99 protein-coding genes (1 of these 99 running past the window's edge) are annotated in these 115,343 nt (G+C 39.0%); 57 read left to right on the plus strand and 42 right to left on the minus strand.

All coding sequences use genetic code 11. The annotated features are described in order from the left end of the window. From K2X50_08550 to K2X50_08560, 3 genes are all read right to left on the minus strand, one after another. A partial coding sequence (locus K2X50_08550; GenBank protein ID MBX9587292.1) for a hypothetical protein occupies positions 1-479 on the minus strand: 479 nt, incomplete at its 3' end. Further along, positions 476-1,540 carry a pentapeptide repeat-containing protein gene (locus tag K2X50_08555; GenBank protein MBX9587293.1) on the minus strand — a complete coding sequence of 355 codons (1,065 nt, stop codon included), beginning with the start codon at positions 1,538-1,540 and terminating at the stop codon, positions 476-478. The genes K2X50_08555 and K2X50_08550, both read right to left, overlap by 4 nt. Positions 1,541-1,646: 106 nt before the next feature. Continuing rightward, entirely contained in the window at positions 1,647-2,486 is an 840-nt protein-coding gene (locus K2X50_08560; protein MBX9587294.1) for a hypothetical protein, read from the minus strand. A gap of 274 nt (positions 2,487-2,760) precedes the next feature. Here K2X50_08560 and K2X50_08565 point away from each other — a divergent pair, with 274 nt between their 5' ends. Continuing rightward, positions 2,761-5,940 (plus strand): tetratricopeptide repeat protein, encoded by a 3,180-nt coding sequence (locus K2X50_08565; protein MBX9587295.1) that lies wholly within the window; start codon positions 2,761-2,763, stop codon positions 5,938-5,940. A gap of 15 nt (positions 5,941-5,955) precedes the next feature. Here K2X50_08565 and K2X50_08570 read toward each other — a convergent pair whose 3' ends face one another. The 7 genes from K2X50_08570 to K2X50_08600 form a co-directional block, all read right to left on the minus strand. Further along, positions 5,956-6,102, minus strand: coding sequence for a LuxR C-terminal-related transcriptional regulator (locus tag K2X50_08570; protein ID MBX9587296.1), 147 nt, complete (start codon positions 6,100-6,102; stop codon positions 5,956-5,958). A gap of 294 nt (positions 6,103-6,396) precedes the next feature. Further along, positions 6,397-7,164: a TylF/MycF family methyltransferase gene (locus K2X50_08575; GenBank protein ID MBX9587297.1), complete on the minus strand. Its 768-nt coding sequence runs from the start codon at positions 7,162-7,164 to the stop codon at positions 6,397-6,399. 42 nt (positions 7,165-7,206) lie between these two features. After that, a complete protein-coding gene (locus K2X50_08580; GenBank protein ID MBX9587298.1) occupies positions 7,207-7,884 on the minus strand; it encodes an HAD family hydrolase in 678 nt (225 codons plus the stop codon). Between the two features lie 12 nt (positions 7,885-7,896). Continuing rightward, on the minus strand, positions 7,897-8,709 hold the full coding sequence (locus tag K2X50_08585; protein MBX9587299.1) for a TauD/TfdA family dioxygenase: 813 nt from the start codon (positions 8,707-8,709) through the stop codon (positions 7,897-7,899). 34 nt (positions 8,710-8,743) lie between these two features. Continuing rightward, positions 8,744-9,373 (minus strand): uridine kinase, encoded by a 630-nt coding sequence (gene udk, locus K2X50_08590; protein MBX9587300.1) that lies wholly within the window; start codon positions 9,371-9,373, stop codon positions 8,744-8,746. A gap of 22 nt (positions 9,374-9,395) precedes the next feature. Further along, complete coding sequence (locus K2X50_08595; protein MBX9587301.1) at positions 9,396-10,145, minus strand: hypothetical protein; 750 nt, start codon at positions 10,143-10,145, stop codon at positions 9,396-9,398. Between the two features lie 76 nt (positions 10,146-10,221). Next, entirely contained in the window at positions 10,222-10,890 is a 669-nt protein-coding gene (locus tag K2X50_08600; GenBank protein MBX9587302.1) for a YqcI/YcgG family protein, read from the minus strand. Positions 10,891-11,199: 309 nt separating this feature from the next. Between K2X50_08600 and K2X50_08605 the strand changes: the two genes are divergently transcribed. The 5 genes from K2X50_08605 to K2X50_08625 all read left to right on the plus strand — a co-directional run bounded on the left by K2X50_08605 (position 11,200) and on the right by K2X50_08625 (position 17,525). Next, on the plus strand, positions 11,200-12,024 hold the full coding sequence (locus tag K2X50_08605; protein ID MBX9587303.1) for a helix-turn-helix domain-containing protein: 825 nt from the start codon (positions 11,200-11,202) through the stop codon (positions 12,022-12,024). 24 nt (positions 12,025-12,048) lie between these two features. Then, positions 12,049-15,120, plus strand: coding sequence for an AMP-binding protein (locus K2X50_08610; GenBank protein ID MBX9587304.1), 3,072 nt, complete (start codon positions 12,049-12,051; stop codon positions 15,118-15,120). Further along, positions 15,117-15,854 (plus strand): helix-turn-helix transcriptional regulator, encoded by a 738-nt coding sequence (locus K2X50_08615; protein ID MBX9587305.1) that lies wholly within the window; start codon positions 15,117-15,119, stop codon positions 15,852-15,854. Before K2X50_08610 ends, K2X50_08615 begins: the two co-directional genes overlap by 4 nt. Positions 15,855-15,931: 77 nt before the next feature. Next, positions 15,932-16,774: a DUF692 domain-containing protein gene (locus K2X50_08620; GenBank protein MBX9587306.1), complete on the plus strand. Its 843-nt coding sequence runs from the start codon at positions 15,932-15,934 to the stop codon at positions 16,772-16,774. After that, positions 16,761-17,525, plus strand: coding sequence for a DNA-binding domain-containing protein (locus tag K2X50_08625; GenBank protein MBX9587307.1), 765 nt, complete (start codon positions 16,761-16,763; stop codon positions 17,523-17,525). The genes K2X50_08620 and K2X50_08625 overlap by 14 nt, the downstream gene beginning before the upstream one ends. Here the strand turns inward: K2X50_08625 and K2X50_08630 are convergent. From K2X50_08630 to K2X50_08660, 7 genes are all read right to left on the minus strand, one after another. After that, positions 17,502-18,008, minus strand: coding sequence for a DUF192 domain-containing protein (locus K2X50_08630; GenBank protein MBX9587308.1), 507 nt, complete (start codon positions 18,006-18,008; stop codon positions 17,502-17,504). The two genes, K2X50_08625 and K2X50_08630, sit on opposite strands and share 24 nt — an antisense overlap. A gap of 33 nt (positions 18,009-18,041) precedes the next feature. Continuing rightward, complete coding sequence (locus K2X50_08635; protein ID MBX9587309.1) at positions 18,042-19,388, minus strand: hypothetical protein; 1,347 nt, start codon at positions 19,386-19,388, stop codon at positions 18,042-18,044. Positions 19,389-19,401: 13 nt separating this feature from the next. Beyond that, complete coding sequence (locus K2X50_08640; protein ID MBX9587310.1) at positions 19,402-20,601, minus strand: cytochrome P450; 1,200 nt, start codon at positions 20,599-20,601, stop codon at positions 19,402-19,404. After that, positions 20,602-21,267: a hypothetical protein gene (locus K2X50_08645; protein ID MBX9587311.1), complete on the minus strand. Its 666-nt coding sequence runs from the start codon at positions 21,265-21,267 to the stop codon at positions 20,602-20,604. Between the two features lie 63 nt (positions 21,268-21,330). Beyond that, complete coding sequence (locus K2X50_08650) at positions 21,331-22,107, minus strand: outer membrane beta-barrel protein (protein MBX9587312.1); 777 nt, start codon at positions 22,105-22,107, stop codon at positions 21,331-21,333. Positions 22,108-22,215: 108 nt separating this feature from the next. After that, positions 22,216-22,650 (minus strand): Holliday junction resolvase RuvX, encoded by a 435-nt coding sequence (gene ruvX / locus K2X50_08655; protein ID MBX9587313.1) that lies wholly within the window; start codon positions 22,648-22,650, stop codon positions 22,216-22,218. Positions 22,651-22,675: 25 nt separating this feature from the next. Then, on the minus strand, positions 22,676-23,245 hold the full coding sequence (locus tag K2X50_08660) for a YqgE/AlgH family protein (protein MBX9587314.1): 570 nt from the start codon (positions 23,243-23,245) through the stop codon (positions 22,676-22,678). Between the two features lie 159 nt (positions 23,246-23,404). Here K2X50_08660 and K2X50_08665 point away from each other — a divergent pair, with 159 nt between their 5' ends. The 6 genes from K2X50_08665 to rho all read left to right on the plus strand — a co-directional run bounded on the left by K2X50_08665 (position 23,405) and on the right by rho (position 30,003). Further along, entirely contained in the window at positions 23,405-24,958 is a 1,554-nt protein-coding gene (locus K2X50_08665; GenBank protein ID MBX9587315.1) for a phosphoenolpyruvate carboxykinase, read from the plus strand. Positions 24,959-25,022: 64 nt separating this feature from the next. Then, the gene (gene proC, locus K2X50_08670) at positions 25,023-25,844 is read left to right on the plus strand and encodes a pyrroline-5-carboxylate reductase (protein MBX9587316.1); all 822 of its coding nucleotides are present in this window, start codon (positions 25,023-25,025) and stop codon (positions 25,842-25,844) included. 22 nt (positions 25,845-25,866) lie between these two features. Next, positions 25,867-26,469, plus strand: a complete 603-nt coding sequence (locus tag K2X50_08675) for a YggT family protein (GenBank protein MBX9587317.1) — start codon at positions 25,867-25,869, stop codon at positions 26,467-26,469. 264 nt (positions 26,470-26,733) lie between these two features. Further along, a complete protein-coding gene (locus tag K2X50_08680) occupies positions 26,734-28,149 on the plus strand; it encodes a hypothetical protein (protein MBX9587318.1) in 1,416 nt (471 codons plus the stop codon). 172 nt (positions 28,150-28,321) lie between these two features. Then, positions 28,322-28,648: a thioredoxin TrxA gene (trxA, locus tag K2X50_08685; GenBank protein MBX9587319.1), complete on the plus strand. Its 327-nt coding sequence runs from the start codon at positions 28,322-28,324 to the stop codon at positions 28,646-28,648. Between the two features lie 86 nt (positions 28,649-28,734). Then, complete coding sequence (gene rho / locus K2X50_08690) at positions 28,735-30,003, plus strand: transcription termination factor Rho (GenBank protein ID MBX9587320.1); 1,269 nt, start codon at positions 28,735-28,737, stop codon at positions 30,001-30,003. Here the strand turns inward: rho and K2X50_08695 are convergent. The 3 genes from K2X50_08695 to K2X50_08705 all read right to left on the minus strand — a co-directional run bounded on the left by K2X50_08695 (position 30,000) and on the right by K2X50_08705 (position 33,418). Continuing rightward, positions 30,000-30,761 carry an MBL fold metallo-hydrolase gene (locus tag K2X50_08695; protein MBX9587321.1) on the minus strand — a complete coding sequence of 254 codons (762 nt, stop codon included), beginning with the start codon at positions 30,759-30,761 and terminating at the stop codon, positions 30,000-30,002. The genes rho and K2X50_08695 overlap by 4 nt on opposite strands. A gap of 1 nt (position 30,762) precedes the next feature. Continuing rightward, complete coding sequence (locus K2X50_08700) at positions 30,763-31,236, minus strand: cyclic nucleotide-binding domain-containing protein (protein ID MBX9587322.1); 474 nt, start codon at positions 31,234-31,236, stop codon at positions 30,763-30,765. A gap of 100 nt (positions 31,237-31,336) precedes the next feature. Then, complete coding sequence (locus K2X50_08705) at positions 31,337-33,418, minus strand: Cache 3/Cache 2 fusion domain-containing protein (protein ID MBX9587323.1); 2,082 nt, start codon at positions 33,416-33,418, stop codon at positions 31,337-31,339. Between the two features lie 193 nt (positions 33,419-33,611). Here K2X50_08705 and K2X50_08710 point away from each other — a divergent pair, with 193 nt between their 5' ends. The 5 genes from K2X50_08710 (at position 33,612) to K2X50_08730 (ending at position 40,774) form a co-directional block, all read left to right on the plus strand. Further along, positions 33,612-34,910 (plus strand): TolC family outer membrane protein, encoded by a 1,299-nt coding sequence (locus tag K2X50_08710; GenBank protein MBX9587324.1) that lies wholly within the window; start codon positions 33,612-33,614, stop codon positions 34,908-34,910. Positions 34,911-35,096: 186 nt separating this feature from the next. After that, positions 35,097-37,223: a type I secretion system permease/ATPase gene (locus K2X50_08715; protein MBX9587325.1), complete on the plus strand. Its 2,127-nt coding sequence runs from the start codon at positions 35,097-35,099 to the stop codon at positions 37,221-37,223. 12 nt (positions 37,224-37,235) lie between these two features. Then, positions 37,236-38,480 (plus strand): HlyD family type I secretion periplasmic adaptor subunit, encoded by a 1,245-nt coding sequence (locus tag K2X50_08720; GenBank protein MBX9587326.1) that lies wholly within the window; start codon positions 37,236-37,238, stop codon positions 38,478-38,480. A gap of 199 nt (positions 38,481-38,679) precedes the next feature. After that, entirely contained in the window at positions 38,680-39,600 is a 921-nt protein-coding gene (locus K2X50_08725; GenBank protein ID MBX9587327.1) for a recombination-associated protein RdgC, read from the plus strand. Positions 39,601-39,844: 244 nt separating this feature from the next. Then, positions 39,845-40,774, plus strand: a complete 930-nt coding sequence (locus tag K2X50_08730) for a pyridoxal-phosphate dependent enzyme (protein ID MBX9587328.1) — start codon at positions 39,845-39,847, stop codon at positions 40,772-40,774. A 63-nt stretch (positions 40,775-40,837) separates the two neighbouring features. Here the strand turns inward: K2X50_08730 and K2X50_08735 are convergent, their stop codons facing one another. Beyond that, entirely contained in the window at positions 40,838-41,455 is a 618-nt protein-coding gene (locus tag K2X50_08735; GenBank protein ID MBX9587329.1) for a hypothetical protein, read from the minus strand. 10 nt (positions 41,456-41,465) lie between these two features. Further along, a complete protein-coding gene (locus K2X50_08740) occupies positions 41,466-43,574 on the minus strand; it encodes a hypothetical protein (protein ID MBX9587330.1) in 2,109 nt (702 codons plus the stop codon). A gap of 185 nt (positions 43,575-43,759) precedes the next feature. On the opposite strand from K2X50_08740, the gene K2X50_08745 reads away from it, so the two are divergent. Both K2X50_08745 and K2X50_08750 read left to right on the plus strand, forming a co-directional pair. Beyond that, positions 43,760-44,488, plus strand: a complete 729-nt coding sequence (locus K2X50_08745) for a class I SAM-dependent methyltransferase (GenBank protein ID MBX9587331.1) — start codon at positions 43,760-43,762, stop codon at positions 44,486-44,488. A 102-nt stretch (positions 44,489-44,590) separates the two neighbouring features. Further along, the gene (locus K2X50_08750; protein MBX9587332.1) at positions 44,591-45,199 is read left to right on the plus strand and encodes an outer membrane beta-barrel protein; all 609 of its coding nucleotides are present in this window, start codon (positions 44,591-44,593) and stop codon (positions 45,197-45,199) included. A 4-nt stretch (positions 45,200-45,203) separates the two neighbouring features. On the opposite strand, the gene K2X50_08755 is transcribed toward K2X50_08750, so the two are convergent. Next, positions 45,204-45,566: a hypothetical protein gene (locus tag K2X50_08755; GenBank protein MBX9587333.1), complete on the minus strand. Its 363-nt coding sequence runs from the start codon at positions 45,564-45,566 to the stop codon at positions 45,204-45,206. Between the two features lie 179 nt (positions 45,567-45,745). Here K2X50_08755 and ubiD point away from each other — a divergent pair, with 179 nt between their 5' ends. From ubiD to K2X50_08775, 4 genes are all read left to right on the plus strand, one after another. After that, positions 45,746-47,209 carry a 4-hydroxy-3-polyprenylbenzoate decarboxylase gene (ubiD, locus tag K2X50_08760; protein ID MBX9587334.1) on the plus strand — a complete coding sequence of 488 codons (1,464 nt, stop codon included), beginning with the start codon at positions 45,746-45,748 and terminating at the stop codon, positions 47,207-47,209. 23 nt (positions 47,210-47,232) lie between these two features. Next, positions 47,233-47,991, plus strand: coding sequence for a uroporphyrinogen-III synthase (locus tag K2X50_08765; GenBank protein ID MBX9587335.1), 759 nt, complete (start codon positions 47,233-47,235; stop codon positions 47,989-47,991). A 102-nt stretch (positions 47,992-48,093) separates the two neighbouring features. Further along, positions 48,094-49,248 carry a uroporphyrinogen-III C-methyltransferase gene (locus K2X50_08770; GenBank protein MBX9587336.1) on the plus strand — a complete coding sequence of 385 codons (1,155 nt, stop codon included), beginning with the start codon at positions 48,094-48,096 and terminating at the stop codon, positions 49,246-49,248. Further along, entirely contained in the window at positions 49,245-50,426 is a 1,182-nt protein-coding gene (locus K2X50_08775) for a heme biosynthesis protein HemY (GenBank protein ID MBX9587337.1), read from the plus strand. The genes K2X50_08770 and K2X50_08775 overlap by 4 nt, the downstream gene beginning before the upstream one ends. Here the strand turns inward: K2X50_08775 and K2X50_08780 are convergent. Together K2X50_08780 and eirA are read right to left on the minus strand one after the other, a co-directional pair. Beyond that, complete coding sequence (locus K2X50_08780) at positions 50,423-51,322, minus strand: acyltransferase (GenBank protein ID MBX9587338.1); 900 nt, start codon at positions 51,320-51,322, stop codon at positions 50,423-50,425. The two genes, K2X50_08775 and K2X50_08780, sit on opposite strands and share 4 nt — an antisense overlap. A 102-nt stretch (positions 51,323-51,424) precedes the next feature. After that, positions 51,425-52,048, minus strand: coding sequence for a T4SS-associated protein EirA (gene eirA / locus K2X50_08785; GenBank protein MBX9587339.1), 624 nt, complete (start codon positions 52,046-52,048; stop codon positions 51,425-51,427). A 261-nt stretch (positions 52,049-52,309) separates the two neighbouring features. Between eirA and pdxY the strand changes: the two genes are divergently transcribed. Beyond that, the gene (gene pdxY / locus K2X50_08790; protein ID MBX9587340.1) at positions 52,310-53,158 is read left to right on the plus strand and encodes a pyridoxal kinase; all 849 of its coding nucleotides are present in this window, start codon (positions 52,310-52,312) and stop codon (positions 53,156-53,158) included. Between the two features lie 55 nt (positions 53,159-53,213). Beyond that, a complete protein-coding gene (locus tag K2X50_08795) occupies positions 53,214-54,695 on the plus strand; it encodes a hypothetical protein (GenBank protein MBX9587341.1) in 1,482 nt (493 codons plus the stop codon). Between the two features lie 65 nt (positions 54,696-54,760). Here K2X50_08795 and K2X50_08800 read toward each other — a convergent pair whose 3' ends face one another. Both K2X50_08800 and K2X50_08805 read right to left on the minus strand, forming a co-directional pair. After that, a complete protein-coding gene (locus K2X50_08800; protein MBX9587342.1) occupies positions 54,761-55,462 on the minus strand; it encodes a hypothetical protein in 702 nt (233 codons plus the stop codon). 31 nt (positions 55,463-55,493) lie between these two features. Next, positions 55,494-56,435 carry a hypothetical protein gene (locus K2X50_08805; GenBank protein ID MBX9587343.1) on the minus strand — a complete coding sequence of 314 codons (942 nt, stop codon included), beginning with the start codon at positions 56,433-56,435 and terminating at the stop codon, positions 55,494-55,496. Between the two features lie 353 nt (positions 56,436-56,788). On the opposite strand from K2X50_08805, the gene K2X50_08810 reads away from it, so the two are divergent. From K2X50_08810 to K2X50_08830, 5 genes are all read left to right on the plus strand, one after another. Then, positions 56,789-57,427, plus strand: coding sequence for a thymidine kinase (locus tag K2X50_08810; GenBank protein ID MBX9587344.1), 639 nt, complete (start codon positions 56,789-56,791; stop codon positions 57,425-57,427). 232 nt (positions 57,428-57,659) lie between these two features. Continuing rightward, positions 57,660-58,982 (plus strand): MFS transporter, encoded by a 1,323-nt coding sequence (locus K2X50_08815; protein ID MBX9587345.1) that lies wholly within the window; start codon positions 57,660-57,662, stop codon positions 58,980-58,982. 53 nt (positions 58,983-59,035) lie between these two features. Beyond that, positions 59,036-60,310, plus strand: a complete 1,275-nt coding sequence (locus K2X50_08820; protein ID MBX9587346.1) for an MFS transporter — start codon at positions 59,036-59,038, stop codon at positions 60,308-60,310. Positions 60,311-60,325: 15 nt separating this feature from the next. Continuing rightward, positions 60,326-61,546 (plus strand): phosphopentomutase, encoded by a 1,221-nt coding sequence (locus K2X50_08825; protein ID MBX9587347.1) that lies wholly within the window; start codon positions 60,326-60,328, stop codon positions 61,544-61,546. 53 nt (positions 61,547-61,599) lie between these two features. Beyond that, positions 61,600-62,094 carry a disulfide bond formation protein B gene (locus K2X50_08830; protein MBX9587348.1) on the plus strand — a complete coding sequence of 165 codons (495 nt, stop codon included), beginning with the start codon at positions 61,600-61,602 and terminating at the stop codon, positions 62,092-62,094. Between the two features lie 81 nt (positions 62,095-62,175). Here the strand turns inward: K2X50_08830 and K2X50_08835 are convergent, their stop codons facing one another. Both K2X50_08835 and uvrD read right to left on the minus strand, forming a co-directional pair. Next, positions 62,176-64,140, minus strand: coding sequence for an ABC transporter ATP-binding protein/permease (locus K2X50_08835; GenBank protein ID MBX9587349.1), 1,965 nt, complete (start codon positions 64,138-64,140; stop codon positions 62,176-62,178). Positions 64,141-64,555: 415 nt separating this feature from the next. Further along, positions 64,556-66,745: a DNA helicase II gene (gene uvrD, locus K2X50_08840; GenBank protein ID MBX9587350.1), complete on the minus strand. Its 2,190-nt coding sequence runs from the start codon at positions 66,743-66,745 to the stop codon at positions 64,556-64,558. A gap of 191 nt (positions 66,746-66,936) precedes the next feature. On the opposite strand from uvrD, the gene pyrE reads away from it, so the two are divergent. Both pyrE and K2X50_08850 read left to right on the plus strand, forming a co-directional pair. Further along, positions 66,937-67,593 (plus strand): orotate phosphoribosyltransferase, encoded by a 657-nt coding sequence (gene pyrE, locus K2X50_08845; GenBank protein ID MBX9587351.1) that lies wholly within the window; start codon positions 66,937-66,939, stop codon positions 67,591-67,593. Between the two features lie 89 nt (positions 67,594-67,682). After that, a complete protein-coding gene (locus K2X50_08850) occupies positions 67,683-71,828 on the plus strand; it encodes a DUF3883 domain-containing protein (GenBank protein MBX9587352.1) in 4,146 nt (1,381 codons plus the stop codon). A gap of 6 nt (positions 71,829-71,834) precedes the next feature. On the opposite strand, the gene K2X50_08855 is transcribed toward K2X50_08850, so the two are convergent. Further along, complete coding sequence (locus K2X50_08855; GenBank protein ID MBX9587353.1) at positions 71,835-73,511, minus strand: glutamine--tRNA ligase/YqeY domain fusion protein; 1,677 nt, start codon at positions 73,509-73,511, stop codon at positions 71,835-71,837. A gap of 154 nt (positions 73,512-73,665) precedes the next feature. Between K2X50_08855 and K2X50_08860 the strand changes: the two genes are divergently transcribed. Continuing rightward, on the plus strand, positions 73,666-74,214 hold the full coding sequence (locus K2X50_08860) for a hypothetical protein (protein ID MBX9587354.1): 549 nt from the start codon (positions 73,666-73,668) through the stop codon (positions 74,212-74,214). A gap of 44 nt (positions 74,215-74,258) precedes the next feature. Here K2X50_08860 and K2X50_08865 read toward each other — a convergent pair whose 3' ends face one another. After that, a complete protein-coding gene (locus K2X50_08865) occupies positions 74,259-75,572 on the minus strand; it encodes an ATP-binding protein (protein ID MBX9587355.1) in 1,314 nt (437 codons plus the stop codon). Between the two features lie 1,110 nt (positions 75,573-76,682). Here K2X50_08865 and K2X50_08870 point away from each other — a divergent pair. Next, positions 76,683-77,531 (plus strand): hypothetical protein, encoded by an 849-nt coding sequence (locus tag K2X50_08870; protein ID MBX9587356.1) that lies wholly within the window; start codon positions 76,683-76,685, stop codon positions 77,529-77,531. 168 nt (positions 77,532-77,699) lie between these two features. Here K2X50_08870 and K2X50_08875 read toward each other — a convergent pair whose 3' ends face one another. Both K2X50_08875 and pyrF read right to left on the minus strand, forming a co-directional pair. Next, complete coding sequence (locus K2X50_08875) at positions 77,700-79,001, minus strand: peptide MFS transporter (GenBank protein MBX9587357.1); 1,302 nt, start codon at positions 78,999-79,001, stop codon at positions 77,700-77,702. A 20-nt stretch (positions 79,002-79,021) separates the two neighbouring features. Further along, complete coding sequence (gene pyrF / locus K2X50_08880) at positions 79,022-79,795, minus strand: orotidine-5'-phosphate decarboxylase (GenBank protein ID MBX9587358.1); 774 nt, start codon at positions 79,793-79,795, stop codon at positions 79,022-79,024. A 132-nt stretch (positions 79,796-79,927) separates the two neighbouring features. Between pyrF and pgi the strand changes: the two genes are divergently transcribed. Next, positions 79,928-81,574 carry a glucose-6-phosphate isomerase gene (gene pgi / locus K2X50_08885; protein MBX9587359.1) on the plus strand — a complete coding sequence of 549 codons (1,647 nt, stop codon included), beginning with the start codon at positions 79,928-79,930 and terminating at the stop codon, positions 81,572-81,574. Between the two features lie 24 nt (positions 81,575-81,598). Then, positions 81,599-82,210 carry a TIGR02444 family protein gene (locus K2X50_08890; protein ID MBX9587360.1) on the plus strand — a complete coding sequence of 204 codons (612 nt, stop codon included), beginning with the start codon at positions 81,599-81,601 and terminating at the stop codon, positions 82,208-82,210. Between the two features lie 86 nt (positions 82,211-82,296). On the opposite strand, the gene K2X50_08895 is transcribed toward K2X50_08890, so the two are convergent. Continuing rightward, positions 82,297-83,358, minus strand: a complete 1,062-nt coding sequence (locus K2X50_08895; GenBank protein MBX9587361.1) for a trypsin-like peptidase domain-containing protein — start codon at positions 83,356-83,358, stop codon at positions 82,297-82,299. A 212-nt stretch (positions 83,359-83,570) separates the two neighbouring features. On the opposite strand from K2X50_08895, the gene K2X50_08900 reads away from it, so the two are divergent. Both K2X50_08900 and K2X50_08905 read left to right on the plus strand, forming a co-directional pair. Next, the gene (locus tag K2X50_08900) at positions 83,571-84,827 is read left to right on the plus strand and encodes an MFS transporter (GenBank protein MBX9587362.1); all 1,257 of its coding nucleotides are present in this window, start codon (positions 83,571-83,573) and stop codon (positions 84,825-84,827) included. Between the two features lie 18 nt (positions 84,828-84,845). Further along, complete coding sequence (locus K2X50_08905) at positions 84,846-85,697, plus strand: Hsp33 family molecular chaperone HslO (GenBank protein MBX9587363.1); 852 nt, start codon at positions 84,846-84,848, stop codon at positions 85,695-85,697. On the opposite strand, the gene ung is transcribed toward K2X50_08905, so the two are convergent. Further along, positions 85,694-86,380: a uracil-DNA glycosylase gene (gene ung / locus K2X50_08910; GenBank protein MBX9587364.1), complete on the minus strand. Its 687-nt coding sequence runs from the start codon at positions 86,378-86,380 to the stop codon at positions 85,694-85,696. The genes K2X50_08905 and ung overlap by 4 nt on opposite strands. Before the next feature lie 124 nt (positions 86,381-86,504). Here ung and K2X50_08915 point away from each other — a divergent pair, with 124 nt between their 5' ends. Continuing rightward, on the plus strand, positions 86,505-87,041 hold the full coding sequence (locus tag K2X50_08915; GenBank protein ID MBX9587365.1) for an OmpA family protein: 537 nt from the start codon (positions 86,505-86,507) through the stop codon (positions 87,039-87,041). A 97-nt stretch (positions 87,042-87,138) separates the two neighbouring features. Here the strand turns inward: K2X50_08915 and K2X50_08920 are convergent, their stop codons facing one another. Beyond that, entirely contained in the window at positions 87,139-88,212 is a 1,074-nt protein-coding gene (locus K2X50_08920) for a hypothetical protein (protein ID MBX9587366.1), read from the minus strand. Between the two features lie 199 nt (positions 88,213-88,411). Further along, on the minus strand, positions 88,412-91,321 hold the full coding sequence (locus K2X50_08925) for a M4 family metallopeptidase (protein MBX9587367.1): 2,910 nt from the start codon (positions 91,319-91,321) through the stop codon (positions 88,412-88,414). Positions 91,322-91,470: 149 nt separating this feature from the next. On the opposite strand from K2X50_08925, the gene ubiE reads away from it, so the two are divergent. The 5 genes from ubiE to K2X50_08950 are packed head-to-tail and all read left to right on the plus strand — an operon-like array spanning position 91,471 to position 96,231. Then, positions 91,471-92,232: a bifunctional demethylmenaquinone methyltransferase/2-methoxy-6-polyprenyl-1,4-benzoquinol methylase UbiE gene (ubiE, locus tag K2X50_08930; GenBank protein ID MBX9587368.1), complete on the plus strand. Its 762-nt coding sequence runs from the start codon at positions 91,471-91,473 to the stop codon at positions 92,230-92,232. Next, the gene (locus K2X50_08935) at positions 92,229-92,810 is read left to right on the plus strand and encodes an SCP2 sterol-binding domain-containing protein (protein ID MBX9587369.1); all 582 of its coding nucleotides are present in this window, start codon (positions 92,229-92,231) and stop codon (positions 92,808-92,810) included. Before ubiE ends, K2X50_08935 begins: the two co-directional genes overlap by 4 nt. A 1-nt stretch (position 92,811) precedes the next feature. Beyond that, positions 92,812-94,473, plus strand: a complete 1,662-nt coding sequence (gene ubiB, locus K2X50_08940; GenBank protein MBX9587370.1) for a ubiquinone biosynthesis regulatory protein kinase UbiB — start codon at positions 92,812-92,814, stop codon at positions 94,471-94,473. Positions 94,474-94,486: 13 nt separating this feature from the next. Beyond that, the gene (locus tag K2X50_08945) at positions 94,487-94,825 is read left to right on the plus strand and encodes a hypothetical protein (GenBank protein MBX9587371.1); all 339 of its coding nucleotides are present in this window, start codon (positions 94,487-94,489) and stop codon (positions 94,823-94,825) included. A 5-nt stretch (positions 94,826-94,830) separates the two neighbouring features. Continuing rightward, positions 94,831-96,231: an ankyrin repeat domain-containing protein gene (locus tag K2X50_08950; protein MBX9587372.1), complete on the plus strand. Its 1,401-nt coding sequence runs from the start codon at positions 94,831-94,833 to the stop codon at positions 96,229-96,231. On the opposite strand, the gene htpX is transcribed toward K2X50_08950, so the two are convergent. Together htpX and K2X50_08960 are read right to left on the minus strand one after the other, a co-directional pair. Next, positions 96,228-97,274, minus strand: coding sequence for a zinc metalloprotease HtpX (htpX, locus tag K2X50_08955; protein MBX9587373.1), 1,047 nt, complete (start codon positions 97,272-97,274; stop codon positions 96,228-96,230). The two genes, K2X50_08950 and htpX, sit on opposite strands and share 4 nt — an antisense overlap. A gap of 76 nt (positions 97,275-97,350) precedes the next feature. Next, positions 97,351-97,929 (minus strand): LemA family protein, encoded by a 579-nt coding sequence (locus K2X50_08960; protein ID MBX9587374.1) that lies wholly within the window; start codon positions 97,927-97,929, stop codon positions 97,351-97,353. A 262-nt stretch (positions 97,930-98,191) separates the two neighbouring features. Between K2X50_08960 and K2X50_08965 the strand changes: the two genes are divergently transcribed. The 10 genes from K2X50_08965 to K2X50_09010 all read left to right on the plus strand — a co-directional run bounded on the left by K2X50_08965 (position 98,192) and on the right by K2X50_09010 (position 109,781). Continuing rightward, positions 98,192-99,592, plus strand: coding sequence for a hypothetical protein (locus tag K2X50_08965; protein ID MBX9587375.1), 1,401 nt, complete (start codon positions 98,192-98,194; stop codon positions 99,590-99,592). Between the two features lie 527 nt (positions 99,593-100,119). Further along, the gene (locus K2X50_08970) at positions 100,120-101,151 is read left to right on the plus strand and encodes a rhodanese-related sulfurtransferase (GenBank protein ID MBX9587376.1); all 1,032 of its coding nucleotides are present in this window, start codon (positions 100,120-100,122) and stop codon (positions 101,149-101,151) included. A gap of 117 nt (positions 101,152-101,268) precedes the next feature. Then, positions 101,269-101,511 (plus strand): GFA family protein, encoded by a 243-nt coding sequence (locus tag K2X50_08975; GenBank protein MBX9587377.1) that lies wholly within the window; start codon positions 101,269-101,271, stop codon positions 101,509-101,511. 60 nt (positions 101,512-101,571) lie between these two features. Further along, positions 101,572-101,979 carry a hypothetical protein gene (locus K2X50_08980; protein MBX9587378.1) on the plus strand — a complete coding sequence of 136 codons (408 nt, stop codon included), beginning with the start codon at positions 101,572-101,574 and terminating at the stop codon, positions 101,977-101,979. 234 nt (positions 101,980-102,213) lie between these two features. Beyond that, entirely contained in the window at positions 102,214-102,474 is a 261-nt protein-coding gene (locus tag K2X50_08985; protein MBX9587379.1) for an accessory factor UbiK family protein, read from the plus strand. A gap of 4 nt (positions 102,475-102,478) precedes the next feature. Next, the gene (locus K2X50_08990; GenBank protein ID MBX9587380.1) at positions 102,479-103,984 is read left to right on the plus strand and encodes a YifB family Mg chelatase-like AAA ATPase; all 1,506 of its coding nucleotides are present in this window, start codon (positions 102,479-102,481) and stop codon (positions 103,982-103,984) included. A 24-nt stretch (positions 103,985-104,008) separates the two neighbouring features. Beyond that, positions 104,009-104,389 (plus strand): hypothetical protein, encoded by a 381-nt coding sequence (locus K2X50_08995; GenBank protein ID MBX9587381.1) that lies wholly within the window; start codon positions 104,009-104,011, stop codon positions 104,387-104,389. A 165-nt stretch (positions 104,390-104,554) separates the two neighbouring features. Beyond that, positions 104,555-105,694: a methionine adenosyltransferase gene (gene metK / locus K2X50_09000; GenBank protein ID MBX9587382.1), complete on the plus strand. Its 1,140-nt coding sequence runs from the start codon at positions 104,555-104,557 to the stop codon at positions 105,692-105,694. 96 nt (positions 105,695-105,790) lie between these two features. Further along, on the plus strand, positions 105,791-107,080 hold the full coding sequence (gene ahcY, locus K2X50_09005; protein MBX9587383.1) for an adenosylhomocysteinase: 1,290 nt from the start codon (positions 105,791-105,793) through the stop codon (positions 107,078-107,080). Positions 107,081-107,156: 76 nt separating this feature from the next. Beyond that, a complete protein-coding gene (locus K2X50_09010) occupies positions 107,157-109,781 on the plus strand; it encodes a hypothetical protein (GenBank protein MBX9587384.1) in 2,625 nt (874 codons plus the stop codon). Here the strand turns inward: K2X50_09010 and K2X50_09015 are convergent, their stop codons facing one another. From K2X50_09015 to K2X50_09025, 3 genes are all read right to left on the minus strand, one after another. Next, positions 109,782-111,056: an ATP-binding protein gene (locus K2X50_09015; protein ID MBX9587385.1), complete on the minus strand. Its 1,275-nt coding sequence runs from the start codon at positions 111,054-111,056 to the stop codon at positions 109,782-109,784. It lies immediately after the preceding gene. Positions 111,057-111,303: 247 nt separating this feature from the next. Beyond that, positions 111,304-111,573, minus strand: coding sequence for a hypothetical protein (locus K2X50_09020; protein MBX9587386.1), 270 nt, complete (start codon positions 111,571-111,573; stop codon positions 111,304-111,306). A gap of 28 nt (positions 111,574-111,601) precedes the next feature. Further along, a complete protein-coding gene (locus K2X50_09025) occupies positions 111,602-111,958 on the minus strand; it encodes a hypothetical protein (protein MBX9587387.1) in 357 nt (118 codons plus the stop codon). A 404-nt stretch (positions 111,959-112,362) separates the two neighbouring features. Here K2X50_09025 and K2X50_09030 point away from each other — a divergent pair, with 404 nt between their 5' ends. The 3 genes from K2X50_09030 to coxB all read left to right on the plus strand — a co-directional run. Further along, a complete protein-coding gene (locus K2X50_09030) occupies positions 112,363-113,475 on the plus strand; it encodes a hypothetical protein (protein ID MBX9587388.1) in 1,113 nt (370 codons plus the stop codon). A gap of 112 nt (positions 113,476-113,587) precedes the next feature. After that, on the plus strand, positions 113,588-115,093 hold the full coding sequence (locus tag K2X50_09035) for a c-type cytochrome (GenBank protein MBX9587389.1): 1,506 nt from the start codon (positions 113,588-113,590) through the stop codon (positions 115,091-115,093). Between the two features lie 53 nt (positions 115,094-115,146). Continuing rightward, positions 115,147-115,343 carry the start of a cytochrome c oxidase subunit II gene (coxB, locus tag K2X50_09040; GenBank protein ID MBX9587390.1) on the plus strand. The gene runs 934 nt beyond the window's last position, so the window shows 197 of its 1,131 coding nt (coding positions 1-197); its start codon is at positions 115,147-115,149; its stop codon lies beyond the right edge, outside the window.

Consider the following 115,343-nt stretch of genomic DNA (forward strand, 5'->3'; position numbering starts at 1 on the left):
GGTTGCTCAATGATGATTTCAAGAGGAGGCTCTTTTACTGTTAATGTTCGTCCGGAGTTATGAAGCTGAGCATTTGAGTAAGATAAGTGTACAATGCTAGAAGATTCATTTATTTCGGAAGCAACACCAACCACATTACCCGTAATCGTGTTAGAGGGTACATAAGCACTCACTGTTTCTAAAATTTTCTCTAAGTGGGGCAGTAAATTAACTACGATTGTATCGTTATAATTTTTGATGCTGATCGTTCTGAGCTCTGAAAATAGAGCTAATTCTCGTCCTGAAGAGGTGTCGTATAAGTCTTTAAGGCTCAAAAATTCTTCGTAATCTACCGCTGAAAGATCAATTTGTTGAGAGAGTATATCACTATGCTCATATTTTTTTTTTAACGAACTCAATAACGCTCTCTCATTTTCATCAAGTGATGAAGAAGAAGACCCTTCTTCATCAAAAATTTCATTAGAAGGCTGTTTCTTCACAATTTGATATCCTTTTTGTTAATGCAACATGTTTCGTCATGAAAACTGAGCTCACTTTGCAAAGATATGGCCTTCCTTAAGGTGCTTAAATATTTAAAAAACCTGTCGAATTTTTTATTTGATAATAGCGCTGCGAACTGCTCACGTGCGTTAGGATCGTCATCCAATTTTTTATATAATGACTGGTACTCAAAGAACATGCATTTTAAAAAAAGTGTTTTTTCTTGTTTTTTCTTTACCTTGGGGTGTGTTGTAGGGGTTAAAAATTTAAACCGCGCAGTTGCTAGCTGTTTGGGTTTTAAAAATAAACTATCTAAGACCCTTGTTCCTTCTAGGTTAGCGCCATATATAATAGAATCTCTGAAATTAGTACGTTGTAAATCACGATTAGAAAAGTCAGTAAAAGAGAAATCAAGCCCTTCAAACTGAGCGCCACTCAAATCATAATCCACATTGAGGTGTATACCTGTTTCTCTAATGTACATATTGAATGATTTGTATGGTCTACTTGGATCTTGACGATAATTATTGATTGTATCTTTTCCGAATTCTTTTGTATTGCAATTAGAGGAGTGAGGTACGAATTTTCCTGTCGGTGATTTTAGAGATGATCTCGATTGAAAATCGGAGTTTAGGGGTTGCTTATTCACTAGCATTGTCTGAACATTCTCAGAACATCCCGTCATCCCAAAAAAATTCTGTTGAGTTCCGATGTGCACTACCTGCTGCTGGATATATTGTGTTGGCTGCTGATTTACTTGCTGATTAATCGTACTAATTTGCAGGCCGACTCGCTGAGATCGTGAGAGCACAATGTCGATGGCCGTCACTTTCTCTTCTACTTCTCTGGGGCCAAGCGATAAAACCTCATCTACCAACTGGCTCTCGGGCAAATCCGTTTGCATTAATTTTACCATGTTCATAAAAAACGCGATTTGATCCTGCGACAACTCGGATAATTGAGAAGCATCATTCACATTGATCGTTAACCACGATTGGTTGAGCAGAAATTTATCGATCAGCTTAGTGAACCATTCTGGTAATACTGGATTCTTTTGCATCAATTTCTCCCCTTAATTGCAGTGATAATGTGCGCGTTGAACACTGCGTTAATTAATTCTTTATAGTCGTTCAAAAATGCTCGCTATCAATGTATTCTAACCGGTATTAGCTTGCGATTTCACTTTTCAATAAGTCGAAGCCGTCTTGTATTAGAATCCGTACGATGTCTTCTTTGCGATCGCATCCCAATTTGTTTTTAATGCTTTGAAAATTAGCTTCAACCGTCCTTTTTGAGATGTTCATTTTTAATCCTGTTTCTTCTGCAGTATATCGATTAACATAATTTATAACACAGACAACCTCTTGTCTTGATAATTTTGTCCCATAATATCCTTCAGACTTCAGTCTATATTTTCTGATGGGCATTTCCTTAATCAATCTCAATCGATTATTATCGTCATAGTAAGAGTTGAGTTCATTTTGTTTTTCAATCACAATTTTTTTTTGGGGTAACTTCACTTTTTCCTCTTCAGCCTTTTTAATCAACGACTCAGCTCTGTCCTCAAAATAAGTAATAAAGTGTTCAAGAATGTCACCGTGATTGAGATAAAAATTAATGATAGTAGGATTTTCTTGAATAGTAGAAAAAAAGTAATAGTCAGTGTAATCTTTTCGTGTTTTGATATATGTCACACCATGATCGCTATTATAGCGTTCTTTAGCTAAATCAAATACAAGCAAATTTCTGTCTTTTGGCCAAATTACACTACACGACTTATAATCATTCGGAGGGTTTGTAATGAACTGTCGATATAATTCATTGCCGTAATAATCTTCAACCCACCCCTCAATATTAGATAAGTAGATCTGATATCCGTTAACATAATTTCGCATAAAAGTGAGATAATTTATCCCAACCCTTTTCAAGGGAGACATGATTGAATCCATATCTGCAGCAGAACGCAAAAAAATATGGCTTTTTGGAAGCAATATACTTTCAGACATTGTTAACCTATTAATGTTTACGAAGTAAATTTGCTAATACATTGTAAATATCATTGTGACCTAGTAGATTTCGTCAATAAACAATGAATTCCTTTGTAGTTTAGTATCGGCGTCAAGAATAAAAGATTGTTTACTGAAGATCAATATGTATGTTTCAATTAATTGTAGTGATTGGTTGACATCTTAAGTTTATTTATTTTAACAGGCTATTAAGGTTTTATACTTTTTTACGAAAAAATTCCCGCGTTAACTTAGTAATCAACAGGAGCGATTGATGCAAAAGAATCCAGTATTACCAGAATGGTTCACTAAGCTGATCGATAAATTTCACCTCAATCAATCGTGGTTAACGATTAATGTTAGTGATGTTTCTCAATTATCGGAATTATCGAAGGATCAAATCGCATTTTTCATGAGCATGGTAAAATTAATGCGCTCTGATTTACCTGAGAGTCAGCTAGCGGATGAGATATTGTCGCTTGGTCCACGAGAAGTGGAAGAGAAAGTGACTGCGATCGATGTTGTGATATCACGCCCTCAGCAAGTGGGTCTTCAAGTTAGTACTATTAATCAGCAAGTGAATCTGAATTCGACTGAGCAAGTTCAAACAAAGATAGTACATGTCGGTGTACAGAATAATTTTTTTAGTGCCACCCAATTTTCTAACATGTCTTCAACAACTCTCAAATCGGACGGACCGTTCCGTGGTTGTTTCGGATTACCTCGAGAATTTGAGAATTTTACGGGACGATCGGAAGATTTATTATCGCTTTCTGAGCATTCAAAAAATATTGTGACTGGTACAGGAGGTGTCGGGAAGACGCAGCTTGTTTTGTATTATGCACACCATAAACTGAAGGAGTATCGAGAAAGCCAGGGTAAAACTGGATTCCGCTCGATCATTTGGTTGATAGCAGGTACTGATGAGGGGGTTGATAATTCAGGGTTTATGTCTGAACAATTTTGTCGTCTTGGCGAGCAGTTAGGGTTTAATGCCAAACAATTAAATACAGATGAATTAGTGCCTCTCGTATATCAACGGTTGGAAAAAGAACAGGGTCCTTATTTAGTTGTGTTTGATAATGCTCATAATTTGCTCAGTATTGATACTTATTTGCCTCCGTCCTCAGTGCCAGCTATCATTACGACGCGTAATAGTCATCTAGGGGATTGGGATCCGACGATATTTAATTTAATTTCATTGGGGGTTTTTAGTGAATCTGATTCTCTGAAGTATATTGTAAGAATTTTAGGCGCTAATTATGCGTTTTTATATGTTGAAGAACAGGCTAAATCACTTGCGAAAGCACTAGGTAATTTTCCCCTGGCATTAACACAAGCATTAGCGTTCATTATAAGCCAGCGTATGGCTATAAAAAATTATTTGGAAGAATTTGAACAAGAAAAAAAACTGTATTTAAGTGAGCCACCCTGGCAAGGCGATCCGTACCAAAAAGAAAAGAATTCTTCTAATGACAGATATCGAGCAGTTGCTGGGCAGGAACATAATGCGCAAAAAGCAACTGTGTGGACTGTGATACAATTATCACTACGAGAAATAACTGATTTAAACGCAATTCAGATTCTTAAGGTTTGCGCATTCATGGCTCCTGAAGCCCCTATCGATATTCAGTTATTAGCAAATTGGACAGTAAGTACCATAGAGTGTAGATCAGCTCTGACTGCTCTGCATCGTTATAGCTTGATAGAAACCATGGAATTATCTGATATAAATTTTGTGGATAAAACTCCCATAAGAAATGTTCTAAGTTCTGGAAGTGCTCGTATTCATCAGCTTGTTCAAGAAATCGTGAGGTTGTCGGATGATAGTGCTACGCAAAAACTGATTTTAGAAAAATTAGTTGCATGTATTTGCAGATATTATGAAATTGATACGTACCCTAGAGAGAATGAGCTGCGACATGAAATACTCTACCCTCATATTTTAGAAGTAATTAAAAATCTTGAAGTATTAAATGGGTCCCAATATTTCCGTAAACAAATTGCAATGCTTAATTTTTATCTTGGAAATATATATCTTTTTTTGGGGAATCATGAGTTGGCATTGAGAGTATACTTATCTGCTGAAGAAAGCTTTAAGTTCCTTGGTGACAAAAAATTGATCGCGGAAGTTCTTACTCAATTAGGCGCTGCATATATAAGACTCGATAAATATAAGGATGCGGTATTAAAATTAGAAGAGGCTCGGAGAATAAAAGAAGAAATATATGAGCCAAATCACTTGGAATTAGCCGGCACACTCTGTCGACTCGGAGTTGTAGCTAGGTATTTAGGTGATGCGACGGAATCAATTAAAATTTTACAACATGCATTAGCAATTCGTTTAAAACATCTATCGTCTGATCACGTAGAAGTAGCAGCAACCAAGATGAGTCTAGGTAACGCATACATGATACTGAATGAGTTTGAGTGCGCCGTAGAGTATTTGACTCAGGCCTTATCAATTGAAGAACAAGCTTACGGGGGGGAACACCCTGCAGTCGCTGGGACGCTCGCAAATCTTGGTGTCGCGTATTTACATCTCAAAAGATACGATGAATCTAGGCAGATATTGGAAAGAGCTCTGAAAATAGAAGAGCGTGCATACGGCTATGAGCATGGAAACACTGCGAAGACTCGTGCTCATAGGGCTACAGTTTTAGGGATAATGGACCATATAGAAGAAGCCTGTGCAGAATACAAAATATCAATACGAGTTCTTAAACAAAAATTTGGCCTTAATAATGATTTTGCTTTCAATACTATCGGTTTTTGGATGCGATTAGAAACAAAATTAATAGTAGAAGGTGATAAAATACCCACTGCCATTGATTGGCTAGAGTTGGCTGATAATTGCTTTTATGTGGGCCTTATTTCAATTTCTCTACAGCTTGCTGATCAGGCTTTGGATTGTGAATTTTCAATAGAAGCTCTTTTATTAAGAGTTAAATGTCAATCGTGTCTATGTGATTTTCAAAATGCATCCGATACAGTTTCGTTGATTCAGAAATTAGGAGATAGAAGAGATGCCAGAATTGCAGTATCGTTGGCTGAGATAAAAAAATTCCAACTTGATGCGGCTCTAAGGCAGGCAGAAATCATTGCCTTTCAGTCACAACATGAGCTGAATGATAAAGATACAATTAAAATGGCATTAAACCTGCGGCTACTTCATCAATATGAAAAGGCGCTATCTGTGTTGGATAGAGTAATGATGAATTGTGATGATGTTGATTTATTGGCCCCTGCTAAATTCATTCAAGCGGAGTGTTATTATTACATGCAACGCTATGGTGATGCTCAAGAAAGCGCGGAGACGAGTAATCAATTAAAAGAACATGATAAAGTAAAGGAATTGCTCCGAAAAATTAAAGTAGCAGTATTTGTTCACTCAAATCTAGATGCATTATTTGCACACTTAGCCAATAGTCCACCTAGAACAATGATTTTTTAAGTTAAACATAAAAAATTAACCTTCAATTCTATAGCAAGATAAAAATATACTCAGCAATTCAATATTGCTATTGATGTCAAATTTTTCTTTGATTTTCATAATGTGATATTCAACGCTACGATTTGAAAAGTTTAAAACCCTCGCGATTTCTTTCGCTGACATAATTAACTTCTAATGTTATTTGGGTAATCTCCTAGGTTACAGTTTATTTGTAATATATTGCTTTCCTAAAATCAGCATAAGCTGAATTATGAATGAAGTGGTACGAGTCTTAAACAGAGTATATTAGGTTCAAAAAACCACCGTATAAAATACGCAAACGACGAACATAATTCACATGATTAAATTAACATATTTATTATAATTATATATTTCATGCTGAGGATAAAGCCATGCGAGATAGCAAAACAATAGGTGAGATTCTTGGGGCGATAACATCAAGTTTGAACGAATAAGTTAGTCAATCTCGTTTTCTTTAATCCAATATGAGCTTTGCCAATCTATATGGACTATCTTTTCTTTTATATTATGTATTTTACGATAATAATCTGTGGCCTTTTTTTCATCACAAATGTCTAATCTATAATCATCTAAAACCACATAACCACCTATAGACAATTTAGGATATAATTGTTCCAAAGTCGTAAGTGTTGACTCATAAAAATCGCAATCTATTCTCAATATAGATAATGATTTTATTTTATCTGTTGGTAGAGTATCTTTAAACCACCCTTTCAAGAAAATAACGTTATCAAACAGCAAATTGTATCGCGTGAAATTATCTCTAACGGTCTCTTCTGATATAAAAAGCCTATTCACATCCTCAACATTAGAATTATAATACATTTCTTTATCTAACTCTGTGTCAGGTATTGGTAATCCACAATAAGAATCTGCTAAAAACAATTTTTTATCTAATCTTCCTAATATGTATAGTATAGCCTGCATATATATGGCACATCCACCTCTCCATACGCCACATTCAATTATATCACCATCGACCTTATTGTTTATGGTATTGAAAATAAACTGAAACATACTATCAAGGCGAGTAATGGTACACATTGAAAGCGCCCTGCCATGCCAGACATGTTGAAACACACGATCTGAAAAAGCGTCTTCCTTATTTTGCGTATCAACAACACCCTTGTCACAGCGTGTATTGAGTAAATCTAATACGCTGTTCTTGATGAGTTCCAGATAATCTAACTGAAATTGATTCACTATAATGTATCCATTTTTTATAAGCGTACAAAAAAGATTCGATTAGCAAGGTTTCTCCAGCAGATCTATATAATCTAATACTTGAATAATATCATATAAAGCTTCGTAATAACCTAGATCATTAAAAGCGTTAAGGGTTGTATTCCCCGTCAGAATAGGCAGAAAGTCGACCTTAGAGTATGTTGCTACTTTAGCATCAACAATGTTATCGCCCACATATAATATATTCTCTGCAGGTACATTCATATGCTGTATAATCTTGTTCATACCTTCGGTGTTTGGCTTATGCTTTAACACATCTTCTCCCCCTATAATACAATCGACAAAATGTAAGAGATCATTATCTTCTAAAACTTGACTAATTGTTTCTCTGAGCTTGGTTGATAAAATAGCCACTTTGATTTGGCTATTCTTTAATGATGAAAACAATACCCCAACATTGTTATAGACTACCGTACTTTTCCGCATTACTCTACTTGACATAGTTAAAAAATGTTTGACAAATTCAGGTATTTTATCATCTGTTTCACTACTATGTAACGTATTAAATGTACTAGCAAGATCAAGCCCTATAGTGTTTATAATATCTTCTTTGGGCGGAATCTTTAAGTTTAAAAATCTTGAAGCATATTGAATAGACTTAACTATCCCCTTAGAGGAATCAGCTAAGGTAAAATCAAAGTCAAAAATTACTAACTCTTTGGTCATCTTACTAAGCATGCCATATAACCCTTAGTATGTAACGTCACCGATGATACTAGTTCTATAGAGCAGCCTTTGAAGCTCGATAGGCGTATGAGTACCTCGATGTATAAGTGATGCATTATCCCATATTAGTAAATCTCCTTCTAGCCACTTATGAGTATATATGAATTTCTCCTGCACTGAGTGGTCATTCAGTTGAGTTAATAAACTACGGTTTTCGTGTATATCATCCCCAATTATCTCCTTTATCGTCAGTTGGTTTAGGTAAAGGCTCTTCTTATTATTATGCGGATGTATTCTCACAATGGGGTGAACAACCTCTGGAAAAAATTCATCTAGATTGTCCTCGTATTTATTATTCCTTAATTCTTTAAATTGATGGCCGAAAGAGTGTATTGCTTTCAAACCAGCGATTTTATTCTTAACACTATCTGATAAACTGTTATAGGCAGCTCTCATATCTGAAAACATTGTGTCTCCCCCAATAGCGGGTCTTATTTTAGAATGGAGTATCGTATATTTTGATGGTCGACTTAAGAATGAATTGTCAGTATGCCAAATTTGGGCTGAACTTTTATAATCATAATTTTTTAATCCAATATTTGAAATCATATGCACATGCTCATTTTCTTGGCTGCGATCCTTCTTATCCCAAGTTATTTCCAGGTCACCAAACATTGAAGATACTTTTATCAAATCGGATTGAGATAAACACTGATTTCGAAATACTAAAATGTGATAATCATCCAGCAATTTTGTAAACATGCTTGCAAATCGTTCAGCTTCACTATTTAATAAATTACATCCTTTAATCTCTATGCAGTACCCAGATCCTAACATACTGCTTCTATATGGAAGCTTCGGTTTTGTACATTTAACATCCATAGATCAAATTCGTGTGAATAGCGACTACCTTGCTTTTAAGCTGAGTTACATTATCGTGAAAATGAGAATCCGATACTACAAAGTCTGCAATGTCTTTATAAGGCGACACATAATTCTCAAACATAGGCTTAATTTTGGACTCGTATCGACTTAACCCATATTCGACTACGTCAATTCCTCTGCATTTTAAATCTCGATTTAACCTGCGGGATAAGCATATATCTAACGGGGTATCAATATATACTTTAATTGTAAACATCTTCGCCAACAAGGAATTCGTCATCAGTAACAAACCATCAACAAGTATGATTGGATTCGGCATAATTTTTTCAGCTTCTTCCACTCTCAACAATGTTGAAAAATCAAACTTTGGGCTTAAGATTGGAGTTTTTTCACAATACAGTTGTTTTAATTGCGTTATAAGTAATGTATGGTCTAGAGAGCTTGGGTGATCATAATCAATGTTTCTTCTTTCCTCATATGAAAGCTGATTAGAATTATGATAATAATTATCTTCTTTCAAACATGAACACCCAACTTCATTTAATTGTGTTGCCAGAAGGTCCAGGAAAGTTGATTTTCCTGAACCACTGGCGCCGTAAATGGCTACCATAACCATACTAATAGCTCACAATTTACATCTAATTATTCAGTCCAAAACCTGATTGATGATCATGTTGATGCTGATCCTGAGGAGTTTTGCTGCTATGACTAGAAGCAAGTATTGGAGAATCATGACGTATGGAAGCTGTTGAAGTACTGCTTTGTGCAAGTGATCTAATCATCTTAACCTTTTCAATTAATCGCGGATCAGAATTAACCAATAACTGCATAGGTTCATCACGTTCAAACTGTGTAGTTAAGTACCGAATCATACCAGGAAAGACAAAATCAGTTGCAGCTATTGGTAAAGGTGCCTTGATTTCCATCGATGTTATTTTCTCTACCGCTTCTTTCAAATCTTCGACAACCACAACACTAGGATTTTTAACAAATGGATGAGTCCACCCCACAAGATCTTGCCCCAAACATTCTACCTTCTTTGGTTTATAATGAGTTCCAGTAGGAGTCCAGCTTACAACTGGAACAGCTTTAAAGTTTGCGAAAGCCATTTCGTATCCAACACCTATCCCTCTTCTTTCCCTGCAGTCCGCTAATACGCAATCACTCAGATAAACTTGCAGCATATCACGACCAAACAAAGATAACTCATCTGATAAATCATCTGTTCGATGTGCGGGATTTAGAAAGCCTACTGTAACATCTTTTTCAGCCATCAGAGTCCTTAGTTGTTCTAAATGAAAATCGGTCCAATAAGAATTCTCTTCAGCAGAATTGCTTTTTTTAATACTACCTGACATATACAGAAATATCGATCTAGCTTTTTTCATATATTACTCCTTTCAAAATAAATAATAATATGCTCGATTATATTCATAATCGGGCTTGCCAAAAACAATTAAACTATCAATCTACCCACCAATCAACCACAGGATCTTGTAGCTTTGCTGGTGTGATATACCGAGGCGCCTCATTAGGAGATTCAAAGATGTCTTCTCTAAAGTAAGTTCGCCCCGTCTCATTAAAGTGCTCTCTAATACTGTTACGAAGCTCAGGATTACTACCACGAGAAATACCATGTTTGGCAAATGAAAACTCGGGTTGAAACAATATATATACTTTATTCGAGTCTGAAGCATTTCTTGAGTGATTTTCATCATAACAAGGAGCAAATGCTTTCACGAATAACCGCATATTTAAAAACGTGAATTGCCACTTCTTATCATTTACCTTTTTAGCGAGTGAATTGCCTTTTGAAGGGTCATTTTGGGATAATATAGATAATGCTTCCTTTGTGGTCTCAGCTAAGCTTTCTACTGAAGTACCGTATTCTGGTGGCATTGCGATGATGTATCCATCTAAATCTTTCTGATCCGCACTCTGAATAAACATTTCTAATGAAGGAATAATACTTAAGAGATTTTCCGTCAAACTTAAATGATTATTCCATTCAGGGCTGCCCCAGATTTTAGCTTTGGGAGCAAATGGACATCCTTGCATTTGAACTTTCTTAAATTCCTCCAAACAACCCGCATCCCCCGGGTCAAAACTAGCCTTATCACAAACAGCGTTCATAGAAACCTCCTTGGTTAGAAACTTGTATTTTACACAAAAATGCTTTTTCGTCAACTCGACTTTAATTTCGACATTGACACAAAGGGTACGTACACGAAATTAAAGCGCGATCTCGTTTTGTTCTCGCATGATAACTTGTGAATTCCAATCTGTAGATCTACTCATTGAATTAATATTGAAAATATAACTCTGTTTCTATGTTAATTTTTTTTCTTTACAGATCTTCAAGCATATGTTATTAATCAAAATACTAATTTACTCATTATTTTTCACAATAGTTAGAAATTTGATTGTGAGAGGAGAGTTAAGATGAGCAAAAGTTCAGGGGTGAATTTAAGCAAGAATATAGCTATAAATCACAGCAGTATTGTTTCTGAAATATGTGAATCATTAAGTAAAGATTTACAATTAACCTATTTCAATTATGTAAAACTCTATCCTGATGGTAAAAGAGCTCTTTTAACCAATCGACCCGAATGGCTGGAAGTGTTTTATGCGAATGAGTTGTACAAACTTCCAGAAGTAAAAACAATAGAAAATCATCAGATTGGAGACTATCAACTTTGGGCAACTTATAGTGATCAATCTTCATTCGAAATTGCTAGTCAAGAACATAATATAGCAAACGGGATAACAATATCGATATCATTGCCTAATAATATCACTGAGCTATATTACTTTGGAACAACTCGTAATAATTACCATATGCAAAATGTGTATCTTAACAACATTGATTCACTAGAGAGCTTTATTCGATATTTTAAAAACACAGGTGAAAAAATCATTGCACTCGCTGAATCTAATCTAATTGTTACTGAGCCAGAACCAAAGATCGAATTATTAGATATGGCATATATCAATGAAAAAATTGAAGAATTCATGAGCGAGTGCAAGGTGTCAAGTTATACTATTAATGCTAATGGTGTGAAGACGAAAATTACAAAAAATGAAGCGCAGTTCATTCGAGAGCTCGCCACAAACTTGTCTATCAGTGAAATTGCGCTACGGCTAAACAAATCAAAAAGAACAGCTGATGACTACGTGGAAAGGATAAAAGATAAATTTATGAGTGATAATATATCTCAACTAAGAAAAATAATCGCTCAAAATAAACTTGGAGATAAGTTGTATTAAATTATACAGCTAATGAGTGATAAAATGCGACTAGCTGATTTAAAATTAGGATGCAATAATAATTTGCTTAATCATATATTAAAGTACTCAAAAATTTCACCTGACAAGACTGCGTTAACTTTCATTGATGACAACAACGAAATTTCTTATACATATGATGAACTATATAAAAATATATGTGAACTCTCAGATAAATTGAAATTATATGGTCTTAGTGATTCTACGGCTATTCTTGCATTTAAACCATCAATTGAGTTTGTCATAGCCTATCTAGCATGTATCAAAGAAAAAATATTGGTTGGAGTTTGCCCAGCAATATCTACAAATAATATGATAAACGTAAACAAATATATTGATTTTTTAACTCAGGAGCTAAAGACAAGCATCATTATCGTTAATAATGATTCAAAAGACTACATCAACTTGTCGAATGTTAATTTGATAATTTTAAATGATCTTATCTCAAATTACAATCGGAAAACTCTCGGCGCTGTAGATATAAATGTGACGGAAGACCAGAATATTCATATATTATACACGTCTGGATCAACCTCAAAACCAAAAGGTGTTATAGCTACAGAAAGCCAATTGCTATACAACATTAATTACACATCAAAGGTTTGGGGTTTCGATGAGTTAAGTACCAGCCTAACTATCGGTAATCATTATCATGCTGCAACTATTGTAGCAGGTATTTTGTTACCATTAGTAAAAGGTGGGAGATGCATTATAATGCCAACTCAGTCCGTTTTAGATGACTCATCACAATGGTTGCGGGTAATTTCTAAATACGGAGTAACACATGCTGGCGGCCCCCCTTATTTATATAAACTGTGCATCGATAATATAAAGCTTTTATCAACGGATTCAACTCTGAAAAAATGGAAGGTTGCGTTTATCGGTAGTGAGGTTGTTTCTTACTCATTAATAAAGAAATTTTCAACTTTATACAGTAAATATGGTTTTGATTACAATAATTTCTGTGTTAGTTATGGGATGACAGAAAGTAATGGATTAATATGTAGCACACCTCGCGACACACCACCTACTACGCAAAAAATTCGTATAAATAGAGGGTTAAAGACATTCATGGGTTGCGGAAAAGCATCCCATGGAACACACGTATTAATAGTGAATAATTCAAAGGTGCTTAAGGATAAACAGATTGGAAAGATATATGTCAATAGCAGTTCGATATTAACTGACTACCACAATAGGTCTGATTCACAATTTTTGTATTATCAATCAAAGCGTTATTTCGACACACAAGATTTGGGTTTTAAGAAGAATGGTGTGTTATATGTTATAGGTAGATCTGACAGGACTATAATAGTTAGCGGTCAAAATTATAATTTAGATGTCCTAGAGCAGGACATGCAATCAAATATTTGTCAAAAATACCATGTTATTAGCACTATTGCGAATTACAATGATTCTAAATTAGTTTTGATTTTAGTTTTCGATAAAGACAATGATATTGATATGATAGAATTATTTAATCAAGTCAGGATGTATTTGTTTACGTTTTATAGTGGTATAATAATCTCCGATATATACGTTATCCTCCATGATGATTTACCCTACTCACAAAATAGAAAACTTCCAAAATTGAAAATTCTTTATATGATTAATGAGAAACATATTATTCCACTAAGACACTTCAGTATATCCACTCCAAGCTGTATAATTGAAAAAATCCTATTATTGTCAAATAAGGTAAGAAAAAATGAAACGCTCTCAGATAGCGAAGTTTTGTCTCTAAAAGAATTATTAACATTGGACTCTATTCATTACGCCAATCTTATATATCAGTTAGAAAACATTTTTAATTTACGGTTAAAACTTACAGATATACTGAGTGCCAAAACCATTGGTGACTTAATAATAAGTTTGGGTTTTGTTCCCTCAAAAAAACAAAGTGTTACTCTTCAAGCAAAGCCTTGTATAGTTAAGCCGCAATCGAATTATGATACTAAAATGCCAAGATTAGATGAGAAAGGATCAACGTGTAACATACTATTAACTGGTGCTTTAGGTTTTATTGGTTCCCACCTGCTAAAGTTTTTGAGTCAGAACAAAGATAATAATATTTACTGCTTAATTAGAGAAAATAAAAGAACCACGTTTTTTTGCTATTTTTGTAATTCCACTAAAATATGTAATTGCAAAAATGAGCTAGAAAAAAACAATGTTACATTAATTGCCGGGGATACTGAACTAAAGAATTTTGGAATGAGTATTAAAAAATGGAGAAATCTATGTAATAAAATTGATGTTATATTTCATATGTCAGAATATGTTAATCACTTTGAAAAATTTGACTCTCTGTGGGCTATATATTCAGCGTCGTTAGATAATGTGCTGCAATTTGCTTTTGCTTATAAACCTAAGAAATTAAACTACTTGTCCAGCTTGCCTGTTAATAATATATTAGAGCAAGTCACCACCTTTAATGAATTATTTGAAAGCCAACAGCTTAGGTGTAATTATTCAGGATACCTGCTTTGCAAGGCTGCTACAGAGTTAATTTTAAGAGACATATCTTCTAAGCACATTGCAATATCAATATTCCGTTTAGGCCAAGTTACATCTACTCTAGAAAAATTTGTGATTAATCAAAAAGATATATTCCATCAGTTGCTGCGATTGATTGCGATGACTGAAAATTTGCCATTATCTAGAGCATTATATGTCAACGCTATTCCAATTGATGTATTAGTGGAGAGTATAATTCTACAGAACTTACAACCTATTTATCACAATGAAAATTATTTTATATATAATATTTTCAACCCAGTAGAAAAAAATCTCAATCAATTATTCGATATAAATAATAACCCTACTAAAAAAGAAATTTCTTTTTTACAATGGATTTCTGAAGCGCAGAAACATTTAAAGCACTTTAATGAGCCTATACGTAGAGTTATTTCTGAGCTATTATCAAATGATAGTAACTCACCGATAAATTTTACAAAATATTTCATGACATATGCTGAATACCAAAATTCGTTATCGGTTATTGCGATGGGTGATGAGAAAGATGCTCTTAACATTTATGATATGTTGCTAACTAACATTAAGGATTATTTGCTATGAACACACTGAAGGAAAAGTGCAAAATACTAAAAGATAAGTTCGATATAGATTATTTTTGCTTAACAATGATAGATGATGATAATAGATCAATCATATCAAATATAGACGAGTTTGATGAGGTATATATTAGCGAAAAAATATTCAATTATGCTCCAGTATTTCAGCTGGAAAATTCACAGGATGATATCTATTACATTTGGGACCTAAAATTTGATTATGAGGCTTTTAACATTCTTTCTAAGATTTATGGTGTGAAATGTGGAATAGGAATACATTCCAAAATTTTGAGCTCTAATCATGTGTATTACTTTTTCTCAAATAGCGATGTACCCATTAAGTATTTATATTTATTACATATGAATGGTGTATTTTATAGATTTGTCAATTATATTTTAGAAGAAATTGATGATAATAACCTTCGATTTGGCAAGCTAAAAATATCGCCCGATCATAATATAGAGGATGGTGTTTCGATAGCCGTTGATAGCAGCGCACTAAATAACGGTCTTGGCGAAAAGTTTTCTTTTCAAACATCTACTGGGAGCATCATATTAACTCAAAGCGAGCTTGATATATTACGTCAGTATATTAAGGGATTATCAGCAAAGGAGATTTCAAGAGTTGTAAATAAATCTTATAGAACTGTTGAGGGCTATATTTCTCGATCTATGAGAAAATTGATGTGTGATTCAAAAAATCAGTTAATAATTAACTATTCAAGATATTTACTATGATGGTTATCGGTTCATGGAAAAAATATATCTAAGGTTGAATTGTATCATTTCTAAATTTTCGAAAAAGGCAAGTTTTTATGTGTCAGCTGATTGGAATTGGATTGAGGCACCCACATATCCGGCAAGTGCTGGAGGAATTACCGTCTGTGGGATGGTGGGAAATTCACAGTGAGAATTTTTTCCAGGCAGGCGGCCCTTCTTTAGAAAATTTACTTTCCATTCGAGAGCATTACCGATTAAGTCTACATGGGGTAGGGCTTTCATTAGGTTCGTCATCTGGGATTGATGAGCAGCATTTGAGTCGATTGAAAAATCTCATTCAGCAGTTAAACCCATTTCTTGTTTCAGAACATCTTTCGTGGAGTAGAGTAGGAAATCTTTTTTTACCTGATTTGCTTCCGATTCCTTATACAAAAGAGAGCTTGGAAGTTATTGCTCGTAATATAGATCAAGTTCAAAGTTATTTGGGTCGAGAAATATTAATAGAGAATCCGTCTTCATATCTTGAATTTGCATCATCAGAAATGGAGGAGGAGAGTTTTTTGATCACGTTGTGCCAGAAAACGGGTGCAAAAATTTTGTTGGATGTGAATAATATTTTTGTCTCTTGCTCAAATCATGGATGGGATATGAATAAGTATATCGATTCCGTGCCCCCTGATTTAGTGAGAGAAGTTCATTTGGCGGGCCATTCTATTAAATCCATAACACCAGATCAGAAGATACATATAGACACTCACGATACAACAGTTGATGGAGCAGTTTGGGCGCTATATGGTTATGCAATATCAAAATTTGGCGCTAAGCCAACATTATTAGAGTGGGATGCACAGATTCCATCGCTTGACACATTAATAAAAGAATCGAGGAAAGCATTGGATTATCTGCCACAGGAGGTAATGGCAATTGAAAACACTTGAGCAGATACAAAAAGATTTTTGCGATGCGATTCTGCACCAGAAATCCAGTGATTATCATTTTATTTCTTCATCGAATCCTATGGATCGTGTATCTATTTATAAAAACACGATTTTTGATGCTCTTCGAAAAGCGCTGGCGGTAACCTTCCCAGGTGTTTGGATCTTATTAGGAGAAGAATGCGCCGATAATCTTGCAAGAGCATTTTGCAGTATCGATGCTAATTTGCCTTTTTCAGGTTGTTTAGATGATTGGGGTGCTCAATTTCCTGATTTTATCTATCAACAAGAATCGCTTAAAAATTTATCGTATCTAAAAGACTTTGCAGAATATGAATGGCTTAAACATTTATCATACAGCGCAGCATCTGTTATGATGCTCGAGTCAGATGCATTAGTTAGTATTGCGGAAGAAAATGTTGAAGCACTTGCATTCACTTTGCACCCATCTGTTTTTACAATGATGAGCCCATTTGCTCTCGATGAAATAGTCGACATAATAGAAAATCCTGACAACGCCACTGTCAATTCTATTTCTAAGAAAACATACGCCCTAGTCGCCCGCCCGTATAATACCGTATTGACGTTTTGGGAGGGTGCTGATTTGTGGTTATTTATTGATACTCTATTGAAAGGAAAAAGTTTGGGAGAATCCTTTCAAGCAGTAAAAAATGAGTTCCAGGATTTTGACTTAACTAATGCCGTACATTTTTTGCTGCAGCAGAAACTTTTAATCTCTATTGAATATAATTAATTTATTTTTTGCATCAAGTTCTATTCTATCTCCAACTTTAATGTGTTGTTTGTTAAACCATCCAACATTAACTTCCAAAGCGTAAGGATATTCGCCCTTAGAGGCAGTGCTATGTTCGCGGAAAAAAGTTTTTTCAGGGCCCCAGTGCCAGTATTTGTCGATGTCAGAAAGCTTTTTCACGGGACGGTTGGGGTCCATTTTTTCAGGATAGGCCTTCATGTCGTAGATTTCTCTAATAGTAAAATTACTGTCGATGTAGGCTAAAGATAAGTCGATGAAAGTATTGAACATCCAAAAATTTAATTTTTGAGCAGGATGGTAAATAAATAGCATTCCACTATTTTCAGGCAGAGAAGTTCTTCCCATTAATCCCCATTCTCTTTCCGCAGAAGTTGCCGCCAATTCCACAGATAGGACTATTTTTTCCTCAGCGTAAGTAGCTATTGAGAGAAAAAAGAAAATCGTAAATAAAATTCGAGACACTGATTTCACCCTCTTATAAAATCTCCATAAATATTATATTGAATTTAGTTTTGAGTCAAATGGTGTTAAGGATACAAATTCTTCGAATTTTCCGTTGGGTTGTCGAGGGATGTCGCTGTGAAATGTGAGTTCGATATCGAAAGGATAACCGAGATTTTTTTTGATTAGCTTTGAGTAACGATTTTTTTGGTCTGGTGTTAATGGGTTGTCCACAACAAGTTTGCATTCTATTTTTTTCAGATCATGCTGAATCATTTGGAATTTCTTTACAGCTTTGGTGATATGACGATATTCTTCTCTTTCGCCAAGGTATGGAAATCGACTTTCGCCGTTAGGAAAAATAATGCGATTGCGTTTACGACCGCATATTTTTTTTATTGTAGGTAGAGCATCACGTCCACAAGGACAGGCGGTGTCCAGTTGGGCGTAGTCTCCAATGTCGTAACGAAGCAATGGTGTGGCGAAATTATGCAAACTAGTTAATATTATGCGACCTTCTTCGCCTAATGCACTTGGTTTATCGTCATCATTTAAAATTTCTATGATGACATTTTCTGATTGTACATGATAATTATGGTATTCTGGACATTGAATTGCAATTATTCCAAATTCTTCAGAACTGTAAATATCCGTGAATTTAACAGGGTAGTTTTTTGACATTGAGATAAGTTCTGGATCTACGGTTTCTCCTAAACTTCGAATTTCTAGAAGATTTTGCAGTAGAATTTTTTGATCGATAATTTCTTGCAATACAATTTTAAGTTGCGATGGATAACTTAAAAGATAATGAGGATTGATCATTTGAAGCCATTTGAGCTGGCTTTGTGTAGATGAAGCAATATTGAGAAAAAAGCCGGCACCAGTATTGATGATCCCTTCTGTTACACTTCCCCAGTGTTTGTTGGTTTCGCCCAGTGGTGGTAGCGCTTCATTGCGTTTTGCCCAACGAATGGCGGCCAAAGTTTTGCTAAAGTCGCGTTGATGCCACAAATGTTCTCGCATGGAGAGAGCTTGCCAGTAACAGGTGGTGTCAAAAGTCCCAATTAATCGTACAGCAACGCCCGTTGAACCCGATGTTACGATCGGATAAGTGAAATCGTCAGCTTGCAGGGCAGTACTTTTTAAGGTGGTGTCTTGACCCGATTGCAGTTGTTGACGTGATAAAATCGGGAGCGACGACAAAAATTCTTGAGTGAGTGGTTGTGAAGGTTGGTAATTAGAATGTTCAAGATATTCTCGGTAAAAAGGCACAGTATTAAATGTGTGGGTAATAATTTGTTCTAGTCGAGTGAGCTGCCGAGTCCGCATGTAATCTGGTGAATACCACTGTGATTTCTCGAGAGATTCGATAATGTTTTTTACAACAGTTGTTTTATCCATAGGTTAATTTATCTTACTGTGAATTTTGTATCATTAATCGAGTGATATATCTCAAGCTTGTAATGTTCCCCCATGCAGTTTGATTTGGAACTAATTTTGCTTCAGGTAAAATTTTAATAAATTGCTGTAGGGCAATCTCAGTTTCAAGTCTTCCAAGTACAGAGCCTAAACAAGTGTGTATCCCTTTTCCAAAGGCTAAATTTAATTGTTCTCTTTTTATATTGAGGCGATGAGGATCGTCAAAAATTTCAGGGTCTCGATTGGCAGCATTTAAAAGAGGCACAACGAGGGTATTTTCAGGTATTTCAGTTTCATTAATGGTCACTGGGGCTGTGGTCCAACGAGATAACTTATTGAAAGGGGTTTCATAGCGTAAACATTCTTCTACAGCTTGAGTTATGAGGTTGGGGTGATTTTTTAATAATTCGATTTGATCAGGATGACGTAAAAGACTATAGATTGATAAACTGATAGCCAGTCGGGTGGTTTCATGTGCCGAAAATACTATAAAGGTTGTTGCGTCTGCTATTTGAGTATCATTTAGAGGCTCTTCCATTAAAGCATTATTTTCTATCACGTAGGATAAAAAGTTACTTTGAGGATTATTTTTATAATCCGCTAGATAGTCGTGAAAAAATTGTCTTAAAGTAGGAAGTAATGTTTGTATGCTATAAACCTTATCAGATGAGCCGGTATCCAGATTTTGAGTAATGGTATCAGAATATAATTTAATAAATTGATTTTCGTGTGGCGGTAATCCACTAAGATCGCATACTACAGCCAAGCTGAGAGGCCCAGCGAATTCAGATACAATATCAAATTGATCACGTTTTTTTAGTGACTGTAGTAAATGTTCAGATAAGGCTGAAATTGTATCAGCACGGGCACGAATAAATTTAGGATTGATGGCTTTAGCGAAAAATTGGCGCATTTGGGTGTGTTTTGGCGGGTCTTGAAATATTAGCCAGTTCATCAAAAAGGCATCCATATCATTCTCACGTAATTGCTCTTGAGTGAGTGTCTTGAAATGATGCGGTGGTCTTCGTGAGGTGTTTTTATTCGTTAATAAAGCAACCACGTCTTGGTATTTGGTTAGATAAATAACACCGCTGTCATCTTGGTAAACAGGTTCTTTTTCTTGAATAAGTTGATAAGTGGGGTAAGGGTCGGCGATAAAATCAGGGTCATAAAAATCAAGTTTAATTTTTTGCATTTATTTTTTTCCTGGTGCGTCATTGGTGATATCATGAACGACGATAGCGGAATAGCTTAGGCTGTCTGAGTGCTCATAATAATTTTCAATGATGTGACGTTGATCAGGAACATGAAAATGAATGCGACGATATTTTTCTAGTAGGGGATCTATGAGGCGTTTGCCAATGCGTATTTGAGCATAGTCTTGTGCAGATATAGCGCCGTTTTGTTTAATGTAGTTAGCGTAACCAGGTAAAATTGCACCCGCAATAATATAGTTAAGTTTTAATTTTTGTGCCAGCGCTAATAAATGAGGATATGGAGCTCCAAACAAATTATGTTGTTGGAAGGACTGTTCCACTACACCTGAAACAATATAGAGCGCGTTAGCATTTTGTGGTGGTTCCTGGTCGGCAAGAAAACCATTGTTGGTGATGTGATCCCAGCTACTGAAATTACTGAGGTTTTCGGAATTATAATGAACACAACATGTGCTGATAATATACGCCAATTGATTGTCAACGTAAGTTAAAAAAAATCCCTGCTCAAACTTTTCTATGCGTGATCGCATTTTTTCGATAGAGGCATGATGTTTGGGGTCTAGTGAAAAACTTTTTTCTACTTGCATGATTTCATTGAGATCTTCGAGTTTTGCCGTTCTTGTGTAAATATTATTTTTTGACATTGAATTACTCAATTATTTATTTTAGAGGGGGCATATAAAATATGCCCCTCGATAGGCGATTTATTAAAATGTGTAGACTAAACCAATTTTGAATACGTTGGTATCGACTCGAAGTTTGCGATGCTTAATGAAGTTTTGGAAATTATCGTTTCCATTTGATGGGTTTCCTTCGACGCCGTCAGATAAATGTTTGCTGCCGTAATAAGTATATTGGTAAGAAGTGAATAACCCAAAGTGATTACACAGTTGTTTATGCGCCCCAGCACCTAACACAAACCCGTATACATCTTTGCTATCATTAAATGTCAATGGACTCGATCCAGCTAATGCAGGAACAAGATTTTTAAGTTTGGTTTTTAATTTCGCTGTCGAAACGCCAAGAATTCCGTACAGTTCAGCTGAGTCGGAGATCAGTACACCTGGTTTAAATGTGAGATCAACTGTATATCTTATCTTCCAACTTTCTTGGAAATTAATAAGATCAGGTAACCCAGCATCTGGTGTGAAATTCCAGAAGGTTTGATTAGCAGTATTTGAGAATGCATTACCGCTCAATTCTATTCCGTATACATATTCACGATCAGCATAGAAATTCCAGCCTAGTGATATTCCACCATTGTAACCTCGGGCGCTGTCTTCATCGCGATACCGAGTGGTTGAACTCACTGGATTTATAAAATTCACTCCCGTGATTAATTCGCTATTTGTTTGTCCTGTAACGAATGAAGCGCCAGAATTGAGGCCAATGTAGAAACCTTTGTGGAAATCTTGAGCTAAAGCGGTACCGGATGATAATGCAAAAAGAACAGATGTGGCTATCTTAGCCTGATTCATGGACATATTAACTCCTTTTAACATGAATAGTGAACAATGTTGGGCTAAAATATTCAATGTCGTGAACATTGTCAAGGGTATTATTAAATTATAATATCAAATTTGCAAAACCTCTCACAACTCAAGACGCGACGCCTGAGATTGTAACCAGCTTTCTAGGATGAGTTTGGCAGAATAGCTGTCGATAGCGGTTTTGTCGAGGGCCTTATAGCCTGATAAGTCAAATAATTGTTGTTTGGCTTCAACTGTGGTGAGGCGTTCGTCAACGCGATGCACGGGTAATTTGAATTGGGCCTCTAGTCGATTGCCGAATTTTTTTGCTGCGGCTGTGATGGGCTGTTCAGTGCCATCCATATTGAGTGGAATTCCGATGACCAGTGCTCGAGCGTTCCAGGTGGTGATAATTTTTGCAATTTCATCCCATTTGGGGATGCCATTTATGGCTTTTAGGCTAGTAAGAGGATTTGCAGTGCGTGTGATTGTTTGCCCTACCGCTACACCAATGTGTTTCATGCCAAAATCAAAACCAAGCACTGTAATATTGGACAAAATGAGATCCTATGTCGCTTGGAATTTATGCATGACCGGCTTCAGAAACAAAACGGCTGAATTCTAATCCAATTGAGGCTGCTGCTGCGTTCCAGCGATCTTCATAGGGGACTTCAAACAAAATTTTGATATCTAAAGGTGCAACAAGCCAAGAGTTTTCTTTGATTTCGTCCCATAATTGCCCTTTGCTCCAGCCTGCATAGCCTAAAGTGATGAGCATGTTGCTGAAAGACGCTTGAGGAAAAGTAATGAGATCTTGTTTTGAAGCAGAAATGATGAGGTTGTTAGCTGGGTCTGTGAGAAGTCCTTGTCCCAGAATTTTTTCTCGGTGAATAATGAAACCATGTTCGGGTGCTACAGGGCCACCACGAAGAACGGGATAATTGTTGAAGTCAGGATTATCAGCGGGAATTTCGAGATGCTCCAGAATACTGGCCAAGGTAATTTCCATTGGTTTATTGATCACAATCCCCATGGATCCATTGTCGTTGTCTTCAAAGATATAAGCGACTGATTTTGAAAATATCGAATCGTCCAAATCTGGCGTTTTTATGAGAAGTTTGTTTTTAAGCGATTCTGCTGGTTTCTTACTCATGGCAGGACTCTCTGAGGGTGAATTTGGATCGATTATACACGTGTTTGCCCAGAATCTCAAAATGTTTAAATTGCCTGTATTGCTCTACGAGATTGAGATATCGGGGTAGTTCTGAGATAATCATTGTTTTATCAAAAGTGACCGCCAGAGGAGAGTAAAATGAGAGAATTATCAGCACCCACTGTATACAAAGATTTATCGGTGGCGGAATTGGGTGAATTGGCGTTAAAACTGGGTGAAGTATCGCCTTGTCTTAATGGGGCGTACGTCGCAACAACGGGCAGCCGTACGGGACGTTCGCCAAAAGACCGCTATTTGGTCAAGGATTCCCTGACGGAAAACACAGTAGATTGGGGTGAAATCAATCAACCCATTGACCCTGCCCTTTTTGCAAAATTATGGTCGCGCGTGACGGAATATCTTGAAGATAAAGATACGTTTGAATCGAATTTGTCAGTGGGGTCAGATCATCGTTATTCATTACCTATTAAAGTGATTACCGAATATGCATGGCATGCAATATTTGCTCAACATATGTTCATTCGAGCTCAAGAAAGAGAAAGCATTGAACATCCACAATGGACAATTCTCAGTGCGCCTGGATTTAGTACAGATCCAGCGCGTGATGGTGTGAGAAGTGAAGCTTCTTTAATTATTAATTTTACTGAGCGGAAAGTTTTGTTAGCAGGTCTTCGTTATGCCGGTGAAATGAAAAAAGCCATGTTTTCTGTGATGAATTTTTTGTTGCCACCTAAAGGTGTTCTTCCTATGCACTGTGCTGCGAATGTTGGCCAAGACGGTGATGTGGCGTTGTTTTTTGGATTATCTGGAACGGGGAAAACGACGTTATCTGCTGACCCAGATCGTTTTTTAATTGGTGACGACGAGCACGGCTGGAGTGAAAATGGAGTATTCAATTTCGAAGGTGGTTGCTACGCCAAGTGTATTAATTTGTCACAAGAGAGAGAGCCGTTAATTTGGGATGCTATTCGTGATGGCGCCATCATGGAAAATGTCGTATTAAAAGATGATGGTCAACCTGATTATGCAGATGATCGATATACTCAAAATAGTCGGGCAGCTTATCCACTTGAGCATATTGAAAAACGTGTGATTGCAAATCAAGCGGGTGAGCCAACGGCAGTGATTTTTTTAACGTGCGATCTTTACGGCGTGTTGCCTCCCATTTCGCTCTTGAGTAAAGAGCAAGCCGCTTATCACTTTTTGAGTGGGTACACCGCATTGGTTGGAAGTACTGAAGTGGGCAGCACAGCAGCAATTAAAGAAACGTTCAGTCGATGTTTTGGGGCGCCTTTCTTTCCGCGACCAGCTAGCGTTTACGCTGAATTGTTGATGCATCGCCTTGATCAGAGCGGTGCTCAGGTATATTTAATTAATACCGGCTGGTCTCGCGGTGGTTATGGAAAAGGTGGAGAGCGTTTTTCAATTCCAACAACTCGTGCCGTTGTGAGTGCAGCAGTGAGTGGTGAATTAAAGATAGAAGACACGGTTTTGTTGCCGGGTTTTAATTTGCGAATTCCTACATCGGTGAAGGGAGTGGATCCAGATTTGTTGAATCCTTCATTAAATTGGAAAGATCAAAATGAATATCAGCAAAATTTGCAAGAGTTGATTAATCGGTTTGTGGGGAATTTCAAAAAGTTCACCGTTTCTGAAGCGATTTTAAAAGCGGGGCCAGTTATTTCAGAATAATGTGTGTGGCAAAGAAGCTGGTTTTTTGTTGGTAGATTTAAAGATTTTTTATAGAGGATAAGTTATGGACGGACGAAAAATTGCGTTTATTGGTGCAGGAAATATGGGGGCCAATTTAATTGCTGGACTCATAAATGATGGATATGATCCTCAGAAAATTTATGCTTCTTCGCCTGATGTTGCTGGTTTGCAAAAGCTCTCAGAACATCTCAATATTCATATTTCAACTGATAATAAATCAATTGCAGCAGTGACTGATGTGATTGTTTTGTGTGTGAAACCGCAAATAATTTCTGTTGTTATTGAAGAGCTTGCTCAGACAATTCAGGAACGCCAGTTGTTGGTGATTTCAATTGCTGCTGGTGTCAGAGCGGAGCTTATTCAAAAAAAACTCGGATTCAATTGTGCAATTGTTCGATGCATGCCTAATATCGCTGCGTTGGTTCGTAGTGCTGCCACTGGCTTATTCGCGAATGAGAATACGTCTGAAATACAAAGAGAGATAGCAGAAACATTATTGCGATCGGTTGGTGTCACCGTTTGGGTTGATGATGAATCTAAATTAGATGCAGTGACAGCGTTGTCGGGTAGTGGTCCCGCTTATTTCTTTTTGTTAATTGAAGCGATGCAAGAAGCCGCTACTAAATTAGGACTTTCGGAAGGTGAGGCGAGTTTGCTCAGTTTACAAACGGCGCTAGGCGCAGCAAGATTAGCCTTGGAAAGTTCTGATTCTGTGATAATGTTACGTGAACAAGTGACTTCACCAGGAGGCACTACAGAGCAAGCTATCAAGACTCTGGAATCAGGAAGTTTGCGAAAATTGGTTTATGATGCAATGACGGCTGCGGCTGTTCGTGCACGAGAATTATCTGAAGGTTTAAAGTAGCCCATTTATAGAAGGATTAGCGATGTCGACAATTATTGCCTCTTTATGGTCTTTATTAGACACCGTTTTTTCGTTTTACATCATGTTACTTTTGTTGCGATTATTGCTGCAAAAATTGCACGCAAATTATTATAATCCTCTTTGTCAGTTTGTAATTCGTATTACGACACCTGCAGTTAAAGCGTTGCAGCACTGGTTGCCTACTTGGCGAGGAATCGATTTTGCAGTGCTCGTTGTTATTGTGACTTTAACAGTAATGAAATTTATTTTTATGGGATGGATGCTATTTTCCAGCTCGCCTCGTTTATCAGGGATTATCGTGTGGTGTCTTGGCGATTTACTACAAAATGTATTCCACTTATTTATTTATCTAATCATTGGTCGAGTGATTTTATCCTGGATTCAAAATGCGCAACTAGCTCCCGTTTTGGAAGCGATTTATAAACTAACGGAACCTAGTTTAAGGCCTGTGAGACGATTAATCCCGCCCATAGGAGGTCATGATTTATCTCCCTTGTTTTTAATTCTCGCTTTACAGCTGCTGGTTATTTTGATTGCATCACCTTTGGAGGGCTATGGGCAGCTGCTCGCTTTCCAGATTAGGCCGCCAGCATCTCTCGGTTAAGGATTTTGGGTATTTTAGTCGCTCAATGCCCTGTATTGATGAGTGTTGATTTTAAAACCGAGAGATGCTTCCTTTAATATATTTAGGGGAGAGAATCACGATTCTCTCCCCTAAAACCCCTCATCGCAAAAGGAATCTCTTCTATCACCTTGAATGCAAATGATTTCTATTAGCCGGGGACTGCTGTTGTAATCCCAGTTAAGTTGTTTTTTTGGCAATAAAAGAGTAAAATGTGCCCTTTATGGGTTTGTATGAGAGATAATAATGCGAGCATTAGAAGAAGATAGTATAGAGAATGGTGGTGGTAGCAACGAAACGGGCTTGCAGTTGGCTGTCGTTGAACGTGATGACGATGAAATTTTAGAAATTCCACGCTGGCCAGAGAATGAATTTTTTCCACCTACACAACCCGCCCCATTAAATTTAGTTAGTTTTACAACCTCAGCAATTTTCATCGGTTTTGTTTTTCGTGCATTAGTCACTTACGCAAATTCTTTCGAAGAAGTTCTAAGTATTTTTGACCTTATATTATTATTAGGTTATCCGCTTATTGGTGACAACCGCATTCTTGCGATGTTTTTCACGTTATGGTTTTGTGGTACGGCTTATGTAACGTGGCGATTTTGGACACCTGCAATCCAAGAATATACTGCCCATGGTGTAGATTGGTTGGCGAATAGATTTAGAACGCCTATTGCAATATTTGTTCCCCCGTCAAATGCTTTTGTGTCTTTTATCAATAGACGATATCTTTCCCCTGTTTTTGAAACAAGAGCTTGGTTAGGTTATGTTTCTGTCGCATCATGTGTCGCTCTCGCAGGATTAGTCGCTAACGAAAATGAAGAAGGCACTCGAGAATTTTGGAATATTTCAAGTCGATCCTTTTTAACGATTGGGTTTAGTTTATTATTGGCGGGTTTCGCGGTGCTATTTTCCATTTGCTCTGATTTGCGCATGATTTGGCGAGATCGATATGCGGCGGAAGGAAGACCTTTTCCCCCGCAAAGACCGGGTACCGGAACCTATATTATCGTTACATTAGGTATGCTGGAGCTCGTTTATCGTACGTATATAGTAATCTATAATACAGCATTTGAGTTCACAGGAAGTCGAGGGTGGGCGAATGCTAACGCGTTCATTTTTACATTTTTTGGTACGATTCAAAATTTTTGTTTTCAGGCTATTTATGCCCTGGAAGGTTCGCCCGTAATTGGAATAATTAATCGCATGATTTTGAGAATGCCGGTACCCGTTAAGATTGTATTTTTAGGGTTAAATGGTGTCACGATTGTGGTCATTAATATGGCTTTGTCAACGTATAATATCCAAACACTGTTAGTGTCAAATTTTGGAACACCTTTTCTGGTCGCAATTATAGTTGGTGGGTCGCATAGTATTTTTATTGCATCCGGCGATTTTATTACGAGCTATTTAGATGGCGTTGTGAGAATTACAATGGGATGGGATTTATCCCCTGAGATGCGTTTTATTCAAGGTGATAGAAGTCCTGCGGCTTTAGATAATTTGGTAAGGGCGGGACGATTTAGAGTGGCCTATGCGGGTGGTCAAGAACGAAACAATTTGCCCGATAATCAAGCAGTTGAGTTGTTAAGCTTAGAGCATGGTCAGGCCGACAATGCGGCAGATACTCAAAGAAATGGTGGCTTGGGAAATCTATAGTACAATAATTCTTAACTGAGACGTGCTTTCAGGCTTGCTTTTTCTGAAATTAGTGCCTATGCTTATAGAGTCCTAGCTCGGCAGACCCGAGAATTCCCATTTGATTAATCCCCTTTATCAGTGAATTCAACAAAATTTTACGTGGTGAAGGTTAATTTTAGAGGCTTAAGTAATGAGTAAAAACACAGTAGCTGTTACCGATGCATCATTCGAAACGGAAGTGCTAAAAGCACAGGGCCCAGTGTTGGTTGATTTTTGGGCTGAGTGGTGTGGGCCATGCAAAAGCATAGCGCCAATTTTAGATGAGGTTTCTGTAGAATATTCAGATCGACTAAAAGTTGTGAAACTAAATACTGATGAAAATCCTGATGTGGCTGTAAAATATTCTGTGCGTTCAATTCCGACATTAATGATATTTAAAAATGGCGTAAATGAAGCGACACGAGTAGGTGCATTGACAAAATCCCAATTAACGGCCTTTGTTGATGAGTATCTTTAAATTAATTTCTATAACTAATTTTGTTTCATGCAAAATTTGTTCTATAACGAGAGAGAAAAATTGTGGTTAAAGTCAAAGTTGAAAGTATAAATGTCGCTGATCTCCAGCAAAAAAGACCCGAAGAGTTAATGGAAATGGGCAGGCAATTGCAAATTGATAACCTTGCCGGAAAGAGCAAACAAGTTTTAATTTTTGAAATTTCAAAAAAATTAGCTCTTGAGCATCCTGAGCTAAAGACAGCGATTCATGGGAATGGTGTACTTGAAATATTACCCGATGGATTCGGGTTTTTACGATCTCCCAAAATGTCTTATTTGCCGGGTCCTGATGATATTTATGTTTCACCTAACCAAATTAGACGATTTAATTTAAGAACAGGTGATAGTGTTGTCGGTATTATTCGAGCGCCAAAAGAAGGCGAACGATATTTAGCCCTGATAGAAGTAGAAAAAATTAATTTTGACTCGCCTGAAGTTGCGAAAGATCGTGTGGCATTCGAAAATTTAACTCCAGTGCATCCTGATAGTCGAATTATTATGCAACGCGGTAACGGTAGTAAAGAAGATGTTACTCCGCGCATCATTGATTTGGTGGCGCCTATTGGTAAAGGACAACGAGGTTTGATCGTTTCTCCACCAAAAGCGGGTAAAACAATGATGCTTCAAAATATAGCAGCATCAATTGCGAATAATTATCCTGAATGTTATTTGATTGTATTGTTGATTGATGAGCGCCCTGAAGAAGTAACTGAAATGGAGCGGTGCGTTAAAGGTGAAGTCGTTGCGAGTACTTTTGATGAGCCTGCAACACGTCATATTCAAGTTGCTGAAATGGTAATTGAAAAAGCGAAGCGCTTAGTCGAACACAAACTTGATGTTGTTATTTTATTGGACTCTATTACTCGTTTAGCACGTGCTTACAATACTGTTGTTCCTGCTTCAGGAAAAGTCTTAACGGGTGGTGTTGATGCCAATGCATTACAACGGCCGAAACGATTTTTTGGTGCTGCTCGTAATATTGAAGGTGGTGGAAGTTTAACAATTTTAGCGACCGCGTTGATTGATACGGGTTCAAAAATGGATGACGTTATTTACGAAGAATTTAAAAGTACGGGTAACAGTGAAATTCATTTGGATCGCGCTATTGCCGAAGGACGAACTTTCCCGGCAATTAATATTCAACGTTCAGGTACTCGTCGTGAAGAATTGATTACAAATGCGGAAGAGCTGAATAGAATGTGGATATTACGAAGAATACTCCATAATATGGGTGAAAAGCCTTCTATTGATTTCTTGTTGGAAAAATTGGGTCATACCAAAACTAACGAAGAATTTTTTGATACGATGAAGCGCTAGAATTTAAATTCTTGCCCTTTTTTCACGAACCCCAAAAAACCGTGCTCTTTTGCATCGGGGAGATGTCCGGGATTGTAATGATAAAGCCACATTTTCATTTTTATCGATTCAGGAAGTGTGGCCAGATCACTGAAATGAGCATGCACGCCACTATGTTGTGTTGCTGTCTCGCAATCTTGAAAAATAACATCAGCTTCGGTGTAGAATCGCATAAGTAATTGCGGGCAAAATTGAGTGTCTGCAGTGTAGTAAATTTTAGTTTGATTGGCTTTGAAAAAAAGACCGTGGCAAGGCGCTAGTGTAAATCCATTCATAACATGAGCTGTTTGAACTACACGAAATTCAATTCCGTTCCAATGAAATGTGTCATTTTCTTTAATTCCGATGGGGTCAAAGTATGTGTTTAAATGACACAATTCGCCTTCAAGTGATTCCATGCTTCCTGAAAGTGATTTTTCCCATAAATCATGCATAAGTGATTCGCTGATGTAGAGTTTTGGTCTGTCACACTGATCATCGAATTTGCGAGTGAACCCGAGCCATTCTAATCCACCCATATGGTCTGCATGTAGATGAGAAATATACACGTCTGTAATATCACGGTGTGCCATTTTCAGTTCATAGAGCGCATGACGTGCATCAGACCCGCAATCGATCAATAATTTTTTGTTATCATCGGTTACCAGTAAAACATTCGAATGATAATTATTTGCGCCTATAGTGAAGGCGGTCCCTGATCCTAAGAAAATCATTTTCATGTTATACAATCGCCGATAAATTATCTCGTGACAGAGAGGCCACAAGCGCATTCGCCTTTTTTAATCGCTCTGAAAGTGTTAGTGCGACGTTGTGACTGATTTGCAGTGCATTGGGATCCTTGTCTTCGATATCACGTAAGAAATGTTTAGCGTCAATATAAAGTAATTTCGCTCTATTTTTGGCATGGACGCCCGCCGTCCGTTCTTGCGGTGATAACATACAAACTTCACCCACGTACTCTCCGGGTTGAAGCGTTGCAAGGACTTTAATTATTTTTTGGCGATTGTCAGTTTCAAGAACCACATCGATAGTCCCTTCGACTAAGATATACATCCCTTTGCCCAAATCGCCTTGATGGAATAGAAACTCGCCCGGATCTAAGTTAACTTCAACCCGGTTAGCAACCATCATTTGTAAATAATCTTCCGACACATTATGGAAGAGGCTGTTATTAGCCAATGTTTCAAGAATCATAGTAAATCCCTCATTACCTTAGTTGACGTATCAACTTCTAATACCCCTTATAGCAATTATAGACCTTTTTTGGACTTTGGCCTATTTGGTATAATCTGTATTAGTCCTTAGTTGTATACCTCCATACACCATCCCAATCCGCTGGGGGTGGATTTCGCTTAAAACGTTTGCATCGTTCAAGCAATACTTTAGCGGCTTTATCATCCGAATGTTCTTTAAGCAGTTCGTTTAATAGATTAATCGCGTCTTCCCACCGTTGTTGTTGGTAGGCATTAAATGCGTCATCATAAAGTTTAACATAGTTCAAAATCGAAGAGTCTGTCGTAGAGGTTCGTTCGCAAATTAGTTCATATATTTTATGATGAACGGCTTGCCCCTTGACAGTGATAGAATCAAGAATTCGAAAAACAAAAAAATCATTTACTACAGCCACAACGCTGTCGCTGACGATTATTTTTGTGCCATAGATTCGATTAATATTTTCCAAGCGACTCGCTAGATTTATGTTGTCACCAATTGCTGTATAATTAACACGAGTTGATGAACCGAGGTTGCCGACGATTGCATCGCCTGTATGAATGCCAATTCGCGTCGGGAATTCTGGTCTTCCGGATTCTTTCCATACCTTGTTCAGTTGTTTCAGTTTATGTTGAAATTGTAACGCCGAAATACAGGCATGGTAGCAATGCTTGTCATCAGGCAAGGGGCTATTCCAAAATGCCATAACGGCATCACCAATATATTTATCTATGTTCCCAAGATTTTCGCGAATAATTGTGCTCACGACGTCAAAATAATCGCAGAGATGTTGCATTAGTTCTTCGGGTGGGATTTTTTCTGCGATCGTAGTGAAACTTTTTATATCCGAAAAGAAAATAGTGATATCTTTTCTTGACCCCCCAATCTGATCCCCCATGCCTTTGTGCACTAAAATTCGAACGAGATCAGCGGGGACATATTTTTGAAAAGAGCGTAGCCCTGTTCGCATTGAATAGATAGCTTCACAGAGGTAGGAGATCTCATGAATATGAGTATCTATAGGCGGTGTTTCTGCTAGGTCGAATTCGCGGATTTTTCCGGTGACTGCGACGAGTTTCCCCAAAGATTTTGAAATTTGTCGTGAGTAAAAGGTAATGAGAATAATACCGAAGAATAATATTAAGGCGCAAATCTTTATGGTCATAATATTAGCATTTTTTAATTCCCCAACAAAATCATCTTCGGGTACAACGACAACAATACGCCAAAGCTTATCTTGAAATCCCGGGATGTTCTTAATTGAAGCGAGGTAGCTCAGTTTTTTGTCATAAAAAATAAATTTCTCTTTGCCGGATTTTTGAAATTCATCGAATGCTTTTTCTTGCCAGGAGGGTAGTTCCTTGACAGAGCTTAATTGGGCGTCTTTATTATTTTGAATGTTAACGAGACTGGGGTGCGCAATTAAATTTCCTGACGCACCGATGATGTATGCTACGCCTGTTTTTCCAATAACTTGGGTTTTTAAAAATTCAGACAAACTTTTTAACTTCATATCAATACCCACAACACCTTGCAAAACATTATTTTTATATACGGGTTGTGCTGCTGTTACGCCAAGTGTTTTTCCAGCGCCTGAAAAAAATACGTAGGCTTTAGACCAAATAAATGCTTTTTTATTAACAGCATCTTGGTACCAAGGACGAGAGCGTGGGTCATACGTGATTTTAGGTTGAGCCACTATTTTAATTACTTTTTCTGACCTGTCGCGATAAATATAGTTGTCAGTGGGTGGAGTTGCGCCTCGATTAATAATTTCTGATGATATAGTGTTATCGGATTCACGTCGTGAAACAATAAAGTTTCCTTGAGTATCTCCCCAATACACCATTGCAGCATTAGGGATTGTTTTGAGAAGTTCTAAAGAAAAATCTTCCATTTCGGCCGTTGTGTTCAGATCGACGGTGTTCGATCCAATTAATTTTACGGCGAGGTTGCTTGATTGCTCTGCGGGATGTAACACACCGATCAGTTCACGCTGTACTTCCCTTGCAACGGTTTCCATTTGTTGATCAGAAATAACCATTTGGGATCGATAAAATCGAAATGAGGTGATTAGTACAATTGTTAATATTGTTGCAATGAACAATGTTAGGAATAGTCCTAGAACACTCACTTTTAAAGATACTTTGAAATCTTTGATCATAATCCCTGCTCTGCGAATCCATATGCAGCGGAAACCGCTGATACGTTAATAATAGCATATGAACCCGTAATTAGCCCATTTGTAGGAAGGGCTTGCTTGTAGAGGGGGAGAATCATTATACTACCCGTTTGTCGCGAAAAGGCGTACGGCCAGGCATCGTTATTTAGATGCACATCAGAACTAGGAGGGTTTCATGCGACTTCGACATTGGAAGGTTGTAGGGGCAGGGCTATTGTTGAGCATTTCAGCTCAGACATATGCTGTCACATTATCAGAAGTATCTCGCCAAACGCTTGCCACGAATCCCGAAGTGCGCGCTTCTTTAGCGAATCGAACCGCCCGAGCTTATGAAGTTAATCAGGCAGTAGGTCAATATCTTCCGCAATTTAGTGCTCGTGCCGCTGGTGGTCGTGAACGAGCTGTCAATCCTACAGTGAGAGCCTTGAAAAATTCAAAAGGCCATTTGACTCTAGATCGCTCTGAATTTTCTTTGACAGCCAGTCAATTAATTGTTGATGGCTGGGGTGTGGGCAGTTCTATTCATGAGCGTGTTTTTGATTCACGTAGTGCCAAATTTGATTTACGCAATACCTGCAACAATGTGATGCTACAGATGGCTGAGGCTTATCTGAATGTTAAGCGACAGCGGGAAATTTTAGTGATTGCGCAAAAAAACGTTAATTCACATAAAGAAACCCTGAGAAAAGTTCGATTACGATTCAAGGGTGGGGCAGGTACACGTGTTGATGTTGAGTTGGCTGATGCTCGATTAGCTCGATCAGAAGCTCAATTCCGCGAGTCTAAAAGGTTGTTGGAAGAAGCTGAAACCCGTTATTGTACAGTCGCGAATCAAGCTCCTGCGGTCGATTTAGCAATGCCAATACAGCCTGTAAGATTCCTTCCTCGAAATCTTTTTAATGCAGTTACCATTGCGATGGAAAATAATCCTGCCATTTTAGCATCGATCAATACTTCTCAAGCAGCAAAGGCGCATATTGGAGTTATACGCTCCCGTTTTTACCCCAGGGTTGATGCAGAATTAACGGCTAGAGCAGACAATAATCTCAGTGGTGTAGAAGGCTCTGATGGTTCTGTGATGGGGATGGCCGTCTTGTCGTATAATTTTGTTGCAGGCGGAAGTGATGTCGCTGCTTATAATACTGCGGCATTCGATCGTGTACAGGCTCAGCAAAAATCTCTCGATATTGCACGTAAAGTGAGAGAGCGAGTGCGTGATGCATGGTCAAATTTTACATCGAGTCGTGACTCCATATCCATATTCAAAGGGTCCGTAAACGCTAATACACAGGTTGTGCGGGACTACATTAAACAATTCGAACTCGGTCAGCGAGAATTATTTAATGTGTTAGACGCCCAAGATGATTTATATGCCGCGCAAAATGCTCTTGTTAGCGCTAATTATGATAACGCCATAGCGTATTATCGTGTCTTGGAAGCGATAGGAACAATAAGTCTTCAATCTTTAATCTAGTAGGATAGGGCACCAGCACTCTTGTGCTTCTCGCTACGATTGGTGGCGCTCTATCCAGGCTCTCCTCGCAAACACATTTTCCCGTCAAGTGGCGAGATCTGTCACTATGTTCTACACTTTCATCAAGGGGTCTAGATAACTATATCTAATACCCAATTGTGTTTCCTAGGATGGGAGGTAGTATCAGTGAACGCAGAAGCTCGAAGTCAAGATAAATTGTTGACTTGTTTGGAAGCAATTTGTGGATTTTTCGATTTACGTTTTTCAGCTGATTCAGCAATTTCCGGATTGCCGCTTGTCGAAGGTAAATTAACCCCTTCGCTGATGCAGCGAGCGTGCGAACAAGCGGGTGTAGAGGCTAAGCTAGAACAAATTAAATTTGAGGCTCTAGCTGAAATTGATGTTCCCGCCATTATAATCCTAAAAAATAATGATGCTTTAGTACTTACTAAATCATCTGAGCTGAATAAATTTGATGTTTTGAAATCGGATGATATTCATCAGCCTGTAACTATTTCCAAAGAAGAATTATCTAGAATTTACGGTGGTTATGTTATTTTAACTTCACCTATCGTGAAATTAGAAGAAAGAAGTCAGGGGATGGTTGATATCGAACAACCCTCATGGTTTTGGAAGGTTTTATATAAAAATAAAAGATTGTATCTTCATGTAATGATCGCGGCATTTCTGACGAATTTATTTGTGTTGGTTGCCCCATTATTTGTTATGAATGTGTATGATCGCGTTGTGCCAAATCAAGCAATGACAACATTATGGGTGTTGGCTATTGGTGCGATGATATTTTTCGCATTTGATATGGCGGCTCGAATGTTACGTCATTATCTCATCGATATGGCTGGACGAAATGCGGATAAAGAACTATCGGCTACCTTGTTTAAGCAATTGATTGGATTACGTATGGCGAGTAAACCCTCTTCTGCGGGAACAGTTGCCGGATATTTTAGTGAATTCGAGGCGTTACAAGAATTTTTTACTTCAGCAACCTTTGTAAGCTTAATCGATATACCTTTTATTTTTCTTTATTTACTCGTCGTGTGGATTATTGGTGGCGTAATAGTGTTAATTCCACTCATTGCGATACCGATAACTATAATTGCTGCTTATCTGCTCGAAATTCCTAGTCGTCAAGCGATAAAAAATACGTTGGCAGGTGCTACATTTCGCCAAGCTTTGTTAGTGGAAGCTGTGAGCGGATTGGAATCTATAAAAGCATTGAACGCGGAAGGCATTATGCAGCGACATTGGGAAAATAGTGTTGCTAAAACAACAGAAGCGGCTAGCATTTCTCGATTTTATTCTGCTTTAACGATGAATTTAACCGTTTGGGTGCAGCAAGTGGTTGTGATTGCCGTTGTCATTACGGGAGTCTATTTGATTGCTAGCGGAAGCTTAACGGTGGGTGGTTTGATCGCCTGCACAATTTTAGCAGGTCGTGCAATGATGTTAGGTCAGGTCTCTGGATTATTAAACCGTTTGGAAAGATCTCGTGCTGCATTGCGCGGATTAAATCGAATTATGACAATGCCAACTGATAGAGGGGTGCGAGATAGTTTTTTACAGCGCCCTACTTTGAAAGGAAACGTTAGTTTTGAAAATGTCACATTCTATTATCCGAATGAACGAATCGCTGCCTTAGATAAAATTAATTTTCAAATTAAAGAAGGTGAGAGGATTGGTATAGTCGGTAAAATTGGCGCGGGTAAAAGTACTTTGCTGAAATTAATTAATGGGCTATATGCGCCCACGCAAGGAATTATTCGTATCGATGGATCAGATAATACAGAAATAGATCCTGCTGATTTACGTCGAAATGTGCATTATGTATCTGACGATAGCGTACTATTTTATGGAACGATCCGAGATAATATTGCTATGGGAAATCCTCGTGCAAGTGATGATGAAATTCTTCGCGCCGCGCAATTGGCAGGTGTTGATAAGATTGTGCAAATTCACCCTTCAGGATACGACATGCCAGTCGGTGAGCGTGGGCAACTACTTTCTAGTGGGCAACGAACAGCCGTTGCATTAGCACGCGCACTGATAGCGAATCCTTCGGTATTAATGCTGGATGAGCCCACAGGGTCTGTTGATAACGGTTTTGAGCAAGATTTTATGAAAGCGCTGCCACCGTATTTAAAAGGAAAAACTTTAATTGTTGTGACACATCGTGCCTCTGTTTTAGATTTGGTGGATAGAGTGCTTGTGATTGATGGAGGTCGCTTAGTGGCTGATGGGCCTAAAGCTTTAATACTCGATAAATTATTAAAGCCTGAAACTAAGCCAGAGAAATAAGGAGTTATTCATATGAATACTGACAAGGAAAATCCTACAGATTTAAATGAAAGGTCATCTGAGAAAAAAGAAACTCAGACTGATTATATTGCAGATAGTCAAAGTAGTGTTTATAGGCATGTGCCCCAAAAAGCGGCAAATGCACTTTACCTGCTTTTGGCAGTGATTGTTATCACTTTTATTTGGGCTTTTTTTGCAAAATTAAACGTTTCAACAAATGCAAACGGAAAAATTGTGGCTTCGTCACAAGTCCAAGCGGTTCAACATCTTGAAGGTGGCATTGTTAAAAAGATTGATGTTAAAGAAGGTGATCATGTTAAAAAAGACCAAGTTTTATTTGTTTTAGATGATACGCGTTTTGCTTCCGAATATAAGGAAGGATCAACGAAATTGGCAGTATTAAAAGCAGATATCGTGCGGTTAACAGCTAAAGTTGATGGCGCTGAAAAATTAGAATTTAATTCAGAATTTCAAACGTCATATCCTGAACAGGCTGAAGAGGCGAATAAATTTTTTACTCGTGATAAAGAAGCATTTAATAGAAATATTGCATTGCTTAATAAGCAATATCAGTTATTGAAAAAAGAATTAGATATAATGTCGCCATTGTCAAAACAAGGCGTTGTATCTGAAGTGGAAATTCTTCGCTTGCAACGTCAAGCTGTTGCACTGCAACAAGCAATAGAGGATAAGAAGAATATTGAGACTGATCAAGCGCGCGAACAATTGAACAAAGCCCAAGGCGACTATTCTGTTCTTCAAGAGACGCTCGCTGAGTCTAGAGATAAAATGCTTCGTTCAGTGATTAAATCACCAACGAATGGTATTGTGAATCAGGTTTATGTGACTACGGTGGGTGAAGTTGTGAAGCCCGGAGAAACAGTGTGCGAAATAGTGCCAATTGAAGATGAATTAACGGTACAAGCATATATCAGACCTTCTGATATCGGATTTATTACGGTGGGTCAAAAAGCTAACGTAAAAGTGAGTGCTTATGATTACTCAGTGTATGGTGGTTTAGATGCTACTGTACAAAACATTGGTGCTGATGCCATAAAAGATAAGCAAGATAATAGCTTTTATGAAGTGAATTTACGTACGAAAAAATCATATCTTAGAGGGAAAGACAACAAGAAATTAATTCTGATTCCTGGAATGACGGTGACAGTGAGTATTCTCACGGGCGAGAAAACTGTGCTCAGTTATCTGCTCAAACCCTTTACTAAAGCAAGAGAAACGGCTTTGCAAGAACGCTAATATGTCAATCAAAGGGGTCAGGCATGCAAATTTGCGTGCCTGACCCCTTTCTTCCGAGAAATCAACAAATATCATTTCCAGTACCTATGCAGCAGGAACTGCGGAGCTCATGACTGTAGTTTGGAGGTTTTGAATTCCTCGTGTTAAACTCACTCCTTTGGGTCTCCAGTAATAAGACTGACACTAAGGATGAGCAATCATGTGGTTTAAAAATGTTCAATTGTTTCAATTTCAAGAACCGTTTCGGTTGAATGCACAACAGCTAGAAGAAAAGTTATCGGAAAATGTTCTGCAGCATTGTGGGCGAACGCAATTATCGAGTTACGGGTGGGTGAGCCCTTTTGGCGATGAACGCTCTCCGTTGGTGCATGCGTGTGAAAACCGTTTGCTATTTATGGCGGCTAAAGAAGAGAAAATTCTACCCGCTGCTGTTGTCAACGAAGCGCTTCAAGCTAAAATTGCAGAGCACGAAGCTTCTGGGCAGGGTGAGTTGTCAAAACGTCAAAAACGTGAACTGCGAGAAGAAATTCAATTCACACTGTTAGCCCAAGCTTTTATCAGAACTCGTCGAACTGCAGCTTATATTGATCCAAAGCTTGGGTTGTTGATTATCGATAGTTCAAGTCGACCACGTGCGGAAGAGTTAACTGTATTATTGCGAAAAAGTTTAGGGAGTTTAAAAATTCAAGCATTGAAAACAGAATTAGATCCTAAACAGGTAATGTCTGAATGGGTACTGAAACAACAGTATCCGGATGAAATAGAAATGGCGGATAGTTGTGAAATGTTAGCAGCAGAAAAAGATAAAGGTATCATTAAATGTCAAAAACAAGATCTTAGTGCAAAAGAAGTTGCTAATCATCTTCAATCAGGAAAACATATTAGTCGGCTTGCACTTCGTTGGGCGAGTAAACTGGCGTGTGTTTTCCATGAGGATTTAAGTATTAAGAGCATCAAATTTTTGGATGTCATAAAAGAACGTCTTGAAGAAATAGAAGCAGAAACGCGCGCTGAAAGAATTGATGCTGATTTTGCGTTGATGTCAGCTGAATTTTCGGCACTAATTAATGACATGATGACTATGTTTGGTGGATTGGTAGAAGAAAAAGTTCCAGCTTAAGCAGTATTTCCAAAAATGGACTATACTGTGACGTACCTATACCAGTCATCGCGAGCGCAGCGTGGCGATCTAGGACAAGCTTCTGGATCGCCATGTTGCGCTCGCGATAACTAAAATTTGCGATTGCTCCTTGTAGAAAGTTTGTGCAAATTCTAGGGTAGGTGAGAGCCCCTGATTTATCGTTGAGCCGACACCGCTGGTAAAGAGCGCTTCGCATGAACCAGAATTCTTGATGAGGAACGTTATGGCAAATAGTAATCGACCATTGCATGTAGTGACTCCCATTATTCAATCAATGCCCCTGCAAAAATTAACCGGCCAGTCCATTTTTTTAAAGATGGAATGTTATCAACCTGTCGGTTCATTCAAAATCCGTGGTTTAGGAAGATTGGCCCAGCATTATGTTGCTCAAGGTTACAAGCAATTGATTTCATCTTCTGGGGGTAATGCAGGTGTTGCTGCGGCCTATATTGGATGGCGATTAGGTGTAAAGGTAAAAGTTTTTTTACCTACAACGAGTAATGCGTTATTCGTGGATGCGATAAAGCGTTACGGGGCTGAAGTAGTGGTCACGGGAGATGTTTGGGATGAGGCTAATGCGGCTGCATTGCGCTCATTAGAATCTGAACACGCAGGATTTATTCCTCCCTTTGATCACCCATTGATTTGGGCTGGTCATGCTACATTGATCGATGAAGTTGCAGCAGAAGGAATAAGGCCAGAGGCTATCGTTGTTGCCGTCGGTGGGGGTGGTTTAGCGTGCGGTGTCATAACAGGGCTTCACAATTTTGGTTGGTATGACATTCCTGTGTTTACTGCTGAAACAACGGGTACTGCATCATTTAAAGCTTCGATGGATGCTGGCGAACTTATTACATTGCCCAAAGTTTCAGGCATAGCGACTTCTTTGGCGGCAAAACGAGTTACGCAAAGGCTGTTTGATTTTTCTAAACAACATCAAATAATTCCGTTGGCTGTGAGCGATGAAGATACGATTATGGCGTGTCGTTCATTTTTGAATGATCACCGTGTGTTGTTAGAACCAGCCAGTGGAGCTCCGCTTTCACTTGTTTATAATAAACATCCTGCTTTATCAGAATATAAATCAATTTTAGTGATCGTTTGTGGTGGCATTGGAATGTCTTTAGAGAAGCTCATTGAATTTACTCTGTAACGTTTCATCTCAATTTTTGTCCATTTATCCATGGATGTGTATGCTTCTCTAGCAATGATATAATTACAAAACTGGGCTTTGTGTTTTGCCATTCGATTCTGAAGGTGCTTTGGCAGATTTAACAGTTGCGGTTATTGTTTTACTATTGATCTCTTTAATTTTATTTTCTTTTTCAGCTGTAACTGTTTCGTGGAGCGATTCTATTTCTTTCAGGAAAAAGTCGTTTTCGACTCTTAAACGAGCGTTTTCTTCGCGCAATCCTGTTACTGTTTTTTGAAGGGTTTCGCACGTGTTTTGTAATCTATAGATTTCAAGTTGCAGAGGTTCTATTAATTCTTTTTGCTTTACTAAATAATGTTCATGAAGCTGAGTCATTTGCGCAATATGAATAGATTGAATAGAGAATTCATCCGAGTGAACAAGATTTTCGAGAGTTGAAAGTAGTTTATTGTGGAAAGTATACGGGGCTATCGTACGCCAGAAAGATGATGTTGATCCAATGTAATTTAATAAATATGATCTAATTTGGAGGGGGTCCGTCGTCTTCTTGATTCGTTCAGCAATGATTTGGATCTCATCGGCAATTTCTTTGGGTGCGACATTGTAGGAAATAAAATGTTGTGCAAGATATTTCTTCATTTCGCCTAAAACGGCCAATATGTATTTGGTGCGGATATCCATGTGATTCTCCCTAATTGTTGAGTTTTTCATGAGGAGCGCAGGGCTCAATGAGTTTTTCAGGTGGTTGTGAATTGAATACTGCCGAATGGGCAATAATATTTTGTGCCACTTTATTGATGCCTTTATCGAAACTCGAAATATAACTGCGGCATTTGAGTTGATATAAAAACCAAAAGTTCCCTTTGGAGCGCAGTGACGCTAGGTCTTTTATGCGAGAGCTGATGTGTTCAGGTGAATATTTTGAAAGCAATTCTTCAATAGCAAGGTATTTCTTATGGTATTTTTCATATTCGGCAAAAGTTTTTATGCCTGCGCAATGTCTGATCAGTTGTGTAAATAATTCATTGTTAGCTACCTCTAGGGCTTCTTGTTTATCAGGAGAATTGTCTTTTATGGTTGATTGCATTGTATTTTTTATGCCGAGGAGTATTTCATCGAAATTTCCGTTGTCTAATTCCATTAATTTAATAGTCTTAATTAACTCGAATAGTGAGCTGTCAACTTTTGTTTGAGTGTTGCAAATTTCGTCAAAAGGATTTGTTGAGAGTGGTGATTCTGTGCTTTTTTGGTCGATTTTTTGCTCGCCAAAAGGGTTGTAAGATTGATTTTTGTGTGGCAACACTGTTAGATCTTGTAATTTCTTGAGGTCTTCTTTTTTCGGGGTTTGGGTGCTAATAGATTTTTTGATTTCTAATAATTTAGATTTGACTACGTAAAAGCGCTCGCAATCTTCTTGTGAGATAGTGGTCGTGTGTATTGATCGGCTTATTTCTTTGATGATTTGAAATATAATGTTGATATCGACATCCAGTGTTTTTTTGTGTTCATAATGGCCGAATATCTTTTCAAGGATAGAGATCCTCTTTTTAGTAATATCTATATTGGATTCAGTGAAGTAGCTTGACCATTCCAGGGTAAAGAGTGCTGTATAATAGTGGAAGAACTTCTGTAGTCCGCTAAAATTTTTATCTAGCATTTCATTATTTGAAGTTTGTAATTTATCTTCTAATGACTTTAGATGTGTAAGAATATCGGATATTCTATCAATCTCGATGGGATGTTTTGATAGTGAACGGATGCTAGAGAAAAGCCAAACATTTTTTTCCATAAATTGATAACGGAAATTACGATAGACAAAAATACCGGGAAACCAAGGTTCCGAATCTGGTACTAGCCTTCTTTTGTAAAAAGACGCCGGAACTAATATCATAGATTTTTTGTTTCTCCAGGCAATATACTCATCATCACAAGTAAAAATTCCTAGATTGCAGAGTGACAGTCGTTGTGCTTCGTTCCCGTTTTTCAGGATGTATTCTATAAATTTTTGAAAATATTCCGGAGATAAATCATTGCTCTGTGGTTTCGGTATGTCAAAATCTTGAGTAAATAAACCGCTATTATGCAAAAACTGAGTGGTATAATGAATATGATCGCCGTAGGTAATGTTGTTTGTTGCCGCGGCAAGTTGTAGTCTAGTCAACATAACTTGACTTAGCTCAATTCTGAATTCTATTAATTTCTTCTTTTCGTGTTCTAAATATTCACCATAATCGGAAGCGATAATTTTAGAGATCTTTCGCCTATGTTGAAGATATTCAGCTGCTGCATAGTAATGATATTGTTCGAAAAAATCCGCTATGTTGTTAGCGACAAACCATAATGCGTTGACATTATGAGAGGCGTAATGGGTCTCATCTGAAAGCCATTGTTGCTTTAAAGGTAACAGTTGACTCTTTTCACGTGATGATTTTTGTTTAGAGAGAATATCATTCCATAGCCCGGCGTTTTTTAACTGCTTTTGTTGTTCTAAGTGCCAAGAGCTAATGTTGTTTAATTTTGGAATTTCATTTAATTGATACACTGAGAAATGAGCGCTTTGATAGTCTTTGTCATATAGCTGTTTAATGACTGTGGTTAAAAAAGTAGCTTCTTTTGAGCTAAATGATTCGGCTCCAAGGTTTCTTGAATGTTTAAAAAGATCGAGCGCAGATTTATATGCGCGAATGCTTTCGGGCGATAATGCTCGGAGAAAATCAAATTCGTTGCGTTTGAGCGTTGTGTCTTCATATAGATTGTGTCTTGTTATATGATGATCCAAGTCAAAGGGTGAGAATTTCATAGTATGCTCCAGTTTGTTGAGTCGTTAAAATGAGTCAGATCCCAGGTGCTTCAAGATCTCAGAGTGCTGATCTATTCATCAAGTTGGCATTAGGGTAAACTATCTTTTTTTGTATGGCGTTACGTAGTAATACGAACTAGATTTTTTGGAATTCTGCCAGTTAGTGGGATGTAATGATGTCTCTTGTGTCATGGAATGAAATTTTTTATATATGTGTGTTTATTGGGTGTGGAGTTTTGGCGCTTCGCGCAGTATCGAAAAAAGTAATCAAGAAGATTAAGATGTCCTTGTTTGATTCGCGCGTTCAACGTGTAGAAGAATTAGTAGCCAAATTATATTCTGGTGAAGAAAATCCTTATTATATTTCTGTGCGCTATCGAGAAGAGAATCATATCGAAGGCGGGCAGTTCACTTACGGTGAAATTGTAATCCGCTCTTTTGCGCATTTGTTAAGCTTAACTTTACCTGTATCGGGTGAGGTTTTTTACGATTTAGGGTGCGGGGCAGGTAAAGCCGTATTTTGTGCATCACTTTGTTTTCCTTTTTTGAGGGCTAAAGGCGTTGAATTACTGAGTCCCATGTTTGAGTTTTGCTTAAGATCAAAAAACCGATTTATTCAGCTAATAACTGATGATGGTTATTTTAAGAAAAATAAGGTTGATATTGAATTTATTCGAGGTGATTTGTTGCAAGTAGATTTTTCTGATGGAAATATATTCTTTTTAAACGCAACATGTTTTTGTGATGACGATTGGAATAAGCTTATAGCTAAATTATCTCAGTTGCCGATAGGGGTTCGTTTAATTATCGTTACACGTCACCTCGAAAGTGATGTTTTTGAGCTAATAGAAAGCGGAACTTATGCCATGAGCTGGGGGTTTAGCTCTGTGTTTGTTTATCGAAAAATTCTATGAATTTTAGTCCGCGCGCTTTTCAATGAAGAACAGTTGTAGAAAGTCCGCGGGTAGGCTAGTATTAGCCCCTATTGTCTATGGGCCACTAGTAGGGAGACACGGATGGCAAAAAATAAATGGATATTCACTTTTGTTGTATTAATCGCAGCTTTTTTTTCTGCTCAATCATTTTCTTACTATGATCCTTCTGGTGTGAATGTCGGACTTCAGTTTGGGTATGGTAATACGTCTTACAATAAAGCATTGTTTTCAAGATTGGATATTAGAGAAGATGGTATTGCCGGTCGGATCTATCTTGGAAATCAATTTAATCAATATGTCGGTTTAGAATTGGGCGGGGTTTTCTATACGGAGACTGATTTAACCCATGATGCAGGTCGGATTCGCACTGAACAATTGGATCTCCTTTTGAGATTGGGAAGCCCAATTTTTTGCAGTCATTTTAGGGCTGATTTAAAGCTTGGGGCTGCTGTCATGTTCATTGACATTGATCCAACTGATGTTGGAAGAGCTCAAGGTATTGCTCACGAGTTTTCGACAGAAACTAGACCCGCGGCAGGTATCAGTTTCGCGTACAATTTTAATAGAAATATTGCGATGGATGTTTCTTATCTTCATGTATTTGGTAATCGAAAGAGTGATTCACATCAAGCGCCTGACACTCAGTTAGCAACCTTAGGACTTAGCTTTTTCTTCCCAATCGGCTGCTAATAAGTTATTTGTGGTATTGAAGCCTGCAAGAGCCCTCTTCGCCTGGTGTAATCCCTGTGACTGGCGTGACTGTGAAAGTTCCTGTGCCATTACCAACATCCCCCGCCCAAGTGCAAATGGGCTCTTCCATTTGAATGTCTGAGCCATCGCTATGTTTGATGACGCGAAGATCTAATTGACCGGTACAGCGCGTTAATGTGGGGTCGCAAGTTCCCATTTGCCCGCTCAGAACATGTTCGTTGTAGCGATTAAAGATATGGGCGTATTCTTTTACATAAATACATCCCTTGGTTTGATTAATAACGTGGAAGCCAAATGCAGGTGCTGCGAGGCTGGCGACTAGTAATGCTGGAATTATTGATTTCATTTTGTACTCACTCGTAACTTTATTCAGTAGATTAAACTATAGCATTATTTTGTGAAATTGCCCAGTAGAGTAATAAAGGGGTCGGGTCTCCCGTTGGCTATCTGCAATATAGCCAACGGGAGACCCGACCCCTTTATTTTAGACTTGACCCCTCTCCTTGCCCCCCTTAGACTGCAGCTATGGCTTATAAAGATTTAAGAGATTTTGTTGATCAACTGAAGGCGCGTAATATACTGCAACGCATCTGCGTGCCCGTCGATCCCTGTCTAGAAATGACCGAGATCAGTGATCGTGTCCTAAGAGCTCAAGGCCCTGCCTTATTGTTCGAAACCCCCAAGAATTATGATACTCCCGTATTGACTAACTTATTTGGCACGGTCGAACGAGTCGCTCTGGGTATGGGTTGTGAAAAGTTGAGTGAATTACGTGAGCTTGGTGAGCAATTGGCTATGCTCAAAGAGCCTGAGCCTCCCAAAAGTTTGAAGGAGGCGTGGCAAAAGCTTCCGCTCGTTCGGCAGGTCATGGCAATGTCGCCAAAAGTGATGAGCTCAGGCCTTTGCCAGGCCCACTATTGGCAAGGAAACGAGGTGGATTTAGGGCGCCTGCCTATTCAGACCTGCTGGCCAGGTGATGCTGGGCCGTTGATCACATGGGGTTTGGTCGTCACTCAAGGGCCGAATCAGAGCCGACAAAATCTGGGGATTTATCGTCAACAAGTGATCGGTCGAAATAAAGTGATCATGCGATGGTTGGCGCATCGCGGTGGTGCGTTGGATTTTCAAGAATGGCAAAAGCAAAATCGTGGTGAAAAATTTCCTGTATCAGTGGTGCTCGGAGCAGATCCTGCTACCTTGCTCGCGGCCGTTACTCCTATACCCAATCATCTTTCTGAGTATGCATTTGCCGGTTTATTAAGGGGCTCAAAGACCGAACTAGTGAAATGCATGACCAATAATTTAATGGTTCCTGCGCGCGCAGAATTTGTTTTAGAGGGTTATATAGCGCCGGGTGAAATGGCGACTGAAGGTCCTTTTGGTGATCACACCGGTTATTATAATGAAACTGAGCAGTTTCCGGTGTTTACCATCGAGCGCATTACGCATCGTCAGGATCCAATCTATCATAGTACTTATACAGGCCGACCTCCCGATGAACCTGCTGTGCTTGGTTTGGCATTAAATGAACTATTTATTCCATTACTGCGAAAACAATTTCCAGAAATTCAGGATTTTTATTTGCCCCCTGAAGGATGCTCATATCGAATGGCCGTTGTCACAATTAAAAAAGCCTATCCTGGTCACGCAAAACGCGTGATGATGGGAGTGTGGTCATTTTTAACTCAGTTTATGTACACAAAATTTGTTGTTGTAACTGACGATGATATTGACGCGCGAAATTGGCAAGATGTTATTTGGGCAATGACAACGCGCATGGATCCGCATCGCGATACCGTGATTATTGAAAATACTCCAATAGATTATTTAGATTTTGCATCGCCTGTTGCAGGATTGGGATCAAAAATGGGTTTTGATGCGACGCACAAATGGCCAGGAGAAACTTCACGCGTTTGGGGACATCCTATTGAAATGAGTCCAGAAGTAAAATCGCACGTTGATGCTCTTTGGGATAAATTATTTTTGTAAAACTATGTATGGTATTGAATATCTTGAACGATCTAACAGTTTTAGTCACGCGTCCTCGAGAACAGTCGGAGAAATTAGCTTTAAAAATAGCTGAACTCGGGGGCCGACCGGTAGTTTTTCCAACGCTGGAGATTCATTCTGTGGAACCTGCGGGTGGTTGGGGACATTTAAAAAATCGATTGGAAAATGCAGATATCGTTGTATTTACGAGTGCCAATGCAGTGAGAGAAGTTTTCTCGCATCAAATAAATATACCCAATCGATGCGAGGTGGCCGCAATAGGAACGTCTACTCAACAGGCTTTATCTGAAGCAGGAATCTTGTGCGATTGGGTTCCTATGAGGGATTATCGTAGTGAAGGATTATTGGAATTACCCGTTTTTCAGTCGGTAAAAAATAAAAAAATAATTGTCTTAGCAGGAGAAGGTGGGCGAGAATTTTTGCAAGACATTTTATCGGAGCGCGGAGCGCATGTTGAAAAAGTCGCTGTGTATAAACGTCTGTGTCCCATTCAAGATGTAACACTTTTGAAAGAATTTTATTCGCAAAATGGGTCTAAAATTATTATATCAACCAGCGTTGAAAGTTTAGAGAATTTATTGAGTCTATCAAAGGGGTTTGGGCAGCACTTTGAAATTCCATTGATGGTTGTGAGTAAGAGAATAGCAGAGATTGCTCAAGCCAAAGGATTTCACACCGTGCTCGTTGCTGACAATGCGAGTGATGGGGCAATTCTCGAGGAAATTGCGCGATATTTGAGTTCAGATTCGGTGATTCTATGATTTATTTTGCATAGATTTTAAGAATTCCGGTTGTTGTTGATATTGCAATTATTCATGTGAGGCCTTATCCTTGCTTATCGGTTGATTTCAAAGGAATAGAATATGTCTGAAGTTAAGGATGTCGTTGTGGCTAAGGCTCCATCTCCTTTGTGGAAAATAATGTCGTTGGTTGCCTTGGCAATAGCCGTGATTTCAGCGACTATGATCATTATCAGTGCTCAAAATTATCAGCAAATTTTAAAGCAACTTTCTTCACAAAGCGAAAATGTACAAAGACTTCAGGCGAGTACTCAAGCGCTCTCAGCGCAAGCATCTCAACAGCAAATCGCTTTACACAATGCAGTTTCAGGTTTAGATCAACTTCGACTTGCTAATGCACAAGATCCGGTGAGTCCCGTTTTGGTTGAAGTGGATTATTTGGTAAGATTAGCGAATTATAATGCTCAATATGTGGGTGATGTTAAAATTGTTTTGACGATGTTAGAGACAGCAGAGCAACGAATCAGTGGGCTGTCATCGCCGCAATTAGCCGATATTCGTCGTGCACTAGTATCAAATATTACAGCAATAAAGGGCATAAAAGCATTGGATGCTGAAGGTGTACTGCTACGTTTGAATGCATTAAGTGATACAATTAATTCATTACCTGTTATGCCTGAAGTAAAAATATCTGCAACGGCTAACCCAGCTAACCCTGTGACGGATACTCAACTCAATCCAGCTTGGAAAGAGAAATTATTGGCAAGTTTTTCTGAATTAAAAAAAGTCATTGTTGTTCAGCATTTGAATGAACCTGTCCAGCCTTTATTGTCACCCGAACAACATTCCAATTTAGTGGGTAATATTCAATTGAAGTTGGGGTTGGCGCAATGGGCAGTGTTGCATCGGGAGCCTAAAGTTTACTCTGATGCGTTGAATCAAGCTAAAGATTGGATTGGGCGCTTTTTTACTGCAAATGAAATGACTGGTGCTGTAATTACGGGTTTAACTGAATTAGGAAAATTGGATATCAAGCCTACACTACCCGATTTATCCGACACTGTTGCTCTGGTTGATCATGAGATACAAAACAGACATCAAGAATTCTCTAAATCATCTCACTCCGGTGAATCGAGCTCTGAGAATGCGCCGGCTTCGTCTAATGCTCCAAAAGAAAAGTCCTCGAATTCTGAGTCTTCGCCAGGGGTGCCAGCGCCTGCTGCACCACTCAAAGCTAAACCCCAAGATCCAACTGAGCCTGAGGTGATCAGCTCATGAAAAGATTTTTAATCTACTTTGCCATTTTATTTCTATCTATCGCGATAGGATTAAAAATGCATGCAAGCCCTGGTTATGTATTAATTACCTATCAAAATTGGGCTGTAGAAACCTCACTTTGGGTTGCTATTTTTGTGATTCTTGGAAGCGTATTGGTTTTTTATAAGCTGACACAATTACTCGCATTTCTTGGAAATCTTCCTGAAAGAATTCGACATTGGTTTCGTCAGAGACGTCTTAATCATTCGCAACGACTGACAACTCATGGATTGCGTTTGCTAGCAGAAGGGAATTGGCGTGAAGCAGAAAAGTCATTATTAAAATCTGCAACCGACGCAGAATCACCGCTCATCAATTATTTAGCGGCAGCGAATGCAGCGCAGGGTCGTAAAGATGTTAAAAAACGAGATGAATATTTACAACAAGCTTTAATGAGTACCGATGATGCACAAGTTGCGGTAGGTTTAACTCGTGCTGAATTACAATTAGATACACATGAGTTAGTGCAAGCGAGGGACACTTTAGAGCATTTAAATCGAATAGTACCTCGACATCCGCAAGTGCTCAAATTGCTTCAAAAAGTCTATGTGGATTTAGGTGATTGGAATCAAGTGAAATCTTTATTGCCTGAATTGCGTCGCAAAGATGTTTTAACTCAAGAAGAAATTCAAGCGTTGGAAAAACAACTGTATTTGGCGTTGTTGACTCAGCAATTGCCCGGTGCAACGGCAGATGAGTTGCCAGATATTTGGAGTGATGTCCCTCGTTATTTGCATGAAGATCCTGATTTGTTAGTGAAGTACACGGATTCATTATTAGCCTATCAAGATATTTCAGCCGCAGAAAAATTAATTACCAAAGCGCTGAATCATCAATGGGACAGAAAATTATTGCGTCAGTTTGCAAAAGTGCCATCGGCAAATCCAGCAAAACAATTGTCTCATGCGGAAGGTTGGTTGAAAACACATCCGAATGATGCTGGGTTATTTGTGTGTTTAGGCAAATTATGTATTCGAAATCGCTTGTGGGGTAAGGCACAAGGTTATCTCGTTAAGGCGCGTGAATTAGAACCCTCCCCTGGCATCTTGCATGACTTAGGGCAAGTTTATGAGCAGCTCAATGATCAAACATTGGCGATGTCCTGTTATCGTCAGGGCCTGCAGTTGGCAGCTAATTAAGGCTCTTGTTTTCGAATTTGATTCAGTAATTGATCTTTTTGTTGCCATCTTTTATTTAGCCATTGTTGAAAAGAAACACGAAAATCTTTGTCGTGATAGTAATCACCTAAAAGTTCTTTTGGCACGGGAAGCACTTCGTAATAAACCGTAATTTTTTTTATTTTACCGAAGAAAAAATCATACAAAGACGGCGTTTTTGTATGGTAAACAATGGTTGTGTCAATGATATTTTGCATGTAGTCACTCATTGTTGCCAGTACAAGAGCAATGCCGCCGGCTTTTGGCGGTAATAAATTTTGGTAGGGTGATTTTCGTATTCGATGTTTTTCTTCTGTAAATCTTGTGCCTTCGACATAATTCATAACGGCAATAGGTTGGTATTTGTATTTTTCGCAGGATTTCCGAGTGGTTTCAATATCTTTATCTCTTTGTTCGGGATGTTTTTTTAAGAATTCTTTATTGTGACGTTTCATAAACGGGAAATCGAGAACATAACAGGCAAGGCCGCCAATTGGTAATGTCCAAAGCAAATCTTGTTTCATGAAAAATTTAAGCATGGGGGTTTTTCTGAGAAAAACTCTCTGTAAAACCAAAATATCTAACCATGATTGATGATTGCTCATCAGGAAGTACCAGCCGTCTCGAGAAAGCTCCCCCTTTTGAATAATTTCCCATTCTGTTGAGCTAGCAACATCCATCGCGAAACAATTAATACTTACCCAGAAATCGGGCAATATTTTATGAGAGAGCTTATAAAGTATTTTCCTTAAAGAATTAATAGGCATTATTTTTGTAATTAAAGCCAAGAAAATGACTAACACAGGAGTTGTTAACATATTGATGGCGATAATCAGAATGGCAATTATTGCTCGCATGACGCAAATCAGTTTTTTCATGGTGAAATCTCAGTCGTTACAGAAGTAAGGAGAGAATAGTATCAAACTAAATCATTAATAAAAAGGAAGGAGTTTCCTGATTTAGCGAGAATGCCTGAAGATTTATGGTTGAGTTCTGGAAGAGTCATCCTTTAGGTAGTCCGATTTTCCTTTGAAAAAATCGAGTTCTTTATAAACATTTTTAATGTCGGTAGTGGTTTCTTCGAATTTGAAAGGGCAGTCTAATACATCGCCTGATAAGCAGTTGATGTACCCGCCAGATTGTTTAACCCATTTTTGCCCTTCGGGAACAGGTGTTAATGTGTCATTTTGAAGCACAACCGGGAATTCGAAAGATCCTTTGCCTTTGTAGACGCATAGCATTTTTCCAACGTTGACGCCAACCCATTGGGCTCCGCTAAAGCTATCAATGACATCAACAAAGGATTGTGAATAGCTTTTCCAGCCCCCAGGAGCACCCCAGAACATCTCTTTTTTCATGAGCTTGCCGACTTCAGGACAATACAGATTTTTGGTAGTCCTGGTTGTTGCGGCAGTTTCTTGAGAAACGACAGGTACATTAGAAGCCGCTGCTTTCGTACTCGCTGCTGAGTTGTTATTTCCCGCAGGAGTGTCTGCTACTGCAGGAGGCGGTGTCTGTGCGGCTTTTGGAGTTTGTGCAAAAGCTTGAGCAGATGCGGTAAAAGCCAATATCAATAAGGCTGTCCAGGGGCGATAGTTCATCATTACAGCGACTCCATTTTATTTGTCATATGCTTATATTATAGCTTGTTTTAAATCATTTGCATCCAAGCATTAGAAGAACTTCCTTTCACGATGAGGGGTTTTGGGGGAGAGAATTGTGATTCTCCCCCCGAGCCATGCATTGAGAGACAAAAAACACCCAAAATCCTTAAGCAGGAGAGGCTGAGATTTCCTGTGAGGCTTATCTATCTGGATTTAAAAGTGATATCCTATTAATATAGCGATTAGTAGCGGAGGTAAGTCATGAGTATATTATCAATTCAATCACATGTGGCATATGGTTACGTTGGCAATAAAGCGGCCGTATTTCCATTGCAGTCTATGGGTTACGATGTTTGGCCTATTAACACCGTGCAATTTTCAAATCAGACCGGATATGGTAAATGGCAAGGAGAGATTTTCTCCCCTGAGCATATTCGAAGTGTTGTTAATGGTCTTGAAGATTTAGGTGTGATGAATCAGTGTGAAGCGATTCTGTCTGGTTACATGGGAAGTCGAGATATCTGCTATGAAGTGCAAGATATTGTTAAGAATCTCAAATTAAAAAATCCTAATTTACTTTATCTCTGTGATCCTGTTATTGGAAACACAAGTTGTTATGTTAAGCCAGAAGTATTAGAGTTTTTTAAAACAAATTTGTGGGCAGATATTATCACTCCGAATCAATTTGAAGCAGAAACATTGTCTGGCATGAAAATTGAAAATATTAATGATCTTAAAAAAGCCACTCAATATTTTCATGGCTTAGGAATTAAAATAGTTGTGATCACAGGTGTGAAAATTTCCGATCTGTTTTCTAATGGATTGTCGGTGGTAATATCGCATGACAATTTATTTCACGCTGTTAAAGCAAATGAATATATTTTTGAAACCTCTCCAAACGGGACGGGTGATTTATTCTCCGCGGTGTTTTTAGGAAGTTATCTTGAAACAAAAGATTCGTTGTTGTCTCTGCAGCGAACTGTTTATTTTGCTGATCAGGTGTTAAAAAATACTTTTGATACAAGAAGTAAAGAATTGAAGGTCATCAGTGTGAATTATGCCAATGTAATTAATGAGGGCTTGCCGGAATTTCTCGCGATTTCTGAATAAAAAATCCAGAGGGTTTTTTGAGTTTAAATAAAAATCAAATACTAATGAGATAATAATGCGTGGAAGCGATTTCGAAATATTTTCAAAGCCTGTGTATAACCCTGATGAGGAAGCTGAGGGGCATCGTGATTCTGATAATCCCAGACGACGCTTAGAATATCGCGAATTAGACAGAAATTCCCGAGGACCTCGTTGTTGCTCTCCACGCAGTTGCTGTAATCTCAAATGTTTATTCCAGCATATTGGTACTTCAGGTTATAGCGTAGAAAATGCAGCTTTATATGCGGATACAGCCTATCGTTGGATGTTGGCTGCAGGTTGGGTCAAAACAATGCCTGGTCTTGTGGTGTCAGTAATTGTAATGATTCTTGTCACGGGTTGGGTTACACTTGGAAATTACAAATCCTATCTCGCCATCATGGAAAAATTTTTATCCGGACTACCTTGTTTTTCTGAGAGTCAAAAACAAGATATTTTGAATTCATTAGAACAAGATTTACAAGAAATTGCAGAAGATCCTTCGAAACGATTTTGGGTTTTTGTTGCTGTAGTAGCTTCGATTTTTAAAGCGGGAATTTCTATTTATCCCTTGTTCTTAGTCATTGATGGCATTTTATTTTGGTTATTTTCTTTTGAAACTTCATGGCCTGCGGGTGGCCTTGTATTCATCATTGCTTTATTAAATCTTTTCGCAACAGTCGCTTTTTTTAATCAAGGTAATGCCAGTAAAAAACCGGAAAATCAAAACGTCTCTGATGAATCAGAAGATGACGATCCTAATTCAGATGAAGACGCTGTAGAATTAGAATCGTTTCAGCAACGCGTAGTTATGATGTCAGTAGATCCAGAGGCGCAAGATCCACGCACTAATCCTACTGATCAATTAGCGCTTGCGCGCAGTGATGATGAGTTAAATGCTGCTCCACCTACAGGTTGCTGTAGGCCTGGTTGTTGTTGTAATACATACCGTGTTCTTCAGCACTCTGGTTCAGCTGGATATAGTATGCAAAACGCAGCGTTATATTCGAATTCTGCGCACCAGTTTATGGTCACTTGGGGATGGGTTGCTGCCCAACCAAAATTATCTTATACAGGATTATTTTTAGGAACCGCCAGCGTCACTGCGGCAAATTACAAATCATATCTGGCTATCATGGATAATTTTTTATCGAATTTCCTGGGAATATCTCGTGTGAATTCAAATGCTACGGACAATTCTTGTTCCCGCGGCTTTTGGTTAATCAATACTTTTTTTGCTACCGCTGTAAAGGTAGGTATTTCAGCAGCAACATTATATCGTTTAAGTAACCGACTCTTTTATGACTATTTCGGTGTGATTTGGCCTTCCGCAACGATTACTGGCCTAATTAGTGCTGCGAATGTTATTGCCACTGTAGGATTTTTTAGACAAGAAATTGCGGTTAGTGTGAAAAGGCGTGATTCAAATTCAGAGCGAGTGGAATTGTTGCCTGATGATTATGATGAGGCTTCTGCTATTCAAGAAAAAATTCAACTGGATCTGTCGAGATTATATTAGATCCGACCCTTCCTTATCGTCGTCTTATTAAGGCCTTCCTGCAAATTGCTATATAGAGAATAGGTCTAAGTATGTTTCATTAATAATGATGTCTCTTTAGTGTCTTCAGGGTAAAGTAATAAATTTTTCAAATATTCAAAATCAAATTCATTGTTGGAAAGAGCACTTTCCAAATGGTCTTTTCCTTGCAGTAGAGTGCTATAGGCGCCTTTTAGATCTCCTACTTGCGCCAAATAATAAGAGGCTCGCCAACAATAAAGCCAGATTTTTTCTTCAGAATGCTCATTAGCTAATCCGTGTGGTAGCGATTTCTTTTGGTATTTTGGCTGGTTCTTGTTAAAGAGCATTAATGCTCTAATATCTTCCGGAGAATAACCTTCGGATTTAATTGAATTGTGCAGAGTGCGAACGGCATCAAGTAAAACTTGCCAAGCCATATTAAAATTATTTTCTTTTGCGTAAATCTCAGCTAATTGAATACTAGCACTCCAGAATCTACCGTCAGTAAGTTGAAGAGCTAAGTTAAAAGCAGCGATAGATTTCCCATGCAGCTCGGGACTCATGTCTAAAAGTCCAACACCTTTGTAATAAGCTATTTCAGGAGAGTCAGGGTCAAATTCATCTAGGGCATAACTAATTCGCTCTGTACGAGACATTTTGACCCACCCATCAGGAACAGGCCATTTCAGTGAGTTTTTTGAATTAAAAAAAATAGCAGATTTTGAAGTAGAGAAGCTTCTGCTGATGAGATATTTTAATTTCGCCATTTTTCATTCCCCCTGTTACATTTAAACAATACTACTGATTCATTTGCAGAGATGATAGCTCTTCTTTTGTTATTTGCTCAGGTTTATCATCATACGTACGTTCAACTCCAGGTGCTCTTAACTTAGTGCCGCTAATGAACTTATCTCTATAGGTTGTACCAAAAGAATGTGCCAAATAACTCCAGGCTGCCATCTGCGGAGATGGATTGGTAGTCGTTGATCGGAGAAAAAATCGGCCATAAAATCCAGTTACACAATTTAAAGATTTGAAGGGTTTTCCGCCCACATGGCCATCGAGTATTATAAACCATTTACTTAATAAAGTCTCTTTAAGGTCTTTAGTTTGAGTGATATGGTCTTTAAGTTTGGTATTTAAAGTGTGTAAAGGCAATTCAATTAAAAATCGCTCTACCTGAGTCTTAGACATGGCTTCATTTAAGACATTCATTAGCTCGAATTCCAATGGAGCAAATTGCACATGCCTTACTCTGATGGATTCTTCAGTAGTATTGTCTTTGTTAAGGTATGCATAAGAGTAGGTCAGTTTTATTGGTCCATATTCATCACCGATTTTTACCTTTACTGGAGCTCCGGGTCTAAGACTGACAGTTAAATCCTTATCAACTTCGCGGTTTTGATTTGTTACAAAGCTAGTGATGTGCCCCTGGCCTCTGAATTCAACACGAGAATTTTTAGCAATAGCTTTCTCGACTAAAATGTACAAAGAATCAGCCTTTAGCACAGAAAAAAAGCTCTCCATAGATCTTTGAATATAAAGCTCATTTATGGTGTATGAAGGGATGGAAGGGTATTCTGCAAGATTTAAATTATTCACAACTGAATACATTCGAGAATTTTCATCGCCTGCTGCAATTTCCGTAATGGATAGCCCTCTTTTACAAATTTTTGGAGTAAAAAAATTACTACGTAATTTAGTTTTGGAATTATTATAGTTTGCTAGGCATTTACGCATAAGTGGTCTCCGATATACCAACAATTTGCATATTTTTTCATGATACTTCCAGGCATATATAAAGTCAATAGCGATCTATATGGTCGGCTTGAGTCAGGCGAGTGTTAATGCATATTAAGGGCAATATAATCTATTTGATTTTGCTATGTTCTTTTGTTATTGCGCTAACTGCGATTTATCAAGTTGAGTAAGAGTTTAGGTATTGTTTGGTATCAATTTTTAAACCCATAAATTATAATGCACATTAAGATTACATTTATCTTGTAATTTATGCAATATTGGTCAATGTTGGTTAATATTGAGAGTTTAGAACAGTCCGTTTAGAATGAGACTTTTAATCAGGGATCGAGGCGATGGCAAAACTACATTTTTACTATTCAGCGATGAACGCGGGCAAGAGCACGACTTTGTTGCAATCGAGCTATAACTATCATGAGCGAGGAATGGAGACGCTATTGTTCGCACCTGTTATTGATACACGCTTTGGGACGGGGAAGGTCAGCTCACGAATTGGCTTGGAGCAAGAAGCGATTAGTTTCAGTGAAGATTTTAATTTTTATGATTATGTCAAAAAGAAGGTTTCTGAGAACCCGAATATCAAGTGCGTGCTGATCGATGAGGCTCAATTTATTACGCAAAAACAGGTGCTGCAAATTTGCAAGATTTGTGATGATCTCAATACGCCGGTTTTGGCTTATGGTTTAAGAATCGATTTTCGAGGCGAACCCTTCGAGGGCAGTAAATATTTAATGGCTTGGGCCGATCAAATTATTGAGATAAAAACAATTTGCCATTGTGGTAAAAAAGCGACGATGAATATGCGGGTCGATGAGCAAGGAAACAAGGTGCGCGAAGGAGAGCAAATTTTGATAGGAGGAAATGACTGCTACGTTGCGACGTGCAGAAAGCATTTTACTTTAGGCCAGGCAGGCGCATTTATTTTACCCCTTAAAGAGCCTGAACATTGGGAAACAGAAGAGCCTGCGCTCTGATGCTGATTTGGGGGGCAAGTTTTGATTTATGAATTTGACCCTGTATTCTTGGGTGCGAAATGCGAAGTTACATTCATAATTCAAGACTTGCCCCCCTCCCCACCAAATATTCAGTTCAGGGTGGACATTTGCTCTGTTAACCAATAGAATCACAGCCTTTCCCGCTTCTGCGGGAATTTCTATGCAATGATTCTGGGCGAAAACGATCAAAATGTGTCAACGGGGGGGTTAAATGGCGATAGCGGTAAGTTCAGTGAGTGGTGGAGTTGCATCTTCAAGTCAGTGTGGAAGTTCTCTGCGGGCTTGGTTGGTGGTGATTTCCGCGGCATGGTTCTTCTTCTTTGAATTCATGATGCTAAATATGTTCAACGCAATCAACCAGCCGTTGATGCAAGAATTCAATATCAGTGCAACATCTTTAGGTTGGTTATCCTCGTTTTATTCTGCAGCAAATCTCATTTTTCTATTCCCAGCCGGCATGATTATTGATCGAGTGTCTACAAGACGCTTAATTTTAGTTGCGATGGGGCTATGCGTAATAAGCACATTCGCATTTGCTCAAGCGCCCTCATTTCTTGTTGCAGCCATTAGCCGTTTTGCGACGGGTGTTGGTGGGGCATTTTGTTTATTGAGCGCGGTTCGGATTGCGTCTCGATGGTTTCCGCCCAAACGAATGGCATTGGTTGTGGGCATTATCGTAACAATGGCATTTATCGGCGGTTCTGTTGCTCAAAATCCAATGACGGTATTAACGGATCATATTGGATGGCGAAATACCCTCATGGTTTGTGGTGGGTTTGGAGTATTGATGTGGTTGATGGTATTGGCTTTTGTGCGCGATTTTCCACCAGGACATGATAAAGCTCATGAAAAAGAAGCTAGAATTGAAGAACTCGGATTGCTCTATACGATTCGGATCGCAATTGCTAATAGAACTAACTGGCTAGGTGGGCTTTATACTAGTTTGCTCAATTTGCCGATTTTCTTATTAGGCATGTATGGCACGATGTATTTAGAGCAAGTTCATCAATTATCACGTTCACAAGCTTCTCTCGTTACCATGATGTTGTTTATAGGAACGCTTATCGGTTCACCAGTAATAGGGTGGATTTCTGATCGAATGGGTCGACGAAAATTCCCAATGTTATTTTTCGGTGTTCTTTCTTTGATTGTAATGCTGATGTTAATGTATGTTCCAAACTGGTCGATGACGAGTTTGATGATTCTATTTTTTGCATTAGGTTATTTAACCAGCGCTCAAATTATTACGTATCCACTCGTTTCTGAATCTAACCCGCATCAAATTACGGGTTCAGCAATGGGATTGGCTTCAACATTAATTATGGCAGGTCTTTACACGCAACCATTTTTTGGTTGGTTGTTGGAATTACATTGGGATCAAAAAATTGTGGATGGTGCACGAATTTATTCGGCACTTGATTACAATTTGGCGCTATCAATAATGCCCATCGCTTTTGTTTTAGGATTAATAGCGGCTCTTTTCATTAAGGAAACTTATTGTAAATCGGTGGAAGACCGTTCTGCGGAATCTTAACCATGAATCAAAGAGGTGATCTCGTGCAAGCAGTTGGAGTGAGTACCGGTACGATGAATGGAATCGTCACAGAATCTAAATTAGCGTGGCTTGTGTGTTTTGTGGGCTCGCTTTTTTTCTTCTACGAATTTATCCAAATGAATATGTTCAATGCAATCAATACGTATTTGATGCATGATTTTAATTTAGATGCATCAGAATTGGGCAGTCTTTCGGCAACGTATTTTTTGGCGAATGTCGCCTTTTTATTACCCGCTGGAATAATTTTAGATCGATTTTCAACTCGAATGGTGATGTTAGTCTCATTATCGATTTGTGTGTTGGGAACTTTTCTTTTTGGTTTAGTCGAATCCACCGGTCTTGCAGCAATCTGCCGGTTTTTTACTGGGATTGGTAGTGCATTTTGTTTTTTAAGTAATGTTCGTTTGGCAACACGATGGTTTTCTGCGAAACGAATTGCATTAGTGACGGGATTAATTGTCACGATGGCAATGATTGGTGGTATGGTCGCTCAAGCGCCTTTAACCTATTTAGTTGAAGCGCTGGGATGGCGCCATGCACTGTTTATTGATGCAGGATTGGGAGTTGTTGTTTTACTCTTAATTCTTTTTATTGTTAAGGATTATCCTGCTGAGTTGCATTCACAAGCATTGGCCGATAGAAAAGCGATTAGTAGTATTGGATTTTTTTCTACAGCTAAATTAGCTTTTTTGAATTATCGTAATTGGGTATGCGGAATTTATACCTGTTTATTGAATCTGCCGATTTTTATTCTAGGTGGATTTATGGGAACTATGTTTTTAACGAACGTTCATCATATCGAGCATAAACAAGCTTCTTTTGTGACAATGATGATTTTTGTGGGCACGATTATTGGTTCGCCTTTGGTAGGTTGGTTATCTGATAAAATCGGAATGCGAAAACCACCCATGATTGTAGGTGCTTTATTATCGATCGCAACCATGGTTGTTTTAATGTACGCTCAAAATGTTTCGATGGCCACTTTGATGTTATGTTTCTTCCTGGTAGGTCTTTTTACCAGCAGTCAGGTAATTAGCTATCCTGTAGTTTCAGAAAGTAATTCTCGACTATTAACAGCAATGTGTGTAAGTTGCGTTTCATTAACAACCATTGGGGGTGGTGCGTTGTTCGAGCCGGTGTTTGGCCAGCTGATGGATTATCATTGGAGCGGAGCGCTGGTTGATGGTGTGCCTTTATATACCCCAGCAGATTATCAATTTGCGATGTGGTTATTTCCGATTGGGTTTGCGATAGCTTTACTTGCCACCTATTTAATACGTGAGACCCACTGTAAAACGAACCAATAAATATTAGGGAATTAAATGGCTCGAGCAATTGTTTTGCTGCTAGACTCATTTGGAATCGGCGCTTCAGTTGATGCCGTTCTTTATGGTGATGAAGGCGCTGACACATTTGGACATCTCGCTCTAGCCTGTGCACAAGGTAATGCAGATCGAGTTGGAGTTCGTCAAGGTGCGTTAAAAATCCCTCATTTATTGCGTTATGGATTAGCACATGCTTCTGAGCTCAGCACTGGACATCCTGTGGCCGGTATAGAAATTACAGAGTCTCCGCAAGGTTATTATGGATATGCGATAGAACAGAGTCTTGGAAAAGATACACCGAGTGGTCATTGGGAAATTGCAGGAGTCCCTGTGATGTTTGATTGGGGTTATTTCCCGCCGCAATATCCTAGTTTCCCCGATAGTTTATTGCATGAATTTATTGAGCGTTGTCAATTGCCTGGGGTTTTGGGTAATCGTCATGCTTCAGGAACTGACATCATCGATGAGTTAGGTGAAGAACATATCCGAACAGGAAAGCCGATTGTTTACACTTCAGCGGATAGTGTTTTTCAAATTGCTGCACACGAAGATTCTTTTGGATTGCAAAAATTGTATGATATTTGTGATGTGGCTCGAGAATTAGTGGATCCTTACAATATTGGCCGAGTTATTGCTCGCCCTTTTAATGGAGCGGCAGGGCATTTTCAACGCACGAGTAATAGACGCGATATTTCTATGCCGCCTCCCGAACGTACATTATTTGATTATTTAGTTGAGCAAGGCGGTCATGTGATCGCCATTGGAAAAACGTCTGATATTTTTGCTCATCAGGGCGTAAGCGAAAAAATCAAAGCCGATGGGGTTTCGGGTTTATTTGATGCGACTATTCAAGCGCTTCAAACTGCGCCCGATCGCAGTTTGATTTTTACTAACTTTGTTGATTTTGATTCACACTACGGTCATCGTCGAGATGTCGTTGGTTATGCTAATGCGCTTGAAGAATTTGATGCTCGAATACCTGAATTGATGAAGCAATTAAATGAAGATGATATTGTCGTTATTGCCGCAGATCATGGCTGCGATCCTACATGGCCAGGGTCTGATCATACGCGTGAACATATTCCCGTTTTAGTATTTGGTCCACAATTAAATGGAAAATCAATCGGGGCGCGACAAACTTTTGCAGATATTGGACAAAGTATAGCGACTCATTTACGGATAAAGCCATTGACTAGAGGGATTTCATTTTTACCCTGATTTACATATGAAATCTTCTATTATTTTTACATATCAATAATTGAGGTGTGATAATGAAAATATTACAACATCATGTTCGTCTGATCGGATTCTTGCTGGCGATGGCAATAATTTTTTTCAGTTATTGTTGTCAGCACGTATTTAATTTTCGGCCTTGCTTATTGTGCACTATGCAGCGCGGCGTTTTTTTGGCGATAGCAGCAGTATTTTTTCTGGCGTTTGCTCATCAATATTTTAAAGGGCCAGCTCGATTTTATGGGGTAATAACTGGGTTGCTTTCTATAGTAGGTGCGACGCTTTCAGGGCGCCAACTTTATTTGCAATCTCTACCTCCTCAACCCAATGAAGTGTGCATTCCGGGAGTATCGTATTTATTTCACCAATTTCCCTTTCTAGATGCTGTTAAAATGATTTTCACTGCCAGCCAAGAATGCGGTCGCGTTGAATGGATGTTTTTGAATATCAGTATGGCTGGTTGGTCGCTGATATTTTTTGCTGTCTTTTTAATTCTCAGTATTGTTACATTGTCTCAGAAGCTACAAAAGTAGGTTTCATCTCAGGCTTAAACCAGATTGGCCAAAATAGTAACGAGCAAAGCTTCACGTATCTCAGCGCGAGCCCCAGGTTCATTAATTTATTATCAGAGGGGTGAACTCATCATCCGATGCCTTATCATTGGGGTTTTGTGTTGGGAGTTGACTTATCACGCCGCTTTGATAGAAGCTTACACTGGGATGACCTGAAATGCGGTCTAATTTTTCTCTTGCTTTTCTGACTTGCCAGTCACTGAATTTTGTCATTTCTTTGTTGCGTGGTCTTGGGTGTATATCGTTAATGGAAATAGAAAGATCGTTACAATAGTGTAGCATTTGCTGATAAAATTCGCCTTTTTTGTGGATGAGGTCTTGAAATGTGCCTTTTTCTGAAATTTTGCCTTCAGATAAATAATAAATGTAGTCGGCATTTAAAATGGTATTGAGTCTATGAGTGATCACTAGTGTGGTGCAACCAGCCGTTAATTCGTCGAATACTCGTAATGTTTCTGCTTCTGCGGTAGGGTCTAGGGCGGAGGTGGCTTCGTCAAGAATAAAAATTAGCCCACCTTTTAGCATTGCTCTTGCAAGACTGACTCGTTGTTTTTGACCGCCCGATATTTTTCCTCCATTTTCCCCGCCATCTTCGCGAGCGATTAAATTACTATTGTTACCTGCTGCTAAGCCGGCTGCACTACTTACTAAGTCGATTTCAGCATCTGATGCATATAAATCTCCGTATCGAATAGCTTCTTTGATATTTTGATTGTTGAGCAAAGTTTGCTGTGAAACAACCGATATCAGTGTTCTTAATGATTCTTTGGTGATGTCGCTAATGTTGTGGTTATCGATGAGTATTTCGCCTTGATCTGGCGTATAGAATCTTTGTAATAATTTTATTAAAGTGGTTTTTCCTGAACCGCTTCCCCCTACTAGAGCTACTTTATGTCCTGACGGAATTATTAATGTGCAATTCTCTAATGCATTTGTCTTTTCGTCTTTATACTTAAAGGTTATATTATTAAAAGTAATGCTCGGCGGTTGATTTCTAGGTAGAAAATGAGAGGCGTTTAGGCGGTCTTGTGTAGACGACGGTTGTGATATAAATTTAAGAATAGGCTCAAAATCGTGTAGAGCAGAATTGAACTGTGTGATGGAAGCGCCAAATGGGCTAAGTGGTGTAATGAATTGCGTTAAATAGAGGCTGATCATTAAAAAATCTTCTAGGGCAATCTTACCTTGATAAACCCCGTATATTGAAAACAAATTGCCTGATATAAAACCTGCAGAGCTGATTAAGGATTGAAATAAATTGATAGTGCTGCTAACGCCATGTTTGCGTTGGTGTATGGCTAGAAAACGTCTGATCTCATCATTAGCTTGATGTTTTTCATAGCTTATGTTGTTAAACTGATGTGCTATCTCATAGCGTTGTAGTGTGCCCATTAAATTGTTGAAAATAACTTTAGAGAGTGTGTCGTAACTAGCTTCAACATTATCGAGAGCCCTTTTCCCTATAAGAGTTGTCGTCGCATATAGGCTTAGGGTTGCAACGATAGTCAATGCGACTCGATAATCAAATTTTGCTGATAGTAAAATACTCACTCCAATGACTTCTGATAACATAGGGAGCATTTCGCCGAATGCAATAGGTATTATTTTTTCAACAACCGCATAATTGCGCACAACAAGCCGGCCATACTCGCTGTTTGGTTGGGTTAAATTGACGTCATGTGGTAACTCAAAACACTTGGCAGTCATATCTTGCATAATGGCTGATGAAACATTTGCACTTAAGTGTCCAAGTATTTTTCGATTAATGACGGGTAGTATCCTGCCCGCTGAATAAGCCAAAGTATAGTAAAATATATTCAGCCAAATATCTGTGGTGATCGTTTTATCGTTGATAAGTGCGCCAAGGCTGTCTACTAATATTAGTGGTGCGCAAATATTAGCGGCTGCATTTCCCATGCCAACAACTACCGAAGCACTAACTCTGGCAACATTTGCATTTTCCCTGGTAAAAACTCTACTTGCTAGTTCTGAAATGACTTTTTTCATGATGTTTCCGGTTGTTAGTATTTGGCTGGATACGAAGGGGCCTTGCGATTAAAGAATTAATTGATTTAAAAAATCCTAGTATTAGAAGTGCTTCTATGACATAAGATAAACACATAATATGCTCTCCTGTGATTTCGTGCATTGGTCTCTCCTCCATGTAATATGCTAAATCAAACATGGCTATAGGTTGCAGTGTTTTCGTAGGAAGTGTAATGCGTAAAAATACCCATTTTTTGAAAAAGCTGTTTCTAAAATATCTGCGTAGTTTTGCCTAAACTAAGAAAATTGTAGCTATGCAATTCTTATAAATAGTAGTGAGAATAAACAGATAGAGGCGGATTTTAGATAAAATCTATAGGGTTTTTAAAGTGTCACGTCGCGTTAATCACCGGGATATTCTTGGTGGGAGTTGCGATTAAATACGTTCTAGTTTTGCAAAGCTGGAAACGAGCCATTTTGTTCCAGATTTTGCGAATTGAATTTGAATTTGAGTGGCGTCGCCGTGACCTTCGAAATTTAAAATAATGCCTTCACCAAATTTTGCATGACGAACTCGTTGGCCGAGTGTAAATCCTGTGTCGTTAGAAGCTTGGGTCATTTTGTTGGAAAGAGTGGGTGTGCGAGTGGGGCGTTGGTAGCTCACGGGTCGCGATATTTGTAATTTTGGTCGGACTTCAGCAAGGTATTCAGAAGGAATTTCCAGTATAAATCGTGATACTGTGTGATAATTGTCACGGCCATACATCCGACGTGTTTCTGCATAGGTAAGAAATAATTTGCGTTTAGCGCGCGTCATTCCAACATAACATAGTCGTCGTTCTTCTTCTAAACCCTGGGCATCATCGCTTGACATATGATGAGGAAATAATCCTTCCTCTACACCACAAATAATCACTAAATCAAATTCTAAACCTTTCGCTGCGTGCAGCGTCATTAGCTGTACGCTGTCTTCGTGGGGCTCTGCTTGATTATCGGTAGTGTCAAGCGCGACATGCGCTAAAAATGCGGGTAGCGGGGGCATTTCTAAAGTGTATTCACTGCGAGGATCGAAGGCTTTTGTGGCTTGAATTAATTCTTGTAAGTTTTCGACGCGTGATTGAGCGCTCTCGTTGCCTTCTTTTCCATAGTATTCGATTAGGCTTACTTTTTGTAGCATGTATTCAGTGAGGTTCGGTAATTCGTAATCTTGAGTTTCGGTATCTATATGATTGATAAGTTGTGTAAAACTTTGTATTGCATTAAGAGCACGGCCGGAAAGTATAATTTGCTGACAAAGCATTTCAGAAGCTCTCCATAGGGAGATTTCGTGTTGTTTTGCATGATCACGAATAATTTGTATCGTGCTATTTCCAATTCCGCGTGGAGGAGTGTTGACAACGCGTTCGAACGCTCCATCATCATGGCGATTTGCAATTAAACGTAAATACGCTAATGCATCTTTAATTTCAGCTCGATCAAAGAATTTTAAGCCGCCGTAAATTCGATACGGAATTTGCGCGCGAATTAACTCTTCTTCCAAAACGCGTGACTGAGCGTTTGAACGATATAATATGGCGACATCTTGTCTGTGATTGCCAAGATCTACCCATTGCTCAATGGTTGAGGTCACAAAGCGTGCTTCATCTGTTTCATTGAAAGCGGCATAAACAGAAATGGGTTCACCTTGATCACCATCTGTCCATAAATCCTTACCCAAACGATTTGTATTATTTGAGATGACTGCATTTGCCGCGGAAAGAATTGTTTTTGTCGAACGATAATTTTGTTCCAGGCGAATAGTTTGTGTATTCGGAAATTCTTTGGTAAATCGATGAATGTTTCCGATTTGTGCTCCGCGCCAGCTGTAAATAGACTGATCATCATCGCCTACAATCATCACGCACGATGTTTTGCTGGTCATCAATTTTAACCAGGTATATTGAAGCGTATTGGTATCTTGAAATTCGTCGACGAGTAAATAACGAAATCGATTGTGGTAAAGTTCAAGAATTTCCGAGTTATTTTGTAATAATTCATAGGTGCGCAAAAGTAATTCAGAAAAATCGACGAGCCCGCTTTGCTGGCATTGTTTTTCATACTGACGATAAATGCGTAGCATAGTGTTAATGAAAAGTGAGCCATCATCGTACACAGAATCAGAGCGGCGCCCTTCGTCTTTTTCTTTATTGATAAACCATTGTGATTGTTTGGGTGGCCAATTAGATTCGTCGAGTTCAAGTTGTTTTTGAATTCTCTTTATCAGGCGTAATTGATCGTCGCTATCGATGATTTGAAAAGATTCAACGAGATTAGCGGCTTGCCAATGTTGGCGGAGCAGGCGATGTGAAAGACCATGAAATGTCCCCACCCACATGTTGTGTGTAGGCATCATCAAAATTTCTTCTAAGCGTAAGCGCATTTCGCGAGCGGCTTTATTTGTAAACGTCACAGCGAGAATTTCGTTAGGAGAAAATCCTTGTTCCTGAATCAACCACGCAATTCTATGAACCAGTACACGTGTTTTACCGCTGCCTGCACCGGCAATGACTTGTAAATTCCGATTGGGTGCCGTCACAACAGCAAGTTGTGCTTCGTTAAATTGTTCTGTAATACGGCTTGTTTGCATAGTTAAGGCGCTAAGTAATATAAAGATTGAGCTTATGTGAATGACGGGGGTGCGTCAAGTTCGGTCCAGGGGGTGATAGGGGGTCAAGTCTTGAAAGATGAATCACCCATGCATACATCATAAATTACTTACTGTATGATATGCTTAATTCATGTTTCAAGACTTGACCCCTACGCTAATGGAGAAACAGCATGCCCCAATCAAGTGACTATCAGCAAGAATTTGTCCAATTTGCTTTATCAGCTCAAGCCCTGCGGTTTGGGGAATATGTCCTAAAATCAGGCCGCAAAAGCCCGTATTTTTTCAATGTGGGCGATTTTAAAACAGGTCGCGCGTTGGCCCAGTTAGGGCAGTATTACGCTAAAGCAATTGTCGCTTCGGGAATTGAGTTTGATGTATTGTTTGGGCCTGCCTATAAAGGGATTCCACTGGTAGCCGCTGTGTCCATTGCGCTTGCACAGGAACACGGAATTGATAAACCGTTTTGTTTTGATCGTAAAGAAGCCAAAGATCACGGTGAGGGCGGCACGATTATTGGTGCAAAATTGGCGGGTCGTGTTCTCATGATTGATGACGTTGTGACTGCCGGCACAACCTTTAGACAAGTTGTGCAAATGATAAGAGCGCATAATGCAGAATTCGTTGGTGTAATGACAGCATTAGATCGACAAGAAGTTGGGCTTCACGGAGATCGCTCAGCGGCGCAAGAGCTCACTGCTGAATTTAATGTTCCTTTTTACAGCATCATTAAATTAACCGACATTATTCTTTATCTTGATGCTCAAGGTAATATGGCTAACGAGCTAGAAAGATTACGCGATTATCAGTCAGAATACGGTGTGGCATAAAAATCATTTTGTTAGAGCTCATTTTTGATTCACGCACACAATTGGATAGTGTGTTCACTAGTTAATGCAAGATAACCAGGGAGGTTAACATGAGGTTGCTTCGAGAGAAAGAGTCAAGAAAATTCGCTAGTGCTAAAGATCATATTGATAATTTATTTCATCGTAGAAATAAAGATGATGAGAATTCTACTTCTCTCACACATGATATTGAGTGTCAAATAGAAACGGCTCTTAAAGGCGAGCAGAAAATTTTCTTCGAGCTCATTCAGAATGCAGATGATATAGAAGCAACGGAAATATCGCTCTATTTATTAGAGAATCATTTGATTGTTGTTCATAATGGACTCCCTTTCAATGAAAGTGATGTTGAGAAGATTTGTGACATTGCCCAGCAACGATATCATGATAAGTCAAATATGCAGGGAAAAACAGGTTACAAAGGAATAGGTTTTAAATCTATTTTCAGCGCTTCGGATCGAGTTCAAATAATTTCTGGAGAGGGAGCTTTTGAATATTCATTCCGATTTGACAAACAGCATTTCGCTCGATCAAGAACCGATGGCGCAGCATTCCCTTGGCCTATAATTCCCATTTGGACTACAGATAGTAATGCTCACTATGAATATAAACCAGCAAAGTATTTTGAGATAATCAGGGGGCGTGGAAATAGAACATGTATTATTGCCACATTAAAAGCAGAGGTAAGAGCAGGCCTGAGCCAAGATTTGAATCTGATGAAAAGCGATCCCAAATCTATATTATTCTTACGTTCTGTAAATAAAATTCATCTTGTTGAAAAAGATGAGGTTTGGATTGAAAAGGTAAGAAAGGAAATTGAAGGGCACGCATGTACGGATTTATATATAAAAAAATCAATAAGTTCCGGGTGGATTCTATTAGATACATGGTTATTACGTCGTCTCACAATTGATGGTGAAGCACTATCCAATGTGAAAATAGCCATTAGTCAGGCTAATTTAAGTGATTATGAATGCCCGCAGCGTATACGTAATGCAAAAGAAACTTTTATTATTTATGCGGTGCAAGTAAAGGATGGATGTCTTCAGGCCGTTGTGAGTCCATTATTTAGTTATTTGCCAACGAGAGTTTATTGCGGAATCCCGTTTATAGTGAATGCTGATTTTTTATTAAATGCGGAACGTACGCAGTTAACTGAGAACCCTTGGAATGATATGATCATGTTTCATGTGTCACGTGGTGCATTCGGTCTAATGCGAGTCCTTGCTCAGATTCTGAAGTATCGATCTCAAGTCTTGAAGCTTATGCCTCCCGAAGCTGCGCCTATGTCATTACCATCAGGTCTGCGTAATAAATATCAGCAAGGTTTTCGAGATGGTGTAGCTGTGGAGGCATTCATCCCCGCTTACAAATCGAATGAACTATTGTATCTACGAGAAGCATGTTATGATGAGACAAATTTCTTCAGAGAATTTCCCGAGATATCTTCTCCGAATAAATTAATCGATTATAGTCTAGATAATATTTCTGGAATTTTGAGTCATGTTTCCCAATTTACCGCGCATCATTTAGTTGGGAAGTTGAAAGATTATGCTACTAGGAATAAGCATACCCATTTTCAAAAACGGCTAACTAAATTTTTGTATGAGTATTCAGGGCGCAATCATTCTTTAGTTTCTATTCTAAAATGGCAATATTTTTTATTATCTTCACAAAATGATATTGTATCGCCACAATCAGTTTATTTTTCGGAGACACAGATTAGCTCTATTTCTGTTCCGGTCAAAATCCATTTTATAAAATCTGAAATATATGATAATAATCCTAGTATTAAAAAATGGTTAGAAGAATTGGGTGTAAAAATATTAACGCCGATAGAGTTTATTCGCGCGAATTTGTTGCCAATGATCGCTCGACAAGAGTTAAGCAATCAATATTTAGTTCAAGTAACCTCTTTTATTAAAAGTTACTTTGATGATCTGAGTCACAATGATAAGCAATCCCTCAATAAATTAGGCGTATTAACTCAAAGTGGTAATTATATTCCTTCGTCAGTTGCATTCTTAGCGAATATTTATAATCCTCGTCATAAAGTAGAAAAGGATGTTGCGGGCGTAGATCGTTTTGTTTCTGAAGCATATTTAGGGGCTGATTTATCTCAACAAAATATTGAGAGTTGGAAAAAATTCTGGATAGAATTGGGTGTTGGGGAGCATATTATCTCGCGCACTATCACTGTTAATGAAAGATGGGTTGGGTTACTTTACCATGATATTGGTAAAATGCGCCCGTTCAATGTGAACAGACTTTCTGAGATTCAACAATTTTATTATATTGATTTTATTCATTTAATTAATTTCAAAGATCATCATGATGCGGTTTGGTCTGCAATAGCGGGAGCTTTTTCGCAAACTGTATACGGTGTATCAGCGGGTGTCGATACGATACTTCATTTTTTAAAGAATAATGAAGTTTGCAAAGACGATAGTGGAAGTTTTCATAAAACTTCAGATTTATTTTCGAGGAAATTAGCTCCAATAGTGCGCGGAATTAAACCTATAGCAAATTATCCTGTATTTTTAAGTGAAAAAAGCGAAGAATATTTAGGTATAAAAATACGAGTAAGTATTAAGGATTGCTTGGATGTCCTTATGTTTTTGAGTATTAATAAATTCAACGACGCTCGTTATTATAATACTTTTTTAGCTTTTCTTGAGCTACATAAAGATCAAGCGCAAAATTCAGACGGTATTCTAAAAGAGGCTTTGAGAAACAATCCTGTTTTATTACCGGCAGAAAATGGTACTTTGCGGTCAATCTCAGATTTGAAATTTTTTGATATTGCAGGAACTACTGTCGGGAATTCATCGCGCTGGTTTAAGCATTATATTGATTTATCAGTTGAAGATAGGTTGCTATTAGCTGAAATTTTAGGTATCACAGTGGTTAATCGTGATAATCTGAAAGTCAGAACCATTCCGCTGGGGTCGTCAAAATCTGATATAAGAGATGTAAAGGAAAAGTTAACTCAATACCTACCTCTTATTGCTTACTGCGCAACTGAATCTCATGGTCATGTTGCTGAGAAATTTGAAGATCTCAAACAACGGTTACTGCCCTTGGAATTTGTGGCGGTATCATTAATATCTCTTGAGCATGACGGTGTTGAGTTGCAAACTTCACCATGCTACAAAAAAGAAGATACGATTTACTACTTGAATTCGATTAGTGATATCCGAACTAACCGAGAATTTTGTCGACTGATAGGAAAATTATTTAAACTGACTAAAAAAGCTAAAGCTATTCTTCCCTGGGTGACTTGTTTAACACAAGATCAGCTATTAATCCAATTAGATAGTGAGCAATATGATTTGGAGGCTGTTAAACAAGCTATAGCGAATTACATGCCTCAAGGACCAATACAGAGTACCTTGCTGCAACCTGCATTACCTCCCATGGTAGATGTAATGATAGAGAGTCAACCCAATGATCGGCAATTAATAAGAGGAGTAGAGCAACTTTCTCTAAATGAGACCAAGCCAAACGCTAAAAATTTAGCTCATTTAACATTTCTTGCAACTACAAAGAAGGTTGATGTTGAAAATATAATGATTGAAAGTGAGCCGCTCGATCTACAACCTAGATTGGTTATTGATGATGAGCAATTACCTTTTCCTCAGATACCAAGTGATGGTGGTTATTTTCAGAATGATTCAGGTGTAGTATCACGACCACGAGCAGAACGTGATATTGACAAAGATAAAGCGACTGGGGATTGGGGTGAGAAACTCGTGTATAAATGGTTAAAAAATCGTTATCGCCATAAGCTGTTAAATAAATATAATGGTTTCGAAATTAAACCATTCGAAATCAATTCAGTAAATTTTGGGTTTGTGCTTAAACCTACAGAGTCAGTTCTTTCTGATACTGAGGTGACAGTCTGCTGGAATAATAAACCTTACTGTAAAAATCGAATGGATAGTGGGCTATCATTTGATTTATCAATAGTAAAAAAAAGTGGTGGTGCTATAAAGACACGCATAATAGAAGTGAAGTCAACAACCTCGAATGGATCGGCTGATCTTTACATTTCTGGAAGAGAGCTAGGCCTGATGGTAAAATATGGGGCAAAATGTCGTTTATTTCGGGTGTATGGCGTGGGAAGTCAAAATCCTCGAATAGCAATTCTTAAAGATCCTGCGAAAGTTGTTAATGCTGATAACCCTAATATTAGTAAAGTTGTAATTAGAATGTAAATTATTTTATGTTTTTGCCGTCCAGGAATCTCGTAAATTCACAATTCGATTAAATACTAAATCGGTTGAAGATGAATATCGATCTAAACAAAAATACCCTAGGCGCATAAATTGAAATCGATCTTCAGGTTTTGCGCTGGTAAGGGAGGGCTCGATAAAACACTGTTCAGCAGTTTGCAGCGAATTAGGGTTTAAGAAAGGTGTGAAATCTTCTTCGGCTCCAGGATTTTCTGTGTTAAATAATCGATCGTATAAACGTACGGTTGCAGTTTTTGCGTGTTTAATTGATAGCCAATGAATAACCCCTTTTACTTTTCTACCTTCAGGATTTTTACCTAAGGTAGCCGGATCATAGCTGCAGCGAAGTTCAATAATGTTGCCTGTCGTTGGATCTGTAATAACCTTTTCACATTTGATGATATAGGCAGAATGTAGTCGCACTTCTTTTTCAACTGTTAAGCGATGGAAATCTTTTGGTGCATCGATCATGAAGTCATCAGATTCAATATAAATTTCCCGACTAAAATGAATTTCCCTCGAGCCCAGTTCTGGATCATTCGGATGTGCAGCTACATTCAATATTTCTACTTTATCTTCAGGATAATTTTCAATCACAACTTTAATTGGATTTAAAACGGCCATTGCCCTCGGTGCATTTTGATTAAGCTCGTTGCGCACACATTCTTCGAGTACGCTCATGTTAATCACTGAATCACTACGTGTAATTCCTATCATGTCACAGAATTGATGTAAGGCAGCAGGTGGTATGCCGCGACGTCTTAATCCAACTAAAGTTGGCATGCGAGGATCATCCCAGCCGTCGACATGTTTGTCGTCCACCAGCATTTTTAATTTTCTTTTACTCGTAATGGTGTGCGATAAATTCAATCGTGAAAATTCAATTTGTTGTGGTTTTCCTGGAGGATTGCAGTGTTCTATGCACCAATCATACAAGGGGCGATGATCTTGAAATTCTAAGGTGCATATCGAGTGAGTAATATTTTCAATTGCGTCGGATAAACTATGCGCATAATCATACATGGGGTAAATACACCATTTATCGCCAGTCATTTGATGGTGTGCGTGACGAATGCGATAAATCGTTGGGTCGCGCATATTCAAATTGCCAGATGTCATATCAATTTTCGCGCGTAAAACATATTTTCCATCTTCGAATTCACCAGCTTTCATGCGAGAAAATAAATCTAAATTTTCATCGATAGAGCGATTTCGATCGCGACTCTCAACGCCAGGTTTTGTCAGCGTGCCACGTTGATCACGCATTTCATCGATGCTTGTGCTATCAACATATGCGAGCCCTTTTTTTATTAATACGATGGCAAAATCATACAATTGATCGTAATAATCTGAAGCATGAAATAATTTGTCGCCCCAATCATAACCCAGCCACTTCACATCATTTTTGATCGATTCAACAAACTCCATTTCTTCTTTCATGGGATTAGTGTCGTCAAACCGCAGATGACAGACGCCATTGTACTGTTTGGCCATTCCAAAGTTCAAAATAATGGATTTGGCATGCCCTACGTGCAAGTACCCGTTGGGTTCAGGTGGGAAGCGGGTGACGACTTTACCGCCATGTTTGCCGCTTTTGATGTCTTCTTCAATAATTTGCTGTATAAAATGCTTAGGTTTTTCCACAATTTGCTCCCAATAGATCATCGATCAACTTCTCATTATAACAGCTCCTAACTATAGGAGGAAGGAGAAGGGGGTGCGTTGACAAATTCAGCCAGTTGAATTACAATCTTTATTGATTTACAATTAGCAAAATTCGATCATTACTTGCTTTTTAAGATTACTTATTGGAGGTATTATGCAGTTTTTTAATAATGAAAAACCGACTTACACACTTGAATTACTGGATCAATTGCTCAAGCAGCCTGTTATAGACATTGAGCAAGCCAAAAAAGACTTGTTGGAATACTCTAAGGGCCTAAAGGATCGAGATCAAAAAGGTTTTGAGCAAGTCTTGCTAATAATTAAAAATAAACTGCATAAGATAGGAATTCAATTACCAGCACAGTTTAACCATCGTGTCACACTGGATGCAAAGGAAGAGCCTAGAATGGCTCTCAAAAAGCTAGGTGATCTGATCATCTATTCTATGCAAATATTTGGGAGGAGCGATTCTGCCATGGGCCTATTGAATCGCGTCAAAGATTTAATAACAGTAAACAGCCAAATTATAGCCACTTCAGGTGTACGCAAAGCGTTCTTTGAAGACTTATCAAAAATATCTAATCCAGATCCCTCTTTTACGTCAGCAGGGCTCAGAGAAATTTATGGATGTATGAAGAAGGAAAATGCAGAGGCAATTCAAATTGCCATGGAGTTATATCCTGAATCTGTCATGATTCGTTAGATCACACAGAAAAGTTCCTGCATAGCAGCAGGAATCTTTCAGCTTTAATTTGATGATAGAAGAAAATCTTCGAGTGTAATTCCGATAATTCTTTCTGTTTCAAAACGATTTTTATTGATTACTATGAGCTTGCCTTTGATGAAACTTTTCAAAAACCAAATGAAATTCGTGGGATGAAAGTTTCCTGATTTAACTTCGAGGTAAAGTGGTATTTCGGGAAGAACAAAATCTATTTCATGATCACTGGTTTGCCAGAAATTCATATGTTCAGATAACTCATGTGAGCTGGATATGCAAGTGCGACGCCATAATTCTTGTGCAACGGTCCATTCATATATTGCACCTAAGCCTGAGTCTAAGTGAATTAAATCATTTACCGTGCGAGGTTTTTGCGGATGCCAACAAATTGCAACCAATAAATTGATAAAATGGTATTTACAAGGTTTTCGAAATAGAGTGATGTCACGTTGTGTATCAAGTGGAAAAGAAGGAATTACTGTCAGAAGATCTCTTAATAAATCAATATAGCCTTGCGCCATGGTGTTGTTTGATAAGCCACTTTCACGTGCTAATTTTGCTTGTCCAACAGGATTGCCTGTCATGCGGTATAAGGTTTCTAAAACAGCTAAGAGATTTGAGCGTGATCTACCTGTTGCGGTAAATTCCCCCAGAATCCAATCGCTGATAATTGAGATAACATAATCAGGTAGCCGACCAGTTTCTGCGATTGCATTTATTCCAACAGGGGATCCGCCTGATAAAATATAGGTTAATAGAGACTCTTTATTGAACTTTTTAGAACATTTGTTCAAAAATTCTTGGTAAGAGATAGGTGTAAAAATATAATTGGTTCGATTTAATTTTCCTTTTCTACCGGGTAATCGTTCGCTACCACGACGAAGGTCAGAGGCTTTGGAACCTGTTGTAACGAGTAGGATATCTTTTAATTCTCCTGCATCAAGTAAGCGCTTTATTGATTTTTCCCACTGTTCTATTGCAGTAATCTCATCAATAAATAATCGTTTAACTTTTGATTTGGGATTGAATAATTGAATCAGTACTCTTACTTCTTTTGTTAAAAATGTGCGATCGATGATTTCATCACCATTGAGGTATAATGCACTACCAGGGCCGAATTCTTTGATAGTGTTGGCTATCTGTTGCTCTAACCATGTGCTTTTACCATATTGACGAGGCCCTCTGACCATAATCACGCCAGGTTCGTTAGGTAGAGAGTCCAAGCCGAAGTCAGTTTCAAACACATATTGGACAGTTTTAAGACCATCAAGATGAGGTAATACACCGGGGGTGCTGATGTCCCCAGCAATAAGGGCCTGATTGATTTGTAGATTGTCCAAAGATACATCCCTTCTACCTAATTGTCTAACGATTAGTATAGTTAACAGTTAAACGATTAGCAACTATCCTCTGCTGGGAAGTCTTTGCTTGCAAGCCTTTGATACATGAGCAACTCTCTCTTTTAGGTCAATATTGTTATCATGAGACAAAATGTCAGTTTTGCTACAAAGCAACACTGTCATATTGTTTTTATTATAAATGGCAGAAATATAGGCGGGGGGTGTCATTATTAGATTCATTAAGTCAGAGAACAGACCTAATTAGCCAAGCAAGATCTGACTGCTGTCCTAGTCCTGACTATGCCGATATTAGGCTCTTTTACTGGCATATAAAATGCTCTTACGCAACAGAGTTATTTTCGATTCATGCGTAAGTTAGTATCTGATAATTAACTTAGGCAATAACCTCAATTCCAATTCTTGCGTAAGGCTTCTAAGAGGTAAATAATTACACTACAGCCATCTGAGGGTGTAGTGCGTAAATGAACGCTTATGGAATCTATTCAGTCATTTATTGGTCGAAAAGGAGGGGAGCTGATTTGCGAAGGCTAACCCACCGAAACGCGATCTCTATAGTCGTGGTGAAGGGGTAATGCCGAATTGATAGAGAATTATTGTCGCTAGGATTGTCGTATCTTGAGTTGTTAATGCTCCATGGAAATAAACGCCAAGTAAAGCCATATTTAATTTCTAATGGATATATTATCTACTGGTATAGGTTAAATAAAAGGGATCTCTTCTATAGTATTTAATCGTAAAGGTTGCGACTTAGTCTAAAATGCTTACTGACAAAGTGTTTAAAAATCAAGTTCTGGACTATACCTCTGAAACAAACAGGCGGCATACTTGTGTACAGATGTAAACGACTTGCCCGAATATTTCATATGAGGTTTTTAAACCCATCTTTGAAGAAATATGGAGTCATTATGAAAACTATAATAATGTCATTGATAATAATGAGAAAACTACTTTCAGTATTCTGATTAAAAGTTGAGTGCGTTCAAGAGTAAATGAAAAGTATTGAAATTTACTATCTAAAGTAGATCATTTACAACCGTAATTGATTATGATAAATAATACTCAGTATTTTAACTTAATGAAGGAGCAATCATGAAAAAAGTTATTTTGATTGGTACATGGCATAGAGATCAAAATCAAACGAAAATCTTAAGACAACTCTTACCATTTTTAGATGCAGAAAAGTGGATGGTAGGTTGTGAATACGACTCTCAATATACTTTGGATCAAGATGTGGCTTCCGCCAAAGCTGATCTACTAAAATATGAAGATAACTTATCGAAGTTCTTGAATAAAACGTCTAAAGTTACTTTGATTGATTTTATGAATATGACAGAAGAACAACTTCGGCAAAGAGATCGAGCGTTCTTTGACAAAATCAACACTCCTATTGAAGCACAAATTAAAAAGAAAGTTTTAATGAGTTTAACGCTTTGTAAAAGTAGACGTAGACATCTTGAAATGTCTGATTTAATAAAAGAATCAAAATGTATAGCCGTAGGTATTGATTCTAGTGAACTAATGAATCAAGATGGGATGTTACGTGATGAAATTCGAATCGAAATGGATAAAACTAAGAAAGCTGATCTTGAGAGAAGATCAGAAGAGCTTGAGCGTACACGTAATAATAAAATTGTAGATAATATAATTACTGCTTCAGAAAAACATGAAAAAAATTTGATTATCTTCATAGGAGCAGGGCATGTTAGTTCGTTAAAAATCTTATTTCCGTCGCGCGATGCTATCCAGCCTTCTTTTTTTTACATAATGCCAGAGTTTCCAAACACGCCGTTAGGTGTTGATGAGGAGAGTAAAGCCATAATGGATGTTGAATTTGCTATATTCAAGCAGTTTGAAATCGAAGGTATCACTAGTGAGAATGTTGGTTTATTGATAGATGAAATACGACAAGTTGAACTATCAAAAACTAATGGTATGTAGTATGAGGCCGATGATATCGATTGACGAAATGATATCCTGTATTGTCAACTGAGAGTTTAAGATGACAATCAAATAATCAGTGTATGCTCAAGACGGGCATAGCTAATGTGAAAATTCTATTTGCCAATGATTTGCGATTTGTTTTAATTTGGATCCATCGAAATTTTTCTATCTACTATCACCCATCGCTTTTCTTAATGGCTTTAATAATACAAAAAATGCGAGGCCGGCTGAAAGCGCTAATCCAGACATGAGTAAGAAAAATTGTTCCTTGGGCATTTTTTCCCAGAAGGTGCCTAGATAGCCGGATAAATAATTTCCGAAAAAGCTGGAGAGAAACCAAACGCCCATCATCATAGAAACAATTTTTGCAGGGGCTAATTTTGAAACGAGTGAAAGTCCAATGGGTGAGATATAAATTTCGCCGATTGTGAGAACAAAAATACAAGCGGCTAACCAGCCTAAACTAGCTTTTGGATAAATCGAAAGTTCATGCGCAGGGATGAGTAAGATCAAAAATGCGCTGGATAATAAAATACAGCCTATGCCCATTTTAGCAACAGAGTGAGGTTCTTTTTTATGTTTGGACTGCCAGCTCCAAATCATGTTCAATAATGGAATGAGTATAAAAATCATCAAGGGATTGAAAGATTGAAACCAAGACGAAGGCATTTCCCAACCGAAGAAAATTCTGTCTGTTTGAGCGTCTGCCCAAAGCGCTAATGTGTTGCCTTGCTGTTCGTAAACACTCCAAAAAACGATGTTTAAAGTCATCACACAAAAAATGGCGCCTAATTTTAACCAATCTGAATGTGATAATGGTTCGTTTTTTTGCGGGGTGGTGGCGTATTTTTTTTGCATAATAAGATCAGGTGCGAGATGTTTTTGCCCAGAAAGATAAACAATCAGTGCGATCACCATTCCAAAGCCAGCTGCTGCGAATCCATAGTGATATCCAATTTTTTGACCTAATGTTCCACAGACTAGAGGTGAAAAAAAAGCACCTAGATTCACGCCCATATAAAAAATACTATAAGCTCGATCGCGTCGAGGATCATCTGCAGAATAAAGTGCGCCCACTTGCGTTGTTGTATTAGGTTTAAATGCGCCATTTCCTAAAATTAAAAATAACAGGCCAAGATAAAACAGCGATTCGAAGGCCATAAAAAAATGTCCCATAGCCATGAACACTGCACCTATTATGACGGTGCGACGTTGCCCTAGCCAACGGTCTGCGAGTATGCCGCCAAATAATGGCGTAAAATAAACAAATCCAGTATAGAGTCCGTAAATGTTTGAAGAATATTCTTGAGTGAATTGTAGATGTTTGATCATGTAGTACACGAGTAAAGAGCGCATGCCATAATAGGAAAATCGCTCCCACATCTCTGTAAAAAATAAAACGTACAGGCCTTTAGGGTGTCCTAAAAACGTCTTGTTAGTTGATGTGTCAAAAACTTTATCGTGCATCCTTGCCTCCAAAAAAAGAGTTACAACAGTTTTAGTTTTTCCTGATAAGCATTCCAGCCGGCTTCCCGATAAATTTCAGCTTCTTTTGCAGGATTTTCTGCTTCAAATATTCCGCGGCCCACAATGATGATATCAACGCCATTTTTTAAAATAGCATGTTCGGGAGTGTTGTATTGTTGACCGAGAGCGTCATTGCCAGCTTCTAATTTAATGCCGGGTGTAAAATATATAAAATAAGGTGCGTCTGATAGTCGTTGTTGGGCAATAAATCCGATCACGAAATCTTTGTTTTGCTCAGCCATTGTCATTGTTTGACGAATATAGTCCGGAGTGAATAAATTGTCTTTTGAGCTCATTTGAGCGAGTAGGAGTAGCGCATTTCCTTTTGAAAGACCTACTTTTTTTAATCCGTCGATTATGCCTGGACCGGGTAAGGTGTGAGCGTTGGTAATGCGCGCCCAGTCAGCGATATGGTAGATTCCATGCTCATATTGTAATTTCACCGTATTTCCGATGTCAGCAAATTTGCGATCTTCAAAAATAAGAAAGTTGTGTTTAGTTGCGATGCGCTGAAGTTCTGTAATAAATGCGGGAGTAAAATCATTAATGATATCCACGTGTGTTTTAAGTACACAGATTGAAGGACCCACTGTGTCAGCGATTGAAAGTACTTCATCGCAGGTTGTTAGATCGGGGTTTACGCACAAATTGGATTTTTTTTCTGTCATTAATGCTAAAAGTGTTTTGGCGACAGGGTTTGTGCAGTGTGAGATACGATCTTCATACGTTAACATAGTGGTCCTCTTGTGCAGTCTAGAACGAGCTAATGACCTCAAAAGGGTTGGCCGATGAGGTTGTCAATAAGGTCATTATCCAGTAGGATCGGGCCCACTACAAGCACTTGACTTAGATCTCAAGGAACAACAATGGTTTTTGATCGATTACCTGAATATCAGGCATTGGAAGCGCATTATCATGCCATTGCTGATGTTCACATGCGCAAATTATTTGAAAGTGATCAGCAACGTTTTGAGCATTTCTCAGTACATGCTGCGGGTCTGTTGCTGGATTACTCAAAAAATAGGATCACCAAGGAAACTATCAATCTGTTATGTGACCTCGCTTTGGCATGTGATGTTCCCAAAATGATCAAAGAATTATTTGTGGGTAATTTTAAGAATGTCACCGAAGATCGCTCTGTTGCACATGTCGCGTTACGTTGTTCACAAGATTCGTCTTTTAAAGTGGCTGGAAGAGATGTGATGCCGGATGTGCGAGATGTCTTCAATCAAATGAGCACAATCGCAGATCAAATACGTTTAAAGGATTGGTTAGGTGCGACGGGATATTACATTACTGATGTTGTTAATATAGGTATAGGTGGGTCTGATTTAGGGCCGGCTCTCGTGACAGAAGCGTTAAAACCTTATCATGATGCGGGGATTCACTGTCATTTTGTTTCTAATATTGATGGTGTGCATATTGAATCGGTCTTGTCTAAACTTCACCCCGCGCGCACTTTATTTATCATAGCGTCAAAATCTTTTACGACCCAAGAAACCATGCTTAATGCCACTACAGCTAAAGCTTGGTTGCAAAAAACACTGGGCAAAAATGCGTTGTCGCGACATATGATAGCGATTACAAGCCATCTAGAACGAGCCATGGATTTCGGTATTGAACCCGACCACATTTTGCCTTTGTGGGATTGGGTGGGTGGTCGTTTTTCAATTTGGTCGGCGATCGGATTACCTGCAATGATTGCAATAGGCCCGGCTCATTTTCGAGAATTTTTGCAGGGCGCTCAAGATATGGATGAGCATTTTGCGGCAGCGCCATTACATCAAAATTTACCTGTGATTTTGGCGTTGCTCAGTATTTGGTATATTAATTTTTTTGGCACACGCAGTTATGCCGTTTTGCCTTATCAGCAATTACTGTCAGGATTGCCTGCTTATTTGCAGCAGGCTGAAATGGAAAGTAATGGAAAGTATCGCCGTCAAAATGGTGAAGCTGTTGACTATCAAACTGGGACAGTAATTTGGGGGACAACAGGCAGTAATGGTCAGCATGCAGTTCATCAATTATTACATCAAGGTACACAGTTAATTCCAGTTGATTTTATTGTGCCAATGGTATCGCATGATCAGTTGGGTGATCACCATAGACATCTTGTGGCTAATTGTTTGAGTCAGAGCCAAGCGTTAATGTACGGTCATAATGAAGCGGATATTTTAAAGCAATTATCTGATAAAGGCGTGGAACCAGAAACTGCAAATTTACTCTCAAAACATCAGGCGATTCCTGGGAATCGACCCAGTAATACTATTACCTTTGATCAATTGTCACCTCAGAGACTGGGTGCTTTACTGGCGCTTTATGAGCATAAAATATTTGTGCAGGGCATTGTTTGGGGAATTAATTCATTTGATCAATGGGGAGTTGAGTTAGGTAAATCTTTAACTCATAATATCCTCCAGGCGATTTTGGGTGAGGATCAAGAAATTGATGCTTCAACAAAAGGTTTGGTGGCTTTCTACCAACAACACCAACAAAAGGTAGTCAATAAATAAATGGAAATTCAAATGAACTTGAGGGTGAGTGACACGCTCCCTAATCATCCTTTTTGGACCTTCTCACAACAACTTTACAAGAAGAAGGAAGTTGAGCAGGCGCTAATGTTGTTGCAATATCATTTTGGATTAAACGCCAATGTGATTTTGTATTTTTGTTGGTATGCTTTTAATGGCCAAGGCGCATTTAATCAAACAACAGTGCGCGAATTATTGTTACGCATCAGGCCCTGGCATGAACGCGTAGTGATGCCATTGCGTCGTTTGCGTGATCGATTAAAGCCTTATGTTGATTCAATCTCTTGGACTAAAACGGTGAGACAAGCGATACTGCTCGAAGAATTAGAGGCTGAACACGCTGAACAATTAATGATTTCAGAATTTTTTTCATACGAAGATTATCGGATTAAAACGGCACCTCAAAAAGCCTCTGACATTTTTCGGAGTTTAAGTGCCTATTGTCGTGTGGTTCGAATTGATTTGGATGCTGCAGGTTGTGATGCTGTTGCGTCTATTTTATCTATTATGTTTAATAAAATTCCTCTCAATGAGCTCGAAAAAACTTCACGTAAAAGATTGATGCGTCGACGCAGTCGTGGCGGAACTGTGGGGACTCAACTTTGGCTGGATATATAAGGTAAGGTGTCAGCTCTAAGATTAATACCTAAACAATATATTTGATTAGGTATTAATCTTAGAGCTGACACCTTGTTCTTGGCAAGTTAGTTCAGTTCTTGCGTTTTTAAATTTAATTTATTTTCTTTTTTGTCGCGAACATATTTTATCGTAACTGTCTCACCTATTTTAACTTTCTCCATAACATTATTGAGGTCATCATAACTTTTTACGGGCTGGCTGTTGATTTCGGTAATAATATCGCCAAGATGAATATTTCCTTCGTCATCACGATAGGTGCCTTTTAGGCCTGCCGTTTTTGCTGCAGATCCGGGCATTACAGTGCTAACAATTACACCTTTAATGTTGAGGGATTCTGCAATCATATCACTGAAGACCTGAACGCCGATTCCTGCTTGTTTGATTTTGCCCTCTTTAATTAATGCCTCGACGATACGAGAAATATCGTTTGAGGGCACGGCAAAACCAATTCCTGCTGAATTTCCGGTTGTTGAGAAAATCATAGTATTCATACCAATTAATTGACCGTTGCTATCAAGCAAAGGGCCCCCAGAGTTTCCAGGATTTACCGAGGCATCTGTTTGAATCATGTTGTGAATTTTTCCTGCTATTCCGGGAATTTCTCGCCCCACTGCAGAAACGATTCCTGATGTGAGTGTGCGATCAAGGCCGAAGGGATTGCCAATCGCAAATGTTTTTTGACCTACTTTTAACTTGGAAGAATCTGCAATACCGAAATGTTCAAAACCATTTGTATTTAAATCCTTAAGTGTTTGAGCGTCCTCAATTTTTAATACTGCAATGTCCTTTCGAGGGAACGCGCCTACAATTTTTGCTGTAACTGTGCGTCCTTTTTGTAAGGTCACTGCAAATTTATTGCCTTGTTGTACAACATGAAAATTCGTCACAATATAGCCATCTTTATTCCAAATAAATCCCGAAGCCATTCCTGATTGGATATCCATTGTCTCAAATGATTGTGTCATCACTGTTTGTAAGCGATGTACGTTGACAACAAGCGGAGAAACTTTTTCAAAAAGCTGAATGGAATTGCGTTCTTCAGGGAGGAGATTCTCAACGGTTTGAGCAAAAATGTAAGGGCTGTGTAAGCTGAGAGTGAGCGTGGCGATAGCAGCGAATTTTTTCATAATATCTCCTTGTGTGATAATTAAAAAGCGAATATTTTTAACCAAAAATGATTTGAAAATCAAGGGCTGCTCATAACCAAAATCTATTATGCTCAACACATTAAGCCTTTTCCCTAAGATATTTGATGGTGGATTTTGGATAAAAATTCAAATTGGCAAGATTGCCCCTAATATGGCATAGTATGGCCTTTCGTATAGAATCGAGATGAATAATGCATACGGCAAATAAACCTTCTTGGTCACTAATTATATCCTGCACGTTAGGGACATTTTTGGAGTTTTTCGATTATACACTTTACGGTTATTTTGCAGTGATTATCAGTCATGAATTCTTTCCTCTTTATTCTTCACAGATTCAATGGTTGGCGACATGGAGTGTATTTGCAATAGGCTGCTTGGTCCGGCCTTTGGGTGCTCTGGTGTTTGGTCATTTTGCTGATCGGATTGGCCGTAAAAAAATATTGCCTTACACCATTCTCTTGATGGCATTGCCTACCGTTGGGATTGGATTATTGCCTGGATATGATGCTTGGGGATGGATGGCCCCCGCGATGTTGTTATTGTGTAGAATAATTCAAGGTTTATCGATAAGTGCAGAATACAATGGTTGTAGTATTTATTGTGTAGAAAATCGTTGGGCTAATTCGGGATTGTTGGCATCTTTGACGCCTTTTTCTTGCGGTTTAGGTATGTTAGCAGCCTCTTTGCTGGCATTGTGTTGCAGTCAGAATTGGCGGATTCCATTTGTCATTGCAGGGACAGTGGTGGGTATTGTAGGTTGGATCATGCGTCGTAATTTGCCTGAAACCCTAGAATTCGAAAATTTACTCACAGAAGAAACTATTCAACGATTCCCAATGCGCACTATTCTTCAAGATCATAAGTTTTCGGTTTTTGTAAATATTATATGCTCAGCGTATATGGGCACTGCCTCTTATTTGTTATTGGTGTATATGCCCAGCTATCTTCAAAAAGAATTTGCAATGGCTGCAAATCATAGTCTTCAATTTACAATAATATTGACGTGCTTGGAGGCATCAGCTTGTTTGATATTTGGTTGGTTATCTGATCGATTTGAACAATGGAAAACCATGATGCTTGCCTGTTTTAGTACGCTTTTTATTTCTTTAATGATGTTATTTATTTCAGGGTCATTTACTTTCTTTTTGTTAAGTGTCGTTTTTCTTACGGTATTTTTAGGGGCTTTTGATGGTCCGCTCACGTCGTATTTGCCGAAACTAGTGCCTACATCTATACGCTATTCAGCGACAGCTTTTGGATATAATATAGGTGGTGCAGCTATTGGTGGGGTAGGCCCCATTATTGTAACGTTTCTCATTCAGAAAACGCATGCGCCAAAAATGGTATTGATATCTTATTTGGCACTGTGGGCATTCTTTGCCTTGATTTGTCTGATTATTAGAGATCTTAAATTTACTGTGAGAAACACCGAGTTTGTTTCAGATTAACAGAGAAGTGGAATCGATATGCAAAAAGATTATGTACAGCGTTTTATATTTGAGGGTAGCCCTATTCGCGGTGAAATTGTCCGATTGGAAAAAAGTTTTAATACTATTAGTCAACAAAGAGACTACCCCTCTTTCGTGTTAAAATTTCTGGGTGAAACATTAGTCTCAAGTGTCATGCTGTCGACGACATTAAAATACGAAGGTCAGACGACGATGCAAATGCGTCAAGATGGTCCATTGCAGATGCTGGTTGCTAAATGTAATAATCATTTGCATATTCGTGGTTTAGCGAAATGGGAAGAAAATTCTAGTTTTGAAGATTTAAAAGAAACCCTAAGCAATGGTCAATTAGTTATTATAGTACAGCCCGATAATCAAGTGGAAGTTTATCAAAGTGTTGTCAAAATTAGTCATCAACCTGTTGCGCAAGTAATGGAGCATTATTTTTCACAATCTGAGCAGTTAGAAACGCGTTTATGGTTGGCTGTCAATTCTCAATATGCAGTTGGGCTTTTAATTCAGCAAGTGGGGCAAGATCAAGATGATAAAGAGCGTATAAATTTACTGTGGGACGATATTGTAATTCTCACTAATACCATCACTGAAGATGAGCTACTTAATTTAGATGATCAAACATTCTTACGTCGTTTATATCACGATTATGATTTGCGGATGTTTGAGCCAAAGCCTGTGGAATTTCGTTGCAGTTGTAATATGACGAAAATGGAGGGGGCCATTTTAGTGATGGGACAACAAGAAGCCGATAAACTCTTAAATCAATACAAAAAACTCACGGTAACATGCGAGTATTGCAATAACGAATATGCTTTCTCAGAAGCCGAGGTGCATGCTCTTTTTGCAAATCATTAATCGAGCTGCCAATCAATAGGCTGCTTTCCTTGTCGTTCTAAAATGGCGTTACATTTTGAAAAATGTTTACAGCCTAAAAAACCGCGGTGTGCGGAAAGTGGTGAAGGGTGTACTGCTTTGAGAAGAAAGTGTCGAGTGGGGTTAATGAATTCGCATTTTTTTTGAGCATGTGAACCCCAAAGTAAAAAAACTAATCCTTGATGTCTATCATTGAGTTCTTTAATGATGCGATCGGTAAAAGTTTCCCAGCCAATTTTTGCGTGAGAATGTGCATTCCCCGCTTCAACAGTGAGCACAGTATTGAGTAATAAAACGCCTTGTTCTGCCCATTTTTGTAAATTTCCATGAGAGGGAAAAGGTGTGCCAAGATCAGAGTGTAATTCTTGAAAAATATTAACTAATGAAGGAGGTGGTGGAACACCTTTTCGCACAGAAAAGCATAATCCGTGTGCTTGATTCTGACCGTGGTACGGATCTTGTCCAATAATGACCACTTTTACATTATCAAAAGGAGTTGTTTTGATTGCGTTAAAAATATCTTGAGTCGGTGGGTAAATTATTTTTCCCTTTGCTTTTTCTTGATTCAAAAACGTCATCATCTCAGTGAAATAGGGCTTTTCTTTTTCACCTGCTAGCACATCTTGCCAAGTTGCAGTGCTCGAAAGAGCTTCTTTGCTTTCCATACGATATCTCCGAATAGCAGGTTTAGATTGAAGAGCAGTATAAGAGATCTGACCCCATTTCGCCAATTTGGAGAGTATGATATTATTTGCCTACTTATTTTACTATTTGAGGGAAGGAATCTTTATGACTCAAGGAAGACGATTAGTGGCTCTTGCGTGTAGCCTGTTGGTTGCTGGTGGGATATCAGGATGCTATCCGGCTCACGAGACAGTGGGTGTAGGCACGCCTTTTCGCTTAAATATGTGGCAACGCCACGATTTTGACTACATGGTCTACAACCTACGACAGCGTGGCGTGCAAGTTGTGCGTGTGGGTGATAAAACGCGCATGATTCTTTCAACGGATAATTTTTTCAAAGTAAATAGTGTGGAATTTGAACCGGGGGCGTATGCGACACTGTCTTGGGTTGTAAGATTACTTGAGCACTGCCGATGTCAACGAATAACAATTTCAGGTCATGTCGATAATGTATTTAAAGATAAACGTCGTGAGGATCTATCGCTACAACAAGCTCGGGCCGTTGCTACTGAATTGTGGGCTTATGGAATTCCGCAAGAGCTCATGACTGTTACGGGTGAGTCTAACCGTCAACAAGTCGCCACAGATCATACAGTGTTTGGTAGTGGTGATAATCGACGTATTGAAATTCGATTAGATTAGCCGTTATTTTTCTATTTATTGTTGATTTTGAATCAAGCTGAAAATATAAAAAGGGGGAATTAAATTCCCCCTTACTTTGAAAACATTACAATCAATCTTAAGGGAAAGTACCTTCATCACTGGTTACCAGGATTTGCGGAGGTCTTACGGCTGGGATGTTAGTGTAGTCCACAATTTCTTGTCGTAATCCACGGTTTAACGGATCATTATAAACAACTGGTGCGCTATACATATCACCGCCCCAACTATAGAACAGTCCTAAACCTAGGCGATTTTCCTTGCCAAATGATGTATCACCGCCGTTTGTTGAGAAAAAGGTGCCCAGTTCTAATAATGAACCAATAGAATGTCGAGCGATCCATTTAACGCCTACTTCGTATTCGTAGTAAGGTCGACGATCCATCCCGGAAATAACAAATTGGAATTTTTCACCGATATTTTGGTGGTAGGCAGCGCCAGCACCAAAACCTATAGCGTCATCGTCCTTTTGGAACGTTCGCTTATAATTATTTTCATCATAGTAGAGATCGAGATCAAAATAACCTGAAGCCCACGGCTGAATTCGCACACCTAAAGCTGCTCCGACTTCAGTGCCCCCGACGAGATTGCGAACATCAGTTCCGCCAACGAAAGGCAGATTGGGGAGGCCTTTGTTTTGCGCTTTTATGTATTGTAATCCTAGATGAAAACTATCGATTCCGAGTTGGCCATGAATTCGATATTGTAAATCACCGCCAAAGTCCCATTGCCCCATCCATTGATCGATATCGCCAGAGATAAAGTTAAAGGTGGGTTGTTGAGCAAAATATTCGGCCGATAATTTGAAAAACACATCATTGGTTAGCGCCCGTCCGTATGTGGATGCGGCTCTAAATACTTTAGTTCCGAAAGCAAATTCTAGTGAAAGCGCATCTCTAGGACCCAGTTCATTGATGTATTTAGGGTCGATGGTCCAGCCACTTCTATCGGCATAATCGATTGTTAGCTGAAATGGCCCGTGCATTGCCGGAGCTGCGCGATCATAGGCGCAGTTGCTGGGTGGGTAAATAAAATCGGCCACTTTGCCTATTGTGCAGCCAGTGCCTGTATAATCAGCCATTGCGGTTGTGGTCATTGTTGCAGTAGCCAGCAATGTGGCTGAGAGGCAATATTTGCAAATCCTTGCTACCATGATGCATCCTTGTCAGTGTAGTTGAATAAAGATCGGTCGATGATAACGGAATTTTCTAGGTAATTAAAGAGGGATCGGTTTCTTTTCGAAGGGGAATGTCGTCATATTTTAAATTGTTAGTTGTTTATTCAAAAGACTTAAAACAAAAGGCATCGATATTGCATCGATGCCTTTTGGTGGTGATTTAACACCGATTTAATTATGGCTTACATTGATAGACGTTCACATCGTCAACGTACCAGCCATCGACCCCGCCTAAACAATCATTGCCCATGTCAAAGCGTAAACGGACAGTGCTGCCCGGTGTTGCGCCATAGGGGGCAAGATTGATGATGGAACGACCCCATGAACCTACTGAAGTGCCACCATCTGTGCCACTGAAAGCAGGTTGCCCTGCGATGGGGTCATCGCTGGTGTCATTTGCCAGATCGTATAGCACCACATTATACGGATTGTAAATAAAATCGGCTGCTTGGATGATTTGGAATGGCCCGCCATTGACGCTAATTTTGACGTTACCACCATCCCATCTGAATTCTGTGGCGACGTAATGATCAAAGCTTAGATTGAGGTTAGTCGCTCCTGCAGGGATCGTAATTAGCGGACTATCTAGATGCATCACGACCTGCTCTAAACCACCTGCAACGCAGGTACCAATATTGGGGTCAGGACCGAAGAAAGCTTTACCGGTACGTGCATTAGGAAGTGTAGCCACCACGTTCCAATCGCGTTCAGTGAAGTCACTGGGGGTTTGACCTTCGTGGCTGACTGTCCAAGCTATAGGGCCTTCAAAGCCATCGGTAAACACGTTGGTTTGGGTCAATCCAGGTCCGCATAGCGCTGGCGGATTTTTGGCCAATATCGGCTGGAAGTTACATTGCAGTGGTGACTTGCGAAGCTCCACTTCTGCGATTGCTGCTGCGACTTGTTTGCAATCGTTTTTAGAGATGGATTCGTTGGAACGCTTGCCATCGAAACCCTTCAACTTAACGCCTTGTAAATCCTGGCAAGAGCGTGTCAAAGCATCAGCGAACTCAGGGAAACCGCTGGTTGAAACAAGGTAGGTGCTAAGTGCCCTGAAGTGAATATGCGCAGCTTTCAGCAAACCAATTGCCTTGACGTTGTTATGCTTATTCTTGTAATAATGATAATCGTTGTCATGATCGTCTCCCGGATTACTGCCATCGGTTAAAAGGGCATATAGACGATTTGGAATGCCGCTGTTACGGTGGACACCACCACTATCTCCACTAAAGCACCAGTAGGCATGATCAGAGACCTTGCCAGGATGGTTTTTACAGTTTGGATTCCACTCGTCACGAATCACCCCGAACGCAGAATCTTCCCCATTTAGCCAACGATAAGATTTATCAACGATTTTGCCACCCGGTTGAATACTGCCCTTTACAGGTCCACTCACTAATGCTGCTTTGATCGCAGCACTTTCAATGAGAGGGATTCGCACCGCAGGGATTGTGATCGTTGCATCGACACCGGATAGATTACGAAGACTGTCCGGAATCACCTCGGCGATAACCACACCAATCGCCCCGCGATTTTGCGCATTTTTGACTTTCACAATATTATCACAAGTATCGTCATCGTCGATCATAGCGATCTTCCCGATTAGATTCTCCGAAATTGCTGCACAGCCATTCGCATTGGGTGAAGCTAGGGTTTTTATATCACCTTTGAAAGTTTTATTAATGACTGGCCCGAACCTTGCCGCCACAGAGTGCACTGGGCCGGCGATACTCAATGGTTTAGCGATATTCAGCTCACCAATTTTATTTCCGGCTACGTTAACATCGTCCGCCAGCTTGCTACAGCTGCCATCGGTACGTTGACGGTCAGGTGAATCAGTTCCTCTGCCATTCAGCTGATCAACGGTTTCACCCCAGATGTCAGAATAGGCTTCATTCAACGCACCCGATTGCCATTGATAGAGTAACCCAGCAGTATACTGCGTATACGCATGGCCAAACTCATGGGCGACGATATCATCACTGGAAATGCCAGGGCAAAAATTTGTCTTTTCTTGGTCCCAGTAAGCGTTAGGGCACACATCAGGATCGTAAATATCGAATACTCCGTCCATTTTTAAGCCATGACCATCGATGGAATCACGACCAAAAGTCTTGGAAAAGAAATTATAGGTTTCTTTCGTGGTTTGAATCACGCTATTCGCTTCATTATGACACGGTGGAAATCCAGGCATCTCCACGCAGGTTCCTTGAGATGGAAATGCATTGCCTTCAACCCAGAATGGATTAAGCGGATAGTTAGCTGGGGGTACAGCAAATTCCCCGTCATAGACACGTCGGCTGAGTGAATCATTAACAGCTGAAATGGAATCGATCACTTTACCAGCGTGCGCATCCACAAAGACCATTTGCTTTACATTACTGCCATTGCTCACTAGAACTTGCCAGGCGAGACGGTCTGATCCAGGCGTGCCTTTGACCAAATTTTCGCGAAAGACGAGCAATTGGCTGCTAACCGGTGTAGCACCGCTAGTTCTATCGACGGATTTCAGCGCGCGCTCCATAGCATTTGCTTCTGAGACATTTGGCAAGGTGTTCAGATTGATATTAGGCACAAAGGTACCATTAACTGCAGTAAGATTGCCTTCTTGATTAAAATGCGCTTTCAGATTGGCGCCAAAAACGTCCAGACCTTGGTAAACTTGTTGGTAGGTAATGTGCTGCATACCCAGATCATCTTTTTCCACTTTGAGTGGTTTTAGCTCGGCATTTGGGCTCTGCATGCCGAATATATCACCCCTATCTTTAAAGAATTGCATAGCATTATCCGCAAGAGAGACCTTGGGGTCGCTTTTGTAGAGTATTTCACCCTCGGGCGCAGTCACAAAGCTCGGGCTGTTGGTGGCGCGATTTTCGCTGACTTGCAACGCATCGCGTTTTGCAATCGTGGGTGAAGTATTTGAGGAAATCGTCCCCGTTAAATTACTGGAAGGGGGAGCTTGATTCTGTGCTACGACAGGATTAAGGCTGCCGTTAGATTGGCTAGAGCCTGACTGCCAATGATAATAACCGAAGGTAGAGACCGCTATGATAGCCAAAATCGAGGATAGTCGAAACTTGTTCATGATGAATCTCCCATTGCAGGATCACACCGCTTACTGCGCCACATCGCTCATCCAGAGCTGAAATATGAAGTTTGTTCATATCCTTGTCTGTAATTATAGCACATTTTAGTATTTGTCAATTTAATCTCTTTTTGTGGTAGGATTGAGTCATGACAGAACACGACGACCAGCAACAAACTACCCACTTTGGATTTGAAGAAGTGCCCGTCTCCGAAAAGGTAAATCGGGTGTCTGATGTTTTTCACAGTGTGGCCGAACATTATGATGTGATGAATGATCTCATGTCATTTGGTGTTCATCGTCTTTGGAAACGTTTCACTTTAGATCTGTGTGCACTTCGACCTGGTCAGGCTGTATTAGATGTGGCAGCAGGCACAGGTGATTTATCAATCGATCACTCAAAAAAAGTGGGCGAGAAGGGATCGGTATTAATGACAGATATCAATCCTTCGATGCTAGCAAAAGGTAGGGATCGATTGATCAATGCTGGCGTTGGAAATAACGTGCGTTATGTTATCGCGAATGCGGAAGCATTGCCATTTGATGATGACCATTTCGATTGTGTTACCATTGCATTTGGATTGCGTAATGTTACCAATAAAGATCAAGCCCTGTCCGAAATGTTACGTGTGATAAAACCCGGTGGAAAATGCATTATTCTCGAATTTTCTAAACCTTCAGAAGGATGGTTTAATTCATTTTATGACTGGTACTCATTTACTGTGCTTCCTTGGTTAGGTGATAAAATTGCACGCGATGCAGATAGCTATCGTTATTTAGCTGAATCTATTCGTATGCATCCTGATCAAGAAACGTTATTGTCGATGATGAAAGAGGCTGATTTTAGTCGTTGTGATTATCACAATCTTTCTGGCGGTGTAGTGGCAGTGCACAGAGGGCATAAAGCATGATAAATACATTGTTTGATTGGGCTAGCAGTCAAATTTTGAGTTTAGATCCTGAAGTGAAATCAGATTTGTCTTCTTTTGCAGGGAAATTAATTAAAGTTGAATTGAAGGGAGTGAATGTTGCTTTTTATCTTCAGCCAACATTCACTGGATTGCAATGTTATTTAAATTCAGAAAAAAAACCGGATGCAGTCATTATTGGAACTCCTATCGCCTTAGCAATGCAAGGACTGCAACAGAAATTTGGATGGTCAAATAATTCTCAAGGTGTCGAAATTCAAGGTGATGCTGATTTGGTTCATCGATTAACATTGTTGATGAAAAAGTTTCGGATTGATTGGGAAGAAATAATTGCGCAGGCCATGGGAGATCAGGTGGCCCAGCACGTGGGCAGCGCGGTGCGAAAAATAAGTGATTATGGTTCAGATATCACCCAACGTTTTCAATCAAATGCTGCAGACTATATTCAAGAAGAGTTGCGACTATTACCACCTCGTGAAGAAATAGAAGATTTTATGTCTGATGTCGATGAATTGCGTGATCGAGTGGAACGATTATTAGCGACTATGAAGGAATCTTGAGATGAAATGGATAATTCAATTTTGGCGATTAATGACGATTCAATACATTCTTGTTAAACATGGTATTGATCGTGTGGTTTTGACAGTGCCAGGTTTAGAGCGCTGGCAATTTTTGAGTTATTTTAATCCTTGGAATTGGTTTAGGGATCGATCACGAAGTGACGCAGAATCCATTCGCTTAGCTTTAGAAGCGCTAGGCCCCATTTTTGTAAAATTTGGACAACTTTTATCGACTCGACCTGATCTTATCCCTGACGATATTATTGCTGAACTTTCTAAACTCCAAGATCAAGTGCCGCCTTTTTCAGGAGAGCTTGCGCAAAAAATTGTTGAAAAATCCTATGGATTGCCGACCTCCGAAGTTTTTGCTGAATTTGATTTGAACCCATTGGCTTCAGCGTCTATTTCGCAAGTTCATGCTGCCAAATTAAAAACGGGAGAGTCTGTGGTAGTGAAGGTGCTACGTCCTGATATTTTAAAGCTCATAAAACATGATATTGCGCTGATGTATTTTGTGGCTCGATTGACGACCCGATTTTGGTCTCAAGGTTATAGGTTAAGACCTGTAGAGGTTGTTGCTGAATTTGAACAAACAATAACAGATGAATTAGATATGATGCGTGAGGCAGCTAACGCGTCCCAGCTTCGACGAAATTTTACGGGCTCTTCATTATTAGTCGTTCCGAAAGTATATTGGGATTATTGTCGTAGTGACATTCTGGTGATAGAACGAATTGATGGTATTCCTGTTTCGGATGTTGAGCAGTTAAGAAGTCAAAAATTCGATCTTAAAAAATTAGCTGAAGCAGGCGTTGAGATTTTTTTCACGCAAGTTTTTAGAGATAGTTTTTTTCATGCTGATATGCACCCTGGTAATATTTTTGTTTCTCGTCATAATCCAGAAAGCCCTCATTATATAGCCGTTGATTTCGGTATTATGGGTACTCTCAGCCCATTAGATCAGCGCTATATTGCTGAGAATTTATTGGCATTTTTTAGAAGAGATTATCGTCAAGTTGCCATTTTGCACGTGGAATCGGGATGGGTTCCGCCTGATACGCGTATTGATGCTTTTGAAGCGGCCATACGTTGTGTGTGTGAGCCCATTTTTGAGCGGCCTCTCAAAGAAATTTCTTTTGGTAAATTATTATTGAGATTATTTCAGACGGCAGGCCGTTTTAATATGACGATACAACCTCAATTGTTGCTTTTACAAAAAACATTATTGAACGTTGAAGGATTAGGTCGGCAATTATATCCAGAGTTGGATCTGTGGACAACAGCATTACCTTTTCTTGAGTCTTGGATGCAAAAAAGAATTGGAGTCAAAGCATTGGCTCGTAATGTCATTGATCGAGCTCCAGGTTGGGCAGAAAAATTAACCGATATGCCGGATCTTGTATATCGTGCTATTCAAGAGCATTTGCATATTTTACGTGTCGGACCAAGACCAGTTCCTCCCAGTAAAATTTTGCACAAGTCACCTTTAAAACGTTTATTATTTGGTAGTGGAGTGGCATTTATCGCGGCATCAACAATTAGTTTGTGGTTTGCTGATAGCCAATTAGAATTACGAACAGCTGCTGGATGGTCGATCATCGGTTTCGGAATTATATTATTGTTTATTTCATCATTGATGGATCGACACGCTACAAAATTGTAGGGACAGAAAAACGATGGCACGTAAAATTAAAGTCCATTTTAAACGCAAACTTAGTGAGTTGCTGGGTATTGGGCACAGTAAATTTGGCAAAGTTAAATTGCGAAAACCCTATCGTGATGAAGATGAAGGCGGTGGTGCTGCAACGGGGTTGCGTTTAGATTCTCATCCATTGTTTGCTAATTTACCCGACGGAGCGGGCTCAGATTTGTCCAGCATTGCGAATAATAGTGCGTACAGTGAAGACGCTGCTAAAGAGCGAGTCAATGAAGCTTCTCCAGAACTGAAAATGCAACCAGTGTTGCAAAAAGAATTGAATCCTAGTTTTAATCCTAAACCTGACGTTGGGATGTAAATACCATGAAATCCCTTTCTGACGCTATTATATACGGAACTGACGATCTAGTTGCTCAAGCTGTAAGTGCAGGCGCAACGCTAGATGAAATCGATAATTACGGTTATACCCCTATTGTGCAATGTGCAATTGTTAATAGTGTCGAGAAAGCGAAAATTCTTCTTGATGCGGGGGCAAAAGTTGATTTCGATGATCTTACAGGGCGCACCGCATTACACTGGGCTGCTGACAATGGGAACATAGAATTATGCAAATTGCTTTTGAGCAAAGGTGCAAACCCCAATGCATACTCACGTGCGAGCCAGTCAGTTTTGGTTATGCCCTTACTTCGTCATAATGAACCAATAAAAAAACTATTATACCAATATGGAGCGATGTTATCTTTTGCCCAAGACTTTATTAATGGAAAATTATTGGGGCATCGATTTGAGCTAGAGGGACGTGTAGACGTTATTGATTATGAAGGTGCGTTTGTCGAAATTGAATTTGAAGGATTTTATTTAGAGTTCACGCTCGCGCTTGTCGTTGAGTCAATGATGCAGTTTAAAAATAATTTCGCGGCAAAGCATTTAAAACTCTATTTTGACCATTTTAATATTATTATTGATGCGCTGTATGCGGCTTCACGATTAATTAAATATCAGCACTACATGATCGATGTGAAAGAGCATCAGGAAGAGATCGATAAATTAATTAATCGGACTCCTCTGGTGATACCCGTTATTTATTCTGGGCACGCAATTTGTTTTATTACTTTCGGTGATTTTTTGATTCGTTGTGACCGTGGTGAATATGGGCGAGATCATGGAACCGTCATCATTTTTAAGATGGGGCACCCAGAACGTCTCACGAAAGAGTTTATTCGAAGTCTAATTTATAATCGTCAAGATAAACGCACTATTGATGAAGGATTGCCTCAGCAGCTTGGGTTGAGAGTAGTTGGGACGATGCCTTTGTCTGAACAAATTTCAGGTAATTGTACATGGGCCAATGTTGAAGCAGTAATGCCGACTTTGCTTTTTTTGCTGCTATTACAATCACAGCATGGCGACAAAGGATTTAATATGCGCAAGGCTCAAGAAGAAGCCTTATCGCTTTATGAAGAATGGTTAGTATTTGATAAAGATCGCGCGCTAACATTTTGCATGCAGAGTTTTTATCAAGTGAATCCAGCGCGTAAAGCAACGAAAGCAGCGATTGTGGCCGCGGTACTTTTTCAGGATTATAATTATGAAGATCCTGCTGATCGTGAGCGTGCAGAAAAAATGGTGCCCATTCTCACTCATCCTGATTATCTCTATATTCTAAAAGTGTATGTTGAGGTTTTTCAGTATGATCGCGATAATCCGCTGTTTCAAAATCTAATGAAGTTTATCGATTATTTTGAAATTGATTTGAAATATTAAGTTCTAGAGCTTCTTTTTCTAAATCCTATTGCTTCAAGTCGTTTTTCGATTGGAGGATGTGTAGAAAATATTCCGCTTAATGTGTGTGCGCTAATTCCGGCAGTTGTTGGGTCAAAAATGTACGCTGCGCGTCTTACATTTTCATGAGGTGTTGAAGCATATTCTTGGTTGAGTGTATCAGCATTAGCTTCGGTATCGCCCTGGATTTTTAATAGTGCTCGTGCTAGGGGTTGATTATCGCGCAATAATTCAACGCAGCCAGCATCAGCCATATATTCGCGAGTTCGAGATAAATAGAATGTAAGTAAAACTGTGATTAAAGGAAGCGTGTAGCGCAAAATTATGATAATTAAAAATAATCGACTATCGCTTCTTTCTCGATCGCGGCGACCAAAGACAACCGAGTAGAAAAGAAGATCGATTACAATCAGCATAATATTTGTTAACACAGAGGCCATCAGTGTTAATTTGATGTCCATGTTGCGAATATGGCTTATTTCATGTGCCATCACAGCTTGTAATTCGGCGCGATCTAGTTTGTTGAGCAGTGCGGAAGTGATTGCAACGAGTGATGATTTTTCGCTGTAACCGCTGGCGAAAGCATTCATGTAATTAGCCTCGAGGACGTAAACTTTGGGCATAAATTTTAAACCTCCTGCAATGCGTAGCTCATCGATTACGTTGTACAATTGTTGTTCTTCGAGACTTCGTGCGGTCTCATGAGTAATTTCGCGAGAATCAGTGCCCAGCAACATTAATTTGTCGTGAAAAACAAAGGTTGCCCAGAGTGCAATCGCGGCGATGATTAACAGAGCAGTGGTTGCTATTGGAAAAGGATCCAACGTGAGTAAGTGCGTCACAATAATTTTGAGGGGGACAAGTGGATACTGAGAACTGACCATATAGGTATCGATTAATAATCCGATGCAGCCATAAATAAGAAAAAAAGTACCGATGGTAATGTATGTTCTGCGAGAATTTTTGCGTGTGGATTCTCGCCAGTTAGTACTATGCTGCTCAAAAGAATGTATGTCGTCAGCCATTCCGCTCTCCAAAACTATACTGCTATAGTTATAAAATAAATTTTTCAGAGTGCAATCAAAAGTATTTACTGAAGTATTAAAGTTCCACTTTGTATTTTTCTTGTTCAGCCACAGTCTGTTGGCTTAATTGCCAGTATTCAAATGGAACATCCAATTTGCTTCGGAATAATGCAACAACCATTGATGGGAAGACTGATTTTTTGGTTGCGTTATATGTTTCGATGCTATCGTTGCACGCTTGTTTTGCAAAAGTTAATTTGTTTTCAGTGTTAACAATTTCTTCTTGGAGTTGTATGGCATTTTGATTTGCTTTTAAATCTGGATATTGTTCAAAGACAAAACTAATTCCGCCAACGATACGCGATATTGTATCTTCTGCGCCGATGCGAGATTTTTCATCGCCTTGTTCATGAGCTTGTTGTGCTTTAGTGCGTAATTCTGTTACCTGACTAAGAGTTGATTTTTCGTAATCCATATATTTTTTGACCACGTTGATAAGCGATTCAAAAACTTTATACCGGCGATCCAGTTGAATATCGATTTGTTTTTGGTTGTTACGAACTGCCTCAATCAATCGAATAAGGGTGTTGTAAGTCATGATGCCGTAGACTACAGCTCCGATTAATACGATCAGTACGATGGTCATTGTGCTCATGGTTTATCTCCTTTTGATGTGTGTTCAGGTTTGATTGGCTAAGCCCAAATCCTGTAATAGTCTAATTATAGCAGATTTAAGGCGAATTTGGGATAATTGGGATATTGCGGTAGGTAAATGAGTTCAGGCTAGGCGTTTTCATTTAGGGCCCGCCAGTTTAATTAATATTTCGTTAAGATTCGGGGGTTATAGTCTTGTTATCATAATAGTATTAATTCCAATATATAGTGACTGTTTAAAACTGATAAAATCGAGGTATAAGATGAAGAGAGGCTTAGAAAGATTTGATAATCCTGGATCTCATGAACAGGCGAGAATTGCCAAAGAGCAAGTTAAGGCTGCATTAGAATTAATCAAAGCGAACTTGGGATTCTTCTTGTATCCATTAATGAACCCGGCTGAGTTCCAAAGGTGGGTGGGTCAGTCAGCTCATCAAGATGCAATTGCCAGTTTTACAAATGGACTTGTTGATTTAGGGCTAATCCGTTTTGATGAATCGGCCAATATGCTCAAGGGGTCTTACGTAGAGGCTTTGATGGGGCAAGAATATTCCTTAGTGTCTGAAAGTGATTTTGAAAAGAAATCTCCACAGTTAAAATTAGAAGCTCCAAAATTTTATGCTGCTAAAAACGGGTATTTTAATGCGTTAGAAAAATTACTTGATAAGTATCAATACTTATTGCCACAGTTGTTTTTATCAGAAGAATTAAAGTTAACAATATTAGAGTTTAACGCGGTGCATTCTGAGGCAGTAAGTGCCATTTCTCTAAAAAATGATTTTATCGCGAAAATAAACGCTTTGGCAAACCCTATTGCAGATAGTATTGGATATAAAACTGCAGCTTTAAAAAAACGCGGTGGCGATGAACGAGCTGCCATAGTTCCTTTTGTTACAAGAAAATTTAAGAATATGGTTAGCGAATTTAGCAAGAATGATGTTGGTTATCAAAAAGAGAATTTCGAGAAATTTAATGCTGTTTGTGAAAGCTATAGAACCATTCTTAAGTTAATTACAGATGTTACCGCAAAAGCGAATGAATTACGAAGTGCCAGGGATTATAGTTTAAATGTCGATTATCTTGACGTTTTGACAGATCAATTATGGACTAGTTTGGGGAGATATAGTCATAATAATTTTCAGGCTCATTTAGGTGAAGCTGAAGAATTTAATGACGAGATTGGAAGGTATAGCAATCTATTCGAATTGATCAAGAATAACGATCCAAAAATATTGCATATGAATCAGGTGCTTTCTCAGGTATGTCAAATTGCCCGCAAGGCTTCGGAATTAGAAAATCGAGGATATTTCGAGGAAGCTAAGACTGCGAGACATTTGCTAGTCTCATTAAACAGGTCAATATCCGTTTTTTGTAATAGCGATATGTCAGAAAAAAATAATCTGAAGGCATTCAAAGCACAATGTAAGCAGAATATCCTCAATTTGAAACCAATTTTAGAGCAGCATCGAAAATTATGGAAAGTATTGCTTGGTAATTTATTATTGGTTGTTTTAACCCTGGGTGTTTTTTATCTTCCAGTTTGTACATTTAAAAAAGCGTTAGGTGGAAATTTTTTCTTTTTTAATACAACCCGAACAGGCGAAATCATTAATAATACAGAGGCGGCTGTATCTGATTTGGTTGTCCCTCAAAAATCTGGATAGAAAAGGCGTCGCGTCTTGAGTTGTAAGAGGTTTCGCATTTTTGATGATATTATTTAGCAAAAAAAATATATATTTTCAAATTGTCATGACAAATGACTAAGTTTATAGATGGACAAAAACTCCAAAGAATTAATTTTTGCTGTTATAAATCATGTTTTAAAAATTCTTGTGTAATTTTTTTACTGATTTGATGAAACCTCTCACAGCTCAAGAGGCGCTGCAAGTTTAGTGATAGTGAGTAGATCTGCTTATTGTCTTTGACGTAACGTGAGGGTCAAGTGTTTTGTATAGCTGGAGATATCTGCAATATCCAATCTAAACTTAAGAGTTCTCAACCAATTGTAAATAATATATCGATTTGATGCTATGAGTCATCTTGATGGGTATTAATTGACTTTGACTAGAAGGCGAAGCCTTCATAATCAACAAGGTAACTTCACGCTATCCGCATTGTTAGGTGGTGGATTTAGATGTTATACTGCGAAACTACTGATAATGCGAAACAGCTATCACTGAGAGGTTGATATATGAGTACATTACACAACAAAAAAGACAAGGCGACGTTATTGCGCGAGTTAGCGCAAGAAAATTTTGTGCGTAAAACATTGTCTTTTTACCGCTATGTGAAATTAGACGATTTAAAGGCTCTGCGCGATGCTCTGTTTTTAGAGTGGCGTGAATTAAACGTACTGGGTCGTGTCTATCTTGCTCATGAAGGAATCAATGCTCAAATCAATCTGCCTGAACAGAATCTTGAGCTCTTTCGCGCCAAGCTTAATCAACGTCCTCAATTCAAGGACGTCCCCTTTAAATTGGCCGTTGAAGAAGGCGCCTCCTTTTTTAAGTTGATTATCAAAATCAAACACGAAATAGTTGCTTATCGCATTCCTGATTCTGAATATGATATGTCTAATATTGGGAAGCACTTAAGTGCGCAAGAATTCAACCAGGCTATTGATGAAGGCGCTATTGTAGTCGATATGCGCAATCAGTATGAAACTGAGGTCGGACATTTTAAAAACGCTATAATTCCCGATGTAGAACGCTCGCAAGAGCTCCTCGCAGAAGCGAAGCGTTTGCTTGAAGGCCAAGAAGATAAAAAAATCTTGCTCTACTGCACAGGCGGTATTCGCTGCGAAAAGGCCAGTTCCTATTTGAGACATCACGGGTTCAAAGACGTCAATCAGCTTAATGGTGGCATTATTCAGTATGCGCACGAAGTGCAATCAACAAGCACGCCATCAAAATTTATTGGCAAAAACTTCGTTTTTGATAGTCGCTTAGGTGAGCGCATCACTGACGATGTCATCAGTCACTGCCATCAGTGTGGCGCAACATCGGATAATCATATTGATTGCGCTAACGAACTTTGCCATATTCTTTTTATTCAATGTGAGTCCTGCGCCGAAAAATACAATCACTGCTGCTCCCAGCAATGTGCAGACTTTTTGAAATTACCTAAGGAAGAGCAGCAGCGTCTCCGTAAATCCCAAAAATTACAATTTTCAGCTCAAAAGTATGGTCGACACGGCAAATCTCAATTCCACATTACCTCTTAACGTTATTGTGTGAGTAAGTCGAGTGTCTCGCCTTTCCAGGCTTTGAGCGAGAGCCTCAGTTAACCCCTTACCCCTCTTCTGCCCGATTGTTTCACCGTAAATCCTGAATATCTGCATTTGAATTGGAGATATTCAGTTCCTAATACCAGGCATAGTCATACATTTTGTGCTACGTGTGGCTCTTCTCTGCCTGCACGAATTATGGGCGGTAAAGTATTGCAAATTCCCGCTGGATCGCTGGATAACGATCCAGCATTGAAACCTAATGCTTTGGTTCATAGGGGAGGTCGTGCTTGTTGGGTTGATCTTTATCGAAGTGCTAATATTACGCTGTTTAATGATCTGCCTCCCACCGCCTAGCTTGCTATATTCAAACTATTAATGGTAGTCTAATGCTTTGAAAAAAATGGGAGAAAATGAATGAAATTCCGATCATTTACTGATATGTGTCTCGATGGGCCAGAAGATTATGAGGGTGACCTAAAAATGATAGAACTTGAAGAGCCATGCTTAATCTCTTCTGTTCAAGTTCTTCGTCAAACGGGTTGGGATGGTAAACAATTTGGCGGCATAAAAGCGGTTGTATTTCGACACCCTCCATCGAACGAAGAGTTGGAGAAGACTGGAACAATGCAAAACACCTTAAAATGGAAAGGTGCGGGTTATACTTATGATTTTACTGCCGATCCAAGACGTCTAAATGTTTTTATTAATTACCTTGGTCAATTTGATAAAGCTATTTTCAAGCAAATGCAAGCCTATCTAGGTTCAAATTATCCAAAGGAAGATTCAGGAATTTCACCTGCTCCTGCTATAACAGTAAAATAATAATCGTCTTAAATCAGAACTTACCCTTAATCAAAATTTGATTAGGGGTAATGTTTTATTTAGCCGTCGCTATACCACGCTTGATTATAAAAGTTACATCAGAATTAGTATTGATAAAATTGATTTCCACATTGTGTTGTGATTTTTTGTGAGTTATTTACGTACTACGGATATTCTTTTTTCTGTAGTTGATCTAAACTTCTTATTTTATGACCCATTACGGAGGCGCAGGCTATGTTTGATGCTCATTTTTTTGATGACTTAAGTAAGAAGTTAGCGAAGGCTTTGCCTAAAGGAGTTAAAGAGGCCTGTCAGGATGTTGAGAAAAATTTCCACACAATTTTGAAATCGGCTTTTGGCAAACTGGATTTGGTGACTCGTGAAGAATTTGATGCGCAGGTAGCAGTGCTGCAACGAACACGTAAAAAAGTCGATGAGTTGGAAAAACATTTGGGTGTTAAAGCGCCTGAAAAGAAGAAATCTGCGAAAAAATAATTGTATGCAAGCTCCGGTAACTTACGCTAGAGCACAAGTGGGAATTACAGCACCGCAAGTGATAGTCGAGACTCATTTAACGGGCGGATTACCTCGCTTCACGATTGTGGGGTTGCCGGAAACTGCGGTCAATGAAAGTAAGGAGCGCGTTCGCAGTGCGTTAATGAATAGCCAGTTTGAGTTTCCTCGAAAGCGAATCACAACCAATTTAGCACCAGCCGATATTCCTAAAATTGGCGGTCGATACGATTTAGCGATTGCCATGGGTATTTTGGCGGCGTCTCAACAAGTTCCGTTTAAAGCGTTGCATGATTATGAATTTGCAGCTGAATTGGGGTTGTCGGGAGAACTGAGGCCGGTTTCAGGTATCCTATCTGCAGCGATAGCGGCCAGTGAGAAGGGGCGAACCTTGGTGGTGGCTCCTCAGAATGCGGCTGAAGCTATATTGCCTGAGGGCAATAAAGTCTTCGCCTGTGAGTCTTTATTGGCACTGTGCCAGCATCTGCAAGGGAAGGAGTTCTTGGGTTTTCACGAGCCGGATACTGAGCCAGTGGTGGTAATGCAGGCCTACCCAGATTTGGCGGATGTTTGCGGTCATTTTCAACCTAAACGTGTTTTGGCTATAGCGGCTTCAGGAGCGCACAGCTTGCTAATGGTTGGCCCGCCCGGAACCGGCAAGTCGCTGCTGAGCCATTGTTTGCCAGGTTTACTCCCGGAACTTACCCGGGTTCAGGCCCTGGAAGTGGCGGCTATTCATTCGTTGGCATACGGAGGTGTGGATGCGTCACGTTGGCGCCAAGCGCCTTATTGTGCGCCGCACCATACCAGTTCTAGCGCTGCTTTAGTGGGTGGGGGAAAGATACCCAAGCCAGGTTTAATATCTCAAGCTCACTGTGGCGTCCTTTTTTTGGACGAATTGCCTGAGTTTAGGCGCGATGTGCTCGAAGCTTTGCGAGAGCCTTTGGAAAGCGGGGTTATAACGGTTGCGCGTGCGGCGGGCCATGTGAGTTATCCTGCGCGATTTCAACTGATTGCGGCTATGAATCCCTGTCCATGCGGCTATCTAGGTGATCATCAACATGAATGCCGTTGCAGCCCGGCCACAATAGAGCGCTATCAAAATAAAATTTCTGGCCCTATGTTAGATCGAATTGATTTGCATGTGTTGGTAAGGCCTGTCCCAACAAATACGCTTGTTCAGCGTGAAAACAATGGTCCGACAAGTGCGGAAGTTCGTCTTCAGGTTGAGCAGGCTCGAGCTCTTCAAGAAGGCCGGCAAGGCTGCGCCAATAGTGCTTTAGCTCAAAATAGGCTTCAGGAATTCTGTCAATTGACGGGCGATGCCAAAAAGGTGTTAGCTGAAGCGATTGAAAAGTTTGGGGTGTCACCACGTAGTTACCATCGTTTATTGCGCATTTCCCGTACAATTGCCGATTTGGAGTCTCAAGAATTAATTGCTTCTCAACATGTCGCGGAAGCGTTATCCTACAGAAATGTTTTAGGACATTGAGTTATTTTCAGGAAAAAGTGGCGGATGCGTGAAATAAAACCTACTTGGCGAATAGCCCATACCATTGCTCGTCGGCACGCGATGATCGCTGGTTCTTTGATGACAATTGTGATTTTGGTTGGTGCGGCAGTAATTTCCTTGATTTTAGCCTCGCGAGGTGAGGTCGTTTCACTGCATAATTTGTATGAGATATTCATCAAATATCAGCCCTTGTTTATTAGAGGTTTGTTGATGATATATCTTTTACCAGTGAATCTACTGTCGATTATCCTTGCTTTGCAGTATAAATATAAAAGGTTCAGGGTAGTAATTTATGCGACAGCTCAGCCGGAACGCAGAGGATGGATGGCCAATATCGCAAGCCGAAATGGGCGTTTGGCTAATGACATTGTTGATCAAGTTTAGTATCTTGACACTTAGGCAGGAAGTTGGTATGCGTCATTTTCCCCTCCCCATTGGAAAAACATATTATCAGCTTCCATGCCACCAAACCCCCTCTTCTTCTCCTTGACCCCTTCAGTTTCGAATGCCAGAATGATATTCAACTTAATAATCTAATGATAAACATTTATGACTGACATCTCACATTTTACTTCAGAGTCTGTTTCTGAAGGGCATCCAGATAAGATCGCTGATCAGATTTCAGACGCTATTTTAGATGAATTGATTCGTCGCGATAGCAATGCACGCGTCGCCTGCGAAACGTTGGTTAAAACTGGCATGGTGCTAGTAGCGGGTGAAATTACAACCACAGCGTGGGTAGATATTGAGGCTATAGCGCGCGAAGTGATCAACGATATTGGCTATAATACGCCTGATTTGGGTTTTACGGGTGATTCCTGCGCTATATTGACTGCAATTGGTAAGCAATCGCCGGATATCGCTTTAGGTGTAGATCATCGTGAAGACAATCAATTAGGCGCAGGTGATCAAGGTTTGATGTTTGGTTATGCAACGAATGAAACAGACGTGCTAATGCCTGCTCCCATTACCTACGCGCATCGACTGATGAAGCAACAGTCTGAGGTACGCCGATCTGGGAAATTATCTTGGGTAAGGCCGGATGCCAAAAGCCAGGTCACGATTCGATATCAAAATCATAAACCCATTGGCGTTGACGCCATTGTGTTGTCTACGCAGCATGATCCCGATGTTAGCCACAAAACCGTGGTTGAAGGGGTGATGGAGGAGATCATCAAGCCTATTATTCCTGCTGAGTGGTTAGATAATAAGACACGATATTTTATTAATCCTACTGGACGTTTTGTGATTGGTGGCCCAATGGGGGATTGCGGATTAACGGGTCGTAAAATCATCGTCGATAGCTATGGTGGGATGGCGCATCATGGGGGCGGTTGCTTTTCAGGTAAGGATCCTTCCAAGGTGGATCGATCGGCCTCGTATATGGCACGTTATGTTGCGAAGAATCTTGTGGCTGCGGGCTTGGTAGAGCGTTGTGAAATCCAAATTTCGTATGCAATTGGTGTCGCTGAACCGACTTCTGTGATGGTGCAGTCCTTTGGTACGGGCAAATTGTCGAATCATGAACTTGAAAAGCTCGTTCAACAGCATTTTGATTTAACTCCGGGTGGCATCATTAAAACCCTAGATCTATTGCGTCCCATTTATCGTACTACGGCGGCTTTTGGTCATTTTGGTCGTAATGAACCGACTTTTTCGTGGGAACGGACTGGCGCTATAGCGTTTTAGCAACCTTTAGCAATCTTCATACTATTGATCCAAAACTCAGAATAATCGTAAGCAGTGCTATAATTACATGGTACGATTACATTTTGGAATTGAGCAATGTTGGAAGATTTTAAAATTGCATCGCTAGAACATGCAGCATTAGGGCAGCGCGAAATTGCTATCGCTGAAACGGAAATGCCCGGTTTGATGGCATTGCGTGAAGAGTTTGGTTCGACTAAGCCGCTAGAGGGCGCTCGGATTACTGGTTGTTTGCACATGACGATTCAAACAGCCGTTTTAATCGAAACTTTGGTTCATCTCGGTGCACAAGTTCGATGGGCCTCATGCAATATTTTTTCCACCCAAGATCAAGCGGCTGCTGCAATGGCTGCTGCAAAAATTCCTGTTTTTGCTTGGAAAGCGGAGACTGAAGAAGAGTATTGGTGGTGTGTGGAGCAATCCATTTTAGGTCCGGATGGATGGCGGCCTAATTTATTACTCGATGATGGCGGCGATTTAACACGATTTATGCATGAAAAATATCCTGAGCTTTTAAAAGATGTGCTTGGGGTGTCTGAAGAAACTACAACAGGTGTAAATCGACTCTACGAAATGGCACGAAATGGAAAATTAAAAATCCCTGCGATCAACGTCAATGATTCTGTGACGAAATCAAAATTCGATAATTTGTACGGTTGTCGCGAATCATTAATTGACGGAATTAAACACGCGACCAGTGTCATGATTGCAGGAAAAAAAGCGGTGGTTGCAGGGTATGGTGAGGTAGGAAAAGGTTGCGCGCAAGCGTTGAGAGGATTTGGAGCAAAAGTTGTAATTACTGAAATCGATCCGATTTGTGCGCTGCAAGCGGCAATGGAAGGATACGAGGTCAATACCATGGATGCCATGGCGCCTGTCGGCGATATTTTTATTACAGCGACAGGCAATATTCAAGTGATTACCAATGAGCATATGTTGCAAATGAAAGATCAGGCGATTATTTGTAATATCGGGCATTTTGATGCGGAAATCGATGTGAATTCTTTAAGAAAATATTCGTGGGAATCTGTAAAACCGCAGGTTGATCATGTTATTTTTCCTGATGGAAAACGTTTGATTTTGCTTGCTGAAGGACGTTTGGTGAATTTAGGTTGTGCCAATGGACATCCCAGTTTTGTCATGTCGACGTCATTTACAAATCAAGTATTGGCGCAAATTGAGCTCTGGCAAAATAGGCAAAAATATTCAATTGGGGTTCATGTGCTGCCCAAATTATTAGATGAAAAAGTAGCACGCCTTCATTTGTCGAAATTGGGTATTAATTTAACAGAATTAACGCCAGTGCAATCAAAATATTTAGGGATTGATGCTAAAGGGCCGTTCAAGCCGGACCATTATCGGTATTAAACGTTAAAATTTGATCCTCGATACTAAATAGGTTAGGATGCCACCTCATCGCTTATATTGAGTATGAGGGCGGGTAATGACGGCTAAAAAAATCGATATTTGTATTGCTGTTCATGCAGGTTTTTGGATTGGTGATCACAATCTTCAAAGAACAGAGCAGGCAATCAAAGAATTATATGAAAAATTATTTGTAGCAACCAATAATAATGATACGACTAAAGCAACGGCACAATCCGTTTGGTATTCTATAATAGACAATCCTGAATCACCTGATGGACCGCTTACTTTAGCTGCAATTAGTCAGGCATTGTTGATGTCTGCTGACTTTTCTGATTCAGAAGATCGGTTGGCATTTTTTGAGTTCATGAAGCATAATAAAATGTTTCAAATTTTATTTCGTTTTTTTATCTTAGAAGATCACTCTGGTTATACTAGTCAACAATACGATGAAGAATTGGCGGGACTATTCAAACAAATTTTTTCAAAGCCCGTTTCTTCTCACGAACAATTTCCCGATATTGCTGCGAAAGACGGTAAAATACCCTTGGTTCCTTTTAGAGTGAGCCAGGGATTTTTATCTGCTGTTCAGATAGGTTCTTTCAGTTCGAGCGAAATGCCTGATGAAATAAATCGGTTGAAACATATTTGGATATCTTTAGGAAAAAATGGGTTAAGACAAAAAATATTGAAAGCAATGGGCGAAAATGAGTCGTTTGTTTTTGATTTATTAAAGACGATTCCTGCTATAACAAAATCGCTAAGTTTCGAGCGACTTCAAGTCCTTTCTAGGCATTATCCGGGAATGATACTTGCTGCAGCATCTGGTTTTGAGAGTAGAGCAGTTAGCCTTATTAATGAAATTTTGCGTTCTATTGCAAATCTACGATTTTCAGCTATACAAAAAACAGGCATCCAAATTTATCAGCCTTTTGCGATAAAAAAGATGAGTCTATTTTGGCGAGAGAATTTTGAAGTATTTCAAACTGCCGCCGGAGAAAAAGATCAGCATTTAACTCGCTTATTATCTCATATGAAAGACCCTATTGCATTTGTTATGTCAATGCTGCAGAAAAAATCGGCTGATGAAAATGAGGAGAATCTTCTAAAGCGTCGAGAATATTTTGTGAGAAGAATTGGGAAGATTATGCCGGTGCTTGGGCGGCAATCGGGAAAAAGAGCTCAAAAAGCTCTCAATGCTCTCTTAAGCGTAAATCTGACGGCAGGAAATAAATCAGGATCTTTAGTTCAGCATTTGAAAGATAAAGTCTCTCAGTTGATCGAAGAATATTCTAAAACAGGTGTCGATCCAGACGATCAGTTGTTTGATTTGCTCAATGATGATGTGAGTCGAGAAAAATGTAAGCTTACCGCAGGGCAAGTGAAGAAATTACTTGAGCGCGAAATAAATCGAACAGGCGAGCCACGGTGTTTTAATTCACGATTCGAAGCTATTATTGCAAGGGACGAGTCTCTAACCAAATTAATAGCAAGGCCAGATCAACAAGAAGCATCAGTATTTCAGTTGCATCATCCATGGCTTGCTGCGCGCAATACAATTGACGAAGCGCTCGAAAAATATGGCGATCTAGGTAATTACTTTCAAAATAAACCAAAAGCTGCTTCTGTAACTATGCAGCAAGCATTTCTTATGGCAAGCAAGCTACAATTGTGGAGTCAAATAGATCCTTATGCGATAAATCCAGTTTGGGCTTTTTTTCACTGGCTAAATCCGAATTGGTGCAAAGATTTTTTTACAGAAGAAGAAAATAAATTGGCATCAATAAACCCTCTCTTTAAATTACGATTGAATTGGCAGCGAGTTAAAAGTAAAAATTTAAAGAGTTTTGAAGAGTGTATTGTGCAGAGTAAGGAAGATGGATTCGAAGAGCTAGTAGCTGATATCGCTCATGATGCGTCTTCTCTCAATCATTCTGCTTTTGAGAAGCAGAAAACGGCCTACGGAGAAGCGTTGCTGAGCAATCCTTGTCGATTTGACGCTTTCGTCGCTCAGATTAATACGCCTGTGATGGCTTCTGCTCATGAGAGTTTTTTATTGGATGATACCGCAGTTAAAATGATAACGTCTGAGCAGGTATCTAGATTAATGACAATGGACGAGTGCGATTCATCTGATCTCACGAGTTGTGCGCAACTTGCTGCAAAAATAATTATAAAAAGACCTCAGCTGATCATCGATATTATTTCAAAAGAAGAATTAAGAAGGCAATTTTCAGGCGGCTCTAAAGAATTAATGTTGAAAATTGCAGGAATGGTCGAGAAACGTCGATCTTTTTTATCTGAATTCTTGGATAACATAACAGTAATACTAGGTCAATATAATCAGCAGCAGCTTGATGAGGATCTCACAATAATTTTGAGTTCTGAAGCAGCGCCTCTGGATTTGACTCTAGCAGAACTTCAAAAAATTCAAGACGTAAGCCCGCGGGCAATTAAATTTTTGCTCGGTAATGAAAAATTCAGCAGTAATATTCCCTCTGAATTAAGAGATCAAGTTCAGAGAGTTGATCAGAAGGATCATGACAATTTAATGCTAGCAAAAAAACTTTCTGGTCAGGTAGAACCGCAGCGATTTGTTGGTGGAAAATATGCAAGTTCATATGCTAATGGTCTTGGTGTTAAAGGTGCTGTGAATATTTATGATATAGGAAGTGATGTTGGTCTCGCATCATTACGAAATTAATTAGACCTCTTTAATGAAATCAAGCCCTGATCTAAGATAGTCTTCCAACGTGATGATTCTGCCCTCTATGCCAAGTTCAGCTTGTGCTTGTTCGAGAGCTCTAAATTCTCGTTGTTTTGTTGCGGTATTGGACATATCCCAACAGACTTGCAACAGCAGTATTTTTCCAAGTGGGGTATGAATTAAAAAATCTATTTCATATCTTTCTTCGGTAAGATAATAATATATTTTACAATTTAGCCTTCTCAACTCTAAGTAAATAATATTTTCGAATAACTTGCCTTGGTCGTTCTGATTATTTAAGGTTACACAATTTATAAGGCCAGTATCAACTGCAAATAGTTTTTTTGGATTTGTCTGCACTTTGCGGATGGATTTGTCATATAGGCTTATTGTGAATGCTAGGTAAGCTTCTTCAATAAAATTGAGATACTCATACAAACTATCTTTAGTGATGTGATAACCTTGCCCTTTTAGATCATTATAAAATTTATTAATTGTGAAAGGCCTGCTGACATTATGCAGCATAAAGATAATCATATACTTTATTAATGTCGGATGTTTCACAGCATGTCGCTCGATAATATCTCTATAAATGACTACTTCAATGTATTCTTGTAGTGTTTTTGTTCTAATATCACTATCATAGCTTGTTACTTCAGGGAACCCGCCACATATCAAATATTCATTGAATAATTGAGTCAGAGTATCTTGTTTTTTCTTGGTAAATATTCCTGATTCAGCTGAAATATTTTTTGCTCGTAGATATTCATTGAAACTATATGGCCAAACCTCTGTTGCAATTGATCTCCCTCGTAAATTGGAGGCAATTTCAGTGCTCAATAATTTAGACGATGATCCCGTTAAATAAATTTGTACTTTTTTACTATCAAATATTCTTCTTATTACAGTTTCCCAGCCTTCAATTATTTGAATCTCATCTAAAAATAAATAACACTGTTCGTCATGATTCTCAGGATACAATTCATAAAAACTGTCGATTAATTTTCCACATTTTCCAACGTCAAGTGGCAATAATCGATCATCTTCAAAATTAATGTATAAAATTCTGGTCAATGGTATTGAAGCTTCCAGTAGATGCATAATTGTTTGATACTGCAAACAGGTTTTGCCACTTCGCCGCATACCCACTGCAACTTTGATCTTATTATCCACCTCGGGAAATGAGACATTTCTGGCTACCAATGTAGTCATGCTCTTGAGCTTGTCATGAAACTCACCTAATACTATCTCTAATATGCGCTTTTCATTCATCGATCTTTCCTCGTTACAAGGAAAGATTGCAGGTAAACTTTCCTTGGATAAAGGAAAGTTTAGTTCATTTTCAGGTTAAAAGCAAGAGCAGGTGTAGGAGTGGTTAGGATATGCTCTGACGCCTCTTGTGGTTTTTAGCCACATACCATATGAATTCTTAAGGTGAACTGGGGGATTATAAAGCATCCCTAGATTAGTTGCTCTACGAATGCGCGACATAAATAGCGATTACAATTTTATCCTAGATCTAATTTGATGTTTCTTTGCAAACCCCGTCTTCACAATTTAGGCCACATTCGTAATCACCAGCAGTTAAAGCGTGAATGGTTTTTAACTCGGTAATCGCAGTATTTCTGCACTCTTCAAGAGAGCTAAATTCACCAATAAATTTCGAATGAGTTAAATTTTCTTTGTCTGTGTATATATAGCCACTCCATCTTTCTTTAATTGGGCACCCCGAAATACTCAACAATATTAAGCACATTATTGGAACTTGGATCACGTTTAGATAGTTCATCTTGATTCCTAAGTATCGAATATACAAATTAGCATGGATAGGCTTTAATTAGGGCAGATATTATAACAACTCGTGCACTTTGCAGTAAGGTAGCTGAATTTGAGGTTATGTAGCCTAATACTATGCGCATTGCTTGATCATTTGAAATACCTGATGCAGGTGCGCAAATAATTGGCTTGCCAGAATTACTCTTTTTCAGATCGCTCATTAACACAAAGGTATCTGTTACTCCAGAAACATAACCAATGCATATTAGCTTCCCATTTTCACTTTCACAGAGCGATTTTAAAGTCCCACCAGTCATGCCTGCATCGGCATATGCAATAGGTGCTGATCCCAACATAGTAACAGTAAAGATTAATGTGAGTAAAAATCTATTTTTCATTATACGCCTCTTAACCAAAAGTAATGAGATCGAGTTTGTTCTGTCCTAATGCTCAACACACGTTTCAGCTCCTAGCAACCGGTCATCATATTGAGCTAAAACATCATTTCTATATCCTAATGAGTAAAGTATAGCATATTTCCATATTTCTGATTGTCTAGTAGGTTCACTAAGTTCAAAAATATTCTATATCACCAATTTAGAAAATGATCTCAATTCTCGAGGTTTCTGGTAACTGCAGTGAATTTGTCAGGTCATGGATTAATCTGAGATTTGGTTCTATTAATTAGTGGTCATGTTAGTAGACAGAAATGATGTCGAAACATGGAGGCGTTTATCTTTGAGTTTGAGTAGTGATAATGTTACTATATTCGAATAATACAGCAATTTAAAGGTGAGTTAAGATGAAGAAAGTTAAATTATCAGAAGAGCAATTTGTCCACTGTCCTGAGTTTCGAGTTGTTCGTTATGAGCGAGGGAAAAGTCGGCATCATGGTTTGTACGCAGATGGAATCAGTATTTGTGGAATTTTTTGCTTTCAAAGTAAAGAGGGTAATCGTTTATCATTGGTTCATGCAAATCGCTTCACACGTGTCGAAACATTACTCGAAGAAGCCAATTGGATTGGAAAAGGTGGGCGATGTACTGTGTATTCAAAAAAGAAAGTAACGCTACATCCGGTAATTACAAAAAAAATTGTAATTGGCGTGGATTGCATTCCGGAATTACAGGAAAAATCACAGTGTGATTATCAGGTGGAAGATTTTGGTGAGAAAAATATTGCTTTGTTGTTGAGATTGGATGGGGCAGTTGAGCTATTTGATTCTATTGAGCATAATCTGAGTATTGTTTATCACCCTCGTTTACCTCAATTAGAGTGCATTTATAAAATCAACGAAAATTTAGCTTATGGGAAATTGCTTGAGCTAAAACAAGAGCCGCTGCTATTTGATGGTACGGCTTGGCAAAAATTACAACAACATGATTTGACATTACATCCTGCAGCCAGTCAAAAGTTAGTTGAGTTAGATGTCAATAGAGAAACTGGTTTTTGGATTGTGTCATCGAAAATTCGAGAATATGCTCAATTATGGCTACAGTCAAAAAAGACTTTTTTTGCAGATGATGTCAACCTAATTGTTTTAGCTACACAAACTGGTGCCTTAATCGCCTTGACTCCTGTGATACAGCAATACTTGTATTCAAATGATGCCAAACAGCAATTTATTACGAATGTGAGTGCAGAGCTCAGAAATCTTAGATGTATGGCCGAACAAGATGATTACCAATTAAGAGACGCTATAGCGCGAGCATTAGAATCTGAAGATCCAGCTTCAGCAGTATCAGCAGTTTTCGAACAATTTAAGCATCATAGTGAGTATAGAGAGGCTCTCAATGGAATCATTATGGGTTTTAATGGTTATCATTTTCACTACCAGCGTGCCCAGCTAGGTACCTGGCAAGTCGAACCTGAATTCCAAAAAATCGAAATGGCGTCGCAGAGCATGTGTATCTAGAGGGCATCAAATCGTTAATTTGAGGCCTGACACCCAATAAACTATTGATTCTACACCACCATAGCTTATATGATACGCCCTCTTTCGAAGACAATTAGTAGGGATAGTGGGGATGAATAAGAAGGTCAGCTTATGTGATCAACTCAAGCGAATTAGCTATTTAGCGCTATTTGCTGGCTTCGTGGTTACAAAAGTATTTGCTGTTGATGCCATGGAATATGATTACCCTACCGTTATTGCACCTGATGCAGAGCAAGCTAAAAAAATTCGGTTGGGTGAATATCTTGCTAAGGCCGGCGATTGCATCGCCTGTCATACCAAGCTTGGAGGGAAGCCATTTGCTGGTGGGTTGCCGGTTAAAACACCCTTTGGCACTATCTACTCCCCTAATATCACACCTGATAAAGATACAGGCATCGGTAATTGGACAGATAAGGATTTTCTGCGAGCTATGAAACATGGTATAGCGCCAGATGGTTCGTATTATTTCCCGGTATTTCCTTATACGTCATTTACAAAAATGACTGATGCGGATGTTTTGGCTATAAAAGCCTATTTAGATGTAGTGCCGGCAGTTGTGCAAGCCAATATTGATCCCGATATGCCTATCCCATTTCGCTGGCGGTTTGGTCAATTATTTTGGCGAACGTTGTTTTTCCGAAAAGGGGATTATCAGCCTGACCTTACTCATTCTGAGCAATGGAATCGTGGTGCTTATTTAGTCCAGGGACCTGGGCATTGTGGTATGTGTCACACACCATTGAATTTATTAGGCGCTCCTAAAATGAAATATAATTTAGCGGGTGGTCAAGTTGATGGTTTCATCGCGCCTGGAATTAATGCTACTGCTTTGGCAAAAGTAGAGATTCAGGAAATTTTGAACGTGTTTTTGCATAATCATCGTATCGGTGGGGGTACATTAGCCGCAAAACCAATGTTGGAAGTTAATCAATATAGTCTGTCGTTACTGAGTGAAAATGACCTCACTGCGATTGCAACGTACCTCAAGACAGTAAAAAGTGAAACGCCACCGGTTGAAAAAGTGAGTGGCTCTGCAAGTGAAGTGGGTAAGAAAATTTACGATAAATATTGTCAAGCGTGTCATACCACAGGTGCAGGTGGTTCGCCGAAATTAGGCGATGCTGCTGAATGGGCGCCTCGTTTAAAAGCAGGGATTGATGAAGTTTATAGTAAAGCGATTAAAGGTTTTGGTTCAATGCCTGCAAAAGGAACTTGCATGACGTGCAGTGATGAAGATATTCATCACGCTGTTGATTATTTAGTAGGACAGGCCTCGGGAAGTGGCGAAGCAAAACCAGCAAAACCTGTTAAAGAACTACCTAAAGCTACTTTGGCATTGGGTAAACAAGTTTATGATAAAGTCTGTAGTGTTTGTCACGATGCTGGTAAATTGAGTGCACCTAAAATAGGCGATCAACAAGCATGGGCGCCACTCATTGATAAAAATTTCGATGTCTTGGTGACGAATTCAATTAAGGGATATCGTGCAATGCCTCCACGTGGTGCATGCTATGATTGTTCGGATACTGATATTATTGCAGCAGTAAAATATATGGTCCAACAAAGTAAATCATCTGGTGATTATTTACTTTGGTAGGCACAGAGAGGGAGTGAGTGATGCGCGCGATTCTAGGAAAATGTTGTAGCTGGATGAGTTGGATGTTGCTTCTGTGCGGAGTAAGCTCTGTCTTTGCGTCCAAATATAACATGCCCGTGGGTGTCACCCCAATTAGTAAAGAAATTTACACATTGCATATGACAATTTTCTGGATTGTCGTTGCGATTGGTATTCTCGTATTTAGTGTATTAATTTATGCGTTAATTAATCATCGTAAGTCTCAAGGTCA

Source organism: Gammaproteobacteria bacterium, assembly GCA_019748175.1.
In the GTDB taxonomy this organism is placed as follows: domain Bacteria; phylum Pseudomonadota; class Gammaproteobacteria; order JAIEPX01; family JAIEPX01; genus JAIEPX01.

Coding starts and splice junctions, on each gene's coding strand:
- K2X50_08945 (MBX9587371.1), top strand. CDS start 94,487: ATGGCACGTAAAATTAAAGTCCATTTTAAACGCAAACTTAGTGAGTTG.
- K2X50_09035 (MBX9587389.1), top strand. CDS start 113,588: ATGAATAAGAAGGTCAGCTTATGTGATCAACTCAAGCGAATTAGCTAT.
- K2X50_08770 (MBX9587336.1), top strand. CDS start 48,094: ATGTCTGAAGTTAAGGATGTCGTTGTGGCTAAGGCTCCATCTCCTTTG.
- K2X50_08740 (MBX9587330.1), bottom strand. CDS start 43,574: ATGAAATTCTCACCCTTTGACTTGGATCATCATATAACAAGACACAAT.
- K2X50_09030 (MBX9587388.1), top strand. CDS start 112,363: ATGAAGAAAGTTAAATTATCAGAAGAGCAATTTGTCCACTGTCCTGAG.
- K2X50_08560 (MBX9587294.1), bottom strand. CDS start 2,486: ATGTCTGAAAGTATATTGCTTCCAAAAAGCCATATTTTTTTGCGTTCT.
- pyrF (MBX9587358.1), bottom strand. CDS start 79,795: ATGTTAACGTATGAAGATCGTATCTCACACTGCACAAACCCTGTCGCC.
- K2X50_09025 (MBX9587387.1), bottom strand. CDS start 111,958: ATGAAAAATAGATTTTTACTCACATTAATCTTTACTGTTACTATGTTG.
- K2X50_08920 (MBX9587366.1), bottom strand. CDS start 88,212: ATGGTAGCAAGGATTTGCAAATATTGCCTCTCAGCCACATTGCTGGCT.
- ahcY (MBX9587383.1), top strand. CDS start 105,791: ATGTTGGAAGATTTTAAAATTGCATCGCTAGAACATGCAGCATTAGGG.
- K2X50_08795 (MBX9587341.1), top strand. CDS start 53,214: ATGCGTGGAAGCGATTTCGAAATATTTTCAAAGCCTGTGTATAACCCT.
- K2X50_08650 (MBX9587312.1), bottom strand. CDS start 22,107: ATGTCCATGAATCAGGCTAAGATAGCCACATCTGTTCTTTTTGCATTA.
- K2X50_09010 (MBX9587384.1), top strand. CDS start 107,157: ATGACGGCTAAAAAAATCGATATTTGTATTGCTGTTCATGCAGGTTTT.
- udk (MBX9587300.1), bottom strand. CDS start 9,373: ATGGTTATGGTAGCCATTTACGGCGCCAGTGGTTCAGGAAAATCAACT.
- K2X50_08965 (MBX9587375.1), top strand. CDS start 98,192: ATGAAGAGAGGCTTAGAAAGATTTGATAATCCTGGATCTCATGAACAG.
- K2X50_08990 (MBX9587380.1), top strand. CDS start 102,479: ATGCAAGCTCCGGTAACTTACGCTAGAGCACAAGTGGGAATTACAGCA.
- K2X50_09015 (MBX9587385.1), bottom strand. CDS start 111,056: ATGAATGAAAAGCGCATATTAGAGATAGTATTAGGTGAGTTTCATGAC.
- K2X50_08935 (MBX9587369.1), top strand. CDS start 92,229: ATGATAAATACATTGTTTGATTGGGCTAGCAGTCAAATTTTGAGTTTA.
- K2X50_08820 (MBX9587346.1), top strand. CDS start 59,036: ATGAATGGAATCGTCACAGAATCTAAATTAGCGTGGCTTGTGTGTTTT.
- K2X50_08605 (MBX9587303.1), top strand. CDS start 11,200: ATGAGCAAAAGTTCAGGGGTGAATTTAAGCAAGAATATAGCTATAAAT.
- K2X50_08750 (MBX9587332.1), top strand. CDS start 44,591: ATGGCAAAAAATAAATGGATATTCACTTTTGTTGTATTAATCGCAGCT.
- K2X50_08680 (MBX9587318.1), top strand. CDS start 26,734: ATGCGAGCATTAGAAGAAGATAGTATAGAGAATGGTGGTGGTAGCAAC.
- K2X50_08775 (MBX9587337.1), top strand. CDS start 49,245: ATGAAAAGATTTTTAATCTACTTTGCCATTTTATTTCTATCTATCGCG.
- K2X50_08860 (MBX9587354.1), top strand. CDS start 73,666: ATGCAGTTTTTTAATAATGAAAAACCGACTTACACACTTGAATTACTG.
- pdxY (MBX9587340.1), top strand. CDS start 52,310: ATGAGTATATTATCAATTCAATCACATGTGGCATATGGTTACGTTGGC.
- K2X50_08615 (MBX9587305.1), top strand. CDS start 15,117: ATGAACACACTGAAGGAAAAGTGCAAAATACTAAAAGATAAGTTCGAT.
- K2X50_09020 (MBX9587386.1), bottom strand. CDS start 111,573: ATGAACTATCTAAACGTGATCCAAGTTCCAATAATGTGCTTAATATTG.
- K2X50_08895 (MBX9587361.1), bottom strand. CDS start 83,358: ATGAAAAAATTCGCTGCTATCGCCACGCTCACTCTCAGCTTACACAGC.
- eirA (MBX9587339.1), bottom strand. CDS start 52,048: ATGATGAACTATCGCCCCTGGACAGCCTTATTGATATTGGCTTTTACC.
- K2X50_08585 (MBX9587299.1), bottom strand. CDS start 8,709: ATGTTAGGATCTGGGTACTGCATAGAGATTAAAGGATGTAATTTATTA.
- K2X50_08950 (MBX9587372.1), top strand. CDS start 94,831: ATGAAATCCCTTTCTGACGCTATTATATACGGAACTGACGATCTAGTT.
- K2X50_08830 (MBX9587348.1), top strand. CDS start 61,600: ATGAAAATATTACAACATCATGTTCGTCTGATCGGATTCTTGCTGGCG.
- metK (MBX9587382.1), top strand. CDS start 104,555: ATGACTGACATCTCACATTTTACTTCAGAGTCTGTTTCTGAAGGGCAT.
- K2X50_08810 (MBX9587344.1), top strand. CDS start 56,789: ATGGCAAAACTACATTTTTACTATTCAGCGATGAACGCGGGCAAGAGC.
- K2X50_08595 (MBX9587301.1), bottom strand. CDS start 10,145: ATGAAAAAAGCTAGATCGATATTTCTGTATATGTCAGGTAGTATTAAA.
- uvrD (MBX9587350.1), bottom strand. CDS start 66,745: ATGCAAACAAGCCGTATTACAGAACAATTTAACGAAGCACAACTTGCT.
- htpX (MBX9587373.1), bottom strand. CDS start 97,274: ATGGCTGACGACATACATTCTTTTGAGCAGCATAGTACTAACTGGCGA.
- K2X50_08905 (MBX9587363.1), top strand. CDS start 84,846: ATGCAAAAAGATTATGTACAGCGTTTTATATTTGAGGGTAGCCCTATT.
- K2X50_08855 (MBX9587353.1), bottom strand. CDS start 73,511: ATGATCTATTGGGAGCAAATTGTGGAAAAACCTAAGCATTTTATACAG.
- proC (MBX9587316.1), top strand. CDS start 25,023: ATGGACGGACGAAAAATTGCGTTTATTGGTGCAGGAAATATGGGGGCC.
- K2X50_08710 (MBX9587324.1), top strand. CDS start 33,612: ATGCGACTTCGACATTGGAAGGTTGTAGGGGCAGGGCTATTGTTGAGC.
- K2X50_08555 (MBX9587293.1), bottom strand. CDS start 1,540: ATGCAAAAGAATCCAGTATTACCAGAATGGTTCACTAAGCTGATCGAT.
- K2X50_08780 (MBX9587338.1), bottom strand. CDS start 51,322: ATGAAAAAACTGATTTGCGTCATGCGAGCAATAATTGCCATTCTGATT.
- K2X50_08815 (MBX9587345.1), top strand. CDS start 57,660: ATGGCGATAGCGGTAAGTTCAGTGAGTGGTGGAGTTGCATCTTCAAGT.
- pyrE (MBX9587351.1), top strand. CDS start 66,937: ATGCCCCAATCAAGTGACTATCAGCAAGAATTTGTCCAATTTGCTTTA.
- K2X50_08705 (MBX9587323.1), bottom strand. CDS start 33,418: ATGATCAAAGATTTCAAAGTATCTTTAAAAGTGAGTGTTCTAGGACTA.
- ung (MBX9587364.1), bottom strand. CDS start 86,380: ATGGAAAGCAAAGAAGCTCTTTCGAGCACTGCAACTTGGCAAGATGTG.
- K2X50_08580 (MBX9587298.1), bottom strand. CDS start 7,884: ATGCTTAGTAAGATGACCAAAGAGTTAGTAATTTTTGACTTTGATTTT.
- K2X50_08985 (MBX9587379.1), top strand. CDS start 102,214: ATGTTTGATGCTCATTTTTTTGATGACTTAAGTAAGAAGTTAGCGAAG.
- K2X50_08835 (MBX9587349.1), bottom strand. CDS start 64,140: ATGAAAAAAGTCATTTCAGAACTAGCAAGTAGAGTTTTTACCAGGGAA.
- trxA (MBX9587319.1), top strand. CDS start 28,322: ATGAGTAAAAACACAGTAGCTGTTACCGATGCATCATTCGAAACGGAA.
- K2X50_08645 (MBX9587311.1), bottom strand. CDS start 21,267: ATGTCAAAAAATAATATTTACACAAGAACGGCAAAACTCGAAGATCTC.
- K2X50_08610 (MBX9587304.1), top strand. CDS start 12,049: ATGCGACTAGCTGATTTAAAATTAGGATGCAATAATAATTTGCTTAAT.
- K2X50_08620 (MBX9587306.1), top strand. CDS start 15,932: ATGTGTCAGCTGATTGGAATTGGATTGAGGCACCCACATATCCGGCAA.
- K2X50_08640 (MBX9587310.1), bottom strand. CDS start 20,601: ATGCAAAAAATTAAACTTGATTTTTATGACCCTGATTTTATCGCCGAC.
- K2X50_08980 (MBX9587378.1), top strand. CDS start 101,572: ATGAAATTCCGATCATTTACTGATATGTGTCTCGATGGGCCAGAAGAT.
- K2X50_08870 (MBX9587356.1), top strand. CDS start 76,683: ATGAAAAAAGTTATTTTGATTGGTACATGGCATAGAGATCAAAATCAA.
- K2X50_08875 (MBX9587357.1), bottom strand. CDS start 79,001: ATGCACGATAAAGTTTTTGACACATCAACTAACAAGACGTTTTTAGGA.
- K2X50_08735 (MBX9587329.1), bottom strand. CDS start 41,455: ATGGATATCCGCACCAAATACATATTGGCCGTTTTAGGCGAAATGAAG.
- K2X50_08635 (MBX9587309.1), bottom strand. CDS start 19,388: ATGGATAAAACAACTGTTGTAAAAAACATTATCGAATCTCTCGAGAAA.
- K2X50_08720 (MBX9587326.1), top strand. CDS start 37,236: ATGAATACTGACAAGGAAAATCCTACAGATTTAAATGAAAGGTCATCT.
- K2X50_08700 (MBX9587322.1), bottom strand. CDS start 31,236: ATGATTCTTGAAACATTGGCTAATAACAGCCTCTTCCATAATGTGTCG.
- pgi (MBX9587359.1), top strand. CDS start 79,928: ATGGTTTTTGATCGATTACCTGAATATCAGGCATTGGAAGCGCATTAT.
- ubiE (MBX9587368.1), top strand. CDS start 91,471: ATGACAGAACACGACGACCAGCAACAAACTACCCACTTTGGATTTGAA.
- K2X50_08675 (MBX9587317.1), top strand. CDS start 25,867: ATGTCGACAATTATTGCCTCTTTATGGTCTTTATTAGACACCGTTTTT.
- K2X50_08850 (MBX9587352.1), top strand. CDS start 67,683: ATGAGGTTGCTTCGAGAGAAAGAGTCAAGAAAATTCGCTAGTGCTAAA.
- ubiD (MBX9587334.1), top strand. CDS start 45,746: ATGGCTTATAAAGATTTAAGAGATTTTGTTGATCAACTGAAGGCGCGT.
- K2X50_08600 (MBX9587302.1), bottom strand. CDS start 10,890: ATGAACGCTGTTTGTGATAAGGCTAGTTTTGACCCGGGGGATGCGGGT.
- K2X50_08800 (MBX9587342.1), bottom strand. CDS start 55,462: ATGGCGAAATTAAAATATCTCATCAGCAGAAGCTTCTCTACTTCAAAA.
- K2X50_08925 (MBX9587367.1), bottom strand. CDS start 91,321: ATGAACAAGTTTCGACTATCCTCGATTTTGGCTATCATAGCGGTCTCT.
- K2X50_08805 (MBX9587343.1), bottom strand. CDS start 56,435: ATGCGTAAATGCCTAGCAAACTATAATAATTCCAAAACTAAATTACGT.
- K2X50_08695 (MBX9587321.1), bottom strand. CDS start 30,761: ATGAAAATGATTTTCTTAGGATCAGGGACCGCCTTCACTATAGGCGCA.
- K2X50_08915 (MBX9587365.1), top strand. CDS start 86,505: ATGACTCAAGGAAGACGATTAGTGGCTCTTGCGTGTAGCCTGTTGGTT.
- K2X50_08725 (MBX9587327.1), top strand. CDS start 38,680: ATGTGGTTTAAAAATGTTCAATTGTTTCAATTTCAAGAACCGTTTCGG.
- K2X50_08755 (MBX9587333.1), bottom strand. CDS start 45,566: ATGAAATCAATAATTCCAGCATTACTAGTCGCCAGCCTCGCAGCACCT.
- K2X50_08660 (MBX9587314.1), bottom strand. CDS start 23,245: ATGAGTAAGAAACCAGCAGAATCGCTTAAAAACAAACTTCTCATAAAA.
- ubiB (MBX9587370.1), top strand. CDS start 92,812: ATGAAATGGATAATTCAATTTTGGCGATTAATGACGATTCAATACATT.
- K2X50_08665 (MBX9587315.1), top strand. CDS start 23,405: ATGAGAGAATTATCAGCACCCACTGTATACAAAGATTTATCGGTGGCG.
- K2X50_08995 (MBX9587381.1), top strand. CDS start 104,009: ATGCGTGAAATAAAACCTACTTGGCGAATAGCCCATACCATTGCTCGT.
- K2X50_08900 (MBX9587362.1), top strand. CDS start 83,571: ATGCATACGGCAAATAAACCTTCTTGGTCACTAATTATATCCTGCACG.
- K2X50_08565 (MBX9587295.1), top strand. CDS start 2,761: ATGCAAAAGAATCCAGTATTACCAGAATGGTTCACTAAGCTGATCGAT.
- K2X50_08825 (MBX9587347.1), top strand. CDS start 60,326: ATGGCTCGAGCAATTGTTTTGCTGCTAGACTCATTTGGAATCGGCGCT.
- K2X50_08730 (MBX9587328.1), top strand. CDS start 39,845: ATGGCAAATAGTAATCGACCATTGCATGTAGTGACTCCCATTATTCAA.
- K2X50_08970 (MBX9587376.1), top strand. CDS start 100,120: ATGAGTACATTACACAACAAAAAAGACAAGGCGACGTTATTGCGCGAG.
- K2X50_08960 (MBX9587374.1), bottom strand. CDS start 97,929: ATGAGCACAATGACCATCGTACTGATCGTATTAATCGGAGCTGTAGTC.
- K2X50_08570 (MBX9587296.1), bottom strand. CDS start 6,102: ATGTCAGCGAAAGAAATCGCGAGGGTTTTAAACTTTTCAAATCGTAGC.